The 113,230-nt window shown below is 70.5% G+C and carries 104 protein-coding genes and 2 pseudogenes (2 of these 106 running past the window's edge); 53 read left to right on the top strand and 53 right to left on the bottom strand.

The genetic code is table 11. The annotated features are described in order from the left end of the window. The 3 genes from OHA77_RS24325 to OHA77_RS24315 all read right to left on the bottom strand — a co-directional run. Positions 1–116, bottom strand: the 5' end (the start) of a protein-coding gene (locus OHA77_RS24325; protein WP_406311800.1) for an acyltransferase family protein. 1,216 nt of this gene lie to the left of the window's left edge; 116 of the gene's 1,332 nt are visible here — the first part of the coding sequence; the start codon lies at positions 114–116; its stop codon lies beyond the left edge, outside the window. Positions 117–244: 128 nt separating this feature from the next. Continuing rightward, positions 245–1,270: an LLM class flavin-dependent oxidoreductase gene (locus OHA77_RS24320; RefSeq protein WP_406311798.1), complete on the bottom strand. Its 1,026-nt coding sequence runs from the start codon at positions 1,268–1,270 to the stop codon at positions 245–247. Then, on the bottom strand, positions 1,270–2,211 hold the full coding sequence (locus OHA77_RS24315; protein WP_406311797.1) for a RimK family alpha-L-glutamate ligase: 942 nt from the start codon (positions 2,209–2,211) through the stop codon (positions 1,270–1,272). Before OHA77_RS24315 ends, OHA77_RS24320 begins: the two co-directional genes overlap by 1 nt. Positions 2,212–2,607: 396 nt before the next feature. Here OHA77_RS24315 and OHA77_RS24310 point away from each other — a divergent pair, with 396 nt between their 5' ends. The 3 genes from OHA77_RS24310 to OHA77_RS24300 are packed head-to-tail and all read left to right on the top strand — an operon-like array spanning position 2,608 to position 6,226. Next, positions 2,608–3,747, top strand: coding sequence for a glycosyltransferase (locus OHA77_RS24310; protein ID WP_406311796.1), 1,140 nt, complete (start codon positions 2,608–2,610; stop codon positions 3,745–3,747). Beyond that, positions 3,744–4,748: a glycosyltransferase gene (locus OHA77_RS24305; protein WP_406311795.1), complete on the top strand. Its 1,005-nt coding sequence runs from the start codon at positions 3,744–3,746 to the stop codon at positions 4,746–4,748. The genes OHA77_RS24310 and OHA77_RS24305 overlap by 4 nt, the downstream gene beginning before the upstream one ends. Then, on the top strand, positions 4,745–6,226 hold the full coding sequence (locus tag OHA77_RS24300) for a glycoside hydrolase family 130 protein (protein WP_406311794.1): 1,482 nt from the start codon (positions 4,745–4,747) through the stop codon (positions 6,224–6,226). The genes OHA77_RS24305 and OHA77_RS24300 overlap by 4 nt, the downstream gene beginning before the upstream one ends. Before the next feature lie 123 nt (positions 6,227–6,349). Here the strand turns inward: OHA77_RS24300 and OHA77_RS24295 are convergent, their stop codons facing one another. After that, positions 6,350–7,861, bottom strand: coding sequence for a PLP-dependent aminotransferase family protein (locus OHA77_RS24295; RefSeq protein WP_406311793.1), 1,512 nt, complete (start codon positions 7,859–7,861; stop codon positions 6,350–6,352). A gap of 47 nt (positions 7,862–7,908) precedes the next feature. On the opposite strand from OHA77_RS24295, the gene OHA77_RS24290 reads away from it, so the two are divergent. Next, positions 7,909–8,367 (top strand): carboxymuconolactone decarboxylase family protein, encoded by a 459-nt coding sequence (locus OHA77_RS24290; RefSeq protein ID WP_406311792.1) that lies wholly within the window; start codon positions 7,909–7,911, stop codon positions 8,365–8,367. A 27-nt stretch (positions 8,368–8,394) separates the two neighbouring features. Here the strand turns inward: OHA77_RS24290 and OHA77_RS24285 are convergent, their stop codons facing one another. Further along, entirely contained in the window at positions 8,395–9,219 is an 825-nt protein-coding gene (locus OHA77_RS24285) for a hypothetical protein (protein WP_406311791.1), read from the bottom strand. Positions 9,220–9,475: 256 nt separating this feature from the next. On the opposite strand from OHA77_RS24285, the gene OHA77_RS24280 reads away from it, so the two are divergent. After that, the gene (locus tag OHA77_RS24280) at positions 9,476–12,703 is read left to right on the top strand and encodes a BTAD domain-containing putative transcriptional regulator (RefSeq protein ID WP_406311790.1); all 3,228 of its coding nucleotides are present in this window, start codon (positions 9,476–9,478) and stop codon (positions 12,701–12,703) included. Positions 12,704–12,732: 29 nt separating this feature from the next. Here the strand turns inward: OHA77_RS24280 and OHA77_RS24275 are convergent, their stop codons facing one another. Then, entirely contained in the window at positions 12,733–14,199 is a 1,467-nt protein-coding gene (locus OHA77_RS24275) for an FAD-dependent oxidoreductase (protein ID WP_406311789.1), read from the bottom strand. 321 nt (positions 14,200–14,520) lie between these two features. Here OHA77_RS24275 and OHA77_RS24270 point away from each other — a divergent pair, with 321 nt between their 5' ends. From OHA77_RS24270 to OHA77_RS24260, 3 genes are all read left to right on the top strand, one after another. Next, complete coding sequence (locus OHA77_RS24270) at positions 14,521–14,943, top strand: hypothetical protein (RefSeq protein ID WP_326825927.1); 423 nt, start codon at positions 14,521–14,523, stop codon at positions 14,941–14,943. A 167-nt stretch (positions 14,944–15,110) separates the two neighbouring features. Next, positions 15,111–16,199, top strand: coding sequence for a sugar ABC transporter substrate-binding protein (locus OHA77_RS24265; protein WP_406311788.1), 1,089 nt, complete (start codon positions 15,111–15,113; stop codon positions 16,197–16,199). A gap of 124 nt (positions 16,200–16,323) precedes the next feature. Beyond that, on the top strand, positions 16,324–16,743 hold the full coding sequence (locus OHA77_RS24260) for a MarR family transcriptional regulator (RefSeq protein WP_326825929.1): 420 nt from the start codon (positions 16,324–16,326) through the stop codon (positions 16,741–16,743). A 43-nt stretch (positions 16,744–16,786) separates the two neighbouring features. Here OHA77_RS24260 and OHA77_RS24255 read toward each other — a convergent pair whose 3' ends face one another. Both OHA77_RS24255 and OHA77_RS24250 read right to left on the bottom strand, forming a co-directional pair. Further along, a complete protein-coding gene (locus OHA77_RS24255; protein WP_406311787.1) occupies positions 16,787–18,424 on the bottom strand; it encodes a PP2C family protein-serine/threonine phosphatase in 1,638 nt (545 codons plus the stop codon). 157 nt (positions 18,425–18,581) lie between these two features. Next, on the bottom strand, positions 18,582–19,544 hold the full coding sequence (locus OHA77_RS24250) for an anti-sigma factor RsbA family regulatory protein (RefSeq protein WP_406311786.1): 963 nt from the start codon (positions 19,542–19,544) through the stop codon (positions 18,582–18,584). A 217-nt stretch (positions 19,545–19,761) separates the two neighbouring features. Here OHA77_RS24250 and OHA77_RS24245 point away from each other — a divergent pair, with 217 nt between their 5' ends. Then, positions 19,762–20,742, top strand: a complete 981-nt coding sequence (locus tag OHA77_RS24245; protein ID WP_406311785.1) for an NAD-dependent epimerase/dehydratase family protein — start codon at positions 19,762–19,764, stop codon at positions 20,740–20,742. A 61-nt stretch (positions 20,743–20,803) separates the two neighbouring features. On the opposite strand, the gene OHA77_RS24240 is transcribed toward OHA77_RS24245, so the two are convergent. Next, complete coding sequence (locus OHA77_RS24240; protein ID WP_406311784.1) at positions 20,804–21,388, bottom strand: YceI family protein; 585 nt, start codon at positions 21,386–21,388, stop codon at positions 20,804–20,806. 140 nt (positions 21,389–21,528) lie between these two features. Between OHA77_RS24240 and OHA77_RS24235 the strand changes: the two genes are divergently transcribed. Beyond that, entirely contained in the window at positions 21,529–21,918 is a 390-nt protein-coding gene (locus tag OHA77_RS24235; protein ID WP_326825934.1) for a helix-turn-helix domain-containing protein, read from the top strand. A 10-nt stretch (positions 21,919–21,928) separates the two neighbouring features. Here OHA77_RS24235 and OHA77_RS24230 read toward each other — a convergent pair whose 3' ends face one another. Then, entirely contained in the window at positions 21,929–22,177 is a 249-nt protein-coding gene (locus OHA77_RS24230) for a hypothetical protein (RefSeq protein ID WP_326825935.1), read from the bottom strand. 214 nt (positions 22,178–22,391) lie between these two features. Between OHA77_RS24230 and OHA77_RS24225 the strand changes: the two genes are divergently transcribed. The 3 genes from OHA77_RS24225 to OHA77_RS24215 are packed head-to-tail and all read left to right on the top strand — an operon-like array spanning position 22,392 to position 26,748. Continuing rightward, the gene (locus tag OHA77_RS24225; protein ID WP_406311783.1) at positions 22,392–23,030 is read left to right on the top strand and encodes a TetR/AcrR family transcriptional regulator; all 639 of its coding nucleotides are present in this window, start codon (positions 22,392–22,394) and stop codon (positions 23,028–23,030) included. Then, a complete protein-coding gene (locus OHA77_RS24220) occupies positions 23,024–24,757 on the top strand; it encodes an ABC transporter ATP-binding protein (RefSeq protein WP_406311782.1) in 1,734 nt (577 codons plus the stop codon). The genes OHA77_RS24225 and OHA77_RS24220 overlap by 7 nt, the downstream gene beginning before the upstream one ends. Beyond that, positions 24,754–26,748: an ABC transporter ATP-binding protein gene (locus OHA77_RS24215; protein ID WP_406311781.1), complete on the top strand. Its 1,995-nt coding sequence runs from the start codon at positions 24,754–24,756 to the stop codon at positions 26,746–26,748. The genes OHA77_RS24220 and OHA77_RS24215 overlap by 4 nt, the downstream gene beginning before the upstream one ends. Before the next feature lie 114 nt (positions 26,749–26,862). Here the strand turns inward: OHA77_RS24215 and OHA77_RS24210 are convergent, their stop codons facing one another. Then, complete coding sequence (locus OHA77_RS24210) at positions 26,863–27,804, bottom strand: GNAT family N-acetyltransferase (RefSeq protein ID WP_406311780.1); 942 nt, start codon at positions 27,802–27,804, stop codon at positions 26,863–26,865. 339 nt (positions 27,805–28,143) lie between these two features. On the opposite strand from OHA77_RS24210, the gene OHA77_RS24205 reads away from it, so the two are divergent. Genes OHA77_RS24205 through OHA77_RS24195 form a run of 3 tightly spaced genes read left to right on the top strand, consistent with a single transcriptional unit; the run spans position 28,144 to position 31,506 of the window. After that, on the top strand, positions 28,144–29,694 hold the full coding sequence (locus tag OHA77_RS24205; RefSeq protein ID WP_406311779.1) for a carboxylesterase/lipase family protein: 1,551 nt from the start codon (positions 28,144–28,146) through the stop codon (positions 29,692–29,694). Between the two features lie 10 nt (positions 29,695–29,704). Then, positions 29,705–30,904 carry a sensor histidine kinase gene (locus tag OHA77_RS24200; protein ID WP_406311778.1) on the top strand — a complete coding sequence of 400 codons (1,200 nt, stop codon included), beginning with the start codon at positions 29,705–29,707 and terminating at the stop codon, positions 30,902–30,904. After that, the gene (locus OHA77_RS24195; RefSeq protein WP_406311777.1) at positions 30,901–31,506 is read left to right on the top strand and encodes a response regulator; all 606 of its coding nucleotides are present in this window, start codon (positions 30,901–30,903) and stop codon (positions 31,504–31,506) included. Before OHA77_RS24200 ends, OHA77_RS24195 begins: the two co-directional genes overlap by 4 nt. 128 nt (positions 31,507–31,634) lie before the next feature. Here the strand turns inward: OHA77_RS24195 and OHA77_RS24190 are convergent, their stop codons facing one another. After that, positions 31,635–32,516 carry an NAD(P)-dependent oxidoreductase gene (locus OHA77_RS24190; protein ID WP_406311776.1) on the bottom strand — a complete coding sequence of 294 codons (882 nt, stop codon included), beginning with the start codon at positions 32,514–32,516 and terminating at the stop codon, positions 31,635–31,637. Between the two features lie 96 nt (positions 32,517–32,612). Between OHA77_RS24190 and OHA77_RS24185 the strand changes: the two genes are divergently transcribed. Continuing rightward, positions 32,613–32,966 (top strand): helix-turn-helix domain-containing protein, encoded by a 354-nt coding sequence (locus OHA77_RS24185; protein ID WP_326825944.1) that lies wholly within the window; start codon positions 32,613–32,615, stop codon positions 32,964–32,966. A 100-nt stretch (positions 32,967–33,066) separates the two neighbouring features. Here OHA77_RS24185 and OHA77_RS24180 read toward each other — a convergent pair whose 3' ends face one another. Next, positions 33,067–33,780, bottom strand: coding sequence for an HAD family hydrolase (locus tag OHA77_RS24180; protein WP_406311775.1), 714 nt, complete (start codon positions 33,778–33,780; stop codon positions 33,067–33,069). A gap of 41 nt (positions 33,781–33,821) precedes the next feature. Next, complete coding sequence (locus OHA77_RS24175) at positions 33,822–35,402, bottom strand: TROVE domain-containing protein (protein WP_406311774.1); 1,581 nt, start codon at positions 35,400–35,402, stop codon at positions 33,822–33,824. A gap of 458 nt (positions 35,403–35,860) precedes the next feature. Between OHA77_RS24175 and OHA77_RS24170 the strand changes: the two genes are divergently transcribed. Beyond that, positions 35,861–36,709, top strand: coding sequence for an NAD(P)H-binding protein (locus OHA77_RS24170; protein ID WP_406311773.1), 849 nt, complete (start codon positions 35,861–35,863; stop codon positions 36,707–36,709). A gap of 37 nt (positions 36,710–36,746) precedes the next feature. Here OHA77_RS24170 and OHA77_RS24165 read toward each other — a convergent pair whose 3' ends face one another. Further along, on the bottom strand, positions 36,747–37,343 hold the full coding sequence (locus OHA77_RS24165) for a TIGR03086 family metal-binding protein (RefSeq protein WP_406311771.1): 597 nt from the start codon (positions 37,341–37,343) through the stop codon (positions 36,747–36,749). Between the two features lie 320 nt (positions 37,344–37,663). Between OHA77_RS24165 and OHA77_RS24160 the strand changes: the two genes are divergently transcribed. The 3 genes from OHA77_RS24160 to OHA77_RS24150 all read left to right on the top strand — a co-directional run bounded on the left by OHA77_RS24160 (position 37,664) and on the right by OHA77_RS24150 (position 39,555). Continuing rightward, a complete protein-coding gene (locus OHA77_RS24160; protein ID WP_406311770.1) occupies positions 37,664–38,182 on the top strand; it encodes an FBP domain-containing protein in 519 nt (172 codons plus the stop codon). Positions 38,183–38,431: 249 nt separating this feature from the next. After that, complete coding sequence (locus tag OHA77_RS24155) at positions 38,432–38,980, top strand: NADPH-dependent FMN reductase (protein WP_406311769.1); 549 nt, start codon at positions 38,432–38,434, stop codon at positions 38,978–38,980. A 122-nt stretch (positions 38,981–39,102) separates the two neighbouring features. Continuing rightward, a complete protein-coding gene (locus tag OHA77_RS24150; protein WP_406311768.1) occupies positions 39,103–39,555 on the top strand; it encodes a GNAT family N-acetyltransferase in 453 nt (150 codons plus the stop codon). A gap of 71 nt (positions 39,556–39,626) precedes the next feature. On the opposite strand, the gene OHA77_RS24145 is transcribed toward OHA77_RS24150, so the two are convergent. Beyond that, positions 39,627–40,508, bottom strand: coding sequence for a LysR family transcriptional regulator (locus OHA77_RS24145; protein WP_406311767.1), 882 nt, complete (start codon positions 40,506–40,508; stop codon positions 39,627–39,629). Between the two features lie 80 nt (positions 40,509–40,588). Here OHA77_RS24145 and OHA77_RS24140 point away from each other — a divergent pair, with 80 nt between their 5' ends. The 3 genes from OHA77_RS24140 (at position 40,589) to OHA77_RS24130 (ending at position 43,916) form a co-directional block, all read left to right on the top strand. Beyond that, positions 40,589–41,803: an MFS transporter gene (locus tag OHA77_RS24140; protein ID WP_406311766.1), complete on the top strand. Its 1,215-nt coding sequence runs from the start codon at positions 40,589–40,591 to the stop codon at positions 41,801–41,803. Between the two features lie 214 nt (positions 41,804–42,017). Beyond that, positions 42,018–42,533, top strand: a complete 516-nt coding sequence (locus OHA77_RS24135; protein WP_406311765.1) for a GNAT family N-acetyltransferase — start codon at positions 42,018–42,020, stop codon at positions 42,531–42,533. Positions 42,534–42,680: 147 nt separating this feature from the next. Continuing rightward, complete coding sequence (locus OHA77_RS24130; protein WP_406311764.1) at positions 42,681–43,916, top strand: winged helix-turn-helix domain-containing protein; 1,236 nt, start codon at positions 42,681–42,683, stop codon at positions 43,914–43,916. Between the two features lie 216 nt (positions 43,917–44,132). Here the strand turns inward: OHA77_RS24130 and OHA77_RS24125 are convergent, their stop codons facing one another. The 3 genes and pseudogenes from OHA77_RS24125 to OHA77_RS24115 form a co-directional block, all read right to left on the bottom strand. Then, positions 44,133–44,870, bottom strand: coding sequence for a hypothetical protein (locus tag OHA77_RS24125; RefSeq protein WP_406311763.1), 738 nt, complete (start codon positions 44,868–44,870; stop codon positions 44,133–44,135). Positions 44,871–45,726: 856 nt separating this feature from the next. Beyond that, positions 45,727–46,986 (bottom strand): annotated as a pseudogene (locus tag OHA77_RS24120) (RNA polymerase sigma factor); the annotation flags it as partial. A 221-nt stretch (positions 46,987–47,207) separates the two neighbouring features. Further along, positions 47,208–47,546, bottom strand: a complete 339-nt coding sequence (locus OHA77_RS24115; protein WP_406311762.1) for a YciI family protein — start codon at positions 47,544–47,546, stop codon at positions 47,208–47,210. 288 nt (positions 47,547–47,834) lie between these two features. On the opposite strand from OHA77_RS24115, the gene OHA77_RS24110 reads away from it, so the two are divergent. Continuing rightward, positions 47,835–48,584, top strand: a complete 750-nt coding sequence (locus tag OHA77_RS24110) for a DUF998 domain-containing protein (RefSeq protein ID WP_406311761.1) — start codon at positions 47,835–47,837, stop codon at positions 48,582–48,584. Between the two features lie 219 nt (positions 48,585–48,803). Here OHA77_RS24110 and OHA77_RS24105 read toward each other — a convergent pair whose 3' ends face one another. After that, positions 48,804–49,154, bottom strand: coding sequence for a DoxX family protein (locus OHA77_RS24105; protein ID WP_406311760.1), 351 nt, complete (start codon positions 49,152–49,154; stop codon positions 48,804–48,806). Positions 49,155–49,166: 12 nt separating this feature from the next. Continuing rightward, a complete protein-coding gene (locus OHA77_RS24100; protein WP_406311759.1) occupies positions 49,167–49,472 on the bottom strand; it encodes a hypothetical protein in 306 nt (101 codons plus the stop codon). Between the two features lie 106 nt (positions 49,473–49,578). On the opposite strand from OHA77_RS24100, the gene OHA77_RS24095 reads away from it, so the two are divergent. Continuing rightward, positions 49,579–50,493, top strand: a complete 915-nt coding sequence (locus tag OHA77_RS24095) for a LysR family transcriptional regulator (protein WP_406311758.1) — start codon at positions 49,579–49,581, stop codon at positions 50,491–50,493. Between the two features lie 86 nt (positions 50,494–50,579). Here OHA77_RS24095 and OHA77_RS24090 read toward each other — a convergent pair whose 3' ends face one another. Beyond that, on the bottom strand, positions 50,580–51,185 hold the full coding sequence (locus OHA77_RS24090) for a response regulator transcription factor (protein ID WP_326825993.1): 606 nt from the start codon (positions 51,183–51,185) through the stop codon (positions 50,580–50,582). A gap of 32 nt (positions 51,186–51,217) precedes the next feature. On the opposite strand from OHA77_RS24090, the gene OHA77_RS24085 reads away from it, so the two are divergent. After that, a complete protein-coding gene (locus tag OHA77_RS24085; RefSeq protein ID WP_406311757.1) occupies positions 51,218–53,080 on the top strand; it encodes a sensor histidine kinase in 1,863 nt (620 codons plus the stop codon). Here the strand turns inward: OHA77_RS24085 and OHA77_RS24080 are convergent. Continuing rightward, positions 53,032–54,117, bottom strand: coding sequence for an alpha/beta fold hydrolase (locus OHA77_RS24080; protein WP_326825995.1), 1,086 nt, complete (start codon positions 54,115–54,117; stop codon positions 53,032–53,034). The genes OHA77_RS24085 and OHA77_RS24080 overlap by 49 nt on opposite strands. A 163-nt stretch (positions 54,118–54,280) precedes the next feature. Between OHA77_RS24080 and OHA77_RS24075 the strand changes: the two genes are divergently transcribed. Then, positions 54,281–55,114: an NAD-dependent protein deacetylase gene (locus OHA77_RS24075; protein WP_326825996.1), complete on the top strand. Its 834-nt coding sequence runs from the start codon at positions 54,281–54,283 to the stop codon at positions 55,112–55,114. Positions 55,115–55,329: 215 nt separating this feature from the next. Beyond that, the gene (locus OHA77_RS24070) at positions 55,330–56,550 is read left to right on the top strand and encodes a cytochrome P450 (protein WP_406311756.1); all 1,221 of its coding nucleotides are present in this window, start codon (positions 55,330–55,332) and stop codon (positions 56,548–56,550) included. 104 nt (positions 56,551–56,654) lie between these two features. On the opposite strand, the gene OHA77_RS24065 is transcribed toward OHA77_RS24070, so the two are convergent. Beyond that, complete coding sequence (locus OHA77_RS24065; protein ID WP_406311754.1) at positions 56,655–59,771, bottom strand: bifunctional cytochrome P450/NADPH--P450 reductase; 3,117 nt, start codon at positions 59,769–59,771, stop codon at positions 56,655–56,657. A 75-nt stretch (positions 59,772–59,846) separates the two neighbouring features. Between OHA77_RS24065 and OHA77_RS24060 the strand changes: the two genes are divergently transcribed. After that, complete coding sequence (locus OHA77_RS24060; protein WP_406311753.1) at positions 59,847–60,449, top strand: TetR/AcrR family transcriptional regulator; 603 nt, start codon at positions 59,847–59,849, stop codon at positions 60,447–60,449. A 10-nt stretch (positions 60,450–60,459) separates the two neighbouring features. Here the strand turns inward: OHA77_RS24060 and OHA77_RS24055 are convergent, their stop codons facing one another. Further along, positions 60,460–60,915, bottom strand: coding sequence for a hypothetical protein (locus OHA77_RS24055; protein ID WP_406311752.1), 456 nt, complete (start codon positions 60,913–60,915; stop codon positions 60,460–60,462). A 212-nt stretch (positions 60,916–61,127) separates the two neighbouring features. On the opposite strand from OHA77_RS24055, the gene OHA77_RS24050 reads away from it, so the two are divergent. From OHA77_RS24050 to OHA77_RS24040, 3 genes are all read left to right on the top strand, one after another. Further along, positions 61,128–61,691: an RNA polymerase sigma factor gene (locus OHA77_RS24050; RefSeq protein WP_406311751.1), complete on the top strand. Its 564-nt coding sequence runs from the start codon at positions 61,128–61,130 to the stop codon at positions 61,689–61,691. Next, positions 61,691–62,635: a CU044_5270 family protein gene (locus tag OHA77_RS24045; protein ID WP_406311750.1), complete on the top strand. Its 945-nt coding sequence runs from the start codon at positions 61,691–61,693 to the stop codon at positions 62,633–62,635. The genes OHA77_RS24050 and OHA77_RS24045 overlap by 1 nt, the downstream gene beginning before the upstream one ends. Before the next feature lie 234 nt (positions 62,636–62,869). Beyond that, positions 62,870–63,430 (top strand): class IV adenylate cyclase, encoded by a 561-nt coding sequence (locus OHA77_RS24040; protein WP_406311749.1) that lies wholly within the window; start codon positions 62,870–62,872, stop codon positions 63,428–63,430. 129 nt (positions 63,431–63,559) lie between these two features. On the opposite strand, the gene OHA77_RS24035 is transcribed toward OHA77_RS24040, so the two are convergent. From OHA77_RS24035 to OHA77_RS24025, 3 genes are all read right to left on the bottom strand, one after another. Then, positions 63,560–64,822, bottom strand: coding sequence for an ice-binding family protein (locus tag OHA77_RS24035; protein WP_406311748.1), 1,263 nt, complete (start codon positions 64,820–64,822; stop codon positions 63,560–63,562). Positions 64,823–64,900: 78 nt separating this feature from the next. Further along, positions 64,901–65,125, bottom strand: a complete 225-nt coding sequence (locus tag OHA77_RS24030; protein ID WP_406311747.1) for a hypothetical protein — start codon at positions 65,123–65,125, stop codon at positions 64,901–64,903. 544 nt (positions 65,126–65,669) lie between these two features. Next, complete coding sequence (locus OHA77_RS24025) at positions 65,670–66,059, bottom strand: nuclear transport factor 2 family protein (RefSeq protein ID WP_326826006.1); 390 nt, start codon at positions 66,057–66,059, stop codon at positions 65,670–65,672. Positions 66,060–66,512: 453 nt separating this feature from the next. On the opposite strand from OHA77_RS24025, the gene OHA77_RS24020 reads away from it, so the two are divergent. Next, complete coding sequence (locus tag OHA77_RS24020) at positions 66,513–66,941, top strand: hypothetical protein (protein ID WP_406311746.1); 429 nt, start codon at positions 66,513–66,515, stop codon at positions 66,939–66,941. A gap of 99 nt (positions 66,942–67,040) precedes the next feature. Here the strand turns inward: OHA77_RS24020 and OHA77_RS24015 are convergent. Together OHA77_RS24015 and OHA77_RS24010 are read right to left on the bottom strand one after the other, a co-directional pair. Then, positions 67,041–67,740 (bottom strand): annotated as a pseudogene (locus tag OHA77_RS24015) (transposase). A gap of 79 nt (positions 67,741–67,819) precedes the next feature. After that, the gene (locus tag OHA77_RS24010) at positions 67,820–68,593 is read right to left on the bottom strand and encodes an SDR family oxidoreductase (protein ID WP_406311745.1); all 774 of its coding nucleotides are present in this window, start codon (positions 68,591–68,593) and stop codon (positions 67,820–67,822) included. An 87-nt stretch (positions 68,594–68,680) separates the two neighbouring features. On the opposite strand from OHA77_RS24010, the gene OHA77_RS24005 reads away from it, so the two are divergent. Continuing rightward, complete coding sequence (locus tag OHA77_RS24005) at positions 68,681–69,295, top strand: TetR/AcrR family transcriptional regulator (protein WP_406311744.1); 615 nt, start codon at positions 68,681–68,683, stop codon at positions 69,293–69,295. Between the two features lie 124 nt (positions 69,296–69,419). Here OHA77_RS24005 and OHA77_RS24000 read toward each other — a convergent pair whose 3' ends face one another. From OHA77_RS24000 to OHA77_RS23985, 4 genes are all read right to left on the bottom strand, one after another. Beyond that, on the bottom strand, positions 69,420–70,061 hold the full coding sequence (locus tag OHA77_RS24000) for a response regulator transcription factor (protein ID WP_326826007.1): 642 nt from the start codon (positions 70,059–70,061) through the stop codon (positions 69,420–69,422). Then, on the bottom strand, positions 70,058–71,323 hold the full coding sequence (locus OHA77_RS23995; protein ID WP_406311743.1) for a sensor histidine kinase: 1,266 nt from the start codon (positions 71,321–71,323) through the stop codon (positions 70,058–70,060). Before OHA77_RS23995 ends, OHA77_RS24000 begins: the two co-directional genes overlap by 4 nt. Positions 71,324–71,331: 8 nt before the next feature. Then, positions 71,332–72,345 (bottom strand): hypothetical protein, encoded by a 1,014-nt coding sequence (locus OHA77_RS23990; RefSeq protein ID WP_406311742.1) that lies wholly within the window; start codon positions 72,343–72,345, stop codon positions 71,332–71,334. A gap of 142 nt (positions 72,346–72,487) precedes the next feature. After that, a complete protein-coding gene (locus OHA77_RS23985) occupies positions 72,488–73,984 on the bottom strand; it encodes an MFS transporter (protein ID WP_406311741.1) in 1,497 nt (498 codons plus the stop codon). 301 nt (positions 73,985–74,285) lie between these two features. On the opposite strand from OHA77_RS23985, the gene OHA77_RS23980 reads away from it, so the two are divergent. From OHA77_RS23980 to OHA77_RS23960, 5 genes are all read left to right on the top strand, one after another. Next, a complete protein-coding gene (locus OHA77_RS23980) occupies positions 74,286–76,376 on the top strand; it encodes a protein kinase domain-containing protein (RefSeq protein WP_406311740.1) in 2,091 nt (696 codons plus the stop codon). 62 nt (positions 76,377–76,438) lie between these two features. Further along, a complete protein-coding gene (locus OHA77_RS23975; protein WP_406311739.1) occupies positions 76,439–76,810 on the top strand; it encodes a YciI family protein in 372 nt (123 codons plus the stop codon). Positions 76,811–76,818: 8 nt separating this feature from the next. Further along, positions 76,819–78,030 carry an RNA polymerase sigma factor gene (locus tag OHA77_RS23970; protein ID WP_406319864.1) on the top strand — a complete coding sequence of 404 codons (1,212 nt, stop codon included), beginning with the start codon at positions 76,819–76,821 and terminating at the stop codon, positions 78,028–78,030. A 151-nt stretch (positions 78,031–78,181) separates the two neighbouring features. Continuing rightward, positions 78,182–79,162, top strand: a complete 981-nt coding sequence (locus OHA77_RS23965; protein WP_406311737.1) for a zinc-binding dehydrogenase — start codon at positions 78,182–78,184, stop codon at positions 79,160–79,162. Positions 79,163–79,345: 183 nt separating this feature from the next. Further along, entirely contained in the window at positions 79,346–79,876 is a 531-nt protein-coding gene (locus OHA77_RS23960; protein ID WP_406311736.1) for an RICIN domain-containing protein, read from the top strand. 216 nt (positions 79,877–80,092) lie between these two features. Here the strand turns inward: OHA77_RS23960 and OHA77_RS23955 are convergent, their stop codons facing one another. Continuing rightward, complete coding sequence (locus OHA77_RS23955; RefSeq protein WP_406311735.1) at positions 80,093–81,061, bottom strand: alpha/beta hydrolase family protein; 969 nt, start codon at positions 81,059–81,061, stop codon at positions 80,093–80,095. Positions 81,062–81,373: 312 nt separating this feature from the next. Between OHA77_RS23955 and OHA77_RS23950 the strand changes: the two genes are divergently transcribed. Next, positions 81,374–81,961, top strand: coding sequence for a TetR/AcrR family transcriptional regulator (locus OHA77_RS23950; protein WP_406311734.1), 588 nt, complete (start codon positions 81,374–81,376; stop codon positions 81,959–81,961). Between the two features lie 254 nt (positions 81,962–82,215). Here OHA77_RS23950 and OHA77_RS23945 read toward each other — a convergent pair whose 3' ends face one another. Further along, entirely contained in the window at positions 82,216–82,386 is a 171-nt protein-coding gene (locus OHA77_RS23945; RefSeq protein ID WP_406319863.1) for a hypothetical protein, read from the bottom strand. A 574-nt stretch (positions 82,387–82,960) separates the two neighbouring features. Here OHA77_RS23945 and OHA77_RS23940 point away from each other — a divergent pair. Beyond that, on the top strand, positions 82,961–83,197 hold the full coding sequence (locus tag OHA77_RS23940) for a hypothetical protein (RefSeq protein WP_406311733.1): 237 nt from the start codon (positions 82,961–82,963) through the stop codon (positions 83,195–83,197). A gap of 131 nt (positions 83,198–83,328) precedes the next feature. On the opposite strand, the gene OHA77_RS23935 is transcribed toward OHA77_RS23940, so the two are convergent. From OHA77_RS23935 to OHA77_RS23925, 3 genes are all read right to left on the bottom strand, one after another. Beyond that, positions 83,329–84,276, bottom strand: coding sequence for a hypothetical protein (locus tag OHA77_RS23935; protein ID WP_406311732.1), 948 nt, complete (start codon positions 84,274–84,276; stop codon positions 83,329–83,331). A 373-nt stretch (positions 84,277–84,649) separates the two neighbouring features. After that, positions 84,650–86,464: a S9 family peptidase gene (locus OHA77_RS23930; protein ID WP_406311731.1), complete on the bottom strand. Its 1,815-nt coding sequence runs from the start codon at positions 86,462–86,464 to the stop codon at positions 84,650–84,652. Further along, a complete protein-coding gene (locus OHA77_RS23925; RefSeq protein WP_406311729.1) occupies positions 86,461–87,822 on the bottom strand; it encodes a helix-turn-helix domain-containing protein in 1,362 nt (453 codons plus the stop codon). Before OHA77_RS23925 ends, OHA77_RS23930 begins: the two co-directional genes overlap by 4 nt. 14 nt (positions 87,823–87,836) lie before the next feature. Between OHA77_RS23925 and OHA77_RS23920 the strand changes: the two genes are divergently transcribed. From OHA77_RS23920 to OHA77_RS23910, 3 genes are all read left to right on the top strand, one after another. Further along, positions 87,837–88,121 carry a hypothetical protein gene (locus OHA77_RS23920; protein WP_406311728.1) on the top strand — a complete coding sequence of 95 codons (285 nt, stop codon included), beginning with the start codon at positions 87,837–87,839 and terminating at the stop codon, positions 88,119–88,121. Between the two features lie 660 nt (positions 88,122–88,781). Beyond that, on the top strand, positions 88,782–89,321 hold the full coding sequence (locus OHA77_RS23915) for a hypothetical protein (protein ID WP_406311727.1): 540 nt from the start codon (positions 88,782–88,784) through the stop codon (positions 89,319–89,321). 429 nt (positions 89,322–89,750) lie between these two features. Next, positions 89,751–90,332, top strand: coding sequence for an ATP-binding protein (locus OHA77_RS23910; RefSeq protein ID WP_406311726.1), 582 nt, complete (start codon positions 89,751–89,753; stop codon positions 90,330–90,332). On the opposite strand, the gene OHA77_RS23905 is transcribed toward OHA77_RS23910, so the two are convergent. Continuing rightward, positions 90,321–91,136: a helix-turn-helix transcriptional regulator gene (locus OHA77_RS23905; RefSeq protein WP_406311725.1), complete on the bottom strand. Its 816-nt coding sequence runs from the start codon at positions 91,134–91,136 to the stop codon at positions 90,321–90,323. The genes OHA77_RS23910 and OHA77_RS23905 overlap by 12 nt on opposite strands. 112 nt (positions 91,137–91,248) lie before the next feature. Between OHA77_RS23905 and OHA77_RS23900 the strand changes: the two genes are divergently transcribed. Continuing rightward, positions 91,249–91,605, top strand: a complete 357-nt coding sequence (locus OHA77_RS23900) for a VOC family protein (protein WP_406311724.1) — start codon at positions 91,249–91,251, stop codon at positions 91,603–91,605. Between the two features lie 167 nt (positions 91,606–91,772). On the opposite strand, the gene OHA77_RS23895 is transcribed toward OHA77_RS23900, so the two are convergent. Continuing rightward, entirely contained in the window at positions 91,773–91,970 is a 198-nt protein-coding gene (locus OHA77_RS23895; RefSeq protein WP_406311723.1) for a hypothetical protein, read from the bottom strand. Positions 91,971–92,377: 407 nt separating this feature from the next. Between OHA77_RS23895 and OHA77_RS23890 the strand changes: the two genes are divergently transcribed. The 4 genes from OHA77_RS23890 to OHA77_RS23875 all read left to right on the top strand — a co-directional run bounded on the left by OHA77_RS23890 (position 92,378) and on the right by OHA77_RS23875 (position 97,264). Continuing rightward, a complete protein-coding gene (locus OHA77_RS23890) occupies positions 92,378–92,533 on the top strand; it encodes a hypothetical protein (RefSeq protein WP_406311722.1) in 156 nt (51 codons plus the stop codon). 858 nt (positions 92,534–93,391) lie between these two features. Further along, positions 93,392–93,685, top strand: coding sequence for a MerR family transcriptional regulator (locus tag OHA77_RS23885; protein WP_406319862.1), 294 nt, complete (start codon positions 93,392–93,394; stop codon positions 93,683–93,685). 423 nt (positions 93,686–94,108) lie between these two features. Beyond that, entirely contained in the window at positions 94,109–96,187 is a 2,079-nt protein-coding gene (locus tag OHA77_RS23880; RefSeq protein ID WP_406311721.1) for a nucleic acid/nucleotide deaminase domain-containing protein, read from the top strand. 129 nt (positions 96,188–96,316) lie between these two features. Beyond that, a complete protein-coding gene (locus tag OHA77_RS23875) occupies positions 96,317–97,264 on the top strand; it encodes an aldo/keto reductase (RefSeq protein WP_406311720.1) in 948 nt (315 codons plus the stop codon). Between the two features lie 174 nt (positions 97,265–97,438). Here the strand turns inward: OHA77_RS23875 and OHA77_RS23870 are convergent, their stop codons facing one another. Next, on the bottom strand, positions 97,439–98,602 hold the full coding sequence (locus OHA77_RS23870; RefSeq protein WP_406311719.1) for a CU044_5270 family protein: 1,164 nt from the start codon (positions 98,600–98,602) through the stop codon (positions 97,439–97,441). Further along, positions 98,599–99,159 (bottom strand): RNA polymerase sigma factor, encoded by a 561-nt coding sequence (locus tag OHA77_RS23865; protein ID WP_406311718.1) that lies wholly within the window; start codon positions 99,157–99,159, stop codon positions 98,599–98,601. Before OHA77_RS23865 ends, OHA77_RS23870 begins: the two co-directional genes overlap by 4 nt. A 402-nt stretch (positions 99,160–99,561) precedes the next feature. Here OHA77_RS23865 and OHA77_RS23860 point away from each other — a divergent pair, with 402 nt between their 5' ends. Beyond that, positions 99,562–100,101 carry a DUF4262 domain-containing protein gene (locus tag OHA77_RS23860; protein ID WP_406311717.1) on the top strand — a complete coding sequence of 180 codons (540 nt, stop codon included), beginning with the start codon at positions 99,562–99,564 and terminating at the stop codon, positions 100,099–100,101. 299 nt (positions 100,102–100,400) lie between these two features. Here OHA77_RS23860 and OHA77_RS23855 read toward each other — a convergent pair whose 3' ends face one another. The 8 genes from OHA77_RS23855 to OHA77_RS23820 all read right to left on the bottom strand — a co-directional run bounded on the left by OHA77_RS23855 (position 100,401) and on the right by OHA77_RS23820 (position 109,036). Further along, positions 100,401–100,655, bottom strand: coding sequence for a hypothetical protein (locus OHA77_RS23855; RefSeq protein WP_406311716.1), 255 nt, complete (start codon positions 100,653–100,655; stop codon positions 100,401–100,403). Between the two features lie 194 nt (positions 100,656–100,849). Continuing rightward, complete coding sequence (locus tag OHA77_RS23850) at positions 100,850–102,763, bottom strand: nitrate- and nitrite sensing domain-containing protein (protein ID WP_406311714.1); 1,914 nt, start codon at positions 102,761–102,763, stop codon at positions 100,850–100,852. A gap of 60 nt (positions 102,764–102,823) precedes the next feature. After that, positions 102,824–104,251: an amidohydrolase family protein gene (locus OHA77_RS23845; RefSeq protein ID WP_406311713.1), complete on the bottom strand. Its 1,428-nt coding sequence runs from the start codon at positions 104,249–104,251 to the stop codon at positions 102,824–102,826. Next, entirely contained in the window at positions 104,248–105,066 is an 819-nt protein-coding gene (locus tag OHA77_RS23840) for an energy-coupling factor transporter transmembrane component T family protein (RefSeq protein ID WP_406311712.1), read from the bottom strand. The genes OHA77_RS23845 and OHA77_RS23840 overlap by 4 nt, the downstream gene beginning before the upstream one ends. A 7-nt stretch (positions 105,067–105,073) precedes the next feature. Continuing rightward, complete coding sequence (locus OHA77_RS23835) at positions 105,074–105,640, bottom strand: ECF transporter S component (protein WP_326826055.1); 567 nt, start codon at positions 105,638–105,640, stop codon at positions 105,074–105,076. Beyond that, positions 105,637–107,304 carry an ABC transporter ATP-binding protein gene (locus tag OHA77_RS23830; RefSeq protein ID WP_406311711.1) on the bottom strand — a complete coding sequence of 556 codons (1,668 nt, stop codon included), beginning with the start codon at positions 107,302–107,304 and terminating at the stop codon, positions 105,637–105,639. Before OHA77_RS23830 ends, OHA77_RS23835 begins: the two co-directional genes overlap by 4 nt. Then, positions 107,301–108,461 carry an adenosylhomocysteinase gene (locus tag OHA77_RS23825; RefSeq protein WP_406311710.1) on the bottom strand — a complete coding sequence of 387 codons (1,161 nt, stop codon included), beginning with the start codon at positions 108,459–108,461 and terminating at the stop codon, positions 107,301–107,303. The genes OHA77_RS23830 and OHA77_RS23825 overlap by 4 nt, the downstream gene beginning before the upstream one ends. After that, positions 108,455–109,036 (bottom strand): hypothetical protein, encoded by a 582-nt coding sequence (locus tag OHA77_RS23820; RefSeq protein WP_326826058.1) that lies wholly within the window; start codon positions 109,034–109,036, stop codon positions 108,455–108,457. The genes OHA77_RS23825 and OHA77_RS23820 overlap by 7 nt, the downstream gene beginning before the upstream one ends. 269 nt (positions 109,037–109,305) lie before the next feature. On the opposite strand from OHA77_RS23820, the gene OHA77_RS23815 reads away from it, so the two are divergent. Both OHA77_RS23815 and OHA77_RS23810 read left to right on the top strand, forming a co-directional pair. Beyond that, positions 109,306–111,171: a CASTOR/POLLUX-related putative ion channel gene (locus OHA77_RS23815; RefSeq protein ID WP_406311709.1), complete on the top strand. Its 1,866-nt coding sequence runs from the start codon at positions 109,306–109,308 to the stop codon at positions 111,169–111,171. Positions 111,172–111,607: 436 nt separating this feature from the next. After that, entirely contained in the window at positions 111,608–111,964 is a 357-nt protein-coding gene (locus OHA77_RS23810) for a hypothetical protein (RefSeq protein WP_406311708.1), read from the top strand. Here OHA77_RS23810 and OHA77_RS23805 read toward each other — a convergent pair. After that, the gene (locus OHA77_RS23805) at positions 111,918–112,262 is read right to left on the bottom strand and encodes a hypothetical protein (protein ID WP_406311706.1); all 345 of its coding nucleotides are present in this window, start codon (positions 112,260–112,262) and stop codon (positions 111,918–111,920) included. The genes OHA77_RS23810 and OHA77_RS23805 overlap by 47 nt on opposite strands. Positions 112,263–112,361: 99 nt before the next feature. Next, positions 112,362–113,230: the 3' portion of an RNA polymerase sigma factor SigJ gene (gene sigJ, locus OHA77_RS23800; RefSeq protein WP_406311705.1), read on the bottom strand. Its footprint extends 19 nt past the window's final position; the window shows 869 of its 888 coding nt (coding positions 20–888); its start codon lies off the right edge, out of view — the gene reads right to left on this strand; its stop codon occupies positions 112,362–112,364.

The raw sequence follows: 113,230 nt of genomic DNA, 5'->3' as shown, positions 1-113,230 counted from the left end.
TCGAGCCAGCTCTGCCGGGGACCTGAGGACGCCGGGGGCGGGGGGGCCGAGGGTGCCGGGCGGGTCGCGAGACGCATGCGTCCTGTGCTGCCCTGGATCTCTCCGTCCTTAACCATTCCGTAACACTACGGGCGCAATTTTCCCAAAAAGTACGGAACAGCGTTAAGCCAGACAAAAAGCAGGGGCAATGGCAGGGCAAGGACCCGCACGACACCGGAGGCGGACGGTCATCCCCGGCGGGCGGTCATCCCCGGGGATAGGCGGCGATCACCTCGCGTCCGAAGCGGGCCATCTCGGTGTGCTGGGGCGAGAACTGGAGCAGCATCAGGTCGACCCCGGCCTGCTCGTACGCCCTGAGCCGCTCGATGATCTGCTCCGGGGTGCCGACCAGCCCGGCCCGCAGCCCGCGGTTGGAGACGCCGTACTCCTCCAGCGAGACCTGCGACTCCAGCTGGGAGCCCTCGACGAAGTCCTGGTAGGAGGCGTACGCCTCCGGGGAGGAGCGCACGTCCAGGATGCGCCGCAGCTCGGCCTGCGCCTCCTCCTCGGTGTCGCGGCAGACCACGTAGCCGGAGACGCCGAAGGTGAGCGGTGCCAGCCCCCGGGCCGCGCGGCGCTCGCGCATGTCGGCGATCTTGGCGGCGATGGTCTCCGGCGGGTCGCCGTGCATGACGTAGGCGTCGCCCTGAGTGGAGATCAGTTCCTTCGCGGTGGGGGACTCCCCGCCCATGTAGACGGTGGGCCGGCGGGAGGGCTTGGGCTCCAGGACGGTCCCCTGAAGGTCGTACAGGGCGCCGTGATGGGTCACCGTGTCCTCGGTGAGCAGCCGGCGGAGGACCTCCAGCCACTCCTGGGTGCGGGCGTAGCGGGCGTCGTGCACGTCGAACGGGGCACCGTACTGCGCCGCCTCGTCCTTCCACCAGGAGGAGACGACGTTCAGGCTGATCCTGCCGGGCGCGATGGTGTCGAGCGTGGACAGGGCCTTGGCCGTGGCCGACGGCACGTGGTAGTTGGGGCGGACGGCGAGCATCAGCTCCGTCCGGCGGGTGACCGCGGCGACCGCCGGGGCCAGGGTCCAGCAGTCGAGGGCGGGCGCGCGGTGGCCCTTGATGTCGTTGAGGTTGAGCTCGGCGATCAGGGTGAGGTCGAACCCGTGTCCCTCGGCGTCCACGGCGAGGTCGCGGTTGTAGGGCCAGTCGATGCTCATGCCCTCGTCCTGGACGTTGCGCAGCCATCCTCCGAAGATCGGCATCCAGTAACCGAACCGCATCAGCGGGCCTCCTCTTCCTCGATGAGCCTCTTGAGCATGCGGGCGATCTGCCGCGGCCCGGACCGGGGGGCCGCCGCCTCCACCTCGGGGTTGTAGTTGGTGTTGGTGTTGACGTCGTAGGTCACCAGGCGGCCGTCCTCGGTCTCGATGAACTCGAACCCGGCGACCTCGATCCCGTGCCTGCGCGCGAAGTCCAGATAGCGCCCCAGCACGGGGTGGTCGAAGCCCTCGCGGAGCGCGAACAGCCCCGGCGCCGCGTCGACCAGGCAACTGTCCGCCGGTACGGCCGGCACGGCGCAGGCGTCCGCGGGGCACAGCTCGAAGCCGCCGCGGGCGGTGTCGGCGGTCAGCGCGTAGACGACGGCGCCGTCCACGATCTCCACCCGGGTGATGCGGGGCTGTGCGGCGCGGAGGTACTCCTGGAACAGGGTGATGCCGTCGACCGGCGGCTCGTACCCGGGTGAGTTCAGGTGCTCGACGAAGGCGTCCGCGCTGTCGAACAGGGCGACGCCGAGCCCCTTGCCGCCCTGGTTGTGCTTGGCGATGAAGGGGGCCGGCAGCTTGGCCGCCGCCGCCGGCAGGTCCTCGCGCCCGACCACGGCGAGGGTGCGGGGCACCTCGATCCCGGCCGCGCGCAGCGCGGTGAGCTGGTCGACCTTGCTCATCTCCAGTTCGAGCACCCGGCGGCCGTTGACAACCCGGCGGCCGTCGGCCTCCAGCCAGCTGAGCACCGCCCGGGTGTGGTCCTTGGCGAGCAGGTGGCCTCGGGTGTGGGACGAGGCACTCATCCGGGACCAGTAGACGCCGGGCGGCGGCGGGGCGTCGAGGTCGAGCAGCCCCTCACCGAGCAGCCAGGGCTCGTGGTCCACGCCCTCGGCCTCGAAGGCGGCGGCGAACGGCGGATACCACTCAGGGTTCTCGTGGAGTATGTAAGCCTTCACGGCGTGCGTCATCCTTCCGGCGAACCGTGGTTGGATCTGCCGATTGTCGCATGTATGACCGATTACCACCGGATTGGGGCCGGTCACTCAGCATCAACGCCGAAGCGACTCCGGCCTGTTCCGCCCCAGCCGGGTACAGGTCCGGCACAGACCGGCCGATGACCGGTTACCTCCGCGTTTACCAGGGAATGATGTGCGGAGCTTATGCCCTGCTACTGTCGGGGTGGCGTAGCCCCTGTCATCCGCTGTGGGGTCGCGGCAGCCGGGCTCCGCATGAGGACGGCCCCGGTTCACAGGCTCAGCTCCATCCGTCACACACGCTGACCGATGGACGTCTTCACCGCGTGAGGCCCGCACCCGCCGTCGGGAGCGGCCGATGACCGGAAGGCAGAGCAGTTGGCCCGCACATACGGCTTTCTCAGCACCCACCCGCCCACCCAGTGTGGGCTCGCCACCTTCAACTCCGCCCTGTCCGCCCATCTCACCGAGGGCGGCCTGTACGGCGGGATCGTCCGGGTCGTCGCCGAGGGCGACGACAGCCGTCCCGTTCCCGGGGTCGCGCACACCTGGGCCCACGGCGAACCCTACGGCTGGGAGGCCGCGGCGTCCGCCCTCGACGGCTTCGACGTCGCCGTCGTCCAGCACGAATACGGCATCTATCCCGGCCAGGACGGGCAGGACGTCCTGCCGCTGCTGCGCTGTCTCACCGTGCCCAGCATCGTGGTCCTGCACACCGTCCTGACCCGGCCCGGTCCTCGGCAGAGAAGGCTGCTGGAGCAGATCGTGGCCGCCGCCGGCGCGGTCGTCACCATGACCGGCACCGCCCGCGACCGGCTGCTCGCCGGCTACCACGTCGACGCCGGCAAGGTGTCCGTCATCCCGCACGGGGCCGCCGACCACTCGCGTGTCTCGGCTGGGCGCCACCTCCGGCCCCACCTGCTCACCTGGGGACTGCTCGGCCCCGGCAAGGGCGTCGAATGGGCGTTGCACGCACTCGCCCTCCTGGCGGACCTCACTCCCACGCCCACGTACACCGTCGCCGGGAAGACCCATCCCAAAGTCCTGGAGCACCAGGGGGAGGCCTACCGCGACCGTCTGCACCGGATCGGCGCGCGGCTCGGCGTGTCGGCCTCCGTGCGGTATGACCCCGTCTACCGCGACAACACCTCGCTCAGCCGGCTGATCCGCTCGGCCGACGTCGTCGTCCTGCCGTACGACTCACCCGAGCAGGTCACCTCCGGTGTCCTCATCGAGGCCGTGGCCGCCGGCATCCCGATCGTCGCCACGTCCTTCCCGCACGCCGTGGAGCTGCTCACCTGCGGACCCGGGCTGCTCGTCCCCCACAAGGACCCCGTGGCGCTCGCGGCCGCGGTACGCCGGATCCTCACCGAGCCCGGCCTGGCCGACGACCTGGTCGACCGCACCCGCGCCCTGCTTCCGGCCCTGCTCTGGCCCGCCGTGGCGGCACGCTACGACGACCTCGCCCGGTGCCTCCTCGCCGACCGCCCGCCCGCGGTGGTCTCGGCGCTGCCGTGAACCCCGTCGCCGCCGGCTTCAGGCACCTGGACCGGCTGAGTGACGACACCGGGTTATTCGAACACGCCCGGCACGCCGTCGTCCGCCGCGAGCACGGCTACTGCACCGACGACGTCGCCCGCGGGCTCGTCGTCACCAGCCGGGAAGGCGACCCGGCCCCCGAGGTGGTCCGGCTCTCGGAGCGCTACCTGGCCTTTCTCACTCACGCCCAGGACCCCTCCGGCGCGTTCCACAACCGGCTCACCTACGACCGGCGCTGGAGCGACCGGCCCGGCGCCGGCGACTGGTGGGGACGGGCGGTGTGGGGACTGGGCACCGCGGCGGCCCGCAACGCCGCTCCCTGGATCCGCGAGGAGGCCCTGCTCGCCTTCACCCTCGGTGCCGCCCGGCGGTCCCCGCACCCGCGGGCCATGGTGTTCGCGGGGCTCGGCGCGGCGGAGGTCCTGCGGGTCCGGCCGGACTGCGTCCTGGCCGCCGGACTGCTCGCGGACGCCGCCGCCGCGGTCGGCGTCCCTGCCGGAGACCCCGGCTGGCCGTGGCCGCAACCGCAGCTCACCTACGCCAACGCCGCGCTCGCCGAGGTGGTCGTCGCCGCCGGTCGGCACAGTGGCGACGACGCGCTGCTCACCGGCGGCCTGCGGATGCTGACCTGGCTGCGCGACATCCAGACGAGGAACGGCCTGCTGTCGGTCGTCCCCGCCACCGGCTGGCGCCGGCACACGCCGCGGCCCCGCCACGACCAGCAGCCGATCGAGGTCGCCGCGCTCGCCGACGCCTGCGCCACCGCGGCCGCCGTCACCGGCGACCCCGCCTGGCACACGGGCGTACGACAGGCGTCGGCGTGGTTCCTGGGCGCCAACGACCGCGGCACCGCGATGTGGGATCCCGCGACCGGAGGGGGATACGACGGCCTGACCCGGGACGGCCCCAACCTCAACCAGGGGGCGGAGTCGACCATCGCGCTCATCTCCACCATGCAGCACGCCCGAAACCTGCCATGACCACCGGAGACCTGGCCACCCGCCTCGACCTGACCCTCGCCCCGGACCCCGGCAGAGTGATCATCAAGCTGTTCGTCCCCGGCGAGGACGCCTTGACACAGACCCGCGCCGCCACCCTGGTCGATCGCATCACGCTTCTCAGTCACGACGAGACCGCCGGAATGCTGCGGGAGACGCTGCGGCGGTTCGGCGACCGGCACCACGACCTTGAGGCGACCTTCCTCCACCACTACGACCTGGTCCGCTACCGGGTCCCCCGCCATCTCGACCTGCCCCCGGCCGGCCGTCTCCTCGTCGGCGCCTACTTCAGCCACGAGTACGCCGTGGAGGCCGCCGCGCTGTGCAACCCCTCGATGGTGGCGCACCCCGACCAGTCCGGCCTGAGCCCCGGGCAGCTCCGGGTGGTGCTCAGCGTGCGGCAGATCGGCGAAGGCCACCTGTCGTCCATCGGCTTCGCCACGGCACTGCTCGGACCCGGCACCGCCCTCACCGTCGCGGACCGCTCGGGGCCGCTGACCGTCGGCCGCCGGCAGAGCACCCATCACCGGCGCGACCTGTTCGCCGCCGGGCTCGCCGACGCCGGACTGGACAGCGAGGTCTCCGCCACCGTGCTGGGATCTCTGCCGGCGCTCTTCGACGACGACGGCTTCGAACAGGCGGTCGCCCGGGTGCCCGCCGACCTGCGCACCCGCACCACCACCCACGGGATTCTCGAGGAGTTGCGCCGGATGACCGCCTCGGACTACGCCGTGGCCTTCCCCGCCGGCGTCCCCCTCGAACAACGGGTGCTCTGGCCCGCCACGGCGGCCGAGAGCAACGGGATGGAGGACGCCCGCTTCGTAAGGGTCCTCCGCGAGGACGGCATGCCCTCCTACCGTGCCACCTACACCGCCTATGACGGCCGGCGCATCAGCTCGTGCATGCTCGAAAGCGATGACCTGTGCTATTTCGAGATGACCCCCCTGCGCGGACCGGCCGCCACCAACAAGGGCATGGCCCTGTTCCCCCGGCCGGTGGGCGGGCGCCGGCTCGCACTGTGCCGATCCGACGGCGAGACCCTCGGCCTGACCGCGCTGGACCGGCACAACAGGTGGGGGCCGCCGACGCCGATCCACCTTCCCCGCAGCGGCTGGGAACTGATCCAGGTCGGCAACTGCGGCTCTCCCCTGGAGACCGAGTCCGGCTGGCTCGTCCTCACCCATGGCGTCGGACCGATGCGCCGCTACGCCATCGGCGCGCTGCTGCTCGACCTGCACGAGCCACAGCGCGTCATCGCCGAGCTACCCGGCACGCTTCTCACTCCCGGCGACACCGAACGTGAAGGCTACGTGCCCAACGTCGTCTACTCCTGCGGGGGTCTGCTGCACGCGGATGCCCTGTGGCTGCCGTACGGAGCGAGCGACACCCGGATCGGATTCGCCCACGTGGCCCTCACCACCCTCATGGCGGCGATGCGCCCGCCCCGCGGGGACGGCTGAGGCGAGGAGGCCGGGCCGTTCCGAGCCCGCGACGCCGGTGGTCCGGGGCGGGCGGACTCCGTCGAGGCGGGCGAGGACCGTCCGGGTCCCGGTGTGGTGGCGCCGGAGAGCCCGGCGGCCGGGTCAGCCGTTCCGGGGAGCCGCCCCGGACTGGGCGAGAACGTGCGCGAGAGCGCCGAGCGCGGCCGGGTAGACGTGCTCGCGCGGCGTGCCGTACCCGACGATGATCGCCTGCGGGTGGTCACCGGCGTGGTGCCAGTGGTCGCCCAGTCCGCCCAGGACCAGGCCGTACGCCGAGGCGCGGCCGAGCACCTCCCGTTCACCGGGTCCGCCGGCGGGCAGGCTGATCATCGCGTGCAGCCCGGCCGCGACCCCGTGGATGGCGAGGCCGGGGACGGCGCCGAGGCGGGCCAGCAGGAGATCGCGGCGGCGCCGGTAGCGCAGCCGGCAGGCGCGGATGTGCCGGTCGTAGCCGTGGGTGGCGATCAGGTCCGCGAGGGCCAGCTGCCCGATCACCTCGGTGTGGTGGTCAAGGTGCAGCTTGGCGTCCACCACCGGTCCGACGAGGTGGTGCGGCAGCACCATCCAGCCCAGGCGCAGTGCGGGGCCGAGGGTCTTGGACGCGCTGCCCACGTAGGCGACGTGGTCGGGCGCCATGCCCTGGAGCGCGCCGACGGGCTGGCGGTCGTAGCGGAACTCGCCGTCGTAGTCGTCCTCGACGATCAGGCCGTCGTGGACACGTGCCCATTCGGTGAGCGCGTGGCGGCGGGCCGGGTGCAGGGTGACGCCGGTCGGATACTGGTGGGCCGGGGTCACCACCACCGCTCCGGCCTTCCGGTGACCGCCCAGCAGGTCGGCGCGGACTCCGTGGTCGTCCACCGGGAGCGCCACGACGGCCGGCCCGGCCCGCCGGACCACCTCCCGGTGGAAGGCCAGACCCGGATCCTCCATGGCCACCTCGGACACCCCCGCAGCGCCGAGCACCCCGGTCAACAGGGCCAGGGCCTGGACGTAGCCGGAGGTGACCACGATCTGCTCGGGAGTCGTGAGCACACCCCTGGTCCGTCCCAGGTATTCGGCCAGCGCGACGCGGAGCTCGGTCCGGCCGCGTGGGTCGCCGTAGCCGTACGTCTCGGCCGAGGTCGCGGCGAGCGCGCGGCGGACGGATCGCAGCCATGCCGCCGAGGGGAACTCGCCCACGTCGGGACTACCCGGCCGCAGGTCGTACCGGGGCACGGCGGCATCCGGCCGGCCCTGTCCCGGTACGGCGGGGCCGCCCGGTGAACCCTGTGGAAGCGCGGCGTCCGGCGGTGGGCCGGACCCGGACACGGCAGGGACCGGCCGGGTGGACGGCACCGGTTCGGGGCGCGCGAAGTCGGCGACCATGGTCCCGGATCCCCGGCGGGCGGTCAGGTAACCCTCGGCGATCAGCTGATCGTAGGCCGCGCTCACCGTGCCGCGGGCCAGGCCGAGCTCGACGGCCAGCTTGCGCGTCGAGGGCATCCTGGCCTGCGGGGCGAGCCGTCCGGTCCGGATCGCGTCGCGCAGGGCGTGCTCCAGGCCGGAACGGCGCCCGGTCGCGGTGTCGACCTCCAGATACAGGTCGACGCCGAATGTGGTCCAAAATTCCGACACGATATTGGATCTTATTACCGGTCCAATGCCTACCTAGAGTCGGCTACATGACCACAACGAATCCCTCTCCCGTCCGGCTGGCGGTGGACGATCTCGCTCCGCACGTCAACCAGGCGATGAACGCGCTGGACGCGGCCTCCAGGAAGACGGAGCTGGAGCCCGCCCTGCTGGAGCTGGTGCGGGCACGCGCCTCGCAGCTCAACGGCTGCGCCTACTGCGTCGACATGCACAGCAGGGACGCGCGGAAGGGCGGGGAGAGCGAGCAGCGGCTGTTCGCCCTCCCGGTCTGGCGGGAGACGCCGTTCTTCACCGAGCGAGAGCGCGCGGCGCTGGAGCTGACCGAGGCGGGCACCCGGCTCACCGACGGCCCGGTCACCGACGAGGTGTACGGGCGGGCCGCGGCGCAGTTCAGCGAGACCGAGCTGGCCGAGCTCATCTGGGCGATCACAGTGATCAACGCGTGGAACCGGCTCGGCGCCATCGCGCGGCCCTGGCCCCTGGCCTGACCGGCCGGTGAAGGTGCGGGCGTCCGCTCAGAACAGCCAGTCGAACAGGCCGCCTCTGCGGGGGGGATCGTTGGTGACCGGGGCCTCCGTCGGAGCCGGAGCCTCCGTCGGAGCCGGGGCCTCCGTCGTGGTGTCGGGCTCGGGTTCGGAGGAGTCGGGCTGCTCGGGGGTCACGTCACGGATGCCTTGCCGGCTGCGCTCCTCGGTGGCCCGGGGGCGCGGTTTCGCCGGCGGAGTGCTGTGCGTCGGGGCCGGCCGGGTGGGCCGCGTGCGGGGTACCGGAGCGCGGGAGGTCTCGGGCCGGGCGGTCTCGGTCGGCTCAGCGGTCGGCTCGGCCGTCTCCTCGGCCGGCTCCTCGGGCCGGGTGGGTTCGGCGGCCGGCGACTCCGGAGGAGGCTCGGGCGCCTCGCCCTTGGAACATCCGACGCCGGTCGAGCATGACGCGTCGGGCGTCGACTTCCCGGTGGAGGAGAGCATCCAGCCGGCCGTGAGCCCCACCACCACGATGCCCGCGATGCCCATCAGCAGCAGTTTGTTCCGGCGCCGGGGCCGCTCGTCGAACTCGGGCTCCTCCCGCCAGCCCGATCCCAGGAAACCGCGCGCCGACTGCGAGTCGTCGCCGATCTCACGTGCGGAGTGCCAGTCGTCCGCATCGTCCTCGTCGTAGGATCCCGCGGCCTCGGTGACCTTCAAGGTCTCCGTGGCCTTCGGGGCCTCGGGGCTTCCCAGGGACTCCAGGACTCCCAGGGCCTCTGCGGTCCCGTCGTTTCGGACCTGCTCCTGGACCGCCTCCGGGCCCCATCCGTCCGACAGCACGTCGCCGTCCGGGCGACCGGATTCATGCCGTGGCACCACCGGTCCTATGGGTCCTGTCTGCTCCCGGGCATCCTCGTCGTATGGCCCTTGCATACCGTCCCGCCCCACAATGACCCTCTCTGACATGAATTTTGGTCGGGCATCTTCCTAGCAGATTCGACAGCGATCTGTCCGAAAAAATAACCTGACGATGGAAATCTAAGGAATTTTCCTGTTTTAGAGGCGTTTGGAGCGCGACAACGGTCCCGGCGGGGGCCTGCCGGACGCCCGCCCGGGAGGACAATGGGATGCCATGCGAATCGGGATCCTGGGACCGCTGCGCGTGCCCGGCACCGAGATCGGGGGCGTGCGGCTGCGTGCGCTCCTCATCAGGCTCGCCCTCGACCCCGGCTACGTGATCACCGCCGAGCGGCTGATCGACGACCTCTGGGCGGACGATCCACCCGTCCATCCGGCGAACGCGCTGCAGTCCCTGGTCTCGCGGCTCCGTCGCGAACTGCCCGGCGTGATCGTCTCCCACCCCGTGGGCTACCTTCTCGATCTCCCCCGGGAAGAGATCGACGCCGGGGCCTTCGAGCGGCTGGCCGGTGCGGGCCGGGCGGCAGCGGACGATCCCGTCAGAGCGGCGGCCCTGCTACGGGAGGCGCTGTCCCTCTGGCGCGGCCCCGCCCTCGCCGACGCCTCGGGCCTGGCCTTCGCCGCCGCTCCGGCCGCCCATCTGGAGGAGCTCCGGCTGTCGGCGCTGCGGGCGCGGTTCGACGCCGACCTGGCCCTGACCGGTGGCCCGGACGCGGGTCCGCTCCCGGCCGAGCTGGTGGCGGAGCTGGAGGAGGTGGTCACCGCGCATCCGCTGCGCGAGCCGTTCCACGCCCATCTCGTGCTGGCCCTGCTGGCCGACGGGCGCCGCGCGGACGCGCTGCGGGCCTTCGAACGGATCAGGCGGCGCCTGGCCGACCGGCTCGGCGTGGATCCCGGCCCCGAGCTCCGCGACGCGCATCTCACCGCGCTGCGTGCCGGGCCCTCCCCCGTGGCCGCTCCCCGGGGCAACCTGCCCGCGCGGCTGACCAGCTTCGTCGGCAGACAACCGGACCTGGCCCGGCTCCGGGAGCTGCTCGGAACCGCGCGGCTGGTCACCCTCACCGGTCCCGGTGGGGCCGGGAAAACCCGGCTGGCGGTCGAGACTGCCGCGGCGCTGCACGTGCCGGACGGCGTCTGGCTGGTGGAGTTGGCCTCGCTCTCCCATCCGTCCGGGGTGGCGGCGGCCGTACACGCGGCTCTGGAGGGCAGCGGACTCCTGACCGGAGGTTCTGGCCCGTCGTGGGCGGAAGCGGAGCCTGCCGGGCGCCGTGGGGAGAGCCTGCTGGAGCAGTTGACCGTGGCGCTGCACGGCAGGTCGCCGCTGCTGGTGCTGGACAACTGCGAGCACGTCATCGACGAGGCGGCCCGGGTGGCCGACCGGCTGCTGACCGCCGCCGGTGGGCTGCGGATCCTCGCCACCAGCCGCGAGCCGCTCGACATCACCGGGGAGAGCCTCCATCCGGTGCTCCCCCTCGGTCTCCCGGCCTCCGACGCCGGCGTCGAGGCCGCGCTGGCGTGCCCGGCCGTGGCCCTGTTCGACGACCGCGCCGCGGCGGCCCGGCCGGGCACGCACGTCGACGGCGAGACCGTGGCCGACGTGGTGCGGGTGTGCCGGGAGCTCGACGGAGTCCCCCTGGCGATCGAACTGGCCGCGGCCCGGCTGCGCTCCCTCACCGTCGGCCAGCTCGCCGACATGATCGGTGACCGGCTGGCGTTGCGCGGGAGCCGTACGGCACAGCCCAGACATCGCACGCTGCGCGCGGTGATCGACTGGAGCTGGGACCTGCTGGACACCGGCGAGCGGACGCTGCTGCGCCGGATGTCGGTGTTCTCCGGCGGCGCGACCGCCGAGACGGTGCGGCGGGTCTGCGGGCAGGACGTGGACACGGTCGCCTCCCTGGTCGACAAGTCCCTCGTCGTCGTCTCGCCGCGGACGGGTGCGGACGGCGGAGAGGTCCGCTACCGGCTTCTGGAGACGTTGCGGCAGTACGCCGCGGAGCGGCTGGCGGAGGCGGACGAGACCGATCGGGTACGCGCGAGCCACGCCCGCCACTTCCTGGAGCTGGCCGAGACGGCCGGGCCGTCGCTGCGGACCGGTGACCAGGTGCGGGCGCTCGCCCTGCTCGACGCCGAGCAGGGCAACCTGGACGCCGCCCTCGATCACGCGATCTCCTCGGGGGACGGCGAGCTGGCGCTGCGGATGATCCTGGTCAGGCTGTGGCCGTGGGTGATGCGGGGACGTCGCCGCGAGGCGGGGGAATGGGTGTCCGCGGTGCTCGCGGCCGTCGGCGACGGACCACCGGAGGGACGGGAACTGGCGCACGCGCTGTGCGTGCTGACCGCCCCGGTGGAGGCCGGTACGACGCGGGTCACGCCCGCCATGCTGCGGCGGGCCCTCCAGGTGGTGCGGGAGTCGGACCATCCGGCCGCGCTCGGGTCGTGGGCGATCGTCAGCGGTCACCCCGGGCAGGCCGAGGACGCGTACGGCCGGACGCTGGCCATGACGGAAAGGTTCCGCGACCATCGCGATCCGTGGACGAGGGCGACCGCCCTGCTGATGGGCGGCATCGTCGAGTTCGAGTACGGCCGCGCGGGAGCCTCCCGGGCGGAGGCGCTGCTGCGACCGGCGCTGGAGGGCTACCTCCTGACCGGCGACCGGTGGGGGCTGTCGCTCACGCTCTACTGGCTGTCGCTGGTCGCGGAGAACCGGGGCGACTCGGGCGAGGCGCTGTCCCTGCTGGAGAGATCGGTGGTACCGACCACGGAGATCGGCGGTCTGGAGGCGATCCCAGGTCCGATCATGCTGCGGGTGCGGCTCGGCCGGCTCCGGGCCCTCACCGGTGATCCCTCCGGCGCCGAGGCGGAGCTGGAACGGGCCGGCGCGGCCGTGGCGCGGACCGGAGACGTGATCGCGATCGCACGGGTCAGGCACGCCCGTGGAGAGCTGGCCCGGTGGCGGGGAGACCTCGGGGAGGCCGAGACCCTGCTCCGCGAGACGTTGGAGCTGGTGCGGGGGCAGGTCATGGCCTCTCCGCAGCTGGTGGCGCTGGTGAACGTGGAGCTCGCCCGGGTGCTCCGCCTGCGCGGCGAGCCGGACCGGGCCCGGTCGCCGCTGCGCCGGGCGCTCGGATCGATCGCCGCGAGCGGGGACGAGACCGTCCGCGCGACGGTTTTGGAGGAGGCCGCCGCATGGCACGCCTCCGCCGCGGTGACCGCCCCGGCCGGAGCGGCCGGGGACATGGAGCGGGCGGCGGTGCTGATCGGAGCGGCGCACGCGCTGCGTGGCATCGCGCGGACCGCCGACCCGGCCGTCGGCTCGCTGATCACCCGGGCTGTCGGGACGCTGGGCGAGCACGGTTACCTGGCGGCCCGTCGCCGGGGCGCCGCCCTGCCGAGTCCCGAGGCGTTCGCCCTGGAGGGGATCGGCCAGCCGTCACCGTGAGCCGCCGGAACGGACCGGCACCCGCCCCGTCAGCCCGCCGCCACCGTGACCAGGTAGTCCTCCAGCCCGCCCGCGTCACCGTGATAGCCGACGTAGCCGTCGGGACGGATGAGCACGAGCCCCCGGCCGTAGTGGCCGTGGATCCCGCCGTCGGTGTCGGTCAGGTCGCCCGTCTCCCCCGGGCGGACCACGGTGTGCGCGCGGATCGCCGGGCCGTACACCGCGTTGATCTCCTCGACCAGCCCGGCGTGGGCCGGGCCGAGGGCGAGGAGGGTGAAGTGGGGGCCGCGCAGGACGTCGAAGAGGCGTCCGTCGCCGAGTCGCGCGTCGGGGGCGCGCTCGCCGCCGCGTTCGCCGACGGCCAGCGCGCCGTCCCGGTAGCCGAGCAGGAGCTGTTGCGTCTCCTCGCCCCGTTCGTGGGCTCCCTGCTCGCCCCGCTTGGCCCTGCCGTACAGCGCGGTGCTGATGCCGAGCACGTCCGCCGCCACCGGCAGCCGCTCCTCCTCGTAGGTGTCCAGCAGCCGCTCCGGGGCACCGCCGAGGACGGCCGCCAGCTTCCAGCCGAGGTTGTAGGCGTCCTGCACACCGGTGTTGAGCCCCTGGCCACCGGCCGGGGAATGGACGTGGGCGGCGTCTCCGGCGAGGAAGACGCGGCCCACCCGGAACCGTCCGGCCATCCGGATGTTCACCCGGTAGACCGACATCCAGGTGACGTCGGTGAACCGGACGTCCGTCCGCCCCGAACCCTCGTCGAAGATCTTCTGGAAGGTCGCCGGGGAGAGCTCCGGGGCCTCGTCTCCGGTCAGCGGCGCGGTGAACTGGAACACGTCGGTGCCCGGAAGCGGGCAGAGCGCGACGCGCGTCGTCTGGGTGGCCATGTCGGCCCAGGTGTGCCAGTACTCGCGGCCCAGGTCGGCGGTCCTGACGTCACCGAGGAGCATGCGCTCGGTCTCGAACGTCTCACCCTCGAAGGTGACGCCGAGCTGCCCGCGCACCGAGCCGCGCCCGCCGTCCGCACCGACGAGGTAGGCGCACCGCACGCGTTCGGAACCGTTGAGGGTGACCGTCACCCCGTCGGCGTCCTGCTCGAACGCGGTCGCCTCAGTGCCGAGCTCGACCCGGTGTCCCAGCTCGGCCAGCCGGTCGCGCAGGATGCGCTCGGTGCGCCACTGCGGCTGCATGAGGACCATCGGGTACGGCACGTCCGCCGTCGGTTCCCTGGGCTCGTGCATCCGGCCCTCCCAGACCACCCGGTCGCCCGCGTAGGCGCGGATGGGCGGGTAGACCCGGCCGGTGGCGAGGATCTCCCCGATGACACCGAGGTCGTCGAAGACCTCCTGGGTGCGTGGCTGCAGGCCCTTGCCGCGTGATCCGGCGGGGTGCTCGGGGGAGCGCTCCACGATCCTGAAGCTCACTCCGCGCCGGGCCAGGTCGACGGCGAGCGTGAGCCCGGTCGGCCCCGCACCGACGATGAGCACCTGGGTGGTTCCGTTCAAGACTGCCTCCTCGGTGGTTACGGTGCCGACCCTGCCCGGTCGCGCTGTCAGACCGCTGTCGGCGCACTGCCGGGACGCTGTCCCTACGACCGGTGCCGACCCTGCCCGGTCGCGCTGTCAGAGCGCTGTCGGCGCACCGCCGGGACGCCGTCCGTACGGCCGGCACCGCCGGAGCACCGCCGGGGCGGCCGGGGAGGATGGACGGATGGTCTCGGGGTGACGGGACCTGGCGGGACTCGCATCGCGACCATCGGCTCCGAAGGGCGGATATCTGGTTCTCCGAAGACCATGGCATGGGCATCCGGGAGGTACGGTCGGCTCATGTCTGAGCGCAGCATGCCGCACGACGCCGCCTCTTGGGCGTGCCCCCACGGGCAGGACGCCCGCCGAGGCTGCGTGGCCTGCTACCAGGAATCGGTCGACCCGGACCCGGAACTGTCGTTCTGGGAGGTCGCGGCCTGGTTCACCACCGAGCGTCCGGTCCCCATAAGAACCCTCCAGGACGTTCACCATCACGGTCGCCGCTTCGCTCTGGACCAGCCGTCCACACCACTGGTCTACCTGCTGACCGGCCACGCCCGCGCTCGCGGCAGTGTCCAGGCCGTCGCGGGCGTGATCGGCTTCCTCCTGCACAACCGGCATGTGGTCGCCAGCTTCAGCGTGACGGAGATCCGGGCGACCTCGCAGTCGGCCGCCGGGGCGAGCACGACCCGTCAGACGGACGTGTGGGTGCGGGGCGTCTGAGGGACGGGGCCGCGGCGATCCGGCGCCTCTCACCATGACCGGGGCCTCCGGGCACCGCCGCGCCCGATTGTGGGACGAATGTCACCAAATGACCGATTCAGGTATATATGGTGTATTTCGGGGGGTTCATTGTGGGGATACGGCTGACTCGCCTGACGGCGTGGGTAATGGCCCTGGTCACAGGGCTCGGGATGACGGGCTGCGGCGCGTCCGGATATGCCGGGGAAGGCGGGAGCTCCGCCGCCGGAAGCTCCGTCGCCGAGGGCTTCAAGATCGGCCTGCTGCTGCCGGAGTCGACGACGCCGCGCTACGAGAAGATCGACGGCCCCATGGTCACCCAGAGCATCGCCAGGCTCTGTCCCAAGTGCCAGGTCCTCTACGACAACTCCGACCAGGACGCCGCCCTGCAGCGCCAGCAGTTCGACGCGATGGTCGCCGACGGCGCCAAGGTGATCATCCTGGACCCGGTGGACGCCGGCGCCATCGCGCCATCGGTGTCCGCGGCCAGGAACCAGGGCGTGCGGATCGTCGCCTACGACCGCCTGGTCCGCGGCCCGATCGACGCCTACGTCTCCTTCGACAACATCCAGGTCGGCAAGATGCAGGGCCAGGCCCTGCTCGACGCGCTCAGCGCGGGAGGCGACCCGAAGAGGGGCCCGATCGTGATGATCAACGGCTCGCCGCTCGATCCGAACGCGAGCGACTTCAAGAAGGGTGTCCACGCGGTCCTCGACGGCCAGGTGGTGATCGGCAAGGAGTACGACTCCCCGAACTGGAGTCCCGAGAAGGCCGGCACGGCCGCGGCCGAGGCGTTCACCGCGCTCGGCGCCGCCGAGGTCATCGGGGTGTACTCGGCCAACGACAGCATGGCCGGCAGCATCGCCCGGGCGATGCGGAACGCGAAGATGGCCAAGGGCACCCCGCTGACCGGCCAGGACGCCGAACTGTCGGCCATCCGGCGCATCCTGCTGGGCACGCAGACGATGACCATCTACAAGCCGATCAGTCCCCAGGCCGAATATGCGGCGCAGATGGCCGTCGACCTCGGCTCAGGGAAGAAGGTGACGGGCGGCGGCAGCGGCAGCGGCACCGTGGACAACGGGACCTCGTCCTCGATTCCCGCCAGGATCATCCAGCCGGTCGTGGTCACCAAGGACAACATCAAGGACACCGTGGTCAAGGACGGCTTCTGGAAGGTCCGGGAGATCTGCGCGGCGAGCGTGCGGGCCGCCTGCAAGGCCGCCGGGCTCTCCTGACCAAGCCTCCCCGCCGGCCGCCGTCGCCCTCGCTCCTGCTCCGCGCCGAATACTAAGTTCCCTTAGCATCATTCGGATAGCGTGACCCTCAGGTTTTCAACGGAGCACCGGCGAACGGAGTCTGATGGACGATCACGCGTCCTGGCCGACCGGCCGTCTCCTCCTCGTGGCCGCGCGCCTGGTGGAGCGCGAGTGGAACGCCGTGCTCGCCGAACACGGTCTCACCCACGCGGGTTTCCTCGCCCTGAACGTGCTCGATGACGGCCCCCAGACCCAGCGGCAGATCGCGGCCCGCGCCTACGTCGAGGAGCAGACGATCCGCCCGGTGCTCGACCGGCTCGAACGCGACGGCCACATCACCCGCCGGCGCGACCCCGCGGACCGGCGCCGCGTGATGGTGACCCGCACCCCTCGGGGGGAGACCACCTGCGACGCCCTTATGGCGGGCGACTCCGCCGAACGGATCATCTCCGACCGGGTGGACGACCCCGAGACCCTGCGCGCCGAGCTGATCCGGCTGATCAACGGCATCCGCCGGCAGTGACCCGGCCGCCCTCCCGCTCTCCGGTCCGGGAGGGAGCCGGAGATCAGCCGTTCCGGCCGGGGTGTGCCATGAGCTCGCCGTTCCCGGTGACCTGGGCGATCAGGACGCAGGTGTCGTCGGCCGCGTTGATCGGCACCATGGCCTCCATCACCGCGGACAGCCGATCGGGGGACGCCGGGGAGATGGGCCGGAGCGCATCGGCCACGGCGTCGCTCATGAGGTCGAGGCCCTCGTAGAGGTCACGGCCGCGCTTCTCGATGAGCCCGTCGGTGAACATCACCAGGAGGTCGTCGGGGCGCAGCCGTAGGGTGCCGCAGGTGTAGCTCGCGTCCTCGAAGACGCCGAGCAGGACGCCCGGGTGCAGCAGCCGTTCCACATGGGAGCCCCGGGCCAGGAGCATCGGGGGGTGGCCGGCGTGGGTCCAGCGCAGGGTGCGGTCGGCCGGGTGGTAGCGGGCCACGAGCGCGGTGGCCAGCACGTCGGGCCGCAGCCTGCACAGCAGGCGGTTCAGCACGGTGAGGATCTCCGCCGGGTCGTGGCGGGCGAAGGCCAGGCCGGTGATCGTGTGGCGGAGCTTCACCATGGCGGAGGCGGCGGCCAGACCGGTCCCGGCCACGTCGCCGACGGCGAGCAGCACGTCACCGTCGTCCAGGGCGATCGCCTGATACCAGTCGCCGCCCAGGTAGCCCGCCGTCTCGGCGGGCTGGTACCGCCCGGCCACCCGCAGCCCGGGCAGGGTGGAGGGCTCCGCCTGGGCCGGCATGATGATTTTCTGCAGGTGGGCCGTGAGCCGGTTCTCCTCGTCCAGCCGCCGGCTGACGCCGGCCAGCTCGTCGGCCGCCAGGCGCCAGGCGGTGACGTCCTGTGCGACGCCGTGGATCTCCAGCGGCCGGCCCGACGCGTCATGGACCGCCTCGGCCGAGATCCGGATGTGGCGGAGGGCGCCCTCGACCTCGATCCGGACCTCCAGCTCGTGGGGATCGGTACTGTGCGCCCACGCCTCCACCGCCCGTTGGAGCACGGGGTGGTCGTCGCCGTGGACGAGTGCGGTGTACTCCTCGGCGGTGAGCGGGCCGTCGGCCGGCTCCCGCCCGTGGATGCGGTAGACCTGCGGCGACCAGGTGATCTCTCCGGTGAGCAGGTTCCAGCTCCCCCAGCCGAGGTTGCCCAGGTGCTCGGTCCGGGCGAGGCTCGCCTCCAGTCGCTGCCCGATGTCCGCGCGCTCCCAGCTGACGAGCAGGCCGCCGTCGAACCGGGCGACGCGCATGACATAGGTCGAACGGTGCGGAACCCCGTCGGCGACCTCGATGTGCTCGTAATGGCCGAACCGCTCGGCCAGGCCGGTCTCCATCACGCGCAGGTGGGTCTGCCAGAGCTGCGTGTCCATCACCGAGGGATAGCTCAGCCGGACCCGCAGGCCGATCAGCTCCTCGCCGCGCCGGCCGTGGATGTCCTCGGCCTCCGGGCTCACGGCCTGGATGCGGAAGTCGACGATCGCGCCCGACGCGTCGCGGACCGGCACCGACCAGCTCGCCGATCCGGGCATCACGTCGAGCATGGCCCGGGTCGCCGCGGAGACGGCGAGCACCCGGTCCGCGGGCAGGAACTCCATGAGCCCGTCGAATGTGCGGTCCGCGGCCGTGGCCGTGCGTGCCCGCGCCGGATCGGCGTCAGGCCTCATGGGAAGCGGCGTGACCCCGGTGGTCGTCTCCAGAACGTTCGTCCCGCTGGCGGGCAGCAGGCGACGGTTGTCTCCTGGGCTCAGGATGGTCTTCCTTCCGGATGGCCCGTACAAGGCTCGGACGAGGCCGGTGACGTGAGCACCGGCACGGGCTTCATCAGCCGGCCGGGGTGGCCGGGACGGTGAAGTACACGCGCACGGTGGTTCCGTTCTGGCCGGTGTGGATGCGGACGAGGTCGCTGAGAAGGTTGGTGACGAGCAGGCCGCGGGAGCCTCGTTGGCGGGGGTCGACCGGTCTGCGCCCGGCGAGGGGGTCGGCGATGTGACCGGCGTCGCTGATGTCCATGACCACCTGCCCATCCTCGGACCAGATGCGGACGGTCCCCGAACCGCCCCCGTAGTCGAGGCTGTTGGCCGCCAGCTCGCTGGCGATCAGCCGCAGATCTTCGAGGCGCTCCCCGAAGATCCCCATGCGGGAGGCGTTTTCGACGACGAACTCGCGCACGTGCGCCAGGAGGAACGGGTCCACCGGGCCGCCGAAGTAGTGCACGACGGCGTGCTCGGGGTCGGGCAGCGAACGGTTGCAGTCACGGATGACGCGTTCGGGCGCGTAGTCGCCGCTGGCGCGCGAGTCGGAGCCGTCCACGATGACGGGATGGGTCATCCGGGCGTCCTTGATGACCGAGGGGTCGAGCCCGTCGAGGTCGTAGGGGCACAGGATGGTGACGGCCCGGCCGGAGAACGCGAGGTTGATCAGCGCCTCGTGCTGGAGGCACGCGGGGTACTCCGTCGCCGACCTGCCGGGCCAGATCGGCTCGCCGATGATGCGGACCCGGCCGACGGGGTGGAGGTCGGCGAAGGCGCACAGGACGGAGGGGATGATGCGTCCCGGGTTGCGGCCGGCCTCCGTCATGTCGACGAACCGCACCTCGGCCGCCGCCTCGCCGAGCGCGGCCCGGAGCGGCGCCAACTTCGGTGTGGGCACGGCCACCGCGACCGGCTCACCCGCCACCAGGCCCGCACGGATGAACGGCACGGTGCCGTCGAGATAGTCCTCGATCCCTCGGTAGAAGAGCGCAGGATGGGCGAACGGCTCCACTGCGGTGGCCGTGGTGCTCATCGCGTCTCCACTTCGATCGGGGGAGGGGTCCGATCCGAGCAGGGCGGGGACGGATCTCAGACAGTTAGACAGTAGGGCGCACGGTGAAAGAACACCTTCAAAAGTACCTGGTGTCGCCTTTCACGGCGAAAAGATGGCCGCAAACCCGTACAGAACGGCATTACAAGCTGAGAACCGGAGCTGATCCGGTCATCCCTTATATGGGAAAATGACAGCCATGCATATTCTGATCATCGGTGGCACCAGGTTCGTCGGGCGGCACATCACCGAAGCGGCGATCGCTGCCGGGCACGAGATCTCCCTGCTGCACCGGGGGCAGACGGGGCCGGACCTGTTCCCCGAGGCGGAGCACCTGCGGGCCGACCGCAACGCGGACCTGTCGATCCTGCGGGACCGGCGGTGGGACGCGACGATCGACGTCAGCGCCTACGTCCCCTCGCAGATCGTCTCACTCGCGGGAGCGGTCTCCACGGGTCAGTACGTCTTCGTCTCCAGCACGTCGGTCTACGCCGTCCCCGAGGCACCGGGCTTCACCGAGGACTCACCGCTGACCGAGTTCGACGGGCCGGTCCCGGAGACGGTCACCGGCGAGACCTACGGGGCGCTGAAGGTGGCCTGCGAGCGCACCGCGGTGGACTCCTTCGGACTGGAGACGCTGATCGTACGGCCGACCTATGTGATCGGCCCGTACGACTACACCGGCCGGTTCACCTACTGGGTGAACCGGATCGCCCGCGGCGGTGAGGTCCTGGCTCCGGGCGACCCCTCGGCCCCGATCCAGGTGATCGACGGACGCGACATGGCCACCTGGATCATCGCCATGATCGAGAAGGCGGCCTCGGGGACCTTCCACGCGGTCAGCCCGGCCCCGCCGTTCTCCTTCGGTGACATGCTGGAGGCGATCGTGGCCGAGGTCGGGCCGCCCGGAACCACGCTGACCTGGGTGGGGACGGACTTCCTGCTTGCCGCGGGCGAGGACGGCCGGTCGCTGCCGCTCTGGTCGGCGGGGGACGCGGGGGCGGCAGCCAACACCGCGGACCCGGCCGCCGCCACCGCGGCCGGGCTCTCTCCGCGCCCGCTGGGCCGGTCGGTGCGGGAGATCCACGCATCCGAGGCCGGCTTCTCGACGGACACCACGCTCAGCCCCGACCGGGAGGCCGAGCTTCTGGCCGGATGGCGTTCCCGCTCGCAGGGGTGATCCGGCGCCGCCACGAGCCGGCGCGGCCGGCGTTCCCGCTCGCAGGAATGATCCGGCGCTGCTACGAGGCGGCGCGGTCCTGGAGGACCGCCTGGATCTCGATGACGATCTGGACCTTCTCACTCAGGGCCATGCCGCCTCCGGGGATGGGGCCGTTGTAGGTGACGCCGAAGTCCATGCGGTTGATCTCGCCGGTGGCCGTGAACCCGGCACGGGCACCGGCGAAGGGATCGGCGGCGTAGGGGTCGGGACCGAACCCGTTGACCTCCAGCTTCAGCGGGACCGGACGGGTCACCCCCTTGAGGGTGAGCTCGCCGTCGAGCAGGAAGCCGTCACCGTCGGGGCGGATGCCGCCGGAGGTGTAGGTCATGGTCGGGTACGTATCGGTCTCGAAGAAGTCGGCGGCGCGCAGGTGTTCGTCCCGCTGCGCGTTGCCGGTGTCGACCGAGGCCAGGTCGACGGTCGCGGTCACGCGGGACTCCAGCGGGTCCGCCGCGGTGACGATCCGGCCCTCGAACGCGCCGAACCGCCCGTACACCTTAGTGATCATGAGGTGCCTGACGACGAAGCTCACCTCGGAGTGGATCGGATCGATGCTCCACGTCCCGGCGACATAGCCGGGAACCTCGACAACACTGGCCGTCATCGTGTCTCCTTTGGTTACGTAAGGTAAGTCGGTTCCCCTTCATCAACTGGTTCTGAAGAGGAACCACCCTTATCCTGGGGATCCTTCTCCGAAGAGCACAAGAAGGCACTTTCACCTCATTCGGTTACCTGGAGAGAACCATGGACGTCAGGGCCCCCTTCGAGCACACCCCGGCGAACTGCCGCGCCCGCGAGGTCCTGGACCGCATCGGGGACAAGTGGTCGCTGCATGTGATCTCACAGCTCAGCGACCGCACCAAGCGGTTCACCGAGCTCAGGCGCGACATCGACGGCATCAGCCAGCGCATGCTGACCGTCACCCTGCGCGGGCTGGAGCGCGACGGCATCGTCTCCCGGACCATGTATCCGGTCATGCCTCCCCACGTCGAGTACGCGCTCACCCCCCTGGGGAGCACGCTGCTCGACACCGCCGGCGCCTTCATCTCCTGGGCCGAGAAGCACGTCGACGAGATCGAGGCGACCCGCGCCCGTTACGACGCCCGCGTCCAGAAGTTCCACGAGCCCGGGTGAGAGGCGGCCCTCAGTCCCCCAGATCCCGGGCGACGTTGTCGAGCCGGTCCACCAGCAGGTCGAGCTGCTGGTCGGTGACCGGGCCGCCGGTGACGAAGTCCACCAGCTCCTGGCGGCGTGCGACGACGAGCGGCCGGTGATCGTCGTCGATCTCCTCGCCCCTCAGGATCAGGCACTCGCCGCGGACGAACACCAGGGCGGCGTCCGGATCCGGCGATTCCAGCAGCCTCCGGACGCACGCCCGGTCGATGAGCGCCATGGAGGCACCTCCCCTTGTCCCTGCGGCCTCTGTCCCTGCGGCGATCATGCCCCGGGCCCGCACTGTTCTAACGACCGCGCAGGTCAAGCCGGGTAGCGGTTATGACAGGCGGTCCGGCCTCACCGCGCTGCCCGGAGACCTCCGGCTCCGACGGCGGGTCATGCCTCCTTATATGAGTGAGTGAGGACTCACTCACTCATATAAGGTGATCCGCGTGATCTCCACCTCCCCGCGTGCGTCACCCCTTCCGCCCGACGAACGGCGGGCCGCGCTCATCGCCTCCACCCTGTCGCTGGTCCTCGCCCACGGCACCGACGTGAGCACCCGGCAGATCGCACAGGCGGCCGGCGTGGCAGAGGGGACGATCTTCAGAGTCTTCGCCACCAAGGACGAGCTCGTGGGCGCGGCCGTGACCAGCGCCTTCGACGCCACCCAGCTCCTCGCGGAGCTGACGGCCGTCGACCGCGACGCTCCGCTGGAGGACCGGCTGGTGGCGGTCGTCAAGATCCTGCAGCGCCATACGGCACGTATCTTCCGGCTGTTGGACGCGCTGGGGATGAAGAAACCCGTGGAGACCGGCCGCCACCGGAAGGCCCGGGCCGACCAGACCGCCATGATCCGGCAGGCGATCGCCGGGCTGCTCCGGCCCGACCACGACCTGCTGCGATGCGAGCCCTACGAGACCGCGCGCCGCCTGCACCTACTAACCGTCGCCGGCTGCCACCCCCGGCTCGTCGAGGAGGATCCGCTGCCCCCCGAGGAGATCGTCTCCACCCTGTTGGACGGAATCCGCCTGCGCCCCGGAAACGACGCGCCCCACCCCGGCGCGTCAGAGGGAGAACCCCCATGCTGAGCCGCCTGCTCCGCACCTATCTACGGCCCTACTCCTCGGCGCTGACCGCCGTGGTGGCGCTGCAACTGGTCGGCACCATGGCCTCGCTGTACCTGCCCAGCCTGAACGCCGACATCATCGACCAGGGCGTCGCCACCGGCGACACCGGCTACATCCTGACCACCGGCGGCTGGATGCTGGCCGTCTCCCTCGTGCAGATCGCCTGCTCCATCACGGCGGTCTACTACGGCTCCCGCGCGGCGATGGGGTTCGGCCGGGACGTCCGTGCCGCCGTCTTCCACCAGGTGGGCGGTTTCTCCGCCAGGGAGGTCGCCCAGTTCGGGGCGCCCTCACTGATCACCCGCAGCACCAACGACGTGCAGCAGGTCCAGATGCTCGTGGTGATGACCTGCACGATGCTGGTCGCCGCGCCGATCATGTGCGTCGGCGGCATCATCATGGCGCTGCGCGAGGACGTCGGCCTGTCCTGGCTCATGCTGGTCTGCGTCCCAGCCCTGCTGATCTCCATCGGCCTGATCATCTCCCGGATGGTCCCGCAGTTCCGTGCCATGCAGACCCGGATCGACACGGTCAACCAGGTGCTGCGCGAACAGCTCTCCGGGATCCGCGTCGTGCGCGCCTTCAGCCGCGAACGCGAGGAGACCACCCGGTTCGCCGGGGCGAACGACGCGCTGACCGCGACGGCGCTCCGCGTCGGGCGGCTGACCTCGCTCATCTTCCCCGTCGTGATGCTGATCTTGAACGCCTCCAGCATCGCCGTACTCTGGTTCGGCGCCGGCCGAATCGACAGCGGCGACATGCGGATCGGCGCCCTCACCGCCTTCCTCATGTATCTGATGCAGATCCTGACCTCGATGATGATGGCCACCTTCATCTCGATGATGATCCCGCGCGCCGCGGTCTGCGCCGAGCGCATCGGCGAGGTGCTGGACACGGAGTCGTCGGTGCGCCCGCCCGACGATCCCGTACGGCAGGTGCGCGCCCACGCCGAACTGGAGCTGCGCGACGTCGAGTTCCGCTATCCGGGTGCGGCGGCACCGGTGCTGTCCGGCATCTCCTTCCGTGCCGTCGCGGGGCAGACCACCGCGATCATCGGCAGCACCGGGTCGGGCAAGACGACGCTGGTCTCCCTGGTGCCCCGGCTGTTCGACGCCACCTCCGGCACCGTGTCGGTCGACGGCGTCGACGTCCGCGACCTCGATCCCCAGATGCTCTGGACCCGCATCGGCCTGGTGCCGCAGAAGCCGTACCTGTTCACCGGCACCGTCGCCGGCAACCTGCGCTACGGCAACCCGGACGCCACCGACGAGGAGCTGTGGGAGGCGCTGGACGTCGCCCAGGCCCGCGACTTCGTCGAGGCCATGCCCGAGGGCCTGAACGCTCCCATCGCCCAGGGCGGCACGAACGTGTCCGGTGGGCAGCGGCAACGCCTCTCGATCGCCCGGGCGCTGGTCAGCAAGCCCGAGATCTACCTGTTCGACGACTCCTTCTCGGCGCTCGACCTGACCACCGACGCCCGGCTGCGCGCCGCCCTGCGCCCGCACACCGCCCAGGCCGCCGTCGTCATCGTCGGCCAGCGGATCTCCACCGTCGCCGACGCCGACCAGATCATCGTCCTGGACGACGGCGTGATCGTCGGCAGGGGCACCCATGACGAACTGCTGGATTCCTGCCCGACATACCTCGAGATCGTCGAGTCCCAGATGACCGTGGAGAGTGCGGCATGAGCGAGCGGCCCGTGACCACCGCACAACCGCGACCGCCCGCGGGCGGCAGGGGCTTCGGACGGGGTCCCATGGCGGGAGCCGGGATGCCCGCGGAGAAGTCGATGAACTTCGGACCGTCCACGAGACGGCTGCTGCGGCGGCTGAGTCCCCAGCGCACGAAGCTTGTCGTGGTGATCGGCCTCGCCGTGATCAGCGTGGTACTCGCCGTCATCGGGCCGAAGATCCTCGGCCGGGCGACGGACCTGATCTTCAGCGGCGTGATCGGCAGGCAGCTGCCCGCCGGGACGACCACCGAGCAGGCGGTCGCGGCCGCCCGCGCGGCGGGCAACGACAACTTCGCCGCGCTGCTCGCGCGGATGGACGTCGTCCCCGGCCAGGGGATCGACTTCGCCGCGCTGGGCACCATCCTGCTGTGGGTCCTGGGACTCTACGTCGCGGCGTCGGTCTTCAGCTGGCTGCAGGGCTACCTGCTCAACGACGTGGTGCAGCAGACCGTCTTCCGGCTCCGGTCGGACGTCGAGGACAAGCTGAACCGGCTCCCCCTGCGGTTCTTCGACGGCCAGCCCCGTGGCGAGCTGCTCAGCCGGGTCACCAACGACATCGACAACGTCTCGCAGACCCTTCAGCAGACGATGAGCCAGCTGCTGACCTCGCTGCTGACCGTGATCGGCGTGCTGGCGATGATGTTCGTGATCTCGCCGCTGCTCGCCCTGATCGCCCTGGTGACCATCCCGCTGTCGATGGTCGTCACCGGGCAGGTCGCGAAACGCTCGCAGAAGCTGTTCGTCGCGCAGTGGGCCGGCACCGGCGCCCTGAACGCCCACATCGAGGAGGCCTTCACCGGCCACGAGCTGGTGAAGGTGTTCGGACGGCAGCCGGAGGTCGAGAAGGTCTTCCAGGACCGGAACGAGGAGCTGTTCAAGGCCAGCTTCGGCGCCCAGTTCATCTCCGGGATCATCATGCCGACGATGATGTTCATCGGGAACCTCAACTACGTCGCCATCGCCGTCGTCGGCGGCCTGCGGGTCGCCACCGGGTCGATGAGCCTGGGTGACGTCCAGGCGTTCATCCAGTACTCCCGGCAGTTCACCCAGCCGCTGACGCAGGTCGCCTCGATGGCCAACCTGCTGCAGTCGGGGGTGGCGTCGGCCGAACGGGTCTTCGAGCTGCTGGACGCCACCGAGCAGGACCCCGATCCCGCCGACCCGGTGCTGCCCACCGCCCGGCGGGGACGCGTCGAGTTCGAGCACGTCTCCTTCAGCTACACCCCCGAGCAGCCCCTCATCGAGGACCTGTCGCTGGTGGCCGACCCCGGGCACACGATCGCCATCGTCGGCCCGACCGGCGCGGGGAAGACCACCCTGGTCAACCTGATCATGCGCTTCTACGAGCTGGACGCCGGCCGGATCACCCTCGACGGCGTCGACATCACCGCGATGAGCCGCAAGGACCTGCGCTCGCACATCGGCATGGTGCTCCAGGACACCTGGCTGTTCGGCGGCACCATCCGCGAGAACATCGCCTACGGCAACCCGCAGGCCACCGAGGAGCAGATCCAGGCCGCCGCACGGGCCACCCACGTCGACCGGTTCGTCCGCACCCTGCCCGACGGCTACGACACCGTGATCGACGACGAGGGCGGCAACGTCAGCGCCGGGGAGAAGCAGCTGCTGACCATCGCCCGTGCCTTCCTCGCCAACCCGTCCCTGCTCATCCTCGACGAGGCCACCAGCTCGGTCGACACCCGGACCGAGGTCCTGGTGCAGCACGCGATGGCCGCGCTGCGGACCGACCGCACCAGCTTCGTCATCGCCCACCGGCTGTCCACCATCCGCGACGCGGACCTCATCCTGGTGATGGAGGCAGGCAGCATCGTCGAGCACGGCACCCACGACGAGCTGCTCGCCGCCCGGGGCGCCTACCACCGGCTGTACTCCGCGCAGTTCAGCGGAGCCCTGGTGCCGGAGGACGACGAGGCCACCGTGGGCTGAACCCCGCCTGCCGTACGGCGCCGCGCGGTGCCGTACGGCAGCGGGAGTGCGGCTTCCGGGGGCGGGCGGGATGGCTTCCCGCGCTCCCCAGGCGGCCGAGCCCGCCGCGGGTCGTCAGCCGGACGGCTCCGAGAACAGCATCCGTACCTGGGTGTTGCGGTAGCCGGCCCGCGCGAAGGCCGCCGCCATCGGCGCGTTGGCCATGTCGGTGGTGGCCGTGATCAGCTCCGCGTCGTTCCCGGCGTGGATGCGGGTGATCTCGGCGAGCAGGTCGTCGACGTGGCCGCGGCCGCGCAGCTCCGAAACCACGCCGAGGTAGCCGACGTTGGGACTGTACGGCGTCGCCGACGGGATCGCGAGCCCCGCGACCGCCCCATCGGAGGTGTGCGCGATCCGCCACCACTCGCGCTTGCCGGGACAGCCGAGATAGAAGTCCATCTCGTGGCGGGCCGTGGCCTCGGCGCCCTTCACCGCGAGGTTCCTGCGGGTCTCGGCGTCCAGACTGCCTTCGGCGATCCGGCGGAACACCTGAAGGAACGCCTCATCCGACGCCTCGGTGAAAGTGAGCCGGCCGGAGGAGGCCGGCACGCCGAGGTCGGGCGTCCACTCGAAGCGCAGCCGCTCCACCTCTTCGGTCAGCCCGGCCGCCAGCGCGGCCTGACGCCGCCAGGCCAGGGCCGCCGACACCGCCGCGTCGGCGCGCCAGCCGTTGGACAGCGTCAGGTTGTACAGCGGAGGCGTGCGCGCGCCCTGCGCACGGAAGGCCCGCAGGCCCGCGGTGAGCAGCCCGGCGGCCACGGCGACCTGGTCGGAGACCGACGCGTCGACGTACAGGCAGTCCAGCGCCACCGGATGCTCGCTGCCCGACTGGCCCCACCACAGCGCGCGGGCCACCACCCGGTCACCGTCCTCGGCGATCCAGGTCCACTCCGGCCGGTACATCCGCTCGGCCAACTCCGCGAGATAACGGTCGGCGGGAATCCAGCTGATGGGTTCGTCGACCGTACAGGCGACCACCCGGTCGAGATCGGCCTCCGTCGTGGGACGGAACAGCACGCTCCCTCCCGCGGACGGCGGAACGGCCGGTGAAGCGGTCCGGGGATCATCGGGAAAGGGTGCTGGCATGGGACGAATTGTCACATAAGTTACGAAACGCCGACAACGAAAGAATCGACATGGTTCGGAGGAGGACGACCGGACGCGAGCCTGAGCGTGCTCCGGGGCCGGCCGCTGACCAGCTTGGCGGCGCTTGCTGGTGGCGCTGCCGTGACCTGGACATGCACGCGACGCGAGACGACGCCGTCCGTGCCTCCCGGCCGGACCGGGACTTCCGTACCGGGTGATCCCGGATCGACGGACCTTCCGGCCCTGCGGGGGAACCGGCAGCGTGGAGGCATGCGAATCCTTCATGCGACAGTCGCGGCGGCCGTGCTGCTCACGGGCTGTGCCGCGGGGCTCCGGCCGGAGCCCGTGACCGCCGGGACCGGCCCCGACCCCGCGGTCGTCAGGACCGACACGGGGGCCGTGCGCGGCACGGTGACCGACCGGCACCGTCTCTTCCAGGGGATCCCCTACGCCACCGCGGGCCGCTGGGAGACTCCCGTGCCCGCACGGAACCGGACCGGCGTCAAGGACGCCACCAAGCCGGGCGCGATGTGCCCCCAGGTCGGTTCCGTCTACGCCCCGATCTCCAGCACGGACGAGGACTGCCTGTTCCTCAACGTCACCACCCCGCGCGCACCGGGGAGGGACCGCCCGGTCATGGTGTGGATCCACGGCGACGGGGCGGTCGGCGCGGGCCACTTCTCCGACGCGCGCAAGCTCGCCTCGCGGGGCGTGGTGGTCGTCACGATCAACTACCGGCTCGGCGTGTTCAGCGGGTTCGGGTACCCGGGCCTGAAGGACTCCGGGACGTACGGCCTGCAGGACCAGCAGGAGGCGTTGCGCTGGGTGCGGCGCAACGCGGCGGCCTTCGGCGGCGACCCGTCGAACGTCACGGCGTTCGGCGTCTCCTTCGGCGCTCTCGCCATCGGCGGCCAGCTCACCTCCCCCGGTGCGAAGGGGCTGTTTCGGCGGGTGGCCATGCAGAGCGGCGAGACGATGATGGACATGCCGGCGAACAGCATCGTCCCTGGCGCGCCGGCCGCCCCGACGTTCGCCTGGCGGAGCATCGAGGAGGCCCAGGCGGTGGGCCGGGCGTACGCCGAACGGCTCGGCTGCGACGACCTGGCGTGCCTGCGCGCGCTGCCCGTGCGGAAGATCCTCGCGATACCGCAGATCATGAACGTCTTCCAGGCGTACGCCTACGGCAACGGGGTGCTCCCCGAGCTGCCCTCGAAGGCGATCCGCGAGGGACGCTTCCACCGGGTGCCCGTGCTGGCGGGCGCGACGCGCGACGAGCACCGGATCTTCGTCGGGATGAACTACGACGTGCAAGGCAGGCCGGTCACAGCCGAGCAGTACGGCACGTTGATCAAGGAGGCGTTCGGCGACGACGCCGGACGGGTGGCGCGCGAGTATCCGCTCGCCTCCTACGCCTCTCCCAGCCAGGCGTGGGCGGCCGTGATGACGGACCGGCTGTGGGCGAGAGGCACCCACGAGCAGAACACCCTGCTGGCCAGGCATGCCCCCGTCTACGGCTACGAGTTCGCCGACCGCAAGGCGCCGATGTTCCTGCCGCTGGAGGCGGACTTCGACTGGGGCGCCTTCCACGCCGGCGACCTGCCGTACCTCTTCCCGGAGAAGGAGGCGCCGCTGAGCCCCGCCCAGCGGCGACTGTCGGACCAGATGGTCGGCTACTGGACGAACTTCGCCCGCACCGGTTCACCCAACGGCTCGGGCCTGCCCGCGTGGCCGCGGCTCTCCGGGGGCACCCAGTCGCTCGCCCCGGACGCGGTGCGGCCGATCGACTACGCCGCCGGGCACCGGCTGAGTTTCTGGAAGTAACGTGATGCCCGTGAAGAAGGTCTGGCAGCCGGGACCGGCGGCGTTCTCCTTCTGGATAGCGCTGGTCTACTTCCCCGCCCACGACCTGGTCAGGCGGCCGAGCTGGCCCGACGTCCTCGGCCTCGCCGTGGTCGTCGCCGCCTACCTGCTGACCGTCCGGGCCGCCTTCACCGGGCGGCCCCGGGCGGCGGTCCTGCTCCTGACGGTCCTGGCCGTGGCGACCTTCGCCCTGTGCGCGGCCTCCGGCGGCAAGTGGCTCTACCTGTGCCCGGTGCTCTCCATCGCCTGCGGGGTCGTGCTGCGCGGCCGGGTCCTGTCCCTGACCCTCGCGGTGGTGACGCTCACCTCGATGGTCATCACCTACTGGCGGGCCGGCGGCGAGGACGTCACCGCCGCCGTCGCCGCCGTCTCCTGGGGCACCTTCACGGCGGGGGTCGTCGTCTACGTCACGCTCAAGCTCTTCGCCACCATCGCGGAGCTGCACGAGACCCGGCAGGAACTGGCCAGGGCCGCGGTCGCCGAGGAGCGGCTGCGTTTCTCCCGGGACCTGCACGACCTGCTGGGTCACACGCTCTCGCTGATGGTGGTGAAGGCGGAGGCGGTGCGCAGGCTCATCCCCCGCGACGCGGAGGCCGCGGCGGCTCAGGCCGGCGACATCCAGACGATCGGCCGCGAGGCGCTGACCGAGGTCCGCGCCGCCGTGGCGGGCTACCGCGGGCGCGGCTTCGCCGACGAGCTGGCCGCCGCCCGGGTGGCCCTGGAAGACGCGGGGGTGCGCGCCGTCGTCACGCTCGACGAGGTACGGCCGGCGCCGGACGCCGACGAGCTGCTCGGCTGGGCCGTACGCGAGGGCGTGACGAACGTGGTCCGCCATGCGCGGGCCACCCGCTGCCAGATCACACTGACCGGCCGGAAGGAGGAGATCGTGCTGGAGATCGGCAACGACGGCGTCACCGGACGGGGGCCCCGACCCGCTGACCGGGAACACGGGTCCGACGGCGTCACCGGACGGGGACACCGGCCCGCTGAGCGGGGACACGGGTCCGACGGCTCCGCTGAACAGCAGAGGCAGCGCGGCCTCGCCGGGCGGGAGAACCGGGGGCACGGGCTCGCCGGACTCGCCGAGCGCGCGGCCGCGGCGGGCGCCAGGTTCGAGGCGGGGGCGCTGCCCGGGGGCCGGTTCGCGCTGACGATGGCGGTGCCACGATGATCCGGATCATGATCGCCGAAGATCAGGGGATGATGCGTGACGCGCTCGCGCTGCTGCTCGGCCTTGAGGACGACCTTGAGATCGTCGCCCAGGTCGGCCGCGGGGACGAGATCGTCGCGGCCGCGCTGGCGGCGCGGCCCGACGTCGCGCTGCTCGACATCGAACTGCCCGGCCACAGCGGTCTCGACGTCACCGGCGAGCTCCGGGCGGCGCTGCCGGGCTGCGTGGTGCTGATCCTCACCACGTTCGCCCGTCCCGGCTACCTGCGCAGGGCGATGGAGGCGGGCGCGGCCGGATTCCTGGTCAAGGACGGCCCCGTGGACGAGCTGGCCACCGCGATCCGCAGAGCCGTCGGAGGAGAGCGGATCGTCGACCCGGCGCTGGCCGCCGCCGCGCTGAACGCGGGCCCGAGCCCGCTGACCGGCCGCGAGCGCGACGTGCTCGCCGCGGCACTCGACGGCGCCACCATCGCCGACCTCGCCGCGCGCCTGCACCTGTCGGAGAGCACGGTGCGCAACCACCTGTCCTCGGCGATCGGCAAGACGCACACCCGCAACCGGATAGAGGCCGCCCAGCTCGCCCGGCACAACGGATGGCTGTGACCGTCCCGCGGACATCCGCGGGACGCCAGCACACACGGCCGAGGGGCCGGGCGGAACGGCTTGGGTTCCGCGGGACGCCGGCACACACAGCCGAGGGGCGGAGCGGCCTGGGTTCCGCGGGACGCCCTTCAGCGGACGAGCAGGTCGATCACGCCCGTGGTCCCCTCCTCGCCGTGGCCGGCCGCGAGGCGGCGCTCCATCAGGGCCATGAACGGGGTCAGCAGCTCGGCACTGACCCCTTGCTCCTCGGCCGTGCGCAGCAGGGTCGAGTTGCCCTCGACCATCATGGCGAGATTGGAGACCACGCCCTCGGTGTAGTCACCGCTCGTCAGGTGGCCGGCGGTCCCGTACGCGTAGGGGGCCATGGCGGTGAGCCAGTCGACGAGCAGAGGGGCGAAGTCCGCCGGCACGACGTCCTCCTTGCGGATCAATGCGAAGGCGTGGGAGACCCCGGCGAACATCCCGGTCATCGCACTCAGCAGCGCCACGTCGTGGAGGGCGGCGAAGCCGGGATCCGCACCGACGTACCTGGTGCCGGCCGGTACGGCCAGCGCGCCGCGGTGGGCGTCGAAGAGGGCGCGGGATCCGCTGTAGAAGACGTAGCCGCCGGATTCCGGGGTGCCGATCATCGGCGGGACCGCCATGATCCCGCCGTCCAGGAAGCGGGCGCCGCGCTCCTCGGCCCACTTGGCGCGGGCACGGGCCTGCGCGGGGGTGCCGGTGGTGAGGTTGACCAGGTCCTTGCCCGTCAGATCGACGTCGGCGAGGACCTCGCCGACCGAGGCGTCGTCGAGCAGGCAGACCACGACAAGTCCGCCGGCGGCCACCGCGGCGGCGGCCGTTTCGGCGGTCTTCGCGCCCTCGGCGGCGAGCGGCTCGGCCCGGCCGGCGCTGCGGTTCCAAACGGTCAGCGGCTGCCCGGCGACGAGCCATGCGCGGGCGAGCGCGGTACCCATGTCGCCGAGCCCGAGAAGGGCGATCTCAGATTTGTCGAAGGCGTCGTGTTCCATGACGATTAGTCTGGTTATCGGCCTAGGAAGGATCAATTACGCACTTTGAAGTGGGTGATTACCCTGGGGTAAGCGAGCAGGTGAGAGGGGTGGGCCATGGCGGCCGTGCGGAGGCCGGGAGCATATGTCTGCGGAATCGACGCGGCGATGGACGTCATCGGCGGCAAGTGGAAGGTGCTGATCCTCTGGGCGCTCAACGAACGGGCGTGCCGCTTCGGCGAGCTGCGCAGGCTGTTGCCGGGGGTGACCGAGAAGGTGCTCGCGTCCCACCTGCGGGAGCTGGAGACGGACGGCATCGTGCATCGCGAGGCGTACGACGAGCTGCCACCCCGCGTCGAATACTCGCTGACCTCGCTCGGCGTCGCGCTCAACGAAGCGCTGGAACCGCTCGGCCGATGGGGACGGGAAAACATACTCGGCGCGGAGAACGCTCACCACGTCCCGCACTAGACCCGGTCCCGCGGATCCGAGAGCAAGGTCCTACGGCGTCGCCCCGGACGTTCCTGGCCGGCCTCGGACTTTCGGCGCGGATGCTGCCGGACCTGACCGTTCACCGCTGATCCGGCGCTCCCAGTACGGCCCGTACGACGGCGTCGGTGTCGGTGAGGTCCTCCAGCACCAGCTCCGCGCCGGCCTCGCGGAGCACCCCGGCGTCATTGAAGCCGGTGGCGACCGCGACCACCCTCGCCCCGCCCAGGTGACCGGCCAGCACATCGTTCGGGGTGTCGCCGACCAGCACGGTGCTGTCCGGGGTGAAGGACCCGCCGTACTTGCGGGCGGCCCGGTCCTGCGCCAGGCCCACCAGGGCGGCCCGGTCCTCGTGGTCCATGCCGTAGGCCGCCACCTCGAAGTCCACGAGGTGGTCCAGCCCGAACGCCTTCAGCTTGCCGATCGCGAGCGGCTCCATGTTGCCGGTGAGCACCGACTGGACGACGTCGTCCCGCTCCGCCAGCGCCTCCAGCGCCGCCAGTGCCCCCGGCAGGGCCCGGCCCCGTTCCCGGATGGCGGCCTCGTAGCCGGCGAACGCCTCGGCGATGGCGGCGCCGAAGGAGTCGAGGAGTCCGTCCGTCACCTCGATGCCGTGGGACCGGAGGACCTCGGTGCTGATCGCCCGCTCGGTCCGCCCGGCGAAGTCCGCGATCCGCTCCAGCCGCCGACCGGTGGCCGCGTGCAACGCGTCGGCGTAGACGTCCCTGGCGACCCCGCTGATATGGACCAGCGTGTGGTCGATGTCCCACAGCACGAGCGTTCTCGAAGTGCTCACCCTCCGACCCTAACCGGGCGGCCGTCTCCTGTCGTCCAGGCTCACAGCCATGGCCACGACGCGGACTCCCCCGCCTCCAGCAGCGGAATCATCCGGAACACGGCGTCGGAGAACCCGCCGAACTCGTGACGGTTGCCGGTGCCGGTCGGCATCGCCGCGCGCCGGTAACCCTGCAGGTTATATCCGTACATGGGCACGTGCGCGGGCGCGGCCTCCGTGACGCTCCCGCCGTGGCCGTTCATGGTCTGCATGTCGGACAGGATCACGACCCGGTCGTGCCCCCGGTAGGTGGCCCGGACCGACCCGGCGATCTGCGTGCCGTGGCCGACCTCGCCGATCCGCCCGCAGAACCGCTCCACCTCCTTCAGCACGGACGCGCCCGGTCCCACCTCGTGCCGGAACACGCCGTCGGCGAAGCCGTACAGGTCCACGCTGTCCCCGCGGGCCGCCAGGGCCACACCGAACAGCGCGGCGGCCTGGGCGGGTGTGACCGCGGAGCGGGCCGAGACGGAACCGCCCGTCATGGACGCCGAGGTGTCGACCAGGATCAGGGTCCTGCCGCCGAACGCCGGGACGTTCCGCGTCGCCGACGTCAGCGCCCGGTCCAGAGCGTGGCCCCAGCGCTGCGACGGCGCCGTCCGGTGCGCCGAGTAGAACCGGAACGGGAGCTGCCGCGACCGCGCCACCTCCGCCGGATCGGCGAGCTTGGCGGTGATCCGGTCGGCGACCTCGTCGGAGACGCCGGCCTCGTCGAAATTCCGCAGATTACGCATGAGCGCCATGTAGCCCATCGACGGGATCACCGAAGTCCACGCCTCGGCGTCCATCGGTCCCTGGAGCCAGCCGGCAAGCGCCTCCCAGGTCATCCCCGCCGATGCCAGCCGCTCCTGGTCCGCCAGTACGGCACGGCGCTCGGCCGCCGGCACGGAGAGCAGCTCGGACCGGGCGCGGAGCATCCGCAGCGCGTCCGGAACGGGGTTGTCTCGACCGTGGCGGCGGTCCAGCGCGTGCTGGAACAGTCCGCCCTGCCATGGCCTCCCGGGATCGGGGGCGGGGTGGACCAGATCGACGACGTCACCGAACCGGAATCCGCTGCTGTCGGTGTCGTACTTCAGCAGGGAGCGCTCGGTGTAGAGCCGCCGTACGGCGTCGCCGATGCCACGCTTGACCGGCTTGGGGACGGCTCGGCCGTACCTGGACATCCAGTAGGCGAGCGCCTCGCCGGGCTCGTCCGCGCGCTGCAGCACACCCGCCACGAGCTGCCGGTTGCCACCCGCGAGCCCGGCGGCGAGACGTGCCCTGACGGCCTCCAGTGCGGCGACGATCGGCGCCGACCGCAGGTTGGCCTCGCCGCGCAGCCAGGGCAGGAACCCGGCCAGCCACTGGACGTCCTCGACCGCGACCCGGTGGACGAGGGTGCGGAACCGCTCGTCGCGCTCCCCCGCCTTCTCGTAGAAGGTGTTCTCGCCGACCATGTTCGACACGGCCAGCAGGAAGAGCTCACCCTTGGCGTCGCGGGCGTATCCGGGGGCGCCCTCGTGGGTGCGGCCGGAGGGAGACGTCTCCGTGGCGACCGGGCTGGTCGGCACGGCCCGCGTGTTCCTGCGGTTGAACTTCGCCATGGTGAACTCCTCTCGCGGGTCATGCCGGGAGGAACCACTGTGCAGAACGGATGCCCGAGATCGAAGTCGGCGACGGCACAAAGCGCTCTGCCAGTTGAGCTACACCCCGTTTACCGGGATGACGGGACTCGAACCCGCAACCGCTCGATCCATAATCGAAGTATCCGTTGCCTGCGCACCGGGCACCCGCTGACGGTGGTCCCTCCCGAGATCAAGGAGACAGCGGCCTGCCCGCCAGAGTGGGCACCGGCCCCGAGGGGCCGAAAGGGTTCGAACCTGAAGTATCCGCTGTCGGCGCACCGGGAGGGCGCCTGAAACCGATCCCAACGGTAGCGAACAGTGAAATGCACCGCATCTGAGTTTCGCGGCTTTTACGGGGATTCGACGCCACGCTTGACCTCAACAAAGGTTGAGGTCGCAGGCTGGTCGCAGCGACCCCGCCCTGGAAAGAGACCCTCATGATCCTGGTTACCGGAGCAACCGGCAACGTCGGCCGTCAGACCGTGTCCCAACTCCTCGACGCGGGCACCGACGTGCGCGCGCTGACCCGTGACCCTGCGTCCGCCGCGCTTCCGGAAGGCGTCGAGGCCGTACGCGGCGACCTGGCCGATCCCGCCTCGCTGGACGCCGCGCTGGACGGGGTCGAGTCGGTGTTCCTGGTCTGGCCCACCCTCTCCGCCGACGACTCGGCCGCCGCGGCCGTCGCGAGGATCGCCGCATACGCACGCCGCGTGGTCTACGTCTCCGCACGCGGTGTGTCCGACGATCTGGAACGGGCGCCGGGCTCGATCCTCGGCTCCCATGCCTACCTTGAGCGCCTGATCAGGCCGTCCGGCCTGGAGTGGACGTTCCTGCGACCCGGCGGGTTCGCCGCCAACACCCTGATGTGGGCGGCGCAGATCCGGGGCACGGGTGCCGTCCGCTGGGTTCACGGGACGGCGGCCAGGTCTCTGATCCACGAGCGCGACATCGCCGCCGTGGGGGTGCGCACGCTGACCGGCACCGGTCACGGCGGGGCGGCGTACGAGCTGACCGGGCCCCAGACGCTGACCCAGATCGAGCAGGTGGCCGCCATCGGCGAGGCCATCGGCCGTCCGGTGCGCTGGGAGGAGCTCTCCCCCGAGACAGCCCGGCAGCAGCTCGTCGGTCAAGGCATGCCGGCCCCGATGGCGGAGGGGATCATCAGCGCGCACGCCCAGATGGCGGCGCTGCCGGAGACGGTCACCTCCACGGTGGAGGAGGTCACCGGAGCCCCCGCCACCCCTTACCACCGGTGGGCAGCCGACCACGCCGACGACTTCCGCTGACCCGGGGGGACGCCCGCCGGGCCGCGACGGGCGCCGGTCAGGCGGTCCAGTCGGGACGGCGGCCGAGGTAGCGAAGCAGCGCGGCGGCATCGTCGTCCCCCTTCTCGGCTTCGAGCGCAGCCGCGTAGGCGCCGTACGCCCTGAGCGGCTCGACGATGGCGGTGGCGACGGGCATCAGCTCACGGGCGAGCTCCGGGGTGAGCGGCGAGGGCCGGCCGGTGGCGACGGCGATGTCCCAGGCGTGGACCGCGGCGTCCAGGGCGCAGGCACCGACCCCGACCGAGGCGGGCAGCTTGCCGGGCGGCACCGGGACCGAGACCTCCTCGGCGTCCTTGCCGACGGTCGCCCAGGCGTCGGCGGCGGCCTTCATCGCCGCCTCCGCCACGGCGGAGGCGGCGGCGTCCAGCGTGCCGGAGGGCGCGAACGGGTCCTCGGACGGCCCCGGACCGCCCGTGATGAACGCGGCGAAGCCGATCTGGTCACCTGCGGCGTGCTGGAGCACCTGGGTCACGGTCCACTCCGCACAGGGGGTGGACCGGTTCCAGTCCTCGGCGGCCACGCCGAGGACCGCCGTGCGCAGCGCCTCGTGCGCGTCGTTCAGCACGGTCCACGCGGTTGCGGTGTTCTCGCTCATCATCTACCCGTCTTTCGATCTGACCGGACTCGCCCCGGGGAGCGAATCGCCGTGCCTTCATCGTATCAGAACGGAACGATCCATTCCACTGACCGCCCGGCGGCGGAATGCGGAGGGAAGCGAGCCGATGAGATCGGCTTGCGCCGCAAAAACTAATTGACCTAGGTTAAAACCTAGAGATAATAGGTTTGCTTCGGCGAAGTCATCCCATGGATCGTGTGGGCTTGACGGCCGATCGCATGGCGGGCACGGTCGCGGGCCTGGCGGACGCCGCCGGACCGGAGAACATCAAGGCGTACGCGCCGGAACGGAGTTGAATCATGAATCCCCTCGACGAAAAAGAGATACGCGAGTCCTTCGTCAACTGCTCCAAGGGCGAAGCCCGCAGGCTCAACCTGCCCAGGGGCCTGTCCGAGCTCCCCTGGGCCGATCTCGACTTCCTGGGCTGGCGCGACCCGGGCGCACCCGATCGCGGCTACCTGGTCACCGAGCGGAACGGCGAGCTGGTCGGCGTCACGCTGCGCCTCGCCCAGGAGACGCGCCGGAGCTTCACCAAGGGCACCATCTGCTCCATCTGCGTGACAGCCCACACCGGCACCGGGGTCGCCCTGTTCACCGCGCCCCGAGTCGGCGCCGCAGGCCGCCAGGGCAACACGGTCGGCACCTACATCTGCGCCGACCTGGCCTGCTCGCTCTACATGCGGGGCAGGAAGAAGACCGACCTCGGCATGGATTTCGAGACGCTCACCACGGAGGAGCGGGTCGTCCGCGCCGTCGTCAACCTGGAGGGCTTCCTGGACAAGGTCTTCGACGGCTCCCTGAGCACCACGACGAGCTGAGCCCGCGCCGTCGAGCCGTCGAGCCGTCGAGCCGTCGAGCCGTCGAGCCGTCGAGCCGTCGAGCCGTCGAGCCGTCGAGCCGTCGAGCCGTCGAGCCGTCGAGGAAAACCGTACGCGCCGGTCGGCACCGTGCGGCCACCTCGCGGCCCCGGGATCGGCGGCGCGCAGAGTACGCGGCGAAGCCTCCCCACTCTGCGCCTGCCGGGCGAGGCAAGCCGGATCGCCCGCGGCCGCATAACATCACGGACTATGAAACTTGCGTTGATCAGTGGCAGTCTGCGCGCAGGCTCGACCAACACGATCGTGATCCGGACCGTCTCCGAGCTCGTCGGAGACTGGGCCAGCCCGCTCACCTACCTCGATCTGGCGGAGCTGCCGCATTTCAACCCGGACGACGACGTCGAACCGCTGCACCCGGAGGTGGCCCGGCTGCGCGAACTCATCGCCGAAGCCGACGCGATTCTCTTCTGCACCCCGGAATATGCGGGAGGCCTGCCCGGCTCGTTCAAGAACCTGCTCGACTGGACGGTCGGCGGAAGTGAGACCACCGACAAGCCGGTGGGGTGGATCAACATCTCCTCGTCTCCAACGAGAGCCGAAGGCGCCCACCGGTCCCTGCGCACCGTCCTCGAATACACGGGGGCGAAGGTCGTCGAGTCCGCCTGCGTGCACATACCGGTGCCCCGGACCGCGATAGACGCCGAAGCCGGTACGGTCACCGACCCCGTCGTACGCGAGGCCCTTTCCGCGGCCGCCCGCGTGCTTGCCGACCACGCGACGGAGACCGCAGGGCGGTAGGGCGTAGGGCGGTAGGGCGCAGGGCGGTAGGGCGCTCATCGGGGCGTCGCCCGAAGCCGGACCCGGTGGCGCGGCCCTGCCGGTAATTCCGGGCGGAGACCGAGAGCTGGGAGACTTCCGGAATGCGCATTGCCGATATGACCCCCGACGGCGGAGCCCTGGGCCAGGAGCTGCTCGCCATCCAGCACGCGGCTTACGCCGTCGAGGCGAAACTCATCGAAGACGACCGGATCCCTCCGCTGCACGAGACCCTTGAGGAACTGCGCGCGGAGCGGCTGACCTGGCTGGGCGCCTTTGACGGCGACCGGCTGGTCGGGGCCGTGGCCTGGTCGGAGACGGCGCGGACGGTGGACATCGACCGGCTCGTCGTGGATCCGGGCGTGCACCGGCGTGGTGTCGGAGGCGCGCTGGTGCGGGAGGTCATGACGCGAGCGGGCGACCGCCGGGTCGTCGTGGCCACCGGCAGGGCCAACGTGCCCGCCCGCACGCTCTATGTGCGGCTCGGTTTCGGCGAGGTCGAGGACGTCGAGGTGATCCCCGGCCTCTGGATCACGAGATACGCCCATCCCGCCTGAGATCCGCGGGTCCCACCGCTCCCGGCCTCCCCGAGAGGACGGTCATCGTGGGAGCCGGTACCGTGGCCGGCTCAGATCCGGCCGTCCGCCGGCGCGACGAGGTGCCGCACGAACACCGCGGCCGCCGCGGTGGGCGCCGGCGACTCGTTCCACGCCAGGCCGATGGGGCGCTGCTGCCCCGGGGCGAGCGGACGGTAGACGGGGTCGTCGTGTTCCGGTACGGCCGGCAGCGGCAGGACGCCCACCCCGAGCCCCGCCCCGATGAGGCCGCGCACGGTGGCGATCTCCTCGCTCTCGAACGCGATGACCGGCTCGAACCCCGCCTCCTGGCACAGCCCGTCGATGACCTTGCGCAGGTCCGTGGTGCGGGCGAAGGCGATGAACGGCTCCTCGCGCACGTCCGCGAGCGCCAGTCCCTCGACCCGGGCGAGCGGGTGTCCGGTCGGCAGGGCGATGCAGAGCTGCTGCTCGCGCAGGGGATGCCAGCGCGTGCTGTCCCCCTCGGGCGGCGGGGTGACCAGGGCGACGTCGATGTGGCCGTGGTGGAGCCAGCCGTACAGCTCCCTGGCGAAGGCCTGGTGCAGCTCGAAGCGGATCTCCGGGGTGACGGCCCGGTAGTCGCGGAGGATCTCGGGGACCAGCCACCGGCCCACCGAGTGCAGGAATCCGAGCCTGATCAGCCCGGAGTCGGGGTTGACCAGCGCGTCGATGCGCCGACCGGCACCGTCCAGCTCCGCGACGACCCGGACGGCGTGCTCGCGGAACAGCGCACCGAACCGGTTGACCGCCAGCCGCCGCCCGCGCCGGTGGAACAGCTCGACACCCAGTTCGGCCTCCAGCCGGGCGAGCGCCCGGGACAGCGTGGACTGGTTGACGCCCTCGATCGCCGCGGTGTCGCGCATGTGCTCCGTGTCACAAAGCGACAGGAACCAGCGCAGAGTTTGCAGGTCCATATCGCAATGATGCTGATAGCGCATCAGCTTCGTCAAAAATTGCATTTTGAGCATCAGTGTCGGCGGGCCACGATCGAAGGGTGACCACCGCCCTCGTGCGCCAAGCCGTCGCGGCCGGATACCGGCCGGGCGAGCGCGCCTACCGCCGGATCACGACCGGGCTGATGCTCGGCGGGCTGGCGAACTTCCTGGCCCTCTACCATGTCCAGCCGCTGCTGCCCGGCATCGCGGGCGCCTACCGGGTCTCGGCGGCGGAGGCGACGGCGGTGCTGTCGCTGTCCACCGTCACGATGGCGGTGGCGCTGCTGTTCGTCGGCCCGCTCTCCGACATCGTGGGCCGGGTGCCGATCATGCGGATCTCCCTGGCCGGCTCCGCCGTCCTGGGTCTGGCGGCCGCGGCCGCGCCGACCTGGCACAGCCTGCTGGTCCTGCGCGGCCTGGAGGGCGTGGCGCTGGCGGGGCTGCCCGCGGTCGCGATCGCCTACCTGCGTGAGGAGATCCATCCGGACGCCCACCTGCGCGCGAACGCCACCTACATCATGGGGACGGCCCTCGGCGGGGCAGCCGGACGGCTGCTGCCGGGACCGCTGGAGGCGCAGTGGGGCTGGAGCGGGGCCGGCACCGTCATCGGTGGCATCACGCTGCTGTGCGCGGCCGGGCTGTGGATTCTGGTGCCGCCTTCCCGGCGGTTCGAGCGCTCCGGGTCGCGCGGGCTGGTCCGCAACACCGCACTGACCCTGCGCGACCCGGCCCTGGTGCTGCTCTGCCTGGTCGGGGCGGCCACGATGGGGGCGTTCGTCGGGCTCTACAACGCGCTGTCCTTCCGGTTGCAGGCGGCGCCGTACCTCCTGGGCGGCGCGGCCACGCTGGTGTACGCGGCCTACCCGATCGGCATCGCGGCGCCGCCCATCGCCGGGCGGCTGGCGCTGCGGCGGGGGCGCGGCCTGGTGGCCCTGCCGGGCGTGGCCCTGCTGCTGGCGGGGATCCTGCTCACCGCCGCGCCGGGACTGCCCGCGATCGTGGCCGGGCTGGGCGTGCTGACCTTCGCCTTCCTCGGCACGCACTCGCTGGTCAGCGGCTGGGTGGCGGGCCGGGCGCACCGTATCGGCGTGGGGGTCGGGCAGGCCTCGGGGCTCTACCTGCTCGCCTACTACGCCGGGAGTTCGGTGTTCGGGGCGCTGGCCGCCTATCTGTGGCAGACGGGCGGGTGGTCCGGCGTGATCGCCGTCTCATCGGTCCTGACCGTCGCGGCCGGGACCCTCGTGCTCCTGGCCCGCCGCTTCGACACCCCGTGAGGCCGCACCGGTCGGACGGGCCCGGCACCGTGGTCATCACCTTGCGGACTGTCGCTCCGAATGATTCGATTCTGCTTCGGCGCGAGAGTCGCGCGACGCTGCGGCAGGGGAGGTTGATGAATATGGCCCGCTCCAGGCTTCTTCAGCATGCCCTTGTCCGGGTCGCGCACAATCAGGACGCGGCCCGGGTCGTCCGAACGACCAGGAGTTTCGCGTGTCTTCTTCTTTCTCATTGACCGGTACGGACCTGACCACCGACCGCCTCCTGCTGCGGCCATGGTCCACCGACGAGATCACCGCCGTCCTCGATGACGCCCGGCAGCCGCACTGGGCGGAGGACTTCCCCGCCGAAGGCGATCGCGTCATCGCCGGCTTCATCGTCAAGCAGCCCGACGCCCGCGGCGAGTACGGCCATCGCCAGATCGTCGAGCGGGAGAGCGGCCTGACGGTCGGCGCGATCGGCCTGTTCTGGCCGCCCGTCGACGGCGCCGTCGAGTTCGGATACGGCATCGTGGAATCCCGGCGGGGCCGCGGTTACGCCACCGAGGCCGCCCGGGCGATCGTGGCGTTCGCCCTGACCGGCCCGGGTGTGCACACGGTCCACGCGGAGGTGGAGCTGTCGAACCCCGCCTCGGTCCGCGTGCTGGAGAAGGCCGGGCTGCGGCGCCTCGGCGGTGACGGGACGACAGCCCGGTACGGCACCACGGCGCCGGACCTGCCCCAGCGGTAGTCCGGCGAGGGTGACCGGGCCGGCTGCCAGCGCGCCGCCGGCCCGGTTTCACCCTGGGGTCTGCCATCGGCGCGGCGGTGTTCTCCCGTGCCGCCGAATCCCGCGCCACGTCCTTGTCGAACGTGTTTTCGGTTACGATGCGGGGCTATGCCGTTCCCCCTGATCCTTGGCGCGGAGTCCGCGCGCCGTCTCGCCGTGAGCTGTCAGCATCTGGCCGGGCCGCGGCCCGGCGGCGATCTGGAAGGGCTGCGGCAGGTGCTGCGTACCCTGCGCTGCCTGCAGCTCGACCCGGTCAACGTGGTGGCCCGCAGTCACCTGCTGGTGTTGTGGAGCAGGGTGGGCGACTACGATCCGGCCGATCTGGACGTGCTGCTCTGGCAGGAGCGATGGCTGTTCGAATACTGGGCACACGCCGCCTCGATCGTGCTGGCCGAGGACTACCCGGTCCACCAGGCCATGATGCTCGGCTACCCGGCGGGCCGGTCCGGGTTCGGGCGGCGGGCCCGTGACTGGCTGGAGGCGAACGGCGGGCTGCGGCAGCACGTGCTGGACCGGTTGCGGGAGGCGGGGCCGCTGCCCGCCCAGGCGTTCGACGACTGCGTGACGGTGCCGTGGGAGTCGAGCGGCTGGACCCACGGCCGCAACGTCGAGCGGATGGTGGACTTCCTGTGGCTCCAGGGTCAGCTCATGGTGACCGGGCGGGAGGGGCGGCGGCGGCGCTGGGATCTGGCCGAGCGCTGGCTTCCGGAGTGGGCCGGGAGCGAGCCCCTGCCGCAGGAGGAGGCGGTGTCGCGCGCGGCCGAGCACGCGCTGCGCGCGCTCGGCGTGGCCCGCGCGACCGACATCGAGCGGCACTTCACCCGTGACCGTTATCCCGGCCTCGCCGAGGTGCTGGAGCGGCTGGAACGGTCGGGTCGTGTCCTGCCCGCCCAGGTGGCGGGCGGTACCGAGCGGTGGTACGTGCATCGCGACGTCGTCGGCCTGCTGGAGCGGGACTGGGAGCCGCGCACCACTCTGCTGTCGCCGTTCGACAACCTCATCTGCGATCGCGAGCGGACCGAACGCCTGTGGGGGTTCACGTTCCGCACGGAGATGTACGTCCCCAAGGACAAGCGCCAGTACGGGCACTACATCCTGCCGATCCTGCACGGCGAGCGGCTGATCGGCAGGCTCGTGCCGCGCCTGGACCGCCGCCGAGGGCTGCTGGAGATCGAGGGGGTGTTCCCCGAGGCGGAAACACCCGCGGACGAGGTGACCGCCGAAGCCGTGGGGCGGGCGGTCACCGAGTTGGGCGCTTTCGTCGGCGCCCGCGAGATCTTCTACGGGGACAAGGTGGCCGAGCCGTGGCGGACGGCGCTTCAGGCGGTCGGTGTGACCGGCTGACCCAGCCGAGCGGAGACGGCCGGTCAGCCGCAGTTACCCCACGACGATCGGCCGCCGTGTGCCGGAACGGTGCTGACCCCCGGGAACCGCCCCTTCGTCATGGAGCCGGCGGATCCCTCGTAAGCGGCGCAGGCGCCACTCGCCCGCATCTTCACCGGCCCGGCGTAGTACATGTAGTGCCGCGCCGGCTCGTCAGGAGCGGGATGGCGGGTCCTGCTACGCGTCCGCGAAGACCTCCCAGACCTGGAGCAGTTGGCCGGTGCCCGGGTTGTAGTCCACCTTGGCCAGGACGGGATATTTGACCCCCTTCAGGATCTTGGTGAAGACCGAGGTGGTGCACTCCTTGGTGCCGAGCCCGTCGTGCCTGGCGTTCACGTGGTTGGTCAGCCAGCCGTCGCCGCACCTGCCGGTCACGCGGCTGAAGGACAGGGCGGTGTAGCCCAGCTTGACCGACCGGCCGCCGGCTGTGAAGACGACCGTCGTGTCGTTCTGGCGCCTGATCGTGCCGTAGGCGGTCTTCGAGCCGCTCGGCGTCGCGAGGATCTCGTGGATCCGCTTGGTCGTGCCCGGCGACACCCTGATCGGCACGGGACCGAGCCCGAGGGCGAAGGTCAGGTCACCGGCCCGGCAGCGGGTCGTGCCCAACCCCTTTCCATCGACCCTGACGACACCCTCGCTCTCCTTCAGCCGGCACTCGGCGGTGATCCTGCGGAAGTCGGCGCCGGAGTAGTTCAGCCGCCGCTCCTTGGCACCGGAAACGGGAGTGAGCTTGTAGCGCGGAGCGCCGTGCCCCTTGACGAGCACCGCCTTCGCCGGCGTGATCCGCAGGGTGGTGGCTCCGTCGGCCCAGGCGAAGCCGTAGAACGCCTCGGAAGCGGAAGCGGAGGCGGGCGTGGTGACCAGTCCGGTGGCGCAGACGGCGAGCGCGACGGCTGCGGTGATCGAGCGCGGCATTGGGGTCCTCCCCGAGTTGTGTCTCCTATCTGGATAGGACTCGCCGAAGCGCTCGAAAGTTCGTGCCGGACTCCTACTTATCCCACCCGGCCGCGCCACTCAGCCGGGCGGGTCCGGCCCGGAGCCGGCTGAGGGTGTGGCCGGTGGCCTGCTTGAACAGATACTCGGCCCGTTCGTAGGAGAGCCGGCGGCGGCCGGTCTCCGGGCACAGGTCGCCGGAGGCGGGGGGACGGCCGGGACCGGGCCTGCGGTCGGACAGGAACAGGGGCCCGCGGCGGCGGCCCGCGATGAGGCGCGGGATGAGCTCGGCGGTGCCGGACCGCCAGTGGATCCAGCCGGACCCGGCGGCCACCCTTCCGCGCATCCCGGCCAGGTCGAGGTCTTCGACGTTGAGCGCGAGCACCGAGCCGACGCCGGCCGCGCTCTCGTAGAGCAGCAGCCACAGGACGCGCTCGCGCAGAGCGAGGTCCGGCCGCTCCCAGAGCGCCTCGGCGTACGGCCGGCCGATGGGCCGGGTCCGCCCCCGGGGTTCGGGCCGGCGACCGAGGTCGGCGGCCAGGTCCTGGGACGGGTCACCGGGTCGTCCGGCCTGAGCGGCGATCCAGGCGGAGAAGGAACGGACGGCGCCGCGGTGCCGGTTCCACGTCGCGGCGGCGGCGCTCCCCCACGCGGTGGCGAAGACCTCGGCGACCTGCCCGGCGCTCACGTCCGACAGCGGGATGTCGTCGCCGAGGTCGCGGCGGAGCCGGCTCATGGTCTGGCCGTAGGAGCGGATGGTGGCGGCGTCCAGGTCGTCACGGGCGAGGAAGGCGCGCGTGGCCTCGGCGAGGGTGACCATCGTCCCCGGCACGGCCGTACCGGCGCAGGCCGCGGCGCGTTCCAGAAGGACCGTGCGTTCGGGCACGTTGAGAGTGAGAGCCGCGGCGCGTTCGAACTCCCGCCTGGCCTCCCCGTAGCGGCCGAGCCTGGTCAGGAGGTCGCCGCGCACGCTGGGCAGACGGTGGTAGTTCTTGAGCGCCGGTTCGGCGACCAGCGTGTCGGCGAGCGCCAGGCCCTCCTCGGGCCCGTACGCCATGGCCAGCGCGACCGCGCGGTTGAGCTGCACGATCGGTGTGGGCAGCACCCGGGCGAGCGCCTCGTAGAGGGCGGCGATCTGCGCCCAGTCGGTCTCCTCCGCGGTACGGGCCCGCGCGTGGCACACGGCGATGGCGGCCTGCAGCACGTACGGACCGAGAGGGCCGCCGGCCTGCCTGGCCCGCAGCAGGGCCGCGGAGCCGCGGTGGATGAGGAGTTGGTCCCAGCGTCCGCGATTCTGTTCGTGCAGCGCGACGGGCTCCCCCGACGGACCCGTACGGGCAGCCGACCGCGACGCCTGAAGCTCCATCAGTGCGACCAGGCCGTGCACCTCGGCCTCGCCGGGTGCGAGTCCGGCCAGCAGGCGGCCCAGGCGCAGGGCCTCCTGGCAGAGGTCCTGGCGCATCCATCCGTCGCCGGCGGTCGCCGCGTACCCCTCGTTGAACACCAGGTAGACGACCTCAAGGACCGACGAAAGGCGTGCCGCCCGGTCCGGTCCCACCGGGACCTCAAAGGGGATTCCGAGGGCGGCGAGGGTGCGCTTGGCACGGACGACGCGCTGCGCGACGGTCGACTCGGAGACGAGGAACGCGCGCGCGATCTCCTCGGTGCTCAGGCCGCCGAGCAGCCGCAACGTCAGCGCCACCCGAGACTCGGTGGACAGCGCCGGGTGGCAGGAGACGAACATCAGGCGGAGGACGTCGTCGCCCACCTCGTCGTCGAGTGCCGCGTCGGCATCGGCTTCGGCGGTGTCCGGCCGGGTGGCCAACTCGTGGGCGAGCCGGCCGTGCCTCTGGTCGAGCCGTTCTTCGCGCCGCAGGTGGTCGATGGCGCGGCGCTTGGCGACGGCCATGAGCCAGGCACCCGGGTTGTCCGGCACACCTGCCTGCGGCCATTGTTCGAGGGCGGCGAGGAGCGCGTCCTGGGCGAGCTCCTCGGCCAGCCCCACGTCGCCCATCATCCGGACGAGCCCGGCGATGATTCTCGCCGACTCCATCTTCCAGACCGCGTCGACCGCGCGGTGGGCGTCTCCGGACGTCACATGCCCGATCAGAGCATCCGTCCGGCCGGGTGCGCAAATCCTCGTTCGGCTCTCTGGATCGGCCGGAGCCCCGGCCCCTTCGACCGGATCCAGACCGACCGGAGACCCGGGCCCTTCGACCGGGTCCAAACCGGCCAAGGCCCAGTCCTTCGACCGGACCCAGACCGACCGGGGCCCGGTCCTTCGATCGACTCCAGACCGGCCGAAGGCCCGGACCTCGATCAGTTCTCCGGGCCGAAGACCTGCTGGATGTCACCCTCACCATCGCCGATGATCTTCCAGAAGCGCCTGGACAGCTCGACGGCCTCCTCCTTCGAGCGCGCCTCGATGAGCGCGAAGCTGACAATCGCCTCCTTCGCCTCGGTGAACGGCCCGTCGGTCACGGTGATACTGCCGCCGGAGGCCGAGAAGTGGGTGCCGGCCGGGTCCAGACCGCCGGTCGCCAGCAGCACCCCCGCCTGGGTCATCTCCTCGACGAACGCGGCCATCTCGGCGAAGACCTTCTCGTCCAGGGGTGCCATGTCGCCGCCCTTGGTGGTCAGCAGGAACCTCATCGCCATGTCTCCTTCTTGTGGTGAATGACCGATCCTCGCCGGTCGTCGGCTACGCGTCGAACGGATCCGGTGGAAATCGACAGGCATCGCCCGACCAGGGTCGCAGCCTCGATGTGACAGGGAATGCAATGTGACAGGGAATGCACACCGATTCGAATATCCGCAGCTCAGAAACATGATGACGCGGCGGCGTCGAGTTCCGCCCTGTTCGTTCGACGCGTCAGCGAGGCCGGGCAGAACCGGCGGATCCAGTACAGCGACGGACCTCCGTCGCACCAGAGAGGAAACAGCCCCATGACCGCCGTACAGCCCGGCATCGCCACCCCCGAATCCACCGTCCCCGCCCGCTCCGTCACCATCGGCACCGCCACCGAGTCCGTCGCCCCCGCCCGCTCCGTCACCACCGCCGGTTCCGCCGCCCCCGCGACGCGCATCCTGCTCGCCTGCTCCGCTCTCGCCGCACCGCTCTTCGCGATCGTGTCGCTGACCCAGGCCTTCACCCGCGAGGGCTTCGACCTGACGCGTCACCCTCTGAGCATGCTGAGCACCGGCGAACTCGGCTGGCTCCAGATCGCCAACTTCCTGGTCAGCGGCGCTCTGACGGTCGCCGGAGCGGTCGGCCTGCGCCGCGTCCTGCGTGGCACGCCCGGCGGCATCTGGGCACCCCGGCTGATCCTGGTCAACGGCATCGGAATGATCGCCGCCGGAGTCTTCGTCATGGACCCGGGCGACGGCTTCCCCGCGGGCACCCCGCTGGGCCAGCCGACCGGGATGAGCTGGCACGGCCTCATGCACATGGCCGGCGGATCCATCGCGTTCACCGCGCTCATCGCCGCCTGCTTCGTGCTGGGCCGCCACTTCTCCCGCGCCGGTCGCCCCGGAGCCGCCGGGGCCTCGCGGCTCAGCGGCCTGGTCTTCGCCCTCGGCGACGGCTGGGCGATGGCGGGCGGGCACGCCGGTTCCCTGACCCTGTGCGTCGGTGCGATCACCGGGATGGCGTGGATCTCAGTGGTGGCCGCGGACAAGCGGGCCGCACTCCGCTGAGGACACCTCACAGGGCCCTCCGCTCGGGTCCGCGCGATGAGCCTCGAAGTCATCCGGGTGCTTGGGTGTCGAGCGGCAAGGTGGTCCGGGTGGTATGACCAGGCGGTGGCATCCTGGTAAAGGGTGCCGATTCCGAGGCAGCCGTACAGACCGTTTGTGAGAACCGGTCCGACCAGCGGGTGGCAGCAAGAACAGGCCTGCCACCCACGAGGAACGTCATCACTGTGCGATGACGAGTCCGAGAGAAGCGATGGCCAGCGCAAGATAGGTGCCGGGAAAGGCGATGTTGTGAAACACGCGGGCACGGAAGTGGGCGGCCATGGCACCGACGAAGAATAGAACGAGTCCGATTGCGGCGGCGATGCCGATGACCCGAACGCCCAGGAGCCCGACGGCGAGCCCGACAGCCCCGGCGACTTTCAGCGTGGCGAGCGTCGGGAGCCAGGACTGCGGGAGGCCCACTTCAGCTGAGTTGGCGAGGACGAACTTGGCCCTTGCGAAGTCAGCGATGGCCATCCCGGCATTGACCGCGATCGTGATGACGGTGACGACTACATAGGCGACAGGCATGACACGCGCCGTTCAGGCGAGCATGCGGTAAGCGCCGAGAACCTCGAATGGCTGCGGTGTCGCGCCTGTCCCCACCGCCCACTTGGCCACGGTCGCTTGCAGCCGGCGCGCCGCTTCAATGCCGGGCAGCGGATTCTCGACTCCCTCGTCGAGGTCCAGCAGGGCGATGAATTCGGTGCTGCCGGCCTGACGCAGGTACGCATACCGGATGCCTTCCGGCCGCTGCGCCTCCACCGCCGCGAAGGCCGCCTCGATTGCGTCGACAAGCTCCGCGACACCTTCGTCGGCCACCTGGTAGCGAATCATCAGGACAGGCATGGGGTCTCCCTTTACTTTTGGCTTGGCGAGCTGCTGCTCGTGTGCTGCGTCAACTCTCGGCGATCCCCGAGCTTGCGTCCAATACCTGCATCTATAACCTGATGGCATGGATGTCGACACCCGGCTGTTGCGCTACTTCGTCGCCGTGGCGGAGGAAGGGAGCCTCACCCGAGCCGCAGAACGACTGTTCGTGTCACAACCGGCGCTGACCAAACAGATCAAGCAACTGGAGACCCAGCTCGGCGTGCCGTTGTTCACCCGGTCCCGGGCTGGCATGGCCCTGACCGAACCGGGACAGGCCCTGGTAACGCGGGTGCCCGCTCTGCTGGTCGACTGGGACCAGGCGCTGCGGGAGACAAAGAGCATGGCCGGCCGAGCGGCCCGGGTGCTGCGGGTCGGATTCGTGGCCAGCGCCGCCAACGAAACCACCCAGCAGATCATCGCGACGTTCGCCCGCCGTCGGCCGGGCTGGAGGGTCGACATGCGGCAGGCGGCGTGGTCGAACCCGACCGCCGGGCTCGCCCGCGGAGACGTCGACGCCGCTCTGCTGCGGCTGCCCTTCCCAGGCCAGGACGCTCTGCGAGTGGAGGTGCTGTTCAGCGAGCCCCGTTGGGTCGCGCTCCCCACAGCCCACCCGTTCGCCACGCGTGACCAGATCCCTTTCCGGGATCTGTGGGAGGAGCCGTTTGTGGCAGCCCCACCTGAAACAGGCTGGTGGCGGGAGTACTGGCTGGCCGCCGACGAACGCGACGGCCACCCGGTCCGTATCGGCGCCGTCACCGACCAGCCCGACGACTGGCTCAGCGCGATCGCCAACGGCTACGGCATCGCTCTTACCCCCGAATCCTCCGCCCGTTTCTACGCCCGCCCTGGCATCACCTACCGGCCCGTCAGCGGCGTCAGCCCCAGCCAGGTCGCCATCGCCTGGGTGCCCGCCGACGACACCAACCCCATCGTCCAAGACTTCGTCCGCTGCTGCCTGGACAGCGAACCACCCAAGCCCGGCGGAACCGTCGCCTGACCCGACGCCCAGATGGCGGGGAGGGCCTCAGGCGGCCCCGCCGACGCGCAGCCCTCGCGGATGTGCCGGGTGAGTTCGGTGGAACGTCAGAGCCAGCCCGCCTCGGTGGCGATGCGGACCGCGTCCGACCGGGTGCGGGCGTTCAGCTTGGTCACGGCGGAGGCGAGGTAGTTGCGTACGGTGCCGTAGCTGAGGTTCAGGTCCCTGGCGATGCCCCGGGGCGCGGCGCCGGCGCCGGTCAGGCGCAGCACGTCGGCCTCGCGTTCGGTCAGCGGACTGGCGGGAACGTCGAGCGTGGCGTAGGCGAGCTGCTGGTCGATGACCCGGCGGCCGGCGGCGACGTCGCGGATGGCGTTCACCAGGTCCTCGGGCCGGGAGTCCTTGAGCATGAAACCGGACACGCGTGCCGCGACCCCGCGCCGCAGGTTGCCCGGCCTGCCCAGCGCGGTGAGGATCAGCACCCGGCAGACCGGCAGCCGTTCGTACAGCTCGGCCGCGGCAGCCAGGCCGTCGAGCCCGGGCAGGTCGATGTCGAGCACGGCGACGTCCGGCCGGTGGGCCAGCGCCGCGGGCACGATCGCGTCGCCCGTCTCCAGGGCGGCCACGACGTCGATGTCCTCCTCATAGCCGAGCAGGGCGACCAACGCCTCCCGAAGTATCCGGACATCCTCCGCTATGAGAACACGAATCACAATCCGCATCCTAGGCGTGGTAGACAACGCAGGTGACGACAGCGGGAGGAAACGGACAGACGCTGCTCAGGCCGTCCACGGGCTGGGCTCTCGTGCTCGGCTACATCGCCGTCCTCGTCCCGGCGCGCTTCACGATCGTCGTCGCCATGGCGAACGCACGGGGGCAGTCCTCGCCGCTCACCCTGGGGATCTGCCTGGGCCTCATCCTGGCCGTCGTCGTCCTCTTCTCGCTGGCGGCCCGGGGCGGCCGGCGTGCCGTTCTCGTCCTCGGGGCCGCGACCTTCGGTCCCTATCTGCTCTTTCCCATGCTGTGGGGGCCGATCGCAGGGCCGCTGGCCGCCGCCATGCCGCTGACCGTGGCAGGTCCGGCAGGATGGCTGCTGTTCGGCGGGGTGCTGCTGGCCGACACCGTGGTTGGGGCCGTGCTGCACGGCCCCGCCCTCCCCACGGTGGTCAGTTTCGTGATCATCGATATGAACATGGGGCTCACGCTGTTCGCCCTGGTACGGCTGGCCGTGCTGCTCACCGAGACCCAGTCGGCCAACCGGCAGCTCGCCGAACTGGAAGCGGCGAACGAGCGCCTGCGCGCGGCCGGCGACCTGCGCAGGGCCATCGGCGACCGGCTCGCCCGCATCCTGCGGGCGTCCCGCCGCCGGCCGCTCACCCCCGCCGTGCTCACCGGCATCGCGGAGATCTCCCGCGAGGCGGCCGCGGAGGCCAGAACGGTCGCCGCCGTCCCCCATGAACCGCTCCCCGCGGGCCGGACCGACCTGCCGGACGAGTCGAGGAGGCTCTCGCGGTGGGCCCTCACGGCGATGACCGTCAACATCGCCGTCATCGTGCTCAACAACGTCGCCGACAGCGACACCACGACTCCGCGCCAATGGACCGTCGCCGTCATGGCCGCGCTCACGGCCGTCGCGTTCCAGCTCTACCACGGCGTCCCCAGGGGTTCGGCGCCTTCGGCCTGGCGTTGGACGCTCCCGCTGCACATCCTCGTCGTCAGCGCCGCCGCCCTCTACCTGGGCGACGGCACCTTGGCGGCGCTGCTCGGCCTGGCCGTGGCCAACACCCTGCTGTGGCTGCCCATGCGCTGGTCAGTGCCGGCCGTCGCGGTCGCCGCGGTCGCCGCCGGCTTCCTGCTGAGGCTCTATCCGGACGTGGGCGGCTATGAGCTCTACCAGATCGCCTCGACGATCGGCATCTCCGTCGGCGTGTTCGCCTTCAACCGGTTCCCCGAGGCGGCCGCGCATCTGCGCGGCCTGCGCATGCAGATCGCCAGGAGCGCCGTGGTCGCCGAACGGCTCCGGGTGGCCAGGGACGTGCACGATCTGCTCGGCTCCACCCTGTCGGCCATCACCCTCAAGGCCGAACTGGCCCGGCGCGCGGTCGGCGACGACCCCGGTAAGGCGGCGCGCCTGGTGGAGGACGTCCGCCCGCTGGCGGTGCGGGGCCTGGCCGACGTGCGCTCGATCGCCTCCGGTGGCGCCGAGCTGAGCCTGCGCGAGGAGATCGCGTCCGCCCGCTCACTGCTCGACTCCGCCGGCGTCGAGGTCCGGGCGCACGCCGCCGACGTGGAGCCTTGCCCGGTGCTGGCCACGGTCCTGCGCGAGGCCGTCACCAACGTCGTCAGGCACTCGGCCGCACGGCGGTGCACGATCACCGTGGAGACGGACGGCGACGAGGTACGGCTGCGTGTCGCCAACGACGGTGTGACGCGAGCCCTGCCGGGGACCGGCGGCAGCGGACTGGCGAGCCTGACGGCCAGGGTCGAGTCCGCGGGGGGCACGTTCACGGCGGGCGACGAGGGCGACGGCGCATTCGCCCTCGTCGCGGTGGTGCCCCGTTACCCCTGGAGGAGACCGGAGAAGAAGGCCCGGACGTCACCCGCGTAGACGTCAGGTGCCGCATGGGCCGCGTAGTGCCCTCCGGTCTCGTACGTGTGCCACTGCACGATGTTCTTGTGGTCACGTTCGGCGAAGCGCCGGATGGACTGGAAGTCACCCTTGGCCGAGGCCAGCCCGATCGGCGTGGTGGTGGGCTCGGCCGGCGGCGGCGCGGCCTTGGCGTTCTCGTAGTAGAAGCGGATCGAGGAGCCCGCGGTGCCGGTGAGCCAGTAGAACGCGACGTTGGTGAGCACGAAGTCGTCGTCGAGATCGAGATCGAACAGCTGGACCTGCCAGCCCAGCAGCCCGACCGGCGAGTCGGCGAGCGCGTGCGCCAGCGTCTGCGGCTGCTGCGATTGCAGGGTGTTGAAGGCGCCCATCTCCTCCCAGAACCGCTGCAGCACCCCCATCGCGGCCTGCTCCTCCTCGGTCATGCCCACGAATTCGGCGGGGTCGCCGGAAGGGAAGGAGAAGATCTGCGTGACGTGCACGCCTACCACGTTGGACGTGGCGAGGCGGCCGATCTCCGGCGAGACCATCGAACCGCCGTCGTTGCCGACCGCGCCGTAGCGGTCGTATCCGAGGCGTTCCATCAGCTCCGCCCAGGCCCGGGCGGTGCGTACGGTGCCCCAGCCGCTCTCCGTGATCGGGCTGGAGAAGCCGAACCCGGGAAGCGACGGGATGACCAGGTGGAAGTCCTTCGACAGCGGCTCGATGACGTCGATGAACTCCACGATCGAACCCGGCCAGCCGTGGGTGAGGATCAGCGGCAGCGCGTCCTGCTTGGCGGAGCGCACGTGGATGAAGTGGATCCGCTGCCCGTCGATGTCGGTGGTGAACTGCGGGTAGGTGTTGAGCCGGGCCTCCCAGGCACGCCAGTCGTAGCCGTCGCGCCAGTATTCGGCCAGCCGCCGGACCCGCTCGACGCTCACGCCGTAGGCGTCGGGGACCTCGTCGGTGAAGCGGGCGAGGTCGAGCCGTGTCTGCAGGTCGTCCAGGTCCGCCTGGGGGATCTCTATACGGAAGGGAGTGATGTCTGAACTCATGCCTCCATCCTGGGGATAGGCCGGCTGCGCCGGTAGGTCGCCGTGCACCGGCCCGCCGTGCAGAATGCACGGGTCCCGAGACAGCGGCCGGCCGGATCGCCTCCATCACCGCTCGACGGGGTGCTGCGGCCGTACCGCGCGTCCGGTGGGGCAGCATGTAAGGGTGAGCGAGGGGACGAGCGAGCTGGCGGAGCTGTTGGCCGCGGGCGATGTAGTGGTGCTGAGCGGGGCCGGAATCTCGACGGAGTCGGGGATACCGGACTACCGGGGGTCGAGCGGGGCCCTGCGCCGGCACACCCCGATGACCTACCAGACGTTCGTCGGCGACCCGGCCGCCAGGCGGCGCTACTGGGCCCGCAGCCATGTCGGATGGCGGGCGATCACCCAGGCGGCGCCGAACGGCGGCCACCACGCGGTCGCCCACCTCCAGCGGCGGGGCCTGGTGGGCGGCATCGTGACGCAGAACGTCGACGGCCTGCACCAGGCGGGCGGCGCCCGGGCGGTCGTCGAACTGCACGGCAGCCTGCATCACGTGATCTGCCTGAACTGCGGTGACCTGAGCCCGCGGGAGGAGCTGGACCATCGCCTGGCGCAGGCGAACCCGCAGTTCGACGCCCGTGCTCTCGCGGTCAACCCGGACGGCGACGCCGATCTGAGGGACGAGGAGCTCGACGGGTTCCAGATCGTCGGCTGCCGGTCATGCGACGGAGGGGTGTTGAAGCCCGACGTCGTCTTCTTCGGGGAGACCGTTCCGGCGACACGGGTACGCGAGTGCTTCGCCCTCGTGGAGGGAGCACGGCTGCTCCTGGTGCTCGGGTCGTCGTTGACGGTGATGTCGGGCCGCCGGTTCGTGCTGCACGCCGCGAAGCTCGGCATCCCCGTGGCGATCGTCAACCAGGGCCCCACCCGCGGTGACCCCTACGCGACGCTCGCCATCGACGCCCCGCTGGGCACCGTTCTCCCGGAGCTGGTCGCCGCGTTGACGCAAGGACCGTGACCACCCGCCGGCGGAGAAGCGGGCCCCGGCCGTCGTGGACCGGCTGACGTCCGAGAGCGAGAAGCCGAGGACGGCTCCGCGACCGAAGATCACACCGGGCAAGCAGGATAAGGGTGCAATCCCACTCTTACCGTCAATTTAACGCCTTACATGATCGAATACCGGCAGATTGTTAGTTAAGGTAACGGTGTCCATTCGCTGTTCGAAGGAGCTCCGTGGCCGACACTCCGTTCTCATTCCCTGTTCCCGGTGAGCCCGCCCCCCAGACCCTCGCCCATCTCCGAAAGCTCGGCCCGGTTGTGCCCATCGAGCTTCCCGGCAACGTCAGAGCGTGGGCGGTGACCAGCCAGGATGCGATCTTCGAAGTCCTCTCCAATGACAACAAGCTGTTCAGCCGGCACCCCCGACATTGGACGGACCTGCAGGAGGGGGCCGTCCCGACGGACTGGCCGCTGCGCCCGGTGGTCGAAGGGGAGCACCTGCAGGTGCTGGAGGGCGCGGATCACCGTCGCCTGAGAGGCCTGATCTCCCGGGCCTTCACCCCGTCGCGGGTCGAAGCGCTGACACCTCGCATTGAGAAGATCACAGCCGAGCTTCTCGACGCCGTGGTGGCGGCCGGCGACGGAGTGGACCTGGTGTCCGCCTTCACCGAGCCGCTGCCGATATCGGTGATCAGTGAGCTGTTCGGTGTCCCCGTGCACGATCGTCCCCGGCTCCGGAAGTGGACCCAGGTGCTGATCTCGCACACCAGCACCGGCGAGGAGACCGCGGCGGCCAACCGCGACCTGCTCGACTACCTGGGCGAGCTTGTCGAAGAGAAGCGCCGTACCCCGGGTGACGACCTCACCTCCGGGCTGGTCCGCGTCCATGACGAAGGCGATCGGCTGACCGGCTCCGAACTGGTGGCCATTCTCTGGCTGATGATCATCGCCGGCCATGAGACCACCGTGCACCTGCTCGGGAACGCCGTCGTGGCGCTGTGCGTCAACCCGGAGCAGCGCGCCCTCGCGCTGGCGGGCGATCGGTGGCCGCAGGTGGTGGAGGAGGCCCTCCGGAGCGGCTCGACCGTCGTCAGTACCCCGTTCCGGTACGTGGTGACAGACGTGACGCTCGCCGGAGTACCTCTCCGCGCCGGCGAACCGCTGCTCGTGTGCTACGGCGGGGCGGCGACGGACACCGACCGGCACGGTGAGGGGGCGGACCGTTTCGACATCACCCGCGAGCAGACCGGGCACCTGGCCTTCGGCCATGGCCCGCACTTCTGCATCGGTGCGCCACTTGCCCGGCTGGAGAGCGCCATCGCCCTCTCCGCGCTGTTCAACCGGCTGCCCGACCTGGACCTGGCCATCGCCCCTGACGAGGTTCTCTACTCGCCGTCCTTCCTGACCTACGGCCCGCTGGCCCTGCCGGTGAACACCGGCGCCTCCGGGAACTGACCGCGGATCAGGTCGTTTCCGGAATCGGCCCGCTACGGCCTCCGAGGCCGGGACGAGCCGCCGAGCTCGGCCGTCCCGGCCTCGCTGGCCGGGAGGGCGCGAGGTCAGGCGAAGACGTCCTGCTGGTAGCGGCCCTCGGCTTCCAGGGCGCGCAGCCACTCCTCGCCGTCGCCACCGGTCCTGTCCCGGTAGATCGCCGCGAGGGCCTGCCGTACGGCGGGCGCCATCCGGAGCCCGTCACCGCAGACGTAGACGTGGGCACCCCGCTCCAGCAGCGTCCAGAGCGTGTCGGCCTCGGCGGCGACCGCCTCCTGGACGAAGCGGAAGGGATGGCCGGTGACCGCGGAGAACGCGGTGTGCACGCGGGCGACCCCGGCCGCCTCCCAGTCCTGGAGCTCGGAGCGGTACAGCCAGTCGTGCGAGGGGTGCCGGCAGCCGTAGAAGACCTCGGCGGGACCGGTGGCGCCGGTCAGTGCCCGCTCCTCCAGGAAACCGCGCAGCGGGGCGAAACCGGTGCCCGGACCGACGAGGATCACCGGGGTCGCCGGGTCCTCGGGGAGGCGGAACGGAGGGCTCGGCACCCGCACGTATCCGTAGAGGACATCGCCGGGCTCCAGCCCCGCCAGGTAGGCCGAGCACATGCCCCGATACTCGCCGCTGCCCGACCAGGAGGGCCCCTCCACCAGGCCGACGGTGATCCGGACCCGGCCGGGGGCGGCCAGCGGCGAGGAGGAGATCGAGTAGTAGCGCGGCCGGATCGGTCCGGCCAGCTCCAGGAAGACCGGCAGGGGCAGGGTGATCGCGGGGAACCGCTCCAGCAGCGTGAGCACCGAGACGCGCTTGGCGAGGATCTCGTCGGCGTAACCGGCCTCCAGTTCGGCGAGCCGCCCCCGGGTGTGGGGGCACTCCGTCTGCCCTGCCAGTGCCGCAAGGTCGGAGCGGGTGGCCACCTCCTGGAGCTCGGCGAACTCGGTCAGCAGCAGTCCGGCGGTCACCGGGGTGTCCACCGGCAGATGGGTCGTCCCCCGGGAGCGGAGCCGTACGACCTGGTCGCGGGGGACGCGCAGGCAGCGCAGCGCCCAATCGACCAGCTCGGGGGCGTTCTTGGCGAAGACGGCCAGGTGGTCGCCGGCCGCGTAGGTCGTTCCCGGGGGCAGCTCGGCCACGATCGAGCGCACTCCGGGTCGCGGGGCCTCCAGCGAGAAGTCCCACAGCCCGGCCGGGTCGCCGGTCAGCTCCTCGTTCGAGAGCACGGTCAGCGGGACCGCCTGCGGGGACACGACCGCGGGGCGCACGTCGGCCTCGGTGAGCACGTCCATCTCGTAGCGGGGCCCGCTTTCGGCGGCGGCCGTGCCGTACTCCTCCGCCAGCGCCGCCCAGAGCGCGCTGGTCCACGCCGAGACGTCGCCGTCGAAGTCGCCGTCCGCGTCGGCTTCGCCGCGGTCGATGAGCGGTACGGCTCCGGCCCGGGTGAGCTTGTCGAAGGCGCGCCGGGGGAAGTCCTGGTAGGTGGGCCACTGGGCGTTGCCGCAGCCGAGCAGCGCGAGCCGTACCCCGTCCATGGCGGGCAGCTCCGTCAGGGCGTCGAAGCGCTGGGCGTTGTCGGGTGCCTTGCCGTTGTAGGTGGAGGTGATCACCACGAGGAGCCCGTCCCGGGGCGGGTCGAGCTCGTCCAGGGTCGTCAGCGTGGTCGCGAACCCGGAGCGCCCGGCACGCTCGGCCAGCCTCTCGGCGACGTCGGCGGAGGTGCCGAGGTTGGAACCGTAGGCGACGGTGAGGCCGACTCCGGTGACGGCCACCTCCGCCTGCTGCTCCGCCACGGCCTCGACCGTCTCGACCGCCCCTCGTTCGTACGGCTTGCGCGCCCTGACCCGGACCGTGAAGCCGTCGGGCTTGACGGTGAGCATCTGCTTGATCTGCATCCGGTAGGCGTCCGGATCGGAGATCGCGAACCGCTGCAGGACGACGGCGAGGGCCAGCCGCGCCTCGGTCAGCGCGAACTGGCGCCCGATGCAGGCCCGCTCACCGTTGCCGAACGGCTTGTAGGCGGCGGGGTGGTGCCCGGTCTTGTGCTCCGGGAGCCAGCGGTCGATGTCGAACTCCTCCGGCCGGTCCCACGCCTTCGGGTGCCGGTGCAGCGACGGCAGCAGGACGACGGCCGTCTGGCCCTCGCGCACCGGGTAGCCGCCGACCGTGGTGTCCTCGAAGGACTTGACGGCGAACGCCGGGATCGGGGACCAGATCCGCAGCGTCTCCTCCAGGATCCGCGGGATCACGTCCAGCTTCATGATCGTGTCGTAGGTGGGGACGGTGTCACCCGGCAGCAGCCGGTCCACCTCGGCGTAGGCCCGGGCGAGCACGTGCGGGTTGCGCAGCAGGTTGTAGAGGGCGAAGGAGAGCAGCCCGCTGGTGGTCTCGTGCCCGGCGATGAGGAAGGTCAGCACCTGGTCGCGGATGTTCTCGTCCGAGAGCCGCTCGCCGCTCCGCGGGTCGGCGGCCTCCAGCATCAGACCGAGCAGGTCCGTGCCGCCGCTCCGGCCGTCGGCCCGGCGCTGCCTGATGACGTCGTCCACCAGGTCCTGCATGGTCAGGATGTCGGCGCGGTAGGCCTCCTCCCGCTTCTTCTTGAGCTTGGTGACCAGGGGGAGCTGCCGGTTGCGGAGCATCGCCTCGGTCAGCGCGCGGCCCATGGCCTGCAGGAACGGGTGCAGCTCGGGTGAGTCGAAGGAGTTGAACCGATAGTCGAAGCCGGTGAGGGAGATCGTGTCGAGCGTGAGCCTGGTCATGTCGTCGGCCACGCTGACCTCGTCCGAGACCGCCCACTTGGCGGTGAGCTGCTGCGCCACCTCCAGCATCTGCGGGAAGTAGGCCTTCATGGACCGCTGGCTGAAGGCCGGCATCAGGATGCGGTGCGCGTGCCCCCAGACCGGCTCGTCGTGGTGGGCGGTGAACAGCCCGTCGCCGGCGAAGTCGCGGACGATGGAGAGCGGCGGGTCGATGCCCTTGTAGAACCGCGTCTCGTCGCAGAGCTCGGCGACCAGGTCCGGATCGGACACGAACAGGACCTTGCGGCCGAGCAGATCGAGCTGGTAGATGCCCTCGTCGTGCTCGGCCGCGAGCTTCTCGAAGTACGCGGCGGGCGCGTGCGACGGAATCTGGAGCGTGTTGCCGAGCACGGGCAGCCCCTGCGGGGCGGGAATGGATCGGAGTGCTGTCTCCATGGGAACTCCCCCTTTGCCGGCGATCTGCCGGCACCGCCAGCCATACACTGTATGTCTGACGCTACCATACGGTGTATGGCAGTGAGCGCGCGCAGGGGACTGCCCCTGACACTTGAGGAGATCTACGCGACCACGCTGCGCCTGGTCGACGCCGGCGGGGTGGACGGGCTGTCCATGCGCAAGCTGGCGGCCGAGCTCGACGTCAACCCGATGTCGCTCTACCACCACGTGCGGAACAAGGAAGCGCTGGTGCGCGAGACCTGCGCCGTCGTCGCCGCCCGGCTGCGGCTGCCCGCCGACGACGGCACCCCGTGGCAGGACCAGTTGCGCGCGCTGGGCCACGCCTACCGGTCCCTCGCGCGGTCGCACCCGTCGCTCTGGTCCTACGTCAACGGCCACCCGGACCTGTCCAGGCAGGAGAACGCCCTGTGGGCGGTGTTCAACCGGATCCTCACCGCCGCCGGGATCCCCGCCGAGGATCTGGTCCGCACCCGCAGGGTGCTGTACAGCTTCGTCTCCGGGTTCCTCACCGCCGAGACCAGCGGGCTGCTCGTCGAGCTCGAAGGCATGGTGGACGCCGACAGCGCCTTCGAGGTCGCCCTCGACCTGATCGTGGCCGGCCTGGAGGCACGCCACTCCGCGGTGGCCGGACCGCCGCCGGAGCCCCCGAGTCGATGAGGCCGGGTGGTCAGGTCGCCGGCAACCGGTCGGCGAGCCGGTCCAGGCCCTGCCTGATCATCTGCCCGTACCCGTCGTCGCCGAGCGCGTCGACGGCGGCCCGTCCGCGTTCGAGATGGTCGCGCGCCCGGTCGAGGTCGCCGAGCTTGTGGTAGGCGTCGCCCAGGTTGAGATGCAGGGAGGGATAGAAGCCCCGCACGGCGGCGACACCCGCCTGCTGCGCCCGCTCGTCGGTGACCAGGTCGGCCGCCTCCAGGGCGCGCAGGTCCCAGCGCAGCTCCTCGCGCACGTCATCCTGGACGTCGGCCATCGAGTGCGCCAGAGCACAGCGGTGCAGCGGGTCGCCGGCCGCGCCGATCTCCTCCCACAGCCCGGTGAACAGCCGCCGCGCGGCCTCCCGGTCGCCGCTGTGGCCCAGTTCGACACCTTGGCCGATTTTGGTCATCGTCGCGTCGGGCTCGGTCATCCGGTCTCCTCCTCAGGGGGCGATGGTGCCCCGGCGACTGTAGCGGCGGGCACCGACACAAGCCCGGCCCGGCCCGCGGTGGGGGCTCTCGACCCCGGGCCGCAGGCGCGGCGTTCCGAGTGGCGTGCGTCACGTTCTCCACGGGACCGAGAACCCGGCCGCGGCCTGCGGGAGACAGCAGGGTGACCGACCGACCTCACTAAGGAGGGCCGTTGACCACTGAGACGGCCGAACTCGACGACGCCGAGCTGATCAGGCGATCCGCAGGCGACCCAGAGCAGTTCGCCGCACTGTTCGACCGGTATGCCCGGCAGATCCACCTGTACGCCGCGCGGCGGATCGGCACGCAGGCCGCCGACGACATCGTGGCCGAGACGTTCCTGGCCGCGTTCCGGCGGCGTGGTACGTACGACCTGTCGTTCCCGCTGGCACGCCCCTGGCTGTACGGCATCGCCACCACGCTCGTCGCCCGGCACCGGCGCCAGGAGGAGCGGTTGCTCCGGGCGCTGAGCCGTACCGGCGTGGACCCGCTGCCGGAGGCGATGGCCGACACCGTGGTCAGCAGGGTCGCAGCGGGCGGCAGGGAACGCGAACTGGCGGGGGCGCTGGCGTCGCTGTCTCGCGGCGACCGCGACGTGCTGCTGCTGGTGGCGTGGGAGGACCTCAGCTACGAGGAGGTCGCGCAGGCGCTCGGCATTCCGTTGGGGACCGTACGGTCACGGCTGCACCGGGCGCGGAAGAAGGCACGGGCCGTGCTGGGAGATGAGGAGCTGTGATGAGCACGATCAAGGATTTCCGGCGGGACACCCCGCCGATGACGGCGCAGGCGGAGAACGCCGCACGGGCGCGGCTGCTGGCGGCGGCACGGGAACCGGAGAGACGGCACGCACCGCGGCTCGGCCGGCGACTCGGCTGGCGGCTCGCGGTCGCGGGCGCGCTGGCCGTGACGGTCGGCACCGGCGTGGTGGTGGCGACCGACCGGCCGCGCGCGGTCGTCCCGGTGGCGAGTGTGCAGGAGCTGGGCGAGCGGGCCGCGCAGGCCGCCTACGACGACCGCGGGCAGGTGCCCAACTCCGGCCAGTGGCTGTACATCAGGGAGCTCCAGGCGCCGCAGTCCAAGGACGGGAGCTACGGGGTGGACGTCTCCCAGCGCGTCGTCTGGGAGCAGTGGACCAGCGTGGACGGCAAGCAGACGGCGGGTCTGTCCCCCAACGGCAAACCGCTCGTCCAGGGAAACCATCCGGGGCTCGGCGCGGCCGACCTGGCCCAGCAGCCGGTCACCCCGGATGGGGTGCTCGCGAAGATCCGCCAGAAGCTGGAGGACATGCACATGGTGTCGGCAACCGGGCCACTTCCCTCCATGGATGAGCGGCTCTTCCAGGCCGTCTACCAGCTCATGGGCACCCAGGCGCTCCCACCGGAGGTGCGGGCGGCGCTGTTCCGCGGCCTGGCCACCCTCCCCGGCGTGAGCTTCACCGAGGACGTCGCGGACGCCGACGGCAGGCGGGGGGTCGCGTTCAGCCACACCAGAAAGTGGAACCGCTACGACCTCATCCTCGACCCCGTCGACTTCCACTTTCTCGGCACCTACGGCGTGACCGTCAAGGATCGGACCACGGACTACACCGATGCCCCGAACCACGTCGTCAAGGCGGGTACGCCGCTCACGCTGACCGCCCAACTGGAGACCAAGGTGGTGGACGGCCCCGGACAGAGATGAACCCGCACGGGGCGGGGCCGCCCGCGCGGCGCCGCCCCGATTGCGTCAGGCATCCGATGGCTACCGGCTCGGCGACCTCATCCGGTACACCGACCGGCGCATGCCGGTCGGCGGATCCGCCGACCGGCGGCTTCCCTTGAAGGTCGTCCCCTTCCGGGATGGATTCGCGTGGTCGCCGGGAACGCCGTCATGATCTGATCCACCCGTCAGACCACTCGACGCGAGGGAGCGCAGATGCCCATCGAGTACGAAGCCAAGGTGCTGAACATCGATCCGGACCGGACCGCCGACCTGATCACCGCCCTCGGCGGGGGGAAGGTGACCGGCACCAGGCTCATGCGCCGCTACGTCTACGACATCGCCCCCGGCGACATGAGCCGATGGATCCGGCTGCGCGACACCGGCACCGAGATCACCCTGACCGTCAAGGAGATCACCGACGACGGCATCGACGGCACCCGGGAGACCGAGGTCGCCGTCCTGGACTTCGAGACGACCGACGAACTGCTCGGCAAGCTCGGCTTCACCCCGAAGTCCTACCAGGAGAACCGGCGCACCAGCTTCACGCTCGACGGCGCCGAACTGGAGATCGACGAGTGGCCGGGGATCCCGCCCTACCTGGAGATCGAAGCCGGCGACCGCGACCACGTCATTGCCGTCGCCCGCCGGCTCGGCTACGACGAGGAACAGCTGACCGGCGAGAACACCATCAAGGTGTACGCCCGGTACGGCATCGACCTCACCGCGATCACCGACCTGAGATTCGACTCGGAGCCGGCCTGGTCCCGCGGTTGAGTCAGCCGGCCGACGCGGCGCTCGTGCCCGGTGCTGAGGCGGGCGGCGACGCCGGGAGTGAATCCCCCCGACTGCACGTCGGCGTGATGGATGGGGCCGAGCCGGCGGGTCAGCGCCTCGCGCAGCGGCTCAGGCGACCGAGTGGGTGATGGTGGCGGTGTAGCTCCCCACGCGGACGCCGGCGGGCAGGGTGACGGTGATCGTGGGGTTCCAGGTGGCGGAGTTCTCCCCCGTGCCGTCGGAGGCGGAGAAGGCGACGCGCGGGGAACCGAGGTCACCCGGGGTGCCGGGGGTGAAGGTCGCGTCCCCCGTGGTGGCGGTGGCCGTGCCGGGGGCGTAGACGATGAAGCTCCTGGCGATGGTCTGGGAGGGGGTGGCGGCTCCGGTGGTGAAGGGCGTCGAGCTGACCGTCACGATCCAGGCGGCGTCCGGGTCGTAGCGTTCGTCGATCACGGTGACGGGACCGAGCCGGGCCGACACGCCTTGGCCGCCGGCCCGCGCGGACCACAGGTCCACACTCTCGGGCGCGCTGATGGACAAAGTGCCGACCTGCCGCGTGATGATGTCGGTGTCCAGGGTGACGGTGCCGTCACGGGCCAGGGTCCGGCCGTCGATGACCACGCCCGCGCCGACGGTGATCGAGGCGAGCGCGAGGATGGTTCCCGACAGGGTCGAGCCCGCCCCCAGCGTGGCCGAGGTGCCGACCTGCCAGAAGACGTTGCGCGCCTGGGCGCCGCCGGTGAGGGTCACCGTGCTGGCGCCCGCGGTCAGGAGGGTGGAGACGGTCTGGAAGATGAAGATCGCGTCTGGGTCCCCCTCGGCGTCCAGGGTGAGGTTCCCGGTGTTGCTGAAGGTGCCCGAGACAGAGGTGTAGATCCCCGGTGTCAGTGTGGTGGCGCCGAGATCGGTGGACACGGTGGCAGTAGGAGTTCGGAAGGCGACGTCGTCGTAGGCGGTGGTGAAGTCGGTCTGGGCCTGGACCGCGACAGCGTCGTCCACGTGGATCGTCCCGCTCACGCTCCCGGGCGGGAAGCCGGTCACTATCGCGCCCGGCGTCACCCCGAGGTCACCGGTGATGACGGTGGCCCCGGTGTTGACGACGGAAGCGCCGGCCAGGACGGCGAATCTCCCGGCCGTGCCGAGCGTCACCCCGGGTTCGGCTCTCATGCGGGACCGCGTGCCGGACTCCCCGATCGCGGCCCGGGTGGTCCCGCCGCCCGGTGGCACGTGGACCACGGTACGGCGCACGGTGCGGTGGCGCTCGACGGCCCGGGCCGGTGTGCGGGGGTCCTGCCCGCGCTCGAACGGTGCCTGCAGCAGGCGCGCGCCGATCGTGGCGTGGCTGCCGGCGTGGTTGCCTGCGGGGCTGATGGGGCTGGTGTGGGCGGGCATGCCGGTGGCACCCGACAGGGGCGTGACCGCAAGCGCCGTGCCGAGGATTGTGATGAGCCAGCTATGCCACCTGATGTTTCACCGTGCCGGGGTGGTCGCCGGGTCGGCGGGTGAGGGGGCGCCGGCGGGGGTGGAGCCGGGGCCGGCGGGACCGGCGGGGGCCGCGATGTCCGGGGAGCCGGCTTCCGGCGGGAACGTCACGGTGGTGTCGGGGGTGGGTGCCGCCGCCGGCGGGGGTGCGGCGGGCGGGAACATCGGCGCGCCCCCGTCGGCCGAGGCGAATACGACAGATCGGTGACGCACGGTCTTTTCCCTCCGAATGCATGGACACATCGTCGGGGGTGCGGCGGGGTGCACTCCGCCGTGATGATCACCATAAGGCATGGCAGGGGGCGAAGGGTGACAGTGACGGCAAAGTGTCGGCTAGCACAGACTCCCAGGAGGATCGCTCCTTCAGACGCCGTTGCGCAGGACGCGCGAGGCGCGCGACGCCCCGCCCGGGCGGAAGGTCCCGCAAGGGCCGGTAGGCCGCCGACACCGCCGACACGAGCGGCGGGTCACGCATGAGCGTGACGGCCGGCCGGCCGGCCGCGCGAGATTGCGTGTGATCGCCACGGAGCTACGCGCGGCCCACGATCGGCTCGTCGCACCGCATTGGTCGCGGATCCGGGCCGTGCTCGACGCGGACGTCATCTACCGCGCCAGGCAGATGGCCGCGGGCGGCGACGGGGCGCTGTTCACCGACCTGCATCCGGATCTGCACTGGCGCGATGGCCGGCGTCGGCATCGAGGGCGGCCATCAGTGGCCGGCGGGCTCGTCGAACGCGGGCCGGAGTGGCTCGCCCGCTTACGCCGGGCTGGCGTGGGCGGCCAGGATGCGCCACCCGTGCTCGTTCGTGTGAACCCACGTCCGGGTGTAGCTCATCCGTCCGGCGAATGGCGTTCCGGCGACGCTGCCTTCCAGCGTGCCGAGGAAGCAGGTGACGCCGGTGTTCCCCACAACGAGCACGGTGAGGTCTTCCTGGAGGAGTTTCGTCAGGGCCAGTGTTCGTGAGCGGTGATTGTGGAGATCGAGCTGCTTGGCATCCGGGTGGCACTGGTTGTCCGGCGGGCCGGTGAAGACGAGCCGCTCATCGAGCAGCCGGTCCAGCTCTTCGACGTCTCCGGCGAGCTGTGCCGCCTGCAGACGCTGTTCGGCCTTGGCCAGTTCGTCAATGAGGGTGGTGTGGTCGGCCATGAGGAACTCTCTCCAGCGATCGATCCCGTGCGAAGTGAACAGAGTAGTGCTTTAAGGGGTGAACCGCAGCCCGGGTCGGCGCTCATAGGAAACGTCGTGGCTTGACAGTGTTGCCAGAACGTACGGCGAGGGCGGTCTTGCCGTAGGCCGGCGGTGCCGGCGGCGAAGCTTGCCACGGAGGTCACCACGCCGTCCGCGACCTCGCGCCACCATCCGTCGGCAGGGTGCCGGCAGAAGGGCGCGGTCCGCGTACCGGAGCGGCTCGAGAACCGTTCGGCGCCCCACCATGGACGCCCGTCCAGCTCCCCCGAATTCTGGCCCTCCATTCCCATGCCCGGATGGCACCGGGCGTCCCGCCGCCCGACGGATCAATACGGTCAGAACTTTACCCAGATTTGGGATGTTCGGTAGGGTAATTCAGTCAAGATCAAGTCGCCTCAAGGAGGTTGAAGCATGAACTACAAGAAGCCTGCGTCCGTTTTGCTCGGCTCCGCCGCTGTGACAGCCATGCTGCTGACCCCGGCAACGGCGGCCTCCGCGCAGACAGGCACCACCCAGACCAGCGCGGCCACCGCGGCGGCGAAGGCCGCTACGGCGTCGGCCCGATCCGCGACCGAGCGCGACAGCATCAGGTGCTCCAAGCCCACAAGCAAGTGGGCCAACTACTCCTGGGGCGAGGGCACCACGACCGCGACCATCTACTTCAACAACCGCTGCAGCCACAAGGTCAGCGCCAGGATCATGTTCGTCAGGAAGGGCTCAGCCGGCGACAAGGTCTCCAAGTACCGCTGCATGACGGTCAACGCCCATACCAAGGGCAACAAGAAGTTCTACGCCGCCCTCTACAAGCCGTACTCCGTGGCTCGGGTCTCGCACTGCTAGGACCTGTACGGAGTTGAGATCAGAGGGTCGCCTGGGCTTCGGTTACCGGTCCTGCTCGTGCACTTCCCCTCCTAATGCTCCAGCTGTAGATCGTGATCTTCATGTCTGGGCTGTGGCTTGTCGTCGGTAATGGCTGATCTGTGATCGTGCCTGGTGGCGGCGTCGCCAGTCGGACCGGCCGAGTCGGTGGGTGAGGCTGTGGAGGGGCCGGACCGCGACGGAGAGGAACAGGCGCTGGATCTCGTTGCAGGTAAGGGGGATGAGGTCGTCCGGACCTGGCCGGTTGGTGTGTTCGTCGGCGCGGACGACGGCGAGGAAGGCGTGGGCGAGCATGGCGAGGGTGACCCAGCGGCTTCAGGAGGGGTAGCGGCGGACCTGGTGCTCGTCGAGCCCGGCCAGGCCCTTCTCGGCCTGAAAGGTCTCCTCCACTCGCCCATCGGGAGCCAGCCACTTTGACCAGGGCGCTCAGTGGGACCGACACGGTGGCATGGCAGCAGTAGTAGGCGAGTTCGCCGGCGTGGGGGCCCTTCTTCACGTCGCCGGTCTCGTCTACGACCAGCACCGCAGAGTCGTCGTGGAGATGATCGACTACGTACTCGCGCACGTCGTCACGCACCGCGTCGGCGTCCCAGGACGCCCGGCACAGTAGATGCTGCATGCCGTGCGGGGTCGCCTCCCCAGCCCACTCCGCGATCGTCCAGCAGTTCTTCCGCGGCAGGTCCGACAGTAGCCCCAGGACCAGCCGCGCCGCCCGCCGTCGGGGTTCGATGCGAGCGAATCGGCCCGCTATCCGTTCCATCAGGCTTTCGAACGTTTCCCACCAGCGAGTTCCATCGGGCGGGAGGTCACCGACGGGTGCTCCCGCCCAAGGGGCAGGCTCACAGGCCGGAGCCGCCGGTCGCGTCGATCACCTTGCCGGTGACCCAGCGCGCGTCGTCCGAGGCGAGGAAGGCCACGATGTCGGCCACGTCTTCCGGTTGGCCGACGCGGCCCAGCGCGGCCAGGGAGGCCGCGTGGGCTTCGGCCGCCGGGTTGTCCCGCAGCCACCCCGCGTTGACGTCCGTGTCGATGATGCCGGGCGCGACCGAGTTCGCCGTGATACCCCGGGCGCCCAGCTCCTTGGCGAGGTTGAGGGTGAAATTGTCGAGGGCGCTCTTGGTGGCGCCGTAGGCGATGGCCTCCGGCATGGCGAGGTGAGCTGCGCCGCTGGAGATGTTGATGATCCGGCCGGCGTCGCGCAGTCGCTTCAGCCCCTCTTGCACGATGAAGAACGGCGCTCGCACGTTCACGGCGAAGATCTCGTCGAAACCGTCCTCGGTCAGTGACGCCAGGTCCGCACTGCGTCCTATACCAGCGTTGTTGACGATGATGTCGACGACCGGCTCGGGTGTGTGGTGGGGGATCTGGGCGTCGAAGGCTGACCACAGGGCGGCGGCGTCGCCGTGGCTGCCCAGCTGCGCGTGGAAGGCGAAGGCCCGGCCGCCGTCCTTCCGGATCCGCTCGACGGTGTCGTGCGCTGCGGTCTCGTCGCGTGCGTAGGTCAGTGCGACAACGGCGCCGTCCCGGGCGAGCCGCTGTGCGATGGCGCGCCCGATGCCCCTGCTGCCTCCGGTGACGAGCGCGGTCTTTCCTTCAAGTTGCTGCATACCCATGGTGGTTGGCCACCTTCCATTTGTTGAGTGCTCGACCAAGAAAGAAGGTAGCACGGTTTGTTGGTCGAGCACTCTAAAATGTGGCTCATGGCTGAGACCCCGAAGCGCGGCCGTCCGCGCACCTTCGACCGCGCAGCGGCACTGACCGCGGCCATGCGTCTGTTCTGGGAGCGAGGCTATGAGGGCGTTTCCATCGGCGAGCTGACCGAGGCGATGGGGATCCGCTCAGGGAGCCTGTACGCGGCCTTCGGAGATAAGAAGTCCCTGTTCAAGGAAGTGGTCGACACCTACGGCCGCTCACCTGTCGGCGCCTTCGCAGGTGTGGCGCTCCAGGAGGAGACCACTGCGTACGGGGCGTTCGCGCGCATCCTTCGAGAGGCCGCAACCATCTACCCGGACCCCGCGCACCCGGCTGGCTGCCTGGCCATCAGCGCGGCAACCAACGTCACTCCGCAGGATGCGGAAGTGCGCGCATTCCTCCGCGATCTACGCAACAAGAACGTGGACGGGTTCGAGGCCCGACTGCGAAAGGCGCAGCAGGCGGGGGAACTGCCCGCCCAGACCAGCCCTCGGGCCCTGGCCGACTACTTCGCCACCGTCCTCCAGGGACTCTCGCAACGAGCCCAGGACGGCGCCACCGCCCCCCAGCTGGCCGCAGCCGTGGAACTGGCACTGGCTGCCTGGCCGACAGTGCAACGCTGATCAGGCCACCCACTCCGACCGGCAAGATCACGATCTACAGCTGGAGTACTAACGTGGAGACCGGACCAGAAGAGGTTTGGTCGTGGCAGCAGTCACGCGGCGGCGCTTTGATCGGTGCCGGTGCCTAACGCTCGCCCGGAGTGACAACGCCGGATTCGTACGCCAGGACCACTGCCTGGACCCGGTCGCGCAGCCCGAGCTTCGTCAGGATGCGCCCCACGTGGGTCTTGACCGTGGTCTCCGACAAGAACAGCTCGACCCCGATCTCGGCGTTGGACATTCCTCGGGCCAGGCTGAGGAAGACTTCACGCTCGCGCTCCGTGAGCACCTTGAGCACGGCGTCCGGATCGGTGTCGGCCTTCGCGACGAGCCGCCCGATGAGCCGCCGGGTCGTGGCGGGCGCGATGATCGAGTCGCCCCGGTGCACGTGCCGGATCGCAGCGATGATCTCCTCTCCTGGCGCATCCTTCAGCATGAACCCGCTCGCACCGGCGCGCAGCGCGGCCAGGGCGTGCTCGTCGAGGTCGAACGTGGTCAACACCAGCACCTTCGGCGGGTCGTCCAGCCGCTGGATCTCCCGGGTGGCGGTGACACCGTCCATTCGGGGCATCCGGATGTCCATCACCACCACGTCGACGCGCCGCGACTCCAACGCCTTCAGGGCCGCCAGGCCGTCAGAGGCCTCGGCGACCACCTCCACGTCGGGCTGGGACCTGACGACCATGGTCAGGCCGTTGCGCAGCAGCTCCTGATCGTCGACGATCATGATCCTGATGATGGGAGGCTCCTCGGCTCATAGGGCACGGTGGCCGACAGTTCGAAGCCGGCGCCGGGGCGTCTGCCGGCCTCCAGGGTGCCTCCCACCATGCTGAGACGTTCGCGCATCCCGGTCAGCCCGACGCCGGCCTCTTCGGCGGGCGGCCCGTCGCCGTCGTTCGTGATGGTGATGTGCAGTCCGTCCGGGCGCCACGCCAGCGTCATGTCGGTCGCGGCCGTCGCCCCCGCGTGCTTGATCACGTTGGTCAGCCCCTCTTGGATGACGCGATAGGCGGTCAGGTCGACGGCGGGGCGCAGCGGCCGGGCGTCCCCGACCTCTTGTACGGCGACGTGTACGCCCGTATCACGCACATGGTCGAGCAGGTCGGAGAGGTCGCCGAGGCCCGGTTGCGGAGCGGTGCCGCCGTCGGCGCGTAGCACGCCCAGGAGCCCGCGCATGTCGCGCAGGGCCTCGCGCCCGACCCCGGCGATGGTGGCGAACACGCCCGCCCCGGGCGAGTCCGGATCGGACAGCCTGCCACCCTCCGCCTGGCTGACCATGACGGCGAGCGAGTGGGACACCACGTCGTGCATCTCGCGGCTGATGCGGTCGCGCTCCGCCCGCGCCGCCTCTTTCCGCTCCCGCGCACGGTCGGCCTCGGCGCGCTCGGCCTTCGCTCTGAGCTCGGACAGGAACAACACCCGCATCCGGCTGAGGCGGCCCAGCGACCAGAGGCACGCCGCCGCGGCGACCAGGCCGACCGACAGCCCGATCCGCCACGCGACCAGCTCGTAGGAGCCCGACGAGCCGCCCCACGAGGCCGGATCCCACAGACGCGCCAGGACCAGGACCACACCCGTCAGGGCGACGGCCAGGCAGACCAGGCTGGGCAGCAGGCCGAGCCGGCCGGACGCCGTGTAGAGCAGCAGCCCGAAGACCAGCGTGCTCGGCAGCAGCACCGCCGGATAGTAGGCGCCGCCCGGGTCGTGCAGGGGCGGCAGCGCCACCAGCAGCAGCATCGCCACGGCGGCCAGTCCGTACGCCGCCAGCGGGCGCAGCCGACGCGGAACGACGCAACCATGCAGCACCAGCAGGCCGAGACCCGCGAGCAGGCGGAGCGACAGGGGGCTGTCCGAGGCCCGGAGCAGGCTCAACGAGACCAGGCCGAGCGGCAGGACGAGCAGGACGGCGAGCATGGCATCGGCGCTCACCTGATGCCGGTTGAGAAACGAGTCCACCGCGGCGCCGGCAGGAGACAGGGGCTCTCGCACGCCCACCATTATGGTCGGCGTGCGTGAGCGAGGTGCCGGCGGCGGGAGAGGTACGCCAGCGCGGCCACCGCCAGGGCCGCACCCCACAGCGGCCACAACATCTCCGGCAGCCAGGCGCCCAGCTCGTCGGCCGCCCCCGCCGGGCCGACCTGCTCGCCGGTGAGCTTCTTGCGGACGTACATCAGTCCGGCGGAGGTGATGGGGAGGGAGACGGCCAGAGCCGAGTAGGCCGGGAATCGCGCCGGAATCGGCCGCCCGCGCAGGAACGGCACCCAGCGCGGCCAGATCTCGCCCCACGGCCGGACCAAGCCGACGGTCAGGACCGCGCCGACGAGACCGAGCGTGCTGAGACCGGCGCCGATCGAAGTGATCTCGGCGATGTAGGCCAGGAACTGGTCGCTGATACCGACGGGCACACCCAGGAGCCAGCCGAAGCGGGTGACGGCGTAGACGACGGGGACGGCGACCGCGACAGCGGTCGCATACCGCCCGATCCGTAGCGCGCCGGCGGCGCTGCCGGGCCGCCCGAGCCCTCCGATCAGCGCGCGCGTCCCCAAGAGCATCAGGCTGAGGCCGGCCGCCATCAGGATGAGCAGGTTGACGCTCGGCCACGTCAGCATGGTCGCGATCATCGAGAACTCGACCTGGCCGGCGAGCGCGGCAACCAGCATCACCGGCAGGTACCCGGCGGTCATCATGATGCGCACGTCGGGCAGGAGCACCGCCAGGCCGACGCCGACCACGACGGCCACGACGGCGGGGGCCCGGTTGAGCGGGCCTCTGGCGGCGAGCACGGCGACGACGCCGGCCACCAGCGCCGACATCGCCAGCACGCCCCCGCCGGCCGCCGCCGGAAGAGGGTCGAGCAGGGTGTTGCCCGCGCCCGCACGGCCGGCGTCGAACGGATATCCGGGCCCTCCGAAAGCCCAGAGCAGGCCGAGGGCCAGATAACTCACCGACCAGACGACGATGATCAGGACCGGCACGATCGTACGGCGGCTTCCTGGAGAAGAGGTGTTCACCCGGCCTAATCTGCCGCCGTGGCGGTGCCCCGCACATCGTCACCGGGTCTCGACCGGCTCCTCCGGAGGTCGCGACGGCGTCGTCCCAGAGGAGGACCTCTCAGCCGCGGCGAGCTCGGGATGACACCGGCCCCGGCGGGTCCTACGAGCGAGTCACCTCATGATCGGGGAGTGCGGCCGGGGCGGTCCGGGTCGCCGGGCGGCGCATGGTCAGGATCAGTACGGCCGTCCCGGCGAAGATGACCGCGGCGACGACGCCGGTGACGTGCAGGCCGGCGGTGAACGCCTCCTGCGCGGCGTGCAGCAGTTCCGCGCCCTGGTCGGCGGGAAGGTGCCGGCTCTCGGCGACCGCGCCGGCCAGCGAGTCGGACGTGCCGTCCATCCGGCCGCGGTAGACCGCCGCGGCCACCATGCCGAGCAGCGCGAGGCCGAGCGAACCGCCGAGGTAGTTGCCGGTCTCCGACATCGACGCCGCCGAGCCGGCCCGCTCCGGCGGCACGGACCCCACGACCAGCCCGGTGCCCAGCGCGAACAGCGGGCCGGCGCCCAGCGCCAGCACGGTGATGCCGGTCATCACCAGCGGCAGGGCGTACCCGCCGCCGACGCCGACCAGCAGCAGGCCACCCAGCGCCGACACCGCCAGCCCGCCGGCGATCGCGGTCGCCGGCTTCATCCACCGGGTCAGCATCGGCGCGGCCATGGTGCCGGCCGCCACGCCCAGGCCCATCGGTGCGAACAGCACCGCCGACACGAACGGCGAGAAGCCCAGCACGCTCTGCAGGTACTGGGTCACCATCAGACCCGTACCCGCCATGGCGACACCGGCGAAGACCAGCCCGACGATCACGGCCGTGAGCGGGCGGTCGCGCAGCAGCCGCAGGTCCAGCAGCGGCGTCTCCAGGCGCAGCTGCCGCCGTACGAACACGAACCCGACGGCCGCGCCGGCGACGAGGGCCACCGCCGGCACGACCGACACGCCCTCGACGGTCAGCTGCTTGAGGCCGTAGACCATCGATAGCACCGCCACCAGCGACAGCCCGACGCCGGCCGGGTCCAGCCGGCCGGCCCGGTCGCCGCGGTACTCCGGCAGCAGGAACGGCCCGGCGAGCAGCAGCACCGCCATCGCGGGCACCGCGGCCAGGAACACCGATCCCCACCAGAAGTGCTGGAGCAGGAACCCGGCGAGTACCGGTCCGAGCGCGCCGCCGGTGAACTGGCAGGTCGCCCAGATCGCGATGGCCCGCCCGCGCTGCCGGTCGTCGTGGAACATGTTGGTGATCAGGGCGAGGGTGGACGGCGCCAGGGTCGCACCCGCGACGCCCAGCAGCGCACGCGCGACGATCAGCATCAGCGGGCCGGTCGCGAAGGCGGCCACGACCGACAGCACCGCGAACGCCGCCCCGCCGATCATCAGCAGCCGCCGGCGGCCGATCCGGTCGCCGAGCGTACCCATCGTGATGACCAGACCGGCCACCATGAATCCATAGCTGTCACTGATCCACAGCTGCTCGACGCCGGTGGCGCCCAAGCCGGCGCTCAGCTGCGGAAGCGCGAGGAGCAACGCCGTCGTGTCTAACGCGACGAGAAATGTCGGCAGCGTGAGGACGATCAGCCCCAGCCATGCCCGGTCGACTCGCATATGGGAAACTCCCTGTTCTCTCGATGTTCCGCCGGTCGGTCGGAGCGGCCGGGAGTTTCTTGACATCGGCCGGTGGAAAATCCCGCCCGTCACGGCGGAGCGGCACCGGAGACGACAGTCAGGGTGCCGGCGCAGCCAACGGCTGGTGTAGCCGTGGAAGCCCCCCGAGGGGACACTGTGTCTTCCTGTCGTATGCCAGTTTCCCCACCCAGACCGGCCCGTTCGTGCTGTCCGGCCAGAAGGTGCTCTTGTCCGTGGTTTGGTGTTGATCAAAGAGGGGCGAAGGGGTCAGGGTGTTGTGGTGAGGACGCTGTCAGGGCGGTATGAACTGCTGGAGCCGTTGGGGCGCGGCGGCATGGGCGTGGTGTACCGGGCGCGTGACCGGGAGCTGGAGCGGATCGTGGCGGTCAAGGTGCTGCCCGCGCAGATGCTGCGCGATGAGGACTTCCGGGCCCGGTTCCGCCGGGAGGCGCGGGCGGCGGCGGGCCTGTCGCATCCCAACATCGCGACCGTCTACGACATCGGCGAGGACATCGGTGACGGGGATCCGGTTCCGTATCTGGTGATGGAGTTGGTGGAGGGCGGGACACTGGCCGATCTGCTGCGCCAGGCGCCGCCGACCCCGAACGAGGCCGGGCAGATCGTGGCGGCGGTCTTGGAGGCGTTGGAGCACAGCCACGGGCGGGAGGTGGTGCACCGCGATATCAAGCCCGCCAACATCATGGTCCACCGCACCGGCGGCCGGGTGCGGGTGAAGGTGATGGACTTCGGGATCGCCAAGCTCATGTCGGAGACGGCCACCCGGTTGACCGCCACCGGAATACGGATCGGTACCCCGTCCTATATGTCGCCTGAACAGGCCGACGGCAAGCCCGCCGACGCCCGCTCGGATCTGTACTCCACCGGCTGCGTGCTGTATGAGATGCTCACCGGTCGGCCGCCCTTCACCGGGGACTCGCCCACCACCGTGCTCTTCCAGCACCTGCACAAGACCCCGCGGCCGCCCGCACAGCTGAACTCGGCCCTGGCCTCCTTCTGGGATCAGGTGCTGGCGACCGCGCTGGCCAAAGATCCCCGACAGCGCCACCGGGATGCCGCGGCGATGCGACAGGCCATCGAAACCGGCTCAGCCGCCCCCACCACCCAGGCGCCTCCGCCGGTCCCGCCCCCTGAGTCCGCACCGGCTACCCGGCTTGACGTCCCCCTGCCTACCGAACCGGCACCCACCGAACCGGCACTCACCGAACCGGCACCGACCGAACCGGCACCCCCTGCGCCGGTACCGCACGCACCCGGCTCTCCCGGTCTCGGGGAGCGGTCCGCGCCCGAACCCGCAACGCAAGAGCACGCCGCTGCCGCGCCGCACCGGGTCCTGACCCGCCGCCGCCTGCTCACCTGGCTGGGCGCCGCAGGCCTGGCCGCCGCCCTGCCGACCGCCTACTACGCCTTCACCCGGGAAGACACCGCCACCCTCCTCGGCCACAACGACGGGGTCTGCTCGGTGGCGTTCAGCCCCGATGGCAAGATCCTGGCCACCGGCAGCTATGACGACACCGTGCGGTTGTGGGACGTGGCCACCCGCACGCCCATCGGCCGCCCCCTCACCGGCCACAACGACGGAGTCTGCTCGGTGGCGTTCAGCCCGGACGGCAGGACCCTGGCCACCGGCAGCGGTGACGACACCGTGCGATTGTGGGACGTGGCCACCCGCACACCCATCGGCCGCCCCCTCACCGGCCATAACGACGACGTCTTCTCGGTGGCGTTCAGCCCGGACGGCAAGATCCTGGCCAGCGGCAGCAGCAGCCTGGCCACCGGCAATGGTGACGACACCGTGCGATTGTGGGACGTAGCCACCCGCACGCCCATCGGCCGCCCCCTCACCGGCCACAACGGCTCCGTCAGCTCGGTGGCGTTCAGCCCCGATGGCAAGATCCTGGCCACCGGCAGCTATGACGACACCGTGCGGTTGTGGGAGGTGGCCACCGGCACCTCGATCGGCCGGCCTCTCACCGGCCACAACGGTGCCGTCTACTCGGTGGCGTTCAGCCCCGACGGCAAGATCCTGGCCACCGGCAGCAGCAGCCTGGCCACCGGCAGCGGCGACGACACCGTGCGATTGTGGGACATGGCCACCCGCACACCCATCGGCCGCCCCCTCACCGGCCACAACGACGACGTCTGGTCGGTGGCGTTCAGCCCGGACGGCAGGACCCTGGCCACCGGCAGCGGTGACGACACCGTGCGGTTGTGGGAGGTGGCCACCGGCACCTCGATCGGCCGGCCTCTCACCGGCCACAACGGTGCCGTCTTCTCGGTGGCGTTCAGCCCGGACGGCAAGATCCTGGCCACCGGCAGTAAGGACGAGACCGTACGGTTGTGGCAACTGTGAAGTGATTCCGATCGCGTCTGTCCGCAACCTGACCGGGGCCCGCACGCCACGAGGAGTACACGATGAAGTTCCTGATCAGCATGCACATCAACCCGGCCGTGCTGGACGCGCTGACCGACGAGGAGAAGGCGGCGATCGGCGACGGCCACGGCAGGTTCATCGAGGAGCTGAAGCAGTCCGGCGAGCTGATCACCACGCAGGTGCTGGCCGACCCGTCCCAGGCCGCCGTGGTGTCCGTGCGCAACGGCCAGCCGGTGGTGACCGACGGCCCCTTCCTGGAGTCGAAGGAGTATCTGGGCGGCTTCTACTTCATCGACTGCGAGGACAGGGAGCGGGCGATCGAGCTGGCGGCGCAGATCCCGGACGCCGCGATCGAGGGCCTGGGGATCGAGGTGCGGCAGGTGATGTTCGCCGACGGACAATTGGAAGCGTGACGGAGAGCATGACGGCGCCGGCCGTCGAGGACCTGCTGCGGGAGCTCACGCCGCAGGTCCTCGGCACGCTGGTACGCAGGCACGGCCGGTTCGAGGGGTGTGAGGACGCCGTACAGGAGGCGGTCCTCGCCGCCGCCGTGCAGTGGCCGGCCGAGGGGGTGCCGGACAACCCGCGCGGCTGGCTGGTGACCGTCGCGTCCCGGCGGCTCATCGACCAGATGCGCAGCGACCACGCGCGTCGCGAGCGGGAGTCGGTGACCGCTGCCGAGGTGGTGCCCGAGGAGGTGCCGGACACCGACGACACGCTCGTCCTGCTGTTCCTGTGCTGCCATCCGGCGCTGACCGCGGCCTCCCAGACCGCCCTGACGCTGCGGGCGGTCGGCGGCCTGACCACCGCCGAGATCGCCCGCGCGTTCCTGGTGCCGGAGGCCACGATGGCGGCCAGGATCAGCCGGGCCAAGCAGCGCATCAAGGCCGCCGGCGGCTCGTTCAGCCTGCCGGACGGCGCCGAGCGCGAGGAGCGGCTGCGGGTCGTCCTGCACGTGCTTTACCTGATCTTCAATGAGGGCTACACCGCCTCTTCGGGCAGCGAGCTGCACCGCGCCGACCTCGCGCACGAGGCGATCCGGCTGGCCAGGATGGTGCACGCGCAGCTGCCCGAGGACGGTGAGGTGACCGGGCTGCTCGCGCTGATGCTGCTGACCCACGCCCGCCGGGAGGTACGGACGACGGCGACCGGCGACCTGGTGCCGCTGGACGAGCAGGACCGGACGAGGTGGGACCGCGAGTTGATCGACGAGGGCGTCCGGCTGGTCAAGGCGTCGCTGGCCGGCCCGGCGCTGGGGCCCTACCAGCTGCAGGCCGCCATCGCCGCCACGCACGCCGCCGCGGCCACGGCCGCCGAGACCGACTGGCGGCAGGTGCACGCGCTCTACCTGATCCTGGAACGGATCGCACCCAACCCGATGGTCACCCTCAACCGGGCGATCGCGCTCACCGAGACCGAGGGCCCGGCGGCCGGGTTGGCCCTGCTGTCCACGTTGGACACCGACGAGCGGATGGCCACCCATCACAGGCTGATGTCCGTACGGGCTCATCTGCTGGAGAAGACCGGGGACTCGGCCGGGGCGTACGAGCACTACCGGCGCGCCGCGAAGGCCACCGCCAGTATCGCCGAGCAACGCTACCTGGAGTCCCGGGCCGCCCGGCTGCGACCGTAGCCCCCTCTCCCGGGGTCCGAACACCACCCGGGTTGACCGGGGTCTGAGCACCGCCCGGGTTGACCGGGGTCTGAGCACTGCCCGGGTTGACCTCAACCATGCTTCATGTTGAAGAGTGAGCGGGACGTTCTCTCCATGAAGGGTGTTGCTCATGCGTGCGATCCAGGTGGCCGCGTTCGGTGGCCCGGAAGTGCTGTCCCCGGTGGACCTGCCCGACCCGGTGCCCGGCCCCGGCCAGGTCGTCGTCGGCATGGCTGCGGCGGATGTCATCTTCCTCGACACTCTCCTGCGCAGCGGCTGGGGCCAGGAGTTCTTCCCCCGCGAGCTGCCGTACGTGCCGGGCGGCGGCGGATCGGGCGAGGTGGTGGAGACCGGCGAGGGGGTGGACCCGGCGTGGATCGGCCGGCGGGTGGCCGTCCGCACCGGCACCGGCTACGCCGAACGGGTCGTCGCCGGCACCGAGGAGATCATGCCGATCCCTGACGGACTGCCCTTCGAGACGGCGGCGGCGCTGGTACACGACGGTGTGACCGCGCTCATGATGGAACGGCTGGGCGCCGCGGAGAAGGGCGAGTGGGTGCTCGTGTCGGCGGCGGCCGGCGGCGCGGGATCGCTGCTGGTGCAGCTGGCCGTCGACGCCGGCGCCCGAGTGGTGGCCGCCGCGTCCAGCGACGCCAAGCTGGCACTGGCCCGCGAGCTGGGCGCGGAGGTCGTCGTCGACTACACGCGGCCGGACTGGATCGAGCGGGTCCGCGAGGCGACCGGCGGCGGCGCCGCCGCGCTGGTCTACGACGGCGCGGGCGGCCCGCTCGGCACGGCCACCGTGGACGCGCTGGCCGACGGCGGGCGGTTCGTCACCTACGGCACCGCCGACGGCTTCGCCGCGCCGGACCCGGAGGTGGCCGCGCGTCGCGGCATCCGGGTGTTCACCCCGCTGTTCGACGGCCCGCCGGACCAGAAGATCGTGCGCGAGCTGCTGGCCCTGGCGCTGGAGCGGGCGGCGGAAGGACGGCTGCGGCCCGCGATCGGCGCCACCTACCCGCTGGAACGGGCCGCCGACGCCCACCGCGCGCTGGCCGCACGCACCACGGTGGGCAAGTCACTGCTGCTGACCGGCGCCACCGAGGCCTGACCGGCCCCATCCCCGAACCCGGCCATCGCGCCGGGCATGGGGCGGGGTGTCCGATAACTGACGGAGGTATGGAAACGGGTGGGGATCGGGCTGATAATCCATGCGTACGGCGATGCGAGCCCCCGTCTCACCGCTCCCCGAGGCGCCTGAACACGTCATGCAGGCAACGTCGAAAGGCAGAAAATGCGTTCGTCGAAACGCGCTGCGGCGGTGCTCTCCACCGCGGCCCTGCTGTCCCTCACCGCCCTGCCCGCCGAGGCCACCACGTCCTTCACCTTCAGCAACCTGCACAGCGGCAAGTGCCTGGAGGTGGCGTACTCCAGCACCGCGGACTTCGCGGACGTCGGCCAGTACACGTGCCACACCGGGAACAACCAGGAGTGGTACATACAGCCGGCCGGCGGAGGGTGGCAGACCCTGGTCAACGTCAACAGCGGGAAGTGCCTGGACGTGCTCAACGGGAGCACCGCCGACTTCGCGACCGTCACCCAGTACACCTGTCACGGCGGCGCCAACCAGAAGTGGGAGCTCGTCCAGGTCCTGGTCGCCCCCGGGCAGCCGAACAACAGGATGATGCTGCGCAACCAGAACAGCGGGAAGTGCCTGGAGATCCTCAACTACAGCACCGCGGACTTCGGGGAGGCGGTGCAGTACAACTGCTACGAGGGCGCCAACCAGGTGTGGGTGTCGCCGCAGTGGTTCTGGCCCACCTGATCTCCACCGCTCTCCGATCGCCGCGACCGATGATCCCGCGGCCCTGTTCACGCTGCTGTCCGCGATGATGGCCGGCGCGGAAACCAGCCGCGAACGCTCCGCACACCTCGCCCAGCTCATCCTCGACGGGCTACGGCCCCAGCCCGCGCGCTCCTGAACGCAAAGGGCCCGCGACTCGGGGACCCGGGCCGCCAGGCGGTGAGCGCGGCCCCCTCGTTACTTGGAGGTGACTTGTCCGACCGGGTCGGGTCCGGCCGTCAGCGCGTCACACGCCGTCTGCCAGGCGGAGTCCCCGGGGTAGAGCTGAGCGCGGAGGTAGGCCCCGGTGAGCCGCGCGACCGCGGCCACCCGCTCGGGGCTCTCGTCCGTGGTCTCGGCGACGTCGTATCCGGAGATCCCGCCGAGCCCGTGCTCCGCGCCGAACAGGGTGAGCAGGGACTTGGGGCCCGGAGAGAGGTGATACGGGTCGGCGTGCCATTCCGGGCCGAGAACCGTCAGGTGGGCGGAGTCGTCCCTGTCACCGGCGACCACGAGCGCGGGCGTCGCCATCTCGGAGAAGTCCGTGGTCAGGAAGACAGGCATGGCCTTGGCCGTGGACTCGTTGAGGGCGTCGCCGCCCCTGCCGGGCGCGGCGAGCAGCACACCCGCCTTGATCCGCGGCTCGGCCAGGTTCACCTCGGTTCCGTCGTGCGGATCGGTGAGCCGGGCGCCCAGCAGCAGGCTCGCGGTGTGCCCGCCCATCGAGTGGCCGGCCACGGCGACCCTGCTCCGGTCCAAGCTCCCGCGAAGCCGCGGGACGGCAGCCTCGATCACGTCGAACTGGTCGAGGACGCGCTTCATGTCCTCGACCCGCGACCGCCAGTACAGGGGCGCCTCGGGATCGCCGGGGTCCAGGCGCAGCGTCCTCGAACTCAGATGGGTGGGCTGGATCACGACGAAGCCCTGCGCCGCCCAGTGGTTGACGAGGGGTGCGTAGCCGTTGAGCGAGGAGAGGTGGTTGGAGAAACCCTGACCGTGTGAGAGGAGGATGATCGGCAGGTCGCTCCCGGTCATGGGCGCGGAGACCCGTACTTGCAGGTCCACGGCGCGGCCCGGCGCCGGCAGCACCACCGGACCGACCGACAGGACGGGAGCGGGTATGCCCGCGGTGCCTGCGGTGTCGGCTGTGTACGTCGATTGGCTCATGAGTGGTCTGCCTTCCGAGACGTCGCCGCCGGTCTTGTCCGGCAGGCGGCAGGTGAGGTGGGCGGGAAACGCCGCGCTTCAGCTATCCTCAAAGCGGAACCCCGTTCCGGAACAATACGGAACCGTGTTCCGTTTCGTCAAACCGCCGACCCGCCGACCCGCCGACCCGCCGACCCGCCGACCCGCCGACCCGCCGACCCGCCGACCCGCCGACAGTCAAGCCACCACCCCTCAGACCGCCCGCAGTCAAGCCATCGACCGTCAGGGCTTCAGACTGTCGGCCCTCAGACCGCCGACCAGAAGGAGAACCCGGTGTCCGCCGCAGGCCAGGTACCGGCCCGAAGCAAGCGATCCGACGCGCTGCGCAACCAGCAGTCGCTCCTCGATGCCGCCGCCGCGGTGTTCGTCACCTCCGGCGTCGACGCGCCGGTGCGCGAGATCGCTGCCAGAGCCGGCGTCGGAGTCGGGACGATCTACCGCCACTTCCCGACGCGGGCGGATCTCGTCGTCGCCGTCTACCGCCACCAGGTCGAGGCCTGCGCCGAGGCCGGCCCGACCCTGCTGGCCGACGCCGACTCCCCCTTCGCCGCGCTCCGCCAGTGGGTCGACCTCTTCGTCGACTTCCTGGTCACCAAGCACGGACTCGCCAACGCTCTACAGTCGGACGGCAGCGGCTTCGAGGCGCTGCACGCCTACTTCCTCGACCGCCTGGTGCCCGTCTGCGCGCAGCTGCTCGACGCCGCGGCCGAGGCCGGCGAAATCAAGCCCGATGTCCACGCCTACGAACTGATGCGCGGCATCGGAAATCTCTGCGTCGGACATGACAGCGGCCCACGCTACGACCCCCGCCGCCTGATCGAACTGCTCCTCCAGGGACTACGGCGACCGCAGTCATCCTGACGCCGACGGCCACCCCGCACGCGAAGCGGCCCTATGCGGAGCGGCCGTGCTTGAAGCGGCCCGGTTTGGAACGGCCCTGCCGTGCTGGTCAGGCGGTCCCAGCTCGGGCCGTCCGACTCGCCCTGCCAGACGTACTGGCGACCCGGGGTAACGGATCGTGCCGCCGTTGCGGACCTGCCGCAGGCACGGCAGCGGGATGTAGCGCACCGCACAGGCGGCGATCAGCCGGTCGTACCCGGCAAGGCCGTCCCCGGTCACCATCGTGGGGGCGTACCCGGCGACGGTGAGCGCCTCACGGGCCCGGGCCGCCACATCCGGGTCATACTGGAGCCGAGCCGGTGGCACATCAATGCGGTGGAGTAGCCCGTGCCGATGCCGATCTCCAGCACCGTGTCCCCGTCGGAGATCTCCGACGCCTCCAGCATTGGCATGACTAGGCGCGGCATCGTTGACAACGACGTGGGGCTCCCGAACCGGCCCTGTCCTCGACCATCACCCCGCCGAGCTGGATCACTCATGTCTCGTCACAGTAGACCAACTCCAGCCACTCGCCGGGGGTTAGATCCGCCTTACGGATCACCTCTCAGCGGTCGCTGTGCTCGGTGGTTTGGGCGACGGCCGCCCCGAGGAAGCGTTCCCGGGGGCACGGCCTCGACGGTCTCCCGCCACGCAGGGTCGGTGAGCCAGCCGATGTGCATGAGGTGGTCGGCCAACGTACGGCGCAGCCTCCCGGCCAGCCTGCCGGTCCGAGCTTGAAGAGCGTCGCACACATCCTTGGGCAGATCGTCCCAATGCGGCTTTTGTGGCTTCATGGTCAGCTCTCCTTTAGATCGGCAGCGCGATCCGCGTAGTACCGACCGCACTTGCTCGCAAGAATCCACAGTTCGGGAACGACGAGTAGGACCGCTGTGTCCCTCGCCACCGCTTCTTGGCAGGCATCCAGCAAGGACTGAAAGGCAACCTCTTCCCAAATCAAGGGAGATAGTGCAAAATTCTGCTATGGCTATGGTTAGAGAGTTTTTCCGCGCCACCATAAACACAGGTCAACATTCAACAGAAGTTGATTGCGGCTATCAATTAATCATCACCAAAGATGGAAATCTACTACAGCTAAACACTTATGGATCAGACAACCGCCAGTCTAAGAAAAAGACTAGCCAGACCCTTCAATTAGACCAAGAGCATGCGGCAGAGCTCCTTAAAATAATTACAGATGCTTTCCCTGAATTAAAATGATGTCGAGAGCAACCACCTCGACGCTTAAAACGAGCAACTCCATCCCTGGGAAGATGAAGATCACTAGGGGGAGACGGCAGCTGGTAGCGAGGATATCGACGTCTAGTAACACTTAGACCAGCGCAGAATTTTTATCTATGATCGCCTAACGGCGGGGCGATGCGAGAGAAACCTAAACCAGGCTCTTCATAAACACAGGATATTCCTACATCGCCCAGGAGATCAATTAAATCATCGCTTGGACGGTGCGGTAGCAGAAGTGTTAACGCCGGCTTGGGGACAATGTGGCGTCGATAATCAAGCAACTGACCAATGCCACGTCGTACGGCATCGCGCGTCGTAGTCCCCTTGGCTTCGTAAAGTTCATTCGCTTGCTGGTCATACATATCTGTAAATAGCGAACGAATCTCGCCGGCCGGTGTGATCTTCCAGCGTCGAAAAGGGCGCCCGGTGTAGGAATTGTATCGAGCACAGAGTTCACTTTCCCGGCGAACAGCAGTAGTAGCTTTTGTTCCAGAACTTTCAAAAGTCGGCGATGCATGATCTTCCAGCGGAACGAGCACCGCTTCGGTTTTCGGCTTCACATCTCCGCTGCTACTCTGATCGACCTCGCGACGGAAAGCTTCGTCTAATGGACGTAGCCGAAAAACGAAGACCGTGCGCAGCTCGCCCTTTTCGTCGGGCGCCTCTTCCAAAAAATACGGCAATCCTTTTTCTATTTCGAACTTTCCAATATAGAGATGATTTTTTTGGGCGGTACCTGGAATGATACCTTCAGCTATGAATACGCGAAGAGCGCGCCCCTGCGCTTGGTGTTCAAGAATAGCGCGGTTGCCGTCTCGCATCTGCTGATCGCCGATGCGCCCTTCACCCGTATAGAGAAAAACTGTTCGATCCTTATTCCAGCCGTCGAAATTATAACCGAAGGCTTCACCACGAGCGGGATCTGAGTAGACGAAAACGTTTGGAGTCCGACTCGACGGCTCGATACCGCCGTACTTGGCACCTCCATACTTCGCCATGCGCTCCTCGCGTCCAAGGAGTGTGCCTATAGGGGTGTCCCATCCATCATCGGCCATACTTACTAAGATAGGGCATTACCTAGGCAAGGTAGAGCTTGCACAGCAATCTATGATCTAACCGTCCGAAACGGACAAAGGCGACCAACGCCACCCTAACATCGCTTTGCGGCTTTAACCTTGGCCGTGGGCAGGACGGCAACGCGGGCAACTACTACATGATCATCGATGGTTTGTGGGACGGGTGTTTACCCTGGAGCGGGATCGTCCACAAACAGCCACGGCGTTGCCTCAGCTGTCCGATCAGCCTGGGGATCTCAGTAAAACTTGCACTCAATGGTGCATTCTGGACTCTAACGTTGTGGTAGGCAGTGCAGTGAAACGGGTCGTGGCTTTCAGCGCAGCAGAGGGTTCAGCAAGATGCTCGGCTCCTTTATTCGTCCGACCTCTCACCGGTCCGTCGAGTCGGTTTGGTAAGGTCTTCCCACTCCAAGCTGAGAACGCGGCACACATCGGAAGGTCTTCGCAGGGTGTGACCTGCGCAAGGGATGACGACCAGACGCGAACCGGGTCCCAGTCCGCGGGCGAGACACCGAACCTGGTTCAGAGGTGTGACGCGATCTCCGTCCCCATGAACCAGCAGTACCGACGCTCCGAGGTCGCCTGTCGCCATATAGTCCTCACTGCGCAGCAACTCTGCGTGATGGGCCTGGAACTTCGGTGCGGCTTCGCTCCAGGTCGCGAGGTCGACGACCGCCGACCTCGCGATACCTGCTGTGAACACCTTGGTCATGGGCAGCGCTCTCAGGACGGTGTATCCGCCCGCGCTCGCCCCCCAGATCGCCATGCGCTCCAGGTCTGCGCGACCGGTGGACGCTAGGTGAAGTGCCGCATCGGCGCAATCGGTGGCGTCGGCCGTCCCCCACCGGGAGCGGAGACCGAGCCGGTACGCGCGGCCGTACCCGGTGCTGCCCCGGTAGTCGACGTCCGCGACGGCGAAGCCTCGGCTGATGAAGAACTGGGCGTGGAGATCGAGTCTCATCGGCCAGTTCGCCGTTGGCCCCGGATGCGCTCGGACGAGCAGCCGCGGGGGTTGCTCATCAGTCCGCGAAGACTTTGGGGACGAGTAGTACAGGCCGTGCGCCTGCCCGCCATCCCGGGTTGGGAAGGTAAAGGGCTCCGGAATGACAAGCAACGCCTCATCGATGCCAAGATCGTTTGCGGCAAGCTCATGGATCACACCGACCGCGTCAGCGAGCACCACCATAGGCAGCTTGGTAGGGCTGGAGCCGATGAAGGCGAGCTTCTCCCCCGCCAACGCCAGGTAGGGCTTGATCGAGGTGTACAGCAAAGGCACCGGCTCCAAGGAGCCGTCAGCATGTCTCGTTACGAGACGATGCAGCGGGCCTTCCTGAACGACGGCCACAACCCGGCCACCCTGGAACCCGTAGGTGCGGTAGCCGAACTCCCAGGGGGCAGCCGTGACCTCGAACTCTCCTGTGATAATCGGATCAAGACACTCGTCGCGCCAGGCGTACAGGTTCCACCAGCCAGAGCGGTCTGAGACGAAATGCAGCAAACTGTCCCGGCTCCACTGCGGCTGACACACCGACTCCTCCTCGTCTCCCGCAATGAGCCGAAGATCGGTGAGAGTTCCGTCTGGCTGGATGTCGGCCGCCCAAAGCCATGACCCGTCCCACGGCATGAGCGGTGCGTTCCACGACACCCAGGCCAGCCGTTTCCCATCGGGGCTGGGCTCGGGCGACATGTAGAAGTCGTCACCGGAGGCGATCACCCTCGGCGCGGCCGAGCCGTCAGCCGGCAGGATGACGAGCTCGTTGTGAACGGCTCCGTCGTCCTCGTGTCGCTCGCGGACACAGATCAGCTTGTCTGTTCCCGGCAGAAGACGCAGGTCGGCATAGCGCAGCGCCCCCGGCGAACCGGGAGAGGGCGTTACCGGCGCAGGAGATCGACCATCGCGCGCGTGGTAGATCCGCTGGTCGTCGGCGTTGCAGAACCACAGGTCCCGCTCGGTAGCTAGGTAGGCGCCTCCGCCGTACTCGTGCACGTAGGAGGCGACGTGGAAGCCTTCCGGTAGTACGTCCTGAGTGCCATCTGAGACGGTCCAGCGCACGAGGACGTCTCCGTCCGGCCGCCCCTCAATCCAGTAGACGGTCTCACCGACTGCCTGGACGGCGTCATAGGAGACGGTGGCGCGGGCGACGAGTTCAGCCGAGAGAGGGCTCACTCTTTCCATGTTCGGACGAAGTCATCCAATTCGCGAGCTGCTGCAGGCTGGTCTGTCATACGGTCACGGAGCCGCCGCACCCGGGACATGCCCGAGGCGGACCCTCGCCGAGCGAACACGGCGATCGCTTCTCGCGCCAGCCGTACAGCTTCGGCTGTTTCTCCTTCGGCCAGACGGGCCTGTGCCAGGTCCACACTGAGCTCCGCCCGGCGGCGTACGCATGTCGCGGGGACGCCGCTGATCGCGTGTTCAAAGGAGCGGGCCGCCTGGGCGTAGCTGCCAAGCTCCAGCAGGCAGTTGCCCTCGTAACCCAGAAGTCGCTCATGGTCGAAGTCGTACATCCACTCGTCACACTCGCTACCCGCCTGCTCCAAGGCGCTGTGTGCCTGGCCGATCTGGGCCAGCGCAGTACGGCTGTCGCCCGTGTGAGCGCAGGCGGTGGCCTTCACCGCATGGAGCCAGGCTTTCGTCACGCGGGTGACCGAACGATCTGCCATGTCCAGGGCGGTTGACGCGTGACTGGCGGCCTCATCAGACCGTCCGGCCGCGTCCGTGGTCACCGCTCTGTAGGCGCTGACGTAGGACCGCAGCCCTCTGTCATCGGCTTCGGCCAGGGCGTTCAGGGCGGCACCGTATCGGCGGTCCATCTTGAAGTGGTCGCCGAGGTCGAACCAGATCCATGCCGAGAATCCGGCGGCCTCACCCGCTGCGGAGGCGATACGCCGCCGTAGTCGTTCTGGTGCAGCGGTCTCAAGCAGGGAGAGCAGCAGTCCGAGGTGCCCGTCAACCGGGACGAGCATCTGAGTGGACGTCAGCTCATGGTAGAGGCGGCGCTGGTGCACCGTGATCATTTCGATGTCGTCCACCACTGCGGAGGTCACCGTTGATACGTGTTTGCCGCATGCGCTGAGCCGTCCCCAGTCCACGTCGGAATTCGGAGTTTCTGTGCCCGACCTGCGTGCGGCCTCGCTGGCGTGACGGAGGTGGGCCTGCTCTCGGATGACGCCGGGAAACATACCGGTCAGCACACCGTTAGCGCCGAGTGCGGCGTCACATGCGACGATCACCGACTCCGAAGGAGCGACGGAGCCTCGTTCCACGGCGCCGATGTGCTGCCAGGAGTATCCGGTCAGCTCTCCGAGTTCCATCAACGTCAGGGAGCGTCCTCTGCGCAGCTCGCGCATTGTGGCGCCCAGGGCGGCGAGCAGCGATGCACCTGGATCAAGGGACTTGGATGGTCGCCCACGCCCCTTCTTTCTTTCCGTGTCCATACGCGCACCCTCCGCTGTTTTTGTTGCTCGTTGCGAGCAAATCAGATCGTCGGGTCTGCTGTCAGCACCTTGAAAAGGCCGAACCACGAGAGGTGGACGCCATGAGTGCCGACGACGCACATGCGCTCGATCAACTGGAGAGACTGGGCACTGAACTGGAGCAGCGCAGCTTCGCCGTCCGGCTACATCTGAACGAAGGGCGCCCTACTTCGTTGACCGTGGTCAATAAGGTCGCGCCGGTGCTGACCGAGTGCGTGCTCACCGCACCGAACACCGACGGGAAGCTCTGGTTCTGGTTCCCCTGGCCGTCTCCGATCACTCCGATCACCGACATCGAGACGGCCGCCGACCGGATCGAACGCGTCCTCGCAGAGGTCGGCCGGTAGTCCCCGGTACCGGCGCGACAGCGCAGCCTGCCCACGATCTCAGGGTCTACGGGCCTTCCCACCTGTGCTGTCGCGCCACCCCGACGAGAAGCATCGCCGCACCTGGAAGCACTGGACGACTGGCACGGCGCCGCGCAAGGAAGTGCGAGCAGCGTCATCCGACCCACCTCAATCTGGAGGAGAAATGCCGGGCGATTCCTCGCCACTGATCCCAACGGATCCATGCCAGATGGCCGAGCTCCTGCAGCGGGCACTTGAGCGGCAAGGAGTCGCCGCCGACGTTCACGATGGCTACGGGCTGGCGCTGGTATCGGTCTGGGCCGGTCTGGTGGTGTGGTGCAACGGAGAGCGGTTCTGGTGGCGGGCTGGATGGGACGTCCGGCGGGCACGGCCTGTCTACGCCTCGAATCCGGTGTCCGAGACCGACCGGGCCGCTCACCGAATCGCGGCCCGCTGCGCGGAGCTCCGGCAGGCACATCAGCCCGAGCCGACGGTGAATACACCAGGAGATCCCGTCTGACCGGTGCCTGAGCCCATCGCTCCGGAGAGAGACCTCCCCCGGCCATCTCACGGACATGGCCGATGACCCACACAGAAACGGCTCCACCAGGCGAGGCAAGTCGCCTGACGGAGCCTTGACCGCACAGTGAGGTGCGACCCGTGCACAACCTTAGTAGAGCTCCCCGGATCACCCGGGTCCGTTGGCATGCCGAGCAGCCGCCCACCCCGCTCGGGTGCCGCTGGTGCGGCCATCCCCCGTACGCCCACGACGCCGCCACCCTGCCGCACCGGCCCGGCCACCAGTGGGAGCAGCCCACGAACCCCCAGGTCCGCGCCCGGATGGCCGTGCGTCGCCACCTCGGGCTGTGTGACCGCCCGTTCCCCGGTACGGCGAAGCCCGTGACCGCGCGCTCCCCCAGGTTCCACCCGCCCGCCCCTCCGGTGAGCCGGGGACACCAGGCGCGACCGCCGGTGACAGCCGCCGGGCCGCAACCGGCGGTGGCGACAGCGGTGCCGTACGGGCGGGAGATATCCCAGCGCAGGCGAGGGACGCCCCAGCCCCAGCATGGACCGGAGACAACGTACGGCCCCGGGACGTCGTATGGACTGGGCACTCCGTACGGGCGCGAGTCGACGCCGGGGACACGCCGCCTCCCATCGAGCAGGCGCGAGCCGTACCGCGTGGGGGCGGCGAGATGAGCCCGCCGGACGTTGAGGTCCTTCCGGAAAGTCCGCCCGGCGCCGTCCCCGCTCCACTCGGACCGACCAATGGGGAAGCCGGGAAGCCGCAGGACGCGCTGCGCGCCCTGACCCTCCGCTTCCCCGGCTGGCTCCTCTGGTACGGCACGGCCACCGGCTGCTGGTGGGCGCTTCCCCCGGCCCACTGCCGCGAGCGCGTCGGCCTGGTCGAGGCCGACACAGCCGCCGGGCTGGCCGTACGAATCCGATGGATCGAGGACTGCCGGACCCACCTCGACCCCGACCGCCCCGACCGCCCCGACTGGCCTGACCGGCCTGACCGGACCGATGCCCCAGCCGTACGGCAGCGGCCTCCGTATCCCATGAGTACCGCGCTGGGTCCAGGACCGGCGAAGCCCGACGGAGACGCGAGCGAGAGGAGTGGTGAAGATGGCGGCACGGCTGTTGTCCATGCTGATCGGCGCGTTCACTGACCGCTTCCGCGCCACGAGAACCACCACACCCGGCATCGCGAACAACGCCGTGAAAGCCACGGCGAACCGCAGCACGGATACCGCCGTGCGGCCACCCGGCACGACCTGGCCGCCAGGCCTGGGCCCGGCGCCGGTCGACTGTCTGGTGGTCTCCCGGCGGTTCGCCGCCGCGCCCGGCCAGGTCAGGCACGCCCGCACCTTCGTCGCCGAGATCGTCGGGAACGACCACCCCTACCTCGACGACGCCCTCCTGCTCACCAGCGAACTCGCCACCAACGCCGTCGAACACCCCACCGGACCGCCTCGGCAGCTCGGCAGTCCGCGGGAGTTCCTCGTCACGGTGGCCTTCGTCCCCCACGGGGTGCTCATCACCGTCCAGGACCCCGGGTCCGCACGCATCCCTTGTCCCAAGGAAGAAGACCCTGACGCCACCGGCGGCCGGGGCCTCGCGCTCGTCAACGCCCTGGCCACCCGATGGGGGTTCCACCGCGACTCCCTCGGGACCGTGATCTGGTTCGAACTCGGCTCACCCACCTGAAGAAACCGTTCCCCTGCCCGGGGAGGTCGGGGAGGCCGGGGCGAGGAGCAGGCGGAGCGCGGTCGGGGTCTCCCCCGCGTGCTCGCGGGCGGTGCGGGTCAGGTGCGCCTGGTCGGCGAACCCGAGGTCCGCGGCCAGGCCGGCGAAGTCGCGGTCGCCGTCTTCGAGCCGCTGCATCATCCGGCCGACGCGGACCCGGTTGCGGTAGCGGGTCAGCGACACGCCCATCTCGCGCGAGAACACCCGGCTCAGCCGGTAGGGAGAGACCTCCAGCAGTCCGGCCAGCGGGCAGAGCCCCGCCGCCGCCGGGTGTCCTTCGATGATGGCCTCACGGGCCGCCGCGACGAGCGCCCGGTCGGCGGGGCCCGGCCGGTCAGCCGGCCGTACCGCGACCGACGCGATGAGCCGGAGCAGCTCCTCGGCGAGCGCGTAGTCGACGTCCCCACCGTCGGCGGCGGCGAGCAGCCGCCGGTGGGCGAGGTCGACGCGCGCGTCCACGTACACCGTCATCCCACCCCTGAACCCCTCCCAGAGCCGGGGCTCGAAGGTCACGGACGTGCAGAGGTCGCCCCCGGCGGGGTGGGCGAACCGCTCCTCCTCACCCGGCGCTCCCAGGTAGGCCATCGTGGGGTCCAGGTCGGCATCGGCCCCGTCGGCCCACCGCCGGAATCTGCCGCGGCGCACCAGCACCATCCGGTGGTCGTCGCGCACGTCCGGCTCCGACCACCGGGTGTGCTGCGCGCGGCAGGTCACCGCGGCCACGGTGAACTGGGGCCGGGCGGCGAGGGTCACAGCGGAGAGCACGCCGCAGACGCTACCCGGCGGGGCCGACAGAACGGCCCGCAAGAATCTTCAAGACTGCAACCGGCGTAGGTCGGATGATGGTTAGGCAAACGACGACAACAAGGAGTCACCCATGGCCGCTCTCGCGGAACCCACTGCCATCATCATCGACTGCGCCGCCCCTGGAGCGCTCGCCGAGTTCTACCGGAAGGTCACCGGCTGGGAGGTCACCCACCTCGATGACGACACCGCCTACCTCGGTGACGGCCCGATCCAGCTCGCCTTCCAGCGGGTCCCCGGCTATCGCGGGCCCGGATGGCCCGACGCGGCCAAGCACGCCCACCTTGACTTCAAGGTCGCCGACCTGGAGATCGCGACCAAGGAGTTGCTGGCGCTCGGCGCGACCAGGCCCGAGTTCCAGCCCGGCGAGGGCCAGTGGACGGTCCTCGCCGACCCCGAAGGACACCTTTTCTGCATCGCCGCAGGCTGACCGGGGCCGGGACGGCCCTTCCGGCGCACTCCGGACCGGCCGGGCCGTCCCCTCCTACCGCACCACTCTGGAATCAGAACTACCGGAAGCACCATCCGGGAGTCGGCCGCGACAAGGTGGACGCGCTCGCGTGGGCAGTGCGGTGGCGCGACGGCTGAGCGCTCCGGTCAGGTGGGCCGTCCTCGCCGGTCCATGACCAGTGGGAGGAACAACCGGTCCACGATCTCCTCCAGGTCGGCCTCGGTCGGGGTACGGCGGGCCATGAAGAGGTCGTGGACGACCAGCACCACCGGCAACGTGACCAGCCGGTCGGGGAGTGGGTCCGCGGCGTCGACCTCGCCGCGCCGGGCCGCCCGTTCCAGCACCGTCCGCATCCAGTCGTGGCCCGGGCGGTGACCCCGACCGGATCGAGACCGCGGCCGGGTACGCCGCGGCCGCCGGGCTGCACGTCTGGTTCTCGCCGTTTCCCTGCGAGATGACGAACGAGCAGATGCTGCCGTACTTCGTCGACTGAGCCGAGCGGGCCGAACGGCTGCGCCGCGGCGGCGCCGACGTCGTCCTCGTCACCGGCTGCGAACTGAGCCTGTTCGCCCGCGGATACCTGCCCGGCGACACCTTCAACGCCCGCGTCCCGGTCCTCGCCGGTCCCGAGCGCGAAGCCGCGCTCCAGGGCATCCCGGACCGGGCCAACGCGTTCCTCAGCGAAGTCGTCACCGCCGTACGGCCCGTCTTCGGCGGTCTCGTCAGCTACGCCTCCTGCCCCCTGGACGGCGTGGACTGGAGCCCGTTCGACATCGTCGGCCTGGACGCCTTCCGGGGCCTGCGCAACGCCGCCACCTACCGTGACGACCTGCGCAAGGAGTTCGCCCACTTCGAGCTGCGCGACAGCGTCGAGCACGCTGTCGCCGAGCTGCTCCCGACGGCGTGAAGATTCAACCCTTTACGTCCCCGGCACCGAAAATCTGTAGTTGCTGAAGTAGACATCTGTGGTGGGTGGGGGTAGAGTTCCTGACATCGAAAGGAACGGATTCACGAGGGCAGAGCAGGACGTAGGCATCACGACGAACTGCCCGGACGAGCGTGAATAGCTGGACAACCAAAGACGAAGCAGTGAAGACGGGCAGAAGGTCGGACGTGCCAGGGCCAGCAGCAGGTGAAGGGTCCCGGCCGTGGACGCGCTGCCACAGCAGTCAGATGGTGAACGAGTAACGAGTACCAACGTCGGACGCGCCAGGGCCGGCAAGTAGGCGAAGGGTCCCGGCCGTGGACGAAGCAGCTGCGGCAAGAAGTGATGCATGAGATCGAAGAAATAACGTCGGCAAAGAGCGAAAGGAGTGTTGAACGCCATCAGGATCGCCCGTTGCCGGCTGATGTTCGCCGCACGGGTACCGCAGTCCCACGGATTGGAAGGTGGTCTCCGGTCACGCATACGCGATCCCCGCATCCCCGCCCCATCGGGCGGCCAATGCGGAACAGACAGATCGGCCCCCAGGCCGGTAGATGGTGTTGAACCTCGTGGGCCCCGGCGCATCATGGCGCCGGGGCCCTGTCAGCATTTCGAGAAGGTTGTCAGGAAGGTTATATGGACCAAGCACCGATAGCATCGGCCGTCCGCGCGCAGCCCAGGCTCCGCGACACCGCCGATACGGCTGAAACGGCCCCACGGGCCGATACCGCGAGCAGAGCCGACCAGGCCGATAAAGCCGACAGGGCTGACGGGTCCCCCGCCACGCCGAGTGACCTCTCCGGTCACCGGTTCGACGATGAGGACTACCCCGCATACAGCATGGGCCGGGCCGCCGAGATGCTCGGCGTCACCCAGGCGTTCCTGCGCAACCTGGGCACCGCCAAGCTGATCGAGCCGCAGCGCTCCGAGGGCGGCCACCGCCGTTACTCGCGCTACCAGCTGCGCCTGGCCGCCCGCGCCCGGGAGCTCCTCGACCAGGGCACCGCCCTGGAGGCCGCCTGCCGCATCATCATCCTGGAAGACCAGCTCGCCGAGGCCCTGCGTATCAACACCGAACTGCAGCAGAGCCGCGACCGGCAACAGCCCGCCAGCGCGAGCCGCCGCTCGGCCTGAGGGCCGACGCCCTGACCCGCGATCACCCTCGCTGCCGCCGACAGCACTCCGGCCTCGCCCTGAGTGCGGCCAGGTGCGGGGCCCGTCCGGGGTCGTTTCCAACTCGCCGCCTTTCCGAAAAAGCTTAATAAGCCGTTATTTCGCAATAAATGCCATAAAGGAGCAGACCAAAAATCTCATCGCTTTATCGCATGGGTTTTCAGTAATGTTTTAACCATGCACCTGACAAGAAGTCAGATTCTGGCGGGAACCGCGTTTCTGGTGGTCATGGTGACCGGAGCGACGGCACTCGCCCCGGTGTCGGCGGCACCGGCGTCAGGGGCAATGGCCCCGGCGTCGGCGGCACCGGCGTCGGTGGCCCCGGTTTCGACGACCCCGGTGTCGGTGGTTTCGGCTTCGGTAGACCGGGCTTCGACGGTCCCGATGTCCGGGGCCCCGGCTTCGGCGGCCGTTCCCTGTCCGCCCGGCTACGTGCCGCCTCGCCTCGCCGAGCCCGGCGCCGGATCCGCGCACATCCCCTACGGCAACCCGATCGCCCAGCTCGGCTTCACCTATCGCGACATCATGGACCGCGACCCGGACCTCGGCCGCGACGTCGATCCGATGTCCGGCGACCACCGGGGTGGCGCGTTCAGCGGGGCGCTCAACGTCGCGGTGGGGTTCGTCGATGTGACCGGGTGCGCCCTCGACACGTTCGACCAGAGATTCGTCCGGACGGTCGACGACCTCCAGCGTGAGAATCCCGCCCTGGTCAAGGAGCTGAAGCTGCCGCCGAGCGTCAAGGCGCTTCTCGTGGTGCCCCGGTTCAACGCGAACAAGACACGTAAGAACAAGAAGGGCGAGACCGAGTGGATCGCGACCGCGATCGAGCACTCCGAACAGCGCATCCTCAAGAGCCTCGCCCAGCGGGGCATCGACGAGGGACGGCTGCTGGCCCTCTACACCGACCTCGCTCCGTGCAGCCCGCGCAGCGCGGACTGCAGGGGACGCCTGAGCACCACGAACGCCGCCGTCTACCACGCCTTCGCCTCGCCCTTCCACGATCTGCTGCCGGCGATGAAGGAGGCACTGGCCAATGTGACCCGGGCGGACGTGTTCGCCACCGACCCCGACACGCTCGCCGACGACGTGGCGTCGGGCAGGCGGTCGATCCCATCGATCTTCCAGCCCCGCGACGACGCCTTCGGCACCCCGGACCCCGCCTACCAGAGCGATGACAGTCTCACCCGGGCCGTCACGGATCCGCACGGCGGCATCGACTTCTCCTCCCTGGAGCTGCGCTACCTCGCCGACACGGGCACGGACCGGCCCGACGGCGTCCGGTACGGCTTCGCCAGGGCGTCCACGACCGGCGAGCCGGACACGGCGTCCACGACCGGCGAGCCGAACACCGATCCCGCGACCGGCGAGCCGGGCATCGGACCCGGCGCCGATCCCGCGACCGCGCTGAGGATCACCCGGCAGGCGTCCGACGCCTTCTTCGTCTGGCTCGCGCTGCGGCCGTCGAAGTTCACCGTGAACCTCAATCCCACCGAGCCCGACCGGATCGTCGACGCGGACCTGGGCAGGACCGACGCCGGCCGGATCCTGCTGGAAGCCGACTTCCGCATGAAGAAGACGGTGGGGAAGCTGATCCACCCTGACAGCCGGAGCGGCGGGCGGTTCTGGAAGGCCATCGGTTCCCGATGCCTGGTGTTCCGGCAGTGGATCGTGCCCGGCCCGGCCACCGTGCACGAGCGGGACGGCGAGCTGTACATCCTCGACGCACCACTCAGGGTCAAGCTGGAGAACGAGTATCTCTCCGGGAAGAACCCCGGCCGCACGCTCCCGAAAGGCTGCGCGGGAGAGTCCGAGCAGGAGAGCAGGGAGTCGGAGCGGGTCTTCCGCACGATGGTCCTGTCGCGTGTGGAGAAGGCGGTCAACACCGCTCCCGAGTACGCCGCGCTGCGACGCGTCTACCTGAGCCGGGTGGCCGCCGAGTGGTACCGCCAGCGCAGCCGTACGGCGAGCACGACCTTCGCCCCCGTGATCGACAGCGGCGACATCGGCCGCTGGACCTCCCGCCAGACGTGGAAGCCGGTCGACGTCTTCAACGCCTACGTGCGCTCCTACAAACGCGGCGAGTTCAAGGTCACCCGCGATGTCGGCCGGCTCCGCTACTCGTTCTTCTACGGCGGCGTCGACTTCACGACCGTCCCCTACACCACCGTCACCGCGGCCGACCTGCACCGCAGGTGGGCCACGCTGCCGAGCGGCCCGGGCGCGCGGTCGACGTGGATGACGGGGGCGGCCCGGAGCGTGGAGCACCCGACGCCGAGGACGGCTCTCCTGCGGGCGACGGCTCTCGTCGCCGGCCTGTTCGGCCTGTTCGTCCTGGTCTCGGTCGTGATCGCCGTCGTGGTCGTCCTGCTGGTCCGCCGTCGGCGCCGCCGCACGCGCCCGCCCAGGTCGTACGGCGCGCCGGGGGCGTATGAAACGTCTCGTCCCAGGCCGCCGGGCTGACGGTCCCGCCGGTGAGTCCAACCGTGATCGGCCGTCCACCGGGAGGCCGGGGCCGCGACCGTGCTTGACCTGGAGTCCACTCCATGGGCCAGAGTCTGTTCCCGCAGCCAACGCAGGACGGAGCACATCTTGACGACGGTGAACCTCGCACTGGGAACAATGCACTTCGGGACGCGTCTTGACGAGCGGTCCTCGTTCGACCTGCTGGACCGGTTCGTGGCCGCGGGCGGCACGATGATCGACACCGCGAACTGCTACGCGTTCTGGTCCGATCCGAGCGGCGCCGGCGGGCAGAGTGAGCGGGTGATCGGCCGGTGGCTGGCCCGCCGTCCCGGCGTCCGTGACCGGGTGTATCTCAGCACGAAGGTGGGCGCGGAGCCGATCGGAGCCGGTGAGTGGCCCGGCAACCGGGAGGGCCTGTCAGCCCCCGCGATCAAAGCGGCGGTTCAGGACAGCCTCCGCCGGCTGGGCACCGACCGGATCGACCTGTACTGGACGCATATGGAGGACAGGGCGGCCCCGCTGGAGGACACGGTCGGAGCGCTGGCGGACCTGGCCGGTTCCGGCACCGTCGGCCGGCTGGGTTGCTCGAACCATCCGACATGGCGGGTGGAACGCGCCCGGCAGATCGCCCGGAGCAACGGCTGGGCCGGATACACCGCGCTGCAACTGCGCCACTCCTACCTGAAGCCGCGCCCCGACACCCCGGTGCCCGGCCATGACCACCGGTTCGGCTGGGCCACCGACGAGGTCGTCGACTACGTGCACAGCGACCCGGAGCTGACCCTGTGGGCCTACACCGCGCTGTTGAACGGCGCCTACACCCGCGCGGACCGTCCGTTGCCCGAGGCGTACCGGCATCCGGCCACCACCCGGCGGATGGCCGTGCTCACCGAGGTGGCCGGGGAGCTGGGCGTCTCCCCCAACCAGGTGGTGCTCGCCTGGCTGGCCGGCGGCGACCCGGCGGTCACCTCGATCGTCGGGGTCAGCGACGCGGCCCAGTTGGACGAGGCCCTCGCCGGGGTCGCGCTGGTCCTGACCGACGAGCACCGCGGGCGGCTCGACACGGCCGGCTGAACCCGGGGGGCCTGGAGCGCGCCGCCCGGCGAACGGTGCCGGCATGACGCACCGGTCCGGGGGCGGGCCCCGGACCGGACTCGCCGTGCGCTGCGGGAGCACGGCGAGCCCAGAGGCAGGTGGTGGGCTCCGGGCTCGCCGTGCGCTGCGGGAGCACGGCGAGCCCGGAGCAGGTCAGGCGGTGGGCTCGGCGTCGGTCCAGCCGGCTTCGAGGACGGACTCGGAGCTCCACACGGTGCCCGGCGCGAATCCGGCCACCCGGCCGCCCGGCCGTACGACGACGCTCTCCCTGGCCAGCGCCTGCCCGGTCGTCTCGTCGAAGACCAGGCGCGTCTGCAGGATCCCGCCGTCGTCCTTGGCGGTCGCGTTCAGCTTGGCCTGTCCCTCGATCGCCACCGCGGTGCCGGTGCGGCCCTCCGCGTCGGTGACGTCACGGACGACCTTGATGGTCTTGAGACCGGCGAGCATCTGGAAGGCGGCGCCGCGCACCTCCGGGGTGACCGGCATGTCGGTGAACAGCCCGACCGTGACGGCGAACAGCCAGGCGTCCGACGCCATCGGGGCGTCCGACTCGGTGTCGTGCCCGTCGTACGAGCGCAGCAGCCAGGCCTTCAGCTTGTCCGGGTCCGACGGCAGGTCGTGCAGGTCCTTCATGGTGACGTTGCGGCCCAGCCAGAACACCTTGTCCCCGTCGACCAGGGAGGCGTGGCCGTCCTGTGCGGCGCCCTGCCCGGTCGGCAGAACGAGCTTGGCGCCCCGCTTGCCGGGCACCGTGACGGAGATCCCGGCCGGGGACCCGGCCTGCTTCCAGGCCGTCTCGTCCTCCGGGCTCGCGGGCTCCGCGCCGAGCGGCTGGGTCCGGCTCCGCTGCTCCCCGCCGGTCGCCGACGGCGTCCAGCTCTCGTTCCGCTCCCGGTTCACGACGGTGTAGTCCGCGTCGGCGGCCTTGAACAGGTTCCGGCTCACGGACACGGTGTGCCAGTAGGCGCCGGCCGTGTCCGGCTGGCGGGCCGCGCTGTGGGCGGCGGCGAGCAGTACGGCCTGCGCGGAGAGCCGGATCTCCTGGGCGGGGGCCGTCTGGCTCGAGACCACCTGGGCGGAGGGCGCGCGTGGCGCCGTACCGCCGGTTCCGGAGACCGCGACGGCGACCGCGGTCACGGCCGCGGCGGCACCGGCGAGGCCGAAGCCCCACACCGGGCGTACGGTCCTGCGCCTGGCCGGCACCGGCCGGGGCTGGGCCATGGCGCGGGAGAGCTCGGCGGTCCTGGTGCTCTGGTCGACCGGGGTGTCACCCAGGTGCGCGGGGCGGGCGGCCCGCAGCTGATCGATGGGGTTCATGACATCTCCTCGCTGAGGTTCCTCACCCGGATCCGGGGGGATGCGGCGGTCTCCATCTCCTGCTTGAGCCGCTTGCGCGCACGGTGCAGCCGTACGCGGAAGGTGGCCGGAGAGCAGCCGATGACATGGGCCGCCTGGCGGGGGGAGAGTCCCTGCCAGGCGGTCAGGATCAGGATCTCCCTGTCGTCCTCGGGCAGCCCGGTCAGCGCGTCGAGCACGCTGAGCCGTTCCGTGACCTGCTCGGCGACGTCGCCCTCGGTCCAGGCCCGCAGCTCGGCGCTGAGCGCTTCCCGGCGGACCTCCGCCCGGATGTTGTCGCGCAGCACGTTGCGGGCCACCCCGAGAAGCCACGGCAGAGCCGGATCCGGTACGTCGTCCAGCCGCCGCCAGGCGATCGCGAACGTCTCGCTCACCACCTCGTCCGCCACCTGCCGTCCCGCGCGGCTGACCACATAGGCCCAGACGCGCTGCCGGCACTCGTCGTACATGCTGGTGAAGCGCTGCGAATCGTCCGTCACCGCCTCGCCCCCTCTGTCCCGGATGTGTTCTTCTGACACCGGGAAATGGTCCGGGTGTCTCCGTTGTTACGAGCTCCCCGAAAAAGTTACGGGCTCCTCGGCAGGCTTGCCGGGGAGCCCGATCCGGCATCCGGACCGACGACCGGTCCCCCACCTCATGACCGGAGCCGGGTGGCCGCTCCCGCACCTCTCACGACTAGAGCCCGGTAACAGCTCTCACACAACTTACGGGCCGGAGCCCGATGACCGCTCCCGCACGACTCACCGCCTCGCCCGCGCGGAGAAGTCCGGCCCGCTGGGAGGAGTACGGCACGGCCGCTCGGTAATCGCGTTTCGGTTCCACGGTGATTCGGATACCGTCGCCTGATGCGACAGGGCGGATATCGGCGGCGGCGCTACATCTGACGGTCCCTTCACATGGGGAGTACTACGCTCGGCACCATGTTCGACCAGCTTGTATGCCACTGTCTCCTGTGCGTTGAACGGGACGTGGAGCTCGACGAGATCGACCGCAGCACGATGCGGCACGTCCGGGAACGCGGTTGGGGCGTCATCATGGTCCCGGAGGACGAGGACGGGCCGGGGTGGGCGTTCACCGTCGGGCTGTGGCACACGTTCCGCTCACCCGAGGCGGCGATGTTCGGACTCCGGGTGGACGTGATGAAGAACTGCCTGAACACCCTCGCCGACGGGATCGCGGCCGGTCACCATCTCGTCGACGGCCAGGAACGGGACGACGTCATCAGAAACTACTCGGTCGTCGCGAGGGCCGTCGACCCGAGCTGGTACCGATCGCTGTTCGGTATGGCGCTGCACTTCTACCAGGAGCCGCCGCTGTCCTTCATGGAGATCGTGTGGCCCGACGCCGACGGCCGGTTCCCCTGGGACGCCGACGCGGCGCCGAAGCTGCGTGAACTCCAACCGACACTCTGGGTCCCGAAGGACGACCACGCCCCCGGGCCGTGGACGAAACTGCCCTGACCGGCGGAGCCTCTTCCCCTTCCCGGGCAGCGCCACGGAGACCTGCCGGAAACCCGGAGACCCGGAGGCCCTCTCGGCCCGAAGACATCAGGTTCCGCGGCGGACGCGAGACGGTTGCGCGCCCGTTCCTCCGGGGGAACGGACGCGCGACCACGGTGGATCGCCCGCCTGTTCTCACCTGGGTGAGAGGCAGCGGAAGACATCTCCACCTTTTACCGGCCCGGGGTTCTCCGGACCACCCGAGAGCGGAATTAAAACTCGCCATATCCGTGCGTGATCCTGGGCGGTCCGGCCTCGGCTCAGTCTCCGTTGTTGTCGCTTCCGTCGTTCCGCTCCTCTTCCTCCTGCTCCGCGTCCTTGGCGATGAAGCTCTTCACCCAGCCGTCGCGGCCGTGGAATCCGGGGCCTGACTGCCAGCTGGACGCACCGGAACCGTGGTCCGGGTCCGCCGCCGTGGTGGTGAGCGCGGCCGCCGGGCCCGCCACGAGCGTTCCGGCGAAGAGAGCTGTTCCGATCGCGGCTGCGGCAAGCGACGCGACAGTCTTCGTTCCCATGTGATCCTCCGATTTCGAGAAGACGAAATTCGTCTCCATGAGTACCGACGCCCCCAAGAATGCCGGACGAATAATCACAAAAAACACCGCTAAGCGCTTATGCTTAAGTAAAGCCAAGAAGACATGCATAAATAAGAAATAAATTAGACATACCAGCTTATTTCTACATGAATTTGATCCTGCTGCCGCACCGGCTATTCGAGAGCGCGTACAGCGGACCTCTCCCGCTGCTCGGGCCCGGCGAGCACGCCCTGCGGGATGAGCACGACCGCCGTGGTCCCGCCGAAGGGTGAGCGGTTCAGGGTGACCTTGATGCCGTGGCGGGCGGCGAGCTGACTCACCACGAACAGGCCGAGCTGCTCGCTGTCGGCCACGTCGAACTCGGGCGGGGTGGCCAGGCGGCCGTTGACCGCCTCACGCTCGATCTCCTGCATGCCGAGGCCCCGGTCCTCGATCTCGATCACGAAGCCCCGCCCGACGATCTCCCCCCGCACCCGCACCGGAGTGGTCGGCGGCGAGAAGGAGGTCGCGTTCTCCAGCAGTTCGGCCAGCAGGTGGGTGACGTCGGCGGTGGCGGAGCCGGTCAGCCAGGCCTCGGGCAGCGGCGGGACGGTGATCCGCTGGTAGTCCTCGACCTCGGCCACGGCCGCGCGGATCACGTCCACGAGGGGGACGGGGTTGCGCCAGGTGCGGCCGGCGGTGGCGCCGGAGAGGATGACCAGGCCCTCCGACTGCCGCCGCATGCGGGTGGTGAGGTGGTCGAGCCGGTAGAGGTCCTCCAGCGCGCACGGATCGTGGGTCTTGCGCTGCATGGAGTCGAGCTGGGAGAGCTGGCGGTGGACCAGTGACTGGTTGCGGCGGGCCAGGTTGCGGAAGACCCGGCTGAACCCCTGGCGCAGCCGGGCCTCGCCCACCGCGGCCTGGACGGCCGTGCGCTGCACGGTGGAGAACGCCCGGCCGACGTCGGTGATCTCCATGGTGGTGCCGGTCGTGGGGATCGGCGGCGCCTCGGTCTCCACATCCACGGTCTCGCCCTTGCGGAGCCGCTCGACGACCTGCGGCAGCCGTACCTCGGCCAGGTCGAGGGCGGCCAGGCGGAGGTCGCCCAGCTCCTTCGAGAGCCCCCGGCCGAGCCGGGCGGAGAGGATCACCGCCCCCAGGATGGCGGCGAGACCGAGGCCGCCGGCGAGGACGATCTTCATGATGATGCCGCCCGCGGCGTCGTCGGCGCGGCTGTTCAGCAGTTCGGCCCGGCTGGTCAGGAAGCGGTCCATGGTCAGGTCGAAGGAGCCGGCGAGGGCACGCCAGGCTTCCCGGTCCCGGGGGAGCTCCGACTTGTCGACGATGTCGAGCTCCAGGGTGACCAGTCCCCGGTAGGCGAGGGAGTTGGTGACCGAGTTCAGCGGGCCGCGCAGTTCGTTGTCCAGCGTGGCGGCGCCCTCGGTGAGCAGCATCCGCCGGTTCGGCGCGAGCACCTCCATCGCCTCGTACTCGTCGTGGGTCAGCCGGCCCGCGACGGTGGCGCCGGAGATCAGCGCGTCCTCCCTGGACAGCAGGTCGTGCGCGTGGGTGATCCGCTGGAGCCCCACGGCCTGCTGGTAGAGCTGGATCTCCGAGACGGTGACGACCTGGTCCTGGAGCCGGTGGACCGCGTCGGTGATCTTGCTGAACGCCTGCACGGTCTGCAGCCGGTCGGCCGTGCGCCCGTCGACCTTCCTGCGGATGGAGCGCAGCGCGTCGGTCTCGGTGAGGACCCGGTTGACCGCGGTGACCAGTTCCGGGGCGGTGCCCGTGGTCGCCTGCCGCGAGGTGGCCTGCGCGCGGAAGGCGGCGACCGCCTTGTCGGTCAGTCCCCGGACCTGGGTCAGGTCATCAGGCTGGGAGGTGGCCTTGCTCAGCGCGACGGCCGAGAGCTTGCGCTCGTTCTGCACCTCGGCGACCAGCGCGGCGGCGGGCGCCGACACCCGCTCGTACAGCGTGGTGGCCGCACGCAGCTCGAAGAAGTCCCCTACGACGTATCCGGTGAGGAACGTCCAGAGCGCGACGAGCGCCACGATGGGGAGGCTGAGGAGCGCGTACAGCTTGAAGCGAATGGTCCGGGATGCCATGACTCCATGCCTGCAATATTGTTGTCCGAAATATAGACAAATAGCACGAAAGATCGGAGATTAACACCCAGGAACGGCCGCTGTCCGGCGATCCCAGGTCAACACCCCTCCGATCACCGTCGCGACGCAGCGCCCCGGCCCCTCCTCGATCAGGATCCGGTACGGCTCCGCCCCCACCGAGACGTCGAAGACCGCGAAGTCGGCCGGTCCGCCGGGGGTGAGTCCCCCGGGGACGCCCAGGGCGCGGGCCCCGCCCAGGGTGGCGGCCTCGACCAGCCGCCGGTCCAGGTCGGCGGCCCGGTAGCCCTGCCGTACCGCGAGGTCGCGGAGCAGCGCGACGTCGGCCAGCACGTCCAGGGACGGCGAGGAGGAGAGCGAGTCGGTGCCGACCGCGATGGGGTTGCCCTCGGCGAGCAGCGCGGCCACGTCGGGCCCTTCCACACCGACCGTCAGGTTGGAGCGGGGGCAGAGCGCGACGACGGTGCCGCGTGCGCGCAGCAGGGCGCGGTCGGCGGCGTCCAGGTGGGTGCCGTGCGCGACGTGGCAGTCCGGCCCGAGCACACCGAGCCCGTCCAGGAACGCGGCGGGGCCGAGACCGGTGCCGCCCTCCCGCAGGATGGCGAAGTCGAACCCCAGCCCCCGGACCATCCGGGCCAGCGGCCCGGTGCCCGAGACGGTGTACTCCCGTTCGTGCGCGCCCTCGGCGAGGTGGATGTGCAGGCGCAGCCCCCGGGATCGGGCCAGCGCGGCCATGTCGCGCAGCGCCCCGGTGTCGAGCGTGTACGGCGCGTGCGGGGAGACGCCCATCGGCGCTCCCGCCTCGTCGAGCAGGCCCGCGAACCGCTCCCGCCCCGACGCGGCCCAGCTCGCGTCGGTGTCGCCGAGAGCCTCCAGGTACGGCAGGCCGCCCAGGCCCGCGTCCCGCAGCGCACCGGCCGCCACCGGGTCGGTGACGACGTCGGCGGCGGCGGTGGTCCCCGAGCGCAGCGCCTGCAGGGCGCCGTCGCGGGCACTGGCCGCCCAGTCGACCGGGGAGCCGAAGTAGACCTCGTCGAAGGCGGTGGACCACTCCTCGAAGGAGGCGTAGCGGCGCTGCCCGACCTCGGCCATGTGCGTGTACTGCAGGTGGGTGTGGGCGTTGACCAGCCCGGAGACGATCATGCCGTCCCAGCGGGTCTCCTCCGCGTCCGGCCACCCGGCCAGGAGCTCGGCGCGCGGGCCGAGGGCGGCGACCCGGCCGTGCCGTACGGCCAGGGCGCCGTCGTGGAGCGGGGGCCCGCTGACCGGCAGGACCAGCGGCGCGGAGTGGACCACGACGGCCGGCGCCCCCGAACGGGTCACGGCGTTCGGTTCTCCGGGACGGGTCGCGACGGCCGACTGTCCGGAACGGGTCACGACGGCTGGTTCTCCGGGACGGGTCACGGCGTTCGGCTCCCCGGAACGGGTCGCGACGGCCGGCTCTCCGGCGGGACCGGGGCGGTACGTCACGGTGTCCACACCTCGCCGAACGGCCCGAAGACCTTGGCGGCGGTCATCGCCACGGTGAGCACCAGGAACGCGCCCAGGACCAGGTAGTCGGTGCGGCCGAAACCGAGCTCGCGCATCCAGGTGCGGTGCTTGGCGCCGAAACCGCGCAGGTCCATGGCGTTGGCGGTGTCCTCGGCGTCGATCAGCGCGTTCACCGTCACGGGGATGACGACGGGTTTCATCGAGGCGAGTTTCTTGACGGGGTTGCGGCTGCGGCTGTGCTCGTAGCCGCGGACCCGCTGGGCGTCGATGGTCTCGCGCACCGAGGCGACCGTGGACGGCAGGAACCGGAACGTCAGGTCCACACCGTAGGCGAGCCGCTGTGACAGGCGGAGCCGGGCGAGGGCGACGCCGAGATCGGACGGGGCGATGTTGAAGGCCACCGGGAAGCTGACCATGGCCAGGGAGGCGTAGCGGACCAGCAGGGTGATCGCGTACGACAGGGTGACCCAGGTGACGTCCGTCCCGAAGAACGGCATGGTGAACAGCGTCTCCCCGGTCCCCGTACGGGTGTCGGCCGAGGTGAAGACGCTGTTCACCACCACCAGCAGCGTGGTGAAGGTCAGCATGAAGATCCAGTTGGCCCTGACCCCGCGCCACGGGATGCCCGCGGCGCGGTAGTACACCAGGGCGACCGCGGCGCACACGAGGATGCCGCGGAGGTCCGCGACGTTCACCACCGCCACGAAATAGAGCACGGGGACCAGCAGGAGCACGCGCGGGTCACGTCGCGCGAGGAAGGAACCCGCGCCCAGATAACGTGGCGTTACGTCCATCGGCTGCTTACAGCCCCGCGCGCTTGGCGAGCGGCTCCCAGGCGGCGTCCAGCGCCGGCACGAGGATGACCACCGCGATGCCGTTGGCCAGCAGCGCCGGGAGGTAGTTCACGTAGATGAACGCGGAGAAGTCGACGCCCTGCTGGACCCAGATGTCGGTGACCACGAACAGCAGGCCGATCGCGGTGGCGAGGAGCGCGCCGAGGGCCGTGACCACGAGCCGGGCGGCCTCGTTGGCGATCGGCGGGATCGCGGCGAAGATCAGCGCGGCGGCCGCGCCGACCAGGCCGTTGGCCACGCTCCAGTTCCACCAGAGCAGGCCGGCTCCCTGGATGAGGTCGATGATGACGTTCCCGACGAAGCCGACGAAGAAGCCGGTGATGACGCCGAACCGCTTGCCGAAGAACGGCACCAGCGCGAAGGCGGGCCGTACGGCGACGCTCTGCGTGCCGGGGATGAGGAAGCTGAACAGGCCGAGCACCGCGTAGAGCGCCGCACCGACGGCACCGAACACGACCGTCCTGGAGCTGATCGCCCACGGGGAGTGGCGTGGGGAGAATGCCTCAGTACTCATGAAGGGGATGTTCCTTCCGGGTGGGGGATGAGGCGCGCGAGGTCGAACGGATGGGGAATCCCCCGCGCGTCCTGGACATGGTCACGGATGGCCCGGACCAGGCTGGTCTGGCGGAGCCCGGCGCGGGACCAGATGTCCGCGTCGCGGGCCAGTTCGGCGGGGGCGGCGTCGGCGACGACGCGGCCTCCGTCGACGACGACGATCCGGTCGGCTGAGGTCAGCGCCAGGTCGACGTCGTGGGTGATGAAGTAGACGCTCTCGGTGGCGGCCAGGACCTGGGTCATGAACCGCGTGGTGGTGTGCAGGTCCTGGCCCGCGGTGGGCTCGTCGAGGATGAGCGTGCGGGGCCGCATGGCCAGGGCCAGCGCGACGGTGAGGCGGCGCTGCTGGCCGAAGGAGAGCGTGCGCGGCGAACGGTCCATGACGTCGGTCTCGCCGTCGAGGAGCATCGCGCGCAGCGCCTCCTCCGAGACCCGCCGGATCTCCTCGTCCGGCCAGCCGAGGTTGCGCGGGCCGAAGGCCAGCTCGTCGCCGACCGTCGCGCAGAACAGCGCCTGGCCGGGGTTCTGGAAGACGTATCCGAAGGTGGTCGCCAGATCCAGGGTCGAGCGCTCGGTGACCGGCGCGCCGTCCACGTGGACGGCGCCGCGCAGCGGTTCGAGGAGCCGTACGGCGGCGCGCAGCAGGGTGGACTTCCCCGCCCCGTTGCGCCCGAGGACCGCGACCCGTTCGTGGGTCCCGAACGTCAGGTCCACGCCGTCCAGCACGGCCCTGCCGCCGTATCCCAGCGCGACCCCCCGGTAGTCCAGCCGGGGCGCGGCCTCCGTCGGCACGTGGCGCGGCCCGTCCGGTGCGGCGAGCGGCCCGGAGGTCCGGTCGCGGCGCGGGCCGTCCGGTACGGCGGGCAGCTCGGCGGCCCGCGCCACCAGCGTCCCGAAGGGCAGCTTCACATGGTCCACCGGCGCGGACGCCAGGAACCCGGTCACGTCGCCCGTGTAGCTGCTCCGCCCGTCCTCCAGGTAGAGGACCCGGGTGGGCTCGAACTCCAGGATCTCCTCGACCCGGTGCTCGACGACCACGGCGGCTCCGCCCTCGTCGACGAACCGGCGCAGCTCGCGCATCAGCCGCAGGCTCGCCTCCAGGTCGAGGTTGGCCAGCGGCTCGTCCACCAGGACGACCTGGGGCCGCATCACCAGCACCCCGGCGAAGGCGACCATCTGCAGCTCGCCGCCGCTCAGCTCGGCGGTGGGCCGGCCCATGAGGTGCCGGATGCCCACCCGCTCGGTCACCTCCGCGATCCGGTGGCGGATCTCGGCTCTGGGCAGCCCCAGGTTCTCCGGGCCGAAGGCCAGCTCGGTGTCGACGGTGGTGCCGACGATCTGCTTGTGCGGATCCTGGAGGAGGGTGCCGACGGTGGTGGACAGCTGCCTGATGCTCTGTTCGGCCACCGGCCGCCCGCCGACCATGATCTCACCGGTCACCTCAGCCCGGTAGGCGTGCGGGATGAGCCCGTTGAGCAGCCGGAGCAGGGTGCTCTTGCCCCCACCGGAGGGCCCGCTGACCAGTGCGAGGTCGCCGGGGCCCACGGCGAGATCGACTCCGGAGAGCACCTGCCGGCCGGTGGTCTGGTAGCGGACCGAGGCGGACCGCAGCTCGATGATCACAAGCCTCTTTCCAGGAACGCGCGCTGCAGGGCGGACGGCGTGTCGAGGCCGACTCCCAGCGCGTTCAGTTTGAGCCGGGCGACCCGCTCGTCCAGCTCGCCGGGCATGAGATGGACGGCGGGCGTCATCGCCGGACCGTGGGTCACCAGGTGGTCCACGGCGAGCGCCTGCACCGACAGCGAGAGATCCATGATCTCGATCGGGTTGCCCTCGGCCGCCGCGCAGTTCACACACTCCCCCTCGGCCAGCACGGTGACGCCTGGCGGCACGTCGCCGGTCTCGACCTCCTCGGGCACGCCTCCGGCGACGGCCACCACGGCACCGGGACTCATGGTGCGCAGGTGCTCACGGGTGATCGTGTGTGCCACACCGGTCGCGGAGAAAACCAGGCCGGCCTCCGGGCAGGCGTCGAGGAGCGGGCGGACCTCGAACCCCTCGTGGTGAGCGCGCAGCGCCGCGAACGGCTCCACCTCGGTCACGATCACCCGGGCGCCGAGCGCCCTGGCGTAGCGGGCCACGCCCTGGCCGACGTATCCGTAGCCGGCCACCACGCAGACGGTCCCGGCGAGCTGGAGACCGGTCAGGTCCAGAGCGGCCATCACGCAAGACTGGCCGGTGCCGTGCACGTTGTCGAACAGGTATTTCGAGCGGGCGTCGTTGACGGCCAGCACCGGAATCCGCAGCTCGCCCCGGTCGGCCATGACCCGGAGCGGGCGAAGGCCGCTGGTCGTCTCCTCGGCCGCGCCGATCAGCCCGTCCAGCAGACCTGCGGCGTGGGCCAGCCGTACGACCCTGGAGCCGTCGTCGACCAGCACGTCCGGCCGGCGGCGGAGCATGCGCAGCGCGAAGTCGCGGTCCTGCTCGGGCGAGGCGTCCGAGCGGGCGAGGACGGAGACGCCCTCGGCCGCCAGGGCCGCCGCCGTCTCGTCGTCGGTCTCGCCCGCCGGGCAGGTCACCACCACGTCCGCCCCGGCGTCCCGGAGCGCCAGGGCCAGGTTCGCGGTCTTGGGCTCCAGCACGAGCACCAGGCCGACCCTGCGCCCGGTCAGGTCGAGCTCCCCGGCGACGGCGCCGAGCACCGGCATGAAGCGCCGTGCCCAGGCGATCCGCTCCCGGCCGCGCGCCTGGAGCGTGGCGTCCCTGATCTCGGTCAGCACGCCAGGTCCAGCACGAACACCTGGTGGCCGGTTTCGAGGCGGTAGCCGGTGACACCGTCGCGGACCCGTACCCCGGGCATACCCGCGAAAAGACCCGGCTTCTCCGGCGACGCGGATTCTCCCGGTGAATCACCCGGATCAGGTGTCGTGGAGAGCCGTCCGGTTGTCACCGGCACTTTGAGCCCATCGGACTTTCCGGTCACATCACCCGGATCAGAGGTAAGGGAGAGTCGTCCAGGTGTCACCGGCGCCTTGAGCGCATCGGTCTTTCCCGGCATTTTTTGGATATTCCTGCGGATGAGGATCGCCCCGTCCCGCAGGAAGGGCAGGTGTGCCTCGGCCGCCCCGACCACCAGGTCGGCGATCGCCACCGCCTCGTTCTCGGGCAGGACCCGGTGGCCGTCGAGAGCCGCGGCCGGGTCGGTGACGAGGGTCTGCGCGCCCATCGCCCGCAGGCGGTCGGCCAGCTCCGGCTCACGGCCGATGACGGCCACGCGTTTGCCGGCCATCAACAGGTTGGTGAGCCGGAGAATGGCCTGTATCGCGGTCTGTGCCCGGCGATGTTCGTCACTCATGGCCCCTCATCCGATCTTCTGCAAGATCCGATTAAAGGGGAGATCACCACTCAGTGACAATGGTCTTTCGCCGATAAAAGGTATCAATCCCTACCTGTGAGCCCGGTTCTATGGGGTGAATCACGCCGGCGGCGGTCCCCCGCAGCGGGGATCCGGTCGCCGGATTCCGGTCTGGGGCACCATGTTTCGCGGATTTGCGAACACCAGAGCGACCTGCCAGTTTTGTGCGATCGTTGTTGGTCGGGCGTTTACCCACGGGGAGGTATTCGGTGTCCAGGGCTACGGTCCGCGAACGGGTGCGCTACTGGTTCGACACGGCCATGTCGAAAGGCACCGTGGCCCTGATCGGCTGGCTCGGCCTGATCTCCCTCGGATTGATCCTGCTGGTCACCCTGCTGAGCCTGTGGCTGACCCCGGCGGAGGCGGCCGAGCACGACGGCTTCGCCGGCATGCTGTGGGCCACGCTCATGCGCACGCTGAGCCCCGGCAAGGTCGCCGGCGACACCGGGAGCGCGCCGTTCATCGCGCTGATGTTCGCCGCGTCGCTGGGCGGGATCTTCATCGTGAGCGCGCTGGTCGGGGTGCTCGCCAACGGGCTCATGACCAAGTTCGAGCGGCTGCGCAAGGGCAGGTCGCGGGTCATCGAGACCGGGCACATCGTGATCCTGGGCTGGTCGGACCAGGTTTTCACGATCATCACCGAGCTGGTCCAGGCACACGCCAGCGAGCGGGGGTCGGTCATCGCGATCCTGGCCGACAGGGACAAGCTCGCCATGGACGACGATCTCCGTCAGCACGTGGGGGAGACCGGCAGGACCAAGCTGGTCTGCCGGACCGGGCGGCCCACCGAGCCGGCCGACCTCGACCTGATGAACCTCGGCGCGGCCCGCTCGGTGGTCGTGCTGTCCCCCCAGGGCGACGACCCCGACGCGCACGTCATCAAGACGCTGCTCGCCCTGGCCAAGTGCGAGGGCGACCGCCCGCCGGTGGTGGCCGCCATCGCGAGCACCACGAACATGGGCGCCGCCCGGCTGGCGGGCGGCCCGGAGGTCCACCTCGTCGACTCCGACGACACCGCCTCCCGGCTCATCGTGCAGTCGTCGCGCCAGTCGGGCACGTCCGTGGTCTGCATGGACCTGCTCAACTTCTCCGGCGGCGAGATCTACCTGCGCTCCGACGCGAACCTGGCCGGCCTGACGTACGGCGAGGCGCTCCCGGCCTACCAGACCGCCACGGTCATCGGCCTGCGCCGGGACGGCCGCGTCATGCTGAACCCCGCGATGGACACCGTGATCGACGCGGCGGACGAGGTCATCGTGATCGCCCAGGACGACTCGATGATCCACCTGGCCGACGGCATGCCGCAGGCCCAGGAGGAGGCGATCGTCTCGGTCGAGCCCGAGAGGCCCGGCCCGGAGCGGACCCTGATCCTCAACTGGAACGGCCGGGGCCGCCACATCATCCGGTGCCTCGACGGCTACGTCGCCCCCGGCTCCGTCCTGGACATCGCCTCCGACCACCCCGACGCCGCGACCGGCTTCGAGGGCCTGGTCAACCTCACGGTGAACGTCAAGGGCTGCGAGACCACCGACCGCTACGCGCTGGAGGCCTTGGGGCTGGGGGTCTACCAGCACGTGGTCGTGCTCTCCGATGACCGCCACCCCGCCGGCCACGCCGACACCCGGACGCTGATGACCCTGCTCCAGCTCCGCGACATGCAGACCTCACTCGGCGAGCGATACTCCATCGTCAGCGAGATGCACGACGAGAGCAACCGCGCCCTGGCCGAGGTCACCCGGGCCGACGACATCGTGATCAGTGACACGGTCATCGGCCTGCTCCTGGCGCAGCTCACCGAGAACCAGCATCTGGCCGAGGTGTTCGGCTACCTCTTCGACTCCCGCGGTTCGGAGATCTACCCCCGTCCGGCCGGTGACTACGTCCGGGCCGGGGTGCCGATCACCTTCGCCTCGGTGATCGAGTCCGCCCGCCGCCGGGGCGAGAGCGCGATCGGCTACCGGCTGGTGGACCAGGTGAACGAGGCCCCCCACTTCGGGGTCGTCCTCAACCCGGACAAGTCGCGCATCCTCCGCCTCGGCCCCGGCGACTCGGTGATCGTCCTCGCCGAACACTGAACATCGAGCCGCCCCGGGCGGGATGGGCACCCTGCGTCCACCGGCTCGCCCCGGCCGGCCTGCGACTGCGCGGCGGGACGAGGGCGCGGGTACGGCGGTTCCACGGAACGACGGAGGGGCGCACGATCTACGTCCTGACCTCGCCGGTGGGCCTTCGGCCGGGTTCCAGTCAGGTCTTGGTGATCATGAAGGCCAGACCGAGCAGCACGGCGACAGGAATCAGCCACACCACGAACTCGATTGCGGTCTCCTTGTACACGGTCGGTTTCTCCTTTTAAGTTCTGCTGAATCCCTGGAATCGGCCATGCGAAGCATATGCGCAGCGGGGAACAGGTCCGCACTCGGGCCAGGCCGCCGGATCCCCCAGGTGGGCGGTCACCTCCGGTGCCGTCGCCGAATGTAATGTGACGAATACATTCGGTGGAGAGGTGGGGCCATGACGGACACGGGTGGCGAGCAGGCGGACATCATCGGCGAGCGGCTCATCCTCGGCACGGGATTCGCCGAGGATGAGCGCCCCGAGATCGTCGAACGGTTCACGGCACTGGGGAAACGGCTGCGCTCGTATCCCGCCGACTCGGTGGACCTGCGACTGAGCGTCAAGAACCGCGGCGGGGCGGAGCAGAAGGCGACCCTCGAATGCCGGCTCGCCGGGGTCGAGCCGCTGGTGGCCACCTCGACCGAGGAGGATCTGCCCACCGCGCTCATCGAGGTCCGCGAGGACATGATCCATCAGCTGGACAAGCTCAAGACCAGGAGGGACCCCCGCCACGACCGCCCGCACCGCCCGTGACCGACATGACCTTCCGGCCGGTGGCGACCCGCTGCGCGAGCCGTTCCAGCCGCGGTTCGGGAGAAGACCCCCGGGCCCGCCGGTCGCCGGTCAGCCAGCCCTGGTCACGCCACCAAGCGCAGGCGGAGCCGAGCGCGTCCAGACGGACGTTGACGGTGGCGGCTGCTGCACCTCCCCAGCGGTCGGCGAACCAGGCCGCGACGCGGTCGGCGTCGGCCTCGCCCTCCAACTCGGCCAGGGCGGAGTGCTCGCCGAGTTCGGTCACCAGCGCACGGATCGCGACCGCTAATTTCTGCACTCATCCTCCTCGGAGGCCAGAGGGCGCTCTCATGCCCAGTGACACCCCTCACCGGTGATGCGGTGCGCGTCGGTGATGGGGTGTCAACCGGGTCAGGTTTCACGGCTCCAGACGGGTGAGGTCGAGCTGGGCCAGCCGGTCGGGGTCGGACAGGATATCGATCGTGGCGATCTTGCCCTCGGAGATGGTGAAGCTCATGACGGAGATCAGCTGGCCGTCGATGGTGTTGACCAGGCCGGCGAGGCCGTTGACGAGCGCCGGGTGGGTGGCGGCGCTGGAAGCCATGCGCTGGAAGGTGGCGAGCTGTCCGGCCACGGCCGCGGCGCCACGGATGACCTTCATGCCACCGGTGAGCATCCCGCCGTCGGCGCGCAGCACCACGTCGGGGTCGAGGATGGACACCAGCGCGGCGAAGTCGCCGCCGCGCGCGGCGGTCAGGAACGCGTCCACCACCCGGCGCTGATCGGCCAGGTCGGGGTCGGGGTTCGGGGCTGCGCCGCGGACGCGCTGGCGGGCGCGGCTGGCGAGCTTCTTGGCAGTCGCGGGGGTGCGGTCCACGATGGGCGCGATCTGCTCGAACGGCAGGCCGAACATGTCATGGAGCACGAACGCCAGCCGTTCGGCCGGGGTCAGGGACTCCAGCACGACCAGCAGCGCCAGGCCCACCGAGTCGGCCAGCAGCACTTCCTGCTCCGGGTCGGCGGCATCCGCACGGCTGATCACCGGATCGGGCAGGCGGTCCTCCAGTGACTCCTCGCGCCGGGACTTGCGGATGCGGAGCATGTCCAGGCAGACCCGGCCGACCACGGTGGTCAGCCAGCCACCGAGGTTGTCGATGTCACCGGAGTCCGAGCGTGCCAGCCGCAGCCATGCCTCCTGGACCGCGTCCTCGGCCTCGGTGAGTGAGCCGAGCATGCGGTAGGCGACCGCCTTCAGATGGGGACGGTGCCCCTGGAACTGGTCGGCCA

Source organism: Streptosporangium sp. NBC_01639, assembly GCF_045209755.1.
GTDB lineage: Bacteria > Actinomycetota > Actinomycetes > Streptosporangiales > Streptosporangiaceae > Streptosporangium.
The sequence above is the reverse complement of the archived record's forward strand: the minus strand, read 5'-3'. Positions and strand labels throughout refer to the sequence as shown.

Bases quoted from the DNA above. Each gene is read 5' to 3' on its own strand.
- OHA77_RS24055 (WP_406311752.1), bottom strand. From the start codon at position 60,915: ATGACCGAGCCCGACGCGACGATGACCAAAATCGGCCAAGGTGTCGAA.
- OHA77_RS23880 (WP_406311721.1), top strand. From the start codon at position 94,109: ATGTCCGGGGCCCCGGCTTCGGCGGCCGTTCCCTGTCCGCCCGGCTAC.
- OHA77_RS24205 (WP_406311779.1), top strand. From the start codon at position 28,144: ATGCGAATCCTTCATGCGACAGTCGCGGCGGCCGTGCTGCTCACGGGC.
- OHA77_RS24155 (WP_406311769.1), top strand. From the start codon at position 38,432: ATGAAACTTGCGTTGATCAGTGGCAGTCTGCGCGCAGGCTCGACCAAC.
- OHA77_RS23955 (WP_406311735.1), bottom strand. From the start codon at position 81,061: ATGAGCCAATCGACGTACACAGCCGACACCGCAGGCACCGCGGGCATA.
- OHA77_RS24110 (WP_406311761.1), top strand. From the start codon at position 47,835: ATGACCGCCGTACAGCCCGGCATCGCCACCCCCGAATCCACCGTCCCC.
- OHA77_RS24045 (WP_406311750.1), top strand. From the start codon at position 61,691: ATGAGCACGATCAAGGATTTCCGGCGGGACACCCCGCCGATGACGGCG.
- OHA77_RS24100 (WP_406311759.1), bottom strand. From the start codon at position 49,472: ATGCCTGTCCTGATGATTCGCTACCAGGTGGCCGACGAAGGTGTCGCG.
- OHA77_RS23900 (WP_406311724.1), top strand. From the start codon at position 91,249: ATGGCCGCTCTCGCGGAACCCACTGCCATCATCATCGACTGCGCCGCC.
- OHA77_RS24240 (WP_406311784.1), bottom strand. From the start codon at position 21,388: ATGACGGCCAGTGTTGTCGAGGTTCCCGGCTATGTCGCCGGGACGTGG.
- OHA77_RS24320 (WP_406311798.1), bottom strand. From the start codon at position 1,270: ATGCGGTTCGGTTACTGGATGCCGATCTTCGGAGGATGGCTGCGCAAC.
- OHA77_RS24220 (WP_406311782.1), top strand. From the start codon at position 23,024: ATGCTGAGCCGCCTGCTCCGCACCTATCTACGGCCCTACTCCTCGGCG.
- OHA77_RS23985 (WP_406311741.1), bottom strand. From the start codon at position 73,984: ATGCGAGTCGACCGGGCATGGCTGGGGCTGATCGTCCTCACGCTGCCG.
- OHA77_RS24260 (WP_326825929.1), top strand. From the start codon at position 16,324: ATGGACGATCACGCGTCCTGGCCGACCGGCCGTCTCCTCCTCGTGGCC.
- OHA77_RS23810 (WP_406311708.1), top strand. From the start codon at position 111,608: ATGACGGACACGGGTGGCGAGCAGGCGGACATCATCGGCGAGCGGCTC.
- OHA77_RS24145 (WP_406311767.1), bottom strand. From the start codon at position 40,508: ATGGACCTGCAAACTCTGCGCTGGTTCCTGTCGCTTTGTGACACGGAG.
- OHA77_RS24065 (WP_406311754.1), bottom strand. From the start codon at position 59,771: ATGGAGACAGCACTCCGATCCATTCCCGCCCCGCAGGGGCTGCCCGTG.
- OHA77_RS24265 (WP_406311788.1), top strand. From the start codon at position 15,111: ATGGCCCTGGTCACAGGGCTCGGGATGACGGGCTGCGGCGCGTCCGGA.
- OHA77_RS24235 (WP_326825934.1), top strand. From the start codon at position 21,529: ATGGACGTCAGGGCCCCCTTCGAGCACACCCCGGCGAACTGCCGCGCC.
- OHA77_RS24060 (WP_406311753.1), top strand. From the start codon at position 59,847: ATGGCAGTGAGCGCGCGCAGGGGACTGCCCCTGACACTTGAGGAGATC.
- OHA77_RS23820 (WP_326826058.1), bottom strand. From the start codon at position 109,036: ATGAGTGACGAACATCGCCGGGCACAGACCGCGATACAGGCCATTCTC.
- OHA77_RS23960 (WP_406311736.1), top strand. From the start codon at position 79,346: ATGCGTTCGTCGAAACGCGCTGCGGCGGTGCTCTCCACCGCGGCCCTG.
- OHA77_RS24160 (WP_406311770.1), top strand. From the start codon at position 37,664: ATGAATCCCCTCGACGAAAAAGAGATACGCGAGTCCTTCGTCAACTGC.
- OHA77_RS23885 (WP_406319862.1), top strand. From the start codon at position 93,392: ATGGGCCGGGCCGCCGAGATGCTCGGCGTCACCCAGGCGTTCCTGCGC.
- OHA77_RS23975 (WP_406311739.1), top strand. From the start codon at position 76,439: ATGAAGTTCCTGATCAGCATGCACATCAACCCGGCCGTGCTGGACGCG.
- OHA77_RS24115 (WP_406311762.1), bottom strand. From the start codon at position 47,546: ATGGCGATGAGGTTCCTGCTGACCACCAAGGGCGGCGACATGGCACCC.
- OHA77_RS23945 (WP_406319863.1), bottom strand. From the start codon at position 82,386: ATGCTGGAGGCGTCGGAGATCTCCGACGGGGACACGGTGCTGGAGATC.
- OHA77_RS23860 (WP_406311717.1), top strand. From the start codon at position 99,562: ATGTTCGACCAGCTTGTATGCCACTGTCTCCTGTGCGTTGAACGGGAC.
- OHA77_RS24195 (WP_406311777.1), top strand. From the start codon at position 30,901: ATGATCCGGATCATGATCGCCGAAGATCAGGGGATGATGCGTGACGCG.
- OHA77_RS24190 (WP_406311776.1), bottom strand. From the start codon at position 32,516: ATGGAACACGACGCCTTCGACAAATCTGAGATCGCCCTTCTCGGGCTC.
- OHA77_RS24010 (WP_406311745.1), bottom strand. From the start codon at position 68,593: ATGGGTATGCAGCAACTTGAAGGAAAGACCGCGCTCGTCACCGGAGGC.
- OHA77_RS24175 (WP_406311774.1), bottom strand. From the start codon at position 35,402: ATGGCGAAGTTCAACCGCAGGAACACGCGGGCCGTGCCGACCAGCCCG.
- OHA77_RS24255 (WP_406311787.1), bottom strand. From the start codon at position 18,424: ATGAGGCCTGACGCCGATCCGGCGCGGGCACGCACGGCCACGGCCGCG.
- OHA77_RS23850 (WP_406311714.1), bottom strand. From the start codon at position 102,763: ATGGCATCCCGGACCATTCGCTTCAAGCTGTACGCGCTCCTCAGCCTC.
- OHA77_RS24125 (WP_406311763.1), bottom strand. From the start codon at position 44,870: ATGCCGCGCTCGATCACCGCAGCCGTCGCGCTCGCCGTCTGCGCCACC.
- OHA77_RS24150 (WP_406311768.1), top strand. From the start codon at position 39,103: ATGCGCATTGCCGATATGACCCCCGACGGCGGAGCCCTGGGCCAGGAG.
- OHA77_RS24080 (WP_326825995.1), bottom strand. From the start codon at position 54,117: ATGAGTTCAGACATCACTCCCTTCCGTATAGAGATCCCCCAGGCGGAC.
- OHA77_RS23870 (WP_406311719.1), bottom strand. From the start codon at position 98,602: ATGAACCCCATCGATCAGCTGCGGGCCGCCCGCCCCGCGCACCTGGGT.
- OHA77_RS24025 (WP_326826006.1), bottom strand. From the start codon at position 66,059: ATGGCCGACCACACCACCCTCATTGACGAACTGGCCAAGGCCGAACAG.
- OHA77_RS24170 (WP_406311773.1), top strand. From the start codon at position 35,861: ATGATCCTGGTTACCGGAGCAACCGGCAACGTCGGCCGTCAGACCGTG.
- OHA77_RS24000 (WP_326826007.1), bottom strand. From the start codon at position 70,061: ATGATCGTCGACGATCAGGAGCTGCTGCGCAACGGCCTGACCATGGTC.
- OHA77_RS24165 (WP_406311771.1), bottom strand. From the start codon at position 37,343: ATGAGCGAGAACACCGCAACCGCGTGGACCGTGCTGAACGACGCGCAC.
- OHA77_RS23920 (WP_406311728.1), top strand. From the start codon at position 87,837: ATGAGTGCCGACGACGCACATGCGCTCGATCAACTGGAGAGACTGGGC.
- OHA77_RS24185 (WP_326825944.1), top strand. From the start codon at position 32,613: ATGGCGGCCGTGCGGAGGCCGGGAGCATATGTCTGCGGAATCGACGCG.
- OHA77_RS24020 (WP_406311746.1), top strand. From the start codon at position 66,513: ATGAACTACAAGAAGCCTGCGTCCGTTTTGCTCGGCTCCGCCGCTGTG.
- OHA77_RS24215 (WP_406311781.1), top strand. From the start codon at position 24,754: ATGAGCGAGCGGCCCGTGACCACCGCACAACCGCGACCGCCCGCGGGC.
- OHA77_RS23855 (WP_406311716.1), bottom strand. From the start codon at position 100,655: ATGGGAACGAAGACTGTCGCGTCGCTTGCCGCAGCCGCGATCGGAACA.
- OHA77_RS24300 (WP_406311794.1), top strand. From the start codon at position 4,745: ATGACCACCGGAGACCTGGCCACCCGCCTCGACCTGACCCTCGCCCCG.
- OHA77_RS24095 (WP_406311758.1), top strand. From the start codon at position 49,579: ATGGATGTCGACACCCGGCTGTTGCGCTACTTCGTCGCCGTGGCGGAG.
- OHA77_RS24270 (WP_326825927.1), top strand. From the start codon at position 14,521: ATGTCTGAGCGCAGCATGCCGCACGACGCCGCCTCTTGGGCGTGCCCC.
- OHA77_RS23965 (WP_406311737.1), top strand. From the start codon at position 78,182: ATGCGTGCGATCCAGGTGGCCGCGTTCGGTGGCCCGGAAGTGCTGTCC.
- OHA77_RS23935 (WP_406311732.1), bottom strand. From the start codon at position 84,276: ATGGCCGATGATGGATGGGACACCCCTATAGGCACACTCCTTGGACGC.
- OHA77_RS24280 (WP_406311790.1), top strand. From the start codon at position 9,476: ATGCGAATCGGGATCCTGGGACCGCTGCGCGTGCCCGGCACCGAGATC.
- OHA77_RS24105 (WP_406311760.1), bottom strand. From the start codon at position 49,154: ATGCCTGTCGCCTATGTAGTCGTCACCGTCATCACGATCGCGGTCAAT.
- OHA77_RS23940 (WP_406311733.1), top strand. From the start codon at position 82,961: ATGGCTATGGTTAGAGAGTTTTTCCGCGCCACCATAAACACAGGTCAA.
- OHA77_RS24035 (WP_406311748.1), bottom strand. From the start codon at position 64,822: ATGCCCGCCCACACCAGCCCCATCAGCCCCGCAGGCAACCACGCCGGC.
- OHA77_RS23835 (WP_326826055.1), bottom strand. From the start codon at position 105,640: ATGAGTACTGAGGCATTCTCCCCACGCCACTCCCCGTGGGCGATCAGC.
- OHA77_RS24130 (WP_406311764.1), top strand. From the start codon at position 42,681: ATGCCGTTCCCCCTGATCCTTGGCGCGGAGTCCGCGCGCCGTCTCGCC.
- OHA77_RS23910 (WP_406311726.1), top strand. From the start codon at position 89,751: ATGGCGGCACGGCTGTTGTCCATGCTGATCGGCGCGTTCACTGACCGC.
- OHA77_RS24005 (WP_406311744.1), top strand. From the start codon at position 68,681: ATGGCTGAGACCCCGAAGCGCGGCCGTCCGCGCACCTTCGACCGCGCA.
- OHA77_RS23970 (WP_406319864.1), top strand. From the start codon at position 76,819: ATGACGGCGCCGGCCGTCGAGGACCTGCTGCGGGAGCTCACGCCGCAG.
- OHA77_RS24230 (WP_326825935.1), bottom strand. From the start codon at position 22,177: ATGGCGCTCATCGACCGGGCGTGCGTCCGGAGGCTGCTGGAATCGCCG.
- OHA77_RS24290 (WP_406311792.1), top strand. From the start codon at position 7,909: ATGACCACAACGAATCCCTCTCCCGTCCGGCTGGCGGTGGACGATCTC.
- OHA77_RS24245 (WP_406311785.1), top strand. From the start codon at position 19,762: ATGCATATTCTGATCATCGGTGGCACCAGGTTCGTCGGGCGGCACATC.
- OHA77_RS23840 (WP_406311712.1), bottom strand. From the start codon at position 105,066: ATGGACGTAACGCCACGTTATCTGGGCGCGGGTTCCTTCCTCGCGCGA.
- OHA77_RS24040 (WP_406311749.1), top strand. From the start codon at position 62,870: ATGCCCATCGAGTACGAAGCCAAGGTGCTGAACATCGATCCGGACCGG.
- OHA77_RS24250 (WP_406311786.1), bottom strand. From the start codon at position 19,544: ATGAGCACCACGGCCACCGCAGTGGAGCCGTTCGCCCATCCTGCGCTC.